At 67.4% G+C, this 115,343-nt stretch carries 102 protein-coding genes and 2 pseudogenes (2 of these 104 cut by a window edge); 61 read left to right on the top strand and 43 right to left on the bottom strand.

Translation table 11 applies throughout. The annotated features are described in order from the left end of the window. Positions 1-227, bottom strand: partial view of an aldo/keto reductase gene (locus QX204_RS14770; protein WP_301907410.1) — the 5' end (the start) only. It extends 751 nt beyond the left edge of the window; 227 of the gene's 978 nt are visible here — the first part of the coding sequence; its start codon is at positions 225-227; the stop codon falls past the left edge of the window. Positions 228-455: 228 nt separating this feature from the next. On the opposite strand from QX204_RS14770, the gene QX204_RS14765 reads away from it, so the two are divergent. The 6 genes from QX204_RS14765 (at position 456) to QX204_RS14740 (ending at position 4,562) form a co-directional block, all read left to right on the top strand. Continuing rightward, on the top strand, positions 456-1,397 hold the full coding sequence (locus QX204_RS14765; RefSeq protein ID WP_301907409.1) for an undecaprenyl-diphosphate phosphatase: 942 nt from the start codon (positions 456-458) through the stop codon (positions 1,395-1,397). Between the two features lie 31 nt (positions 1,398-1,428). Beyond that, entirely contained in the window at positions 1,429-2,145 is a 717-nt protein-coding gene (locus QX204_RS14760; protein ID WP_301907408.1) for a histidine phosphatase family protein, read from the top strand. 49 nt (positions 2,146-2,194) lie between these two features. Continuing rightward, complete coding sequence (locus tag QX204_RS14755; RefSeq protein WP_056820470.1) at positions 2,195-2,782, top strand: Rv2134c family protein; 588 nt, start codon at positions 2,195-2,197, stop codon at positions 2,780-2,782. A gap of 6 nt (positions 2,783-2,788) precedes the next feature. Beyond that, positions 2,789-3,586 carry an Rv2133c family protein gene (locus tag QX204_RS14750; RefSeq protein WP_301907406.1) on the top strand — a complete coding sequence of 266 codons (798 nt, stop codon included), beginning with the start codon at positions 2,789-2,791 and terminating at the stop codon, positions 3,584-3,586. 52 nt (positions 3,587-3,638) lie between these two features. Next, entirely contained in the window at positions 3,639-4,190 is a 552-nt protein-coding gene (locus QX204_RS14745) for a dihydrofolate reductase family protein (protein WP_301907404.1), read from the top strand. Positions 4,191-4,304: 114 nt separating this feature from the next. Beyond that, on the top strand, positions 4,305-4,562 hold the full coding sequence (locus tag QX204_RS14740; RefSeq protein ID WP_301907403.1) for a hypothetical protein: 258 nt from the start codon (positions 4,305-4,307) through the stop codon (positions 4,560-4,562). Between the two features lie 49 nt (positions 4,563-4,611). Here the strand turns inward: QX204_RS14740 and QX204_RS14735 are convergent, their stop codons facing one another. Both QX204_RS14735 and QX204_RS14730 read right to left on the bottom strand, forming a co-directional pair. Then, positions 4,612-5,454, bottom strand: coding sequence for an alpha/beta fold hydrolase (locus tag QX204_RS14735; RefSeq protein ID WP_301907401.1), 843 nt, complete (start codon positions 5,452-5,454; stop codon positions 4,612-4,614). Continuing rightward, entirely contained in the window at positions 5,451-5,873 is a 423-nt protein-coding gene (locus QX204_RS14730) for a helix-turn-helix domain-containing protein (RefSeq protein ID WP_301907399.1), read from the bottom strand. The genes QX204_RS14735 and QX204_RS14730 overlap by 4 nt, the downstream gene beginning before the upstream one ends. Before the next feature lie 295 nt (positions 5,874-6,168). On the opposite strand from QX204_RS14730, the gene mshC reads away from it, so the two are divergent. The 4 genes from mshC (at position 6,169) to QX204_RS14710 (ending at position 11,129) form a co-directional block, all read left to right on the top strand. After that, entirely contained in the window at positions 6,169-7,407 is a 1,239-nt protein-coding gene (gene mshC, locus QX204_RS14725) for a cysteine--1-D-myo-inosityl 2-amino-2-deoxy-alpha-D-glucopyranoside ligase (RefSeq protein ID WP_301907397.1), read from the top strand. A 518-nt stretch (positions 7,408-7,925) separates the two neighbouring features. Beyond that, a complete protein-coding gene (locus QX204_RS14720; RefSeq protein WP_301907395.1) occupies positions 7,926-8,711 on the top strand; it encodes a universal stress protein in 786 nt (261 codons plus the stop codon). Positions 8,712-8,874: 163 nt separating this feature from the next. After that, a complete protein-coding gene (locus QX204_RS14715; protein WP_301907393.1) occupies positions 8,875-10,293 on the top strand; it encodes a DUF445 domain-containing protein in 1,419 nt (472 codons plus the stop codon). Between the two features lie 2 nt (positions 10,294-10,295). Continuing rightward, positions 10,296-11,129 carry an Abi-alpha family protein gene (locus QX204_RS14710; RefSeq protein WP_301907391.1) on the top strand — a complete coding sequence of 278 codons (834 nt, stop codon included), beginning with the start codon at positions 10,296-10,298 and terminating at the stop codon, positions 11,127-11,129. On the opposite strand, the gene QX204_RS14705 is transcribed toward QX204_RS14710, so the two are convergent. Both QX204_RS14705 and QX204_RS14700 read right to left on the bottom strand, forming a co-directional pair. After that, positions 11,130-11,786: an enoyl-CoA hydratase-related protein gene (locus QX204_RS14705; protein WP_301907389.1), complete on the bottom strand. Its 657-nt coding sequence runs from the start codon at positions 11,784-11,786 to the stop codon at positions 11,130-11,132. Positions 11,787-11,798: 12 nt separating this feature from the next. Next, complete coding sequence (locus QX204_RS14700) at positions 11,799-12,407, bottom strand: TetR family transcriptional regulator (protein ID WP_301907387.1); 609 nt, start codon at positions 12,405-12,407, stop codon at positions 11,799-11,801. Positions 12,408-12,620: 213 nt separating this feature from the next. Here QX204_RS14700 and QX204_RS14695 point away from each other — a divergent pair, with 213 nt between their 5' ends. Beyond that, positions 12,621-13,166 (top strand): TetR/AcrR family transcriptional regulator, encoded by a 546-nt coding sequence (locus QX204_RS14695; protein ID WP_056819923.1) that lies wholly within the window; start codon positions 12,621-12,623, stop codon positions 13,164-13,166. A gap of 21 nt (positions 13,167-13,187) precedes the next feature. Here QX204_RS14695 and QX204_RS14690 read toward each other — a convergent pair whose 3' ends face one another. From QX204_RS14690 to QX204_RS14680, 3 genes are all read right to left on the bottom strand, one after another. After that, entirely contained in the window at positions 13,188-15,449 is a 2,262-nt protein-coding gene (locus QX204_RS14690) for a PLL family lectin (RefSeq protein WP_301907386.1), read from the bottom strand. A gap of 99 nt (positions 15,450-15,548) precedes the next feature. Beyond that, entirely contained in the window at positions 15,549-17,408 is a 1,860-nt protein-coding gene (locus tag QX204_RS14685) for a Na+/H+ antiporter (RefSeq protein WP_301907385.1), read from the bottom strand. A gap of 46 nt (positions 17,409-17,454) precedes the next feature. Continuing rightward, on the bottom strand, positions 17,455-18,204 hold the full coding sequence (locus QX204_RS14680) for a histidine phosphatase family protein (protein WP_301907384.1): 750 nt from the start codon (positions 18,202-18,204) through the stop codon (positions 17,455-17,457). A gap of 183 nt (positions 18,205-18,387) precedes the next feature. Between QX204_RS14680 and QX204_RS14675 the strand changes: the two genes are divergently transcribed. Continuing rightward, complete coding sequence (locus QX204_RS14675; RefSeq protein ID WP_301907383.1) at positions 18,388-19,119, top strand: DsbA family oxidoreductase; 732 nt, start codon at positions 18,388-18,390, stop codon at positions 19,117-19,119. 18 nt (positions 19,120-19,137) lie between these two features. Here the strand turns inward: QX204_RS14675 and QX204_RS14670 are convergent, their stop codons facing one another. Further along, positions 19,138-20,187, bottom strand: coding sequence for a glucose 1-dehydrogenase (locus QX204_RS14670; RefSeq protein WP_301907382.1), 1,050 nt, complete (start codon positions 20,185-20,187; stop codon positions 19,138-19,140). A 223-nt stretch (positions 20,188-20,410) separates the two neighbouring features. Between QX204_RS14670 and QX204_RS14665 the strand changes: the two genes are divergently transcribed. From QX204_RS14665 to QX204_RS14620, 10 genes are all read left to right on the top strand, one after another. After that, positions 20,411-21,199 carry a DUF1460 domain-containing protein gene (locus QX204_RS14665; RefSeq protein ID WP_301907381.1) on the top strand — a complete coding sequence of 263 codons (789 nt, stop codon included), beginning with the start codon at positions 20,411-20,413 and terminating at the stop codon, positions 21,197-21,199. 19 nt (positions 21,200-21,218) lie between these two features. Further along, a complete protein-coding gene (locus tag QX204_RS14660; protein WP_301907380.1) occupies positions 21,219-21,776 on the top strand; it encodes an isochorismatase family protein in 558 nt (185 codons plus the stop codon). Positions 21,777-21,793: 17 nt separating this feature from the next. After that, entirely contained in the window at positions 21,794-22,339 is a 546-nt protein-coding gene (locus QX204_RS14655) for a class I SAM-dependent methyltransferase (protein WP_301907379.1), read from the top strand. 9 nt (positions 22,340-22,348) lie between these two features. Further along, positions 22,349-22,768, top strand: coding sequence for a MerR family transcriptional regulator (locus tag QX204_RS14650; RefSeq protein WP_301907377.1), 420 nt, complete (start codon positions 22,349-22,351; stop codon positions 22,766-22,768). 29 nt (positions 22,769-22,797) lie between these two features. Further along, on the top strand, positions 22,798-23,241 hold the full coding sequence (locus QX204_RS14645) for a helix-turn-helix transcriptional regulator (RefSeq protein WP_301907376.1): 444 nt from the start codon (positions 22,798-22,800) through the stop codon (positions 23,239-23,241). 10 nt (positions 23,242-23,251) lie between these two features. Then, entirely contained in the window at positions 23,252-23,662 is a 411-nt protein-coding gene (locus tag QX204_RS14640; protein ID WP_056820461.1) for a VOC family protein, read from the top strand. 55 nt (positions 23,663-23,717) lie between these two features. Then, a complete protein-coding gene (locus QX204_RS14635; RefSeq protein WP_301907375.1) occupies positions 23,718-26,099 on the top strand; it encodes an ATP-binding cassette domain-containing protein in 2,382 nt (793 codons plus the stop codon). Between the two features lie 50 nt (positions 26,100-26,149). After that, positions 26,150-26,566 carry a GNAT family N-acetyltransferase gene (locus QX204_RS14630; RefSeq protein WP_301907373.1) on the top strand — a complete coding sequence of 139 codons (417 nt, stop codon included), beginning with the start codon at positions 26,150-26,152 and terminating at the stop codon, positions 26,564-26,566. 78 nt (positions 26,567-26,644) lie between these two features. Further along, the gene (locus tag QX204_RS14625) at positions 26,645-27,085 is read left to right on the top strand and encodes an Rrf2 family transcriptional regulator (RefSeq protein WP_301907372.1); all 441 of its coding nucleotides are present in this window, start codon (positions 26,645-26,647) and stop codon (positions 27,083-27,085) included. A 187-nt stretch (positions 27,086-27,272) separates the two neighbouring features. Next, a complete protein-coding gene (locus QX204_RS14620) occupies positions 27,273-28,103 on the top strand; it encodes an SDR family NAD(P)-dependent oxidoreductase (protein ID WP_301907371.1) in 831 nt (276 codons plus the stop codon). Here QX204_RS14620 and QX204_RS14615 read toward each other — a convergent pair. Then, positions 28,100-28,675 (bottom strand): aminoglycoside phosphotransferase family protein, encoded by a 576-nt coding sequence (locus QX204_RS14615; RefSeq protein WP_301907370.1) that lies wholly within the window; start codon positions 28,673-28,675, stop codon positions 28,100-28,102. The two genes, QX204_RS14620 and QX204_RS14615, sit on opposite strands and share 4 nt — an antisense overlap. Before the next feature lie 264 nt (positions 28,676-28,939). Between QX204_RS14615 and QX204_RS14610 the strand changes: the two genes are divergently transcribed. Next, positions 28,940-29,740: a carbonic anhydrase gene (locus QX204_RS14610; RefSeq protein WP_301907368.1), complete on the top strand. Its 801-nt coding sequence runs from the start codon at positions 28,940-28,942 to the stop codon at positions 29,738-29,740. 29 nt (positions 29,741-29,769) lie between these two features. On the opposite strand, the gene QX204_RS14605 is transcribed toward QX204_RS14610, so the two are convergent. Beyond that, positions 29,770-30,369, bottom strand: a complete 600-nt coding sequence (locus QX204_RS14605) for a TetR/AcrR family transcriptional regulator (RefSeq protein WP_301907367.1) — start codon at positions 30,367-30,369, stop codon at positions 29,770-29,772. A 78-nt stretch (positions 30,370-30,447) separates the two neighbouring features. Between QX204_RS14605 and QX204_RS14600 the strand changes: the two genes are divergently transcribed. The 3 genes from QX204_RS14600 (at position 30,448) to QX204_RS14590 (ending at position 34,894) form a co-directional block, all read left to right on the top strand. Then, positions 30,448-31,743, top strand: coding sequence for a YhgE/Pip domain-containing protein (locus QX204_RS14600; RefSeq protein WP_301907365.1), 1,296 nt, complete (start codon positions 30,448-30,450; stop codon positions 31,741-31,743). A gap of 30 nt (positions 31,744-31,773) precedes the next feature. Then, positions 31,774-33,588 carry an AMP-dependent synthetase/ligase gene (locus QX204_RS14595; RefSeq protein ID WP_301907364.1) on the top strand — a complete coding sequence of 605 codons (1,815 nt, stop codon included), beginning with the start codon at positions 31,774-31,776 and terminating at the stop codon, positions 33,586-33,588. 148 nt (positions 33,589-33,736) lie between these two features. Continuing rightward, entirely contained in the window at positions 33,737-34,894 is a 1,158-nt protein-coding gene (locus QX204_RS14590) for a fatty acid desaturase family protein (RefSeq protein ID WP_301907363.1), read from the top strand. A gap of 657 nt (positions 34,895-35,551) precedes the next feature. On the opposite strand, the gene QX204_RS14585 is transcribed toward QX204_RS14590, so the two are convergent. From QX204_RS14585 to QX204_RS14575, 3 genes are all read right to left on the bottom strand, one after another. Next, positions 35,552-36,832, bottom strand: coding sequence for a lipase family protein (locus tag QX204_RS14585; protein ID WP_301907362.1), 1,281 nt, complete (start codon positions 36,830-36,832; stop codon positions 35,552-35,554). 298 nt (positions 36,833-37,130) lie between these two features. Continuing rightward, positions 37,131-38,663 carry an acyl-CoA synthetase gene (locus QX204_RS14580; RefSeq protein ID WP_301907361.1) on the bottom strand — a complete coding sequence of 511 codons (1,533 nt, stop codon included), beginning with the start codon at positions 38,661-38,663 and terminating at the stop codon, positions 37,131-37,133. A 274-nt stretch (positions 38,664-38,937) separates the two neighbouring features. Beyond that, positions 38,938-40,128, bottom strand: a complete 1,191-nt coding sequence (locus QX204_RS14575) for an epoxide hydrolase family protein (protein WP_301907360.1) — start codon at positions 40,126-40,128, stop codon at positions 38,938-38,940. A 103-nt stretch (positions 40,129-40,231) separates the two neighbouring features. On the opposite strand from QX204_RS14575, the gene QX204_RS14570 reads away from it, so the two are divergent. Next, entirely contained in the window at positions 40,232-40,813 is a 582-nt protein-coding gene (locus QX204_RS14570) for a CGNR zinc finger domain-containing protein (protein ID WP_301907358.1), read from the top strand. Positions 40,814-40,982: 169 nt separating this feature from the next. Here the strand turns inward: QX204_RS14570 and QX204_RS14565 are convergent, their stop codons facing one another. Beyond that, positions 40,983-42,221: a PucR family transcriptional regulator gene (locus QX204_RS14565; RefSeq protein ID WP_301907354.1), complete on the bottom strand. Its 1,239-nt coding sequence runs from the start codon at positions 42,219-42,221 to the stop codon at positions 40,983-40,985. Between the two features lie 251 nt (positions 42,222-42,472). Here QX204_RS14565 and QX204_RS14560 point away from each other — a divergent pair, with 251 nt between their 5' ends. The 3 genes from QX204_RS14560 to QX204_RS14550 all read left to right on the top strand — a co-directional run bounded on the left by QX204_RS14560 (position 42,473) and on the right by QX204_RS14550 (position 60,816). Continuing rightward, positions 42,473-58,768: a non-ribosomal peptide synthetase gene (locus tag QX204_RS14560; protein WP_301907352.1), complete on the top strand. Its 16,296-nt coding sequence runs from the start codon at positions 42,473-42,475 to the stop codon at positions 58,766-58,768. Positions 58,769-58,846: 78 nt separating this feature from the next. Next, positions 58,847-60,001, top strand: a complete 1,155-nt coding sequence (locus tag QX204_RS14555) for a serine hydrolase domain-containing protein (protein WP_301907350.1) — start codon at positions 58,847-58,849, stop codon at positions 59,999-60,001. A gap of 29 nt (positions 60,002-60,030) precedes the next feature. Then, on the top strand, positions 60,031-60,816 hold the full coding sequence (locus QX204_RS14550) for a MerR family transcriptional regulator (RefSeq protein WP_301907349.1): 786 nt from the start codon (positions 60,031-60,033) through the stop codon (positions 60,814-60,816). Between the two features lie 13 nt (positions 60,817-60,829). On the opposite strand, the gene QX204_RS14545 is transcribed toward QX204_RS14550, so the two are convergent. The 6 genes from QX204_RS14545 to QX204_RS14520 form a co-directional block, all read right to left on the bottom strand. Further along, a complete protein-coding gene (locus QX204_RS14545; RefSeq protein WP_301907347.1) occupies positions 60,830-61,321 on the bottom strand; it encodes a hypothetical protein in 492 nt (163 codons plus the stop codon). After that, positions 61,318-61,728, bottom strand: coding sequence for an NUDIX hydrolase (locus QX204_RS14540; RefSeq protein ID WP_301907345.1), 411 nt, complete (start codon positions 61,726-61,728; stop codon positions 61,318-61,320). The genes QX204_RS14545 and QX204_RS14540 overlap by 4 nt, the downstream gene beginning before the upstream one ends. Before the next feature lie 98 nt (positions 61,729-61,826). Further along, positions 61,827-62,306, bottom strand: coding sequence for a carboxymuconolactone decarboxylase family protein (locus QX204_RS14535; RefSeq protein ID WP_301907344.1), 480 nt, complete (start codon positions 62,304-62,306; stop codon positions 61,827-61,829). After that, positions 62,303-63,382 carry an NAD(P)H-dependent amine dehydrogenase family protein gene (locus tag QX204_RS14530; protein WP_301907343.1) on the bottom strand — a complete coding sequence of 360 codons (1,080 nt, stop codon included), beginning with the start codon at positions 63,380-63,382 and terminating at the stop codon, positions 62,303-62,305. The genes QX204_RS14535 and QX204_RS14530 overlap by 4 nt, the downstream gene beginning before the upstream one ends. A gap of 49 nt (positions 63,383-63,431) precedes the next feature. Continuing rightward, positions 63,432-64,544: a winged helix DNA-binding domain-containing protein gene (locus QX204_RS14525; protein ID WP_301907342.1), complete on the bottom strand. Its 1,113-nt coding sequence runs from the start codon at positions 64,542-64,544 to the stop codon at positions 63,432-63,434. 70 nt (positions 64,545-64,614) lie between these two features. Then, on the bottom strand, positions 64,615-64,959 hold the full coding sequence (locus QX204_RS14520) for a BlaI/MecI/CopY family transcriptional regulator (protein WP_194828446.1): 345 nt from the start codon (positions 64,957-64,959) through the stop codon (positions 64,615-64,617). A gap of 247 nt (positions 64,960-65,206) precedes the next feature. Here QX204_RS14520 and rox point away from each other — a divergent pair, with 247 nt between their 5' ends. From rox to QX204_RS14495, 5 genes are all read left to right on the top strand, one after another. Further along, positions 65,207-66,643, top strand: coding sequence for a rifampin monooxygenase (gene rox / locus QX204_RS14515; RefSeq protein ID WP_301907341.1), 1,437 nt, complete (start codon positions 65,207-65,209; stop codon positions 66,641-66,643). 81 nt (positions 66,644-66,724) lie between these two features. Beyond that, positions 66,725-67,612, top strand: coding sequence for an RNA polymerase sigma-70 factor (locus QX204_RS14510; RefSeq protein ID WP_301907339.1), 888 nt, complete (start codon positions 66,725-66,727; stop codon positions 67,610-67,612). Positions 67,613-67,717: 105 nt separating this feature from the next. Further along, positions 67,718-68,191 carry a flavodoxin family protein gene (locus QX204_RS14505; protein ID WP_301907337.1) on the top strand — a complete coding sequence of 158 codons (474 nt, stop codon included), beginning with the start codon at positions 67,718-67,720 and terminating at the stop codon, positions 68,189-68,191. Between the two features lie 34 nt (positions 68,192-68,225). Then, a complete protein-coding gene (gene dinB / locus QX204_RS14500) occupies positions 68,226-69,461 on the top strand; it encodes a DNA polymerase IV (protein WP_301907336.1) in 1,236 nt (411 codons plus the stop codon). 102 nt (positions 69,462-69,563) lie between these two features. After that, the gene (locus QX204_RS14495) at positions 69,564-69,917 is read left to right on the top strand and encodes a PLD nuclease N-terminal domain-containing protein (protein WP_301907334.1); all 354 of its coding nucleotides are present in this window, start codon (positions 69,564-69,566) and stop codon (positions 69,915-69,917) included. 31 nt (positions 69,918-69,948) lie between these two features. Here the strand turns inward: QX204_RS14495 and QX204_RS14490 are convergent, their stop codons facing one another. Further along, complete coding sequence (locus QX204_RS14490) at positions 69,949-71,028, bottom strand: class 1 fructose-bisphosphatase (RefSeq protein WP_301907333.1); 1,080 nt, start codon at positions 71,026-71,028, stop codon at positions 69,949-69,951. Positions 71,029-71,265: 237 nt separating this feature from the next. Here QX204_RS14490 and QX204_RS14485 point away from each other — a divergent pair, with 237 nt between their 5' ends. The 20 genes and pseudogenes from QX204_RS14485 (at position 71,266) to QX204_RS14390 (ending at position 91,711) form a co-directional block, all read left to right on the top strand. Beyond that, positions 71,266-72,222, top strand: coding sequence for a redoxin family protein (locus tag QX204_RS14485; protein ID WP_301907331.1), 957 nt, complete (start codon positions 71,266-71,268; stop codon positions 72,220-72,222). Continuing rightward, positions 72,222-72,569: a thioredoxin family protein gene (locus QX204_RS14480; RefSeq protein WP_301907329.1), complete on the top strand. Its 348-nt coding sequence runs from the start codon at positions 72,222-72,224 to the stop codon at positions 72,567-72,569. The genes QX204_RS14485 and QX204_RS14480 overlap by 1 nt, the downstream gene beginning before the upstream one ends. A gap of 86 nt (positions 72,570-72,655) precedes the next feature. Then, a complete protein-coding gene (locus tag QX204_RS14475) occupies positions 72,656-73,723 on the top strand; it encodes a hypothetical protein (RefSeq protein WP_301907328.1) in 1,068 nt (355 codons plus the stop codon). Positions 73,724-73,842: 119 nt separating this feature from the next. Next, positions 73,843-74,244, top strand: coding sequence for an Rv3143 family two-component system response regulator (locus QX204_RS14470; protein ID WP_131816457.1), 402 nt, complete (start codon positions 73,843-73,845; stop codon positions 74,242-74,244). Between the two features lie 373 nt (positions 74,245-74,617). Continuing rightward, positions 74,618-74,998, top strand: a complete 381-nt coding sequence (locus QX204_RS14465) for an NADH-quinone oxidoreductase subunit A (RefSeq protein WP_056819816.1) — start codon at positions 74,618-74,620, stop codon at positions 74,996-74,998. Between the two features lie 10 nt (positions 74,999-75,008). Next, the gene (locus QX204_RS14460; RefSeq protein ID WP_056819813.1) at positions 75,009-75,563 is read left to right on the top strand and encodes a NuoB/complex I 20 kDa subunit family protein; all 555 of its coding nucleotides are present in this window, start codon (positions 75,009-75,011) and stop codon (positions 75,561-75,563) included. Next, entirely contained in the window at positions 75,560-76,312 is a 753-nt protein-coding gene (locus tag QX204_RS14455) for an NADH-quinone oxidoreductase subunit C (RefSeq protein WP_301907325.1), read from the top strand. Before QX204_RS14460 ends, QX204_RS14455 begins: the two co-directional genes overlap by 4 nt. Continuing rightward, complete coding sequence (gene nuoD, locus QX204_RS14450; RefSeq protein WP_301907323.1) at positions 76,312-77,625, top strand: NADH dehydrogenase (quinone) subunit D; 1,314 nt, start codon at positions 76,312-76,314, stop codon at positions 77,623-77,625. Before QX204_RS14455 ends, nuoD begins: the two co-directional genes overlap by 1 nt. Then, positions 77,622-78,338 (top strand): NADH-quinone oxidoreductase subunit NuoE, encoded by a 717-nt coding sequence (gene nuoE, locus QX204_RS14445; RefSeq protein ID WP_301907320.1) that lies wholly within the window; start codon positions 77,622-77,624, stop codon positions 78,336-78,338. The genes nuoD and nuoE overlap by 4 nt, the downstream gene beginning before the upstream one ends. Continuing rightward, positions 78,335-79,657, top strand: a complete 1,323-nt coding sequence (gene nuoF / locus QX204_RS14440) for an NADH-quinone oxidoreductase subunit NuoF (RefSeq protein ID WP_301907319.1) — start codon at positions 78,335-78,337, stop codon at positions 79,655-79,657. The genes nuoE and nuoF overlap by 4 nt, the downstream gene beginning before the upstream one ends. Then, positions 79,654-82,113, top strand: coding sequence for an NADH-quinone oxidoreductase subunit G (locus QX204_RS14435; protein WP_301907318.1), 2,460 nt, complete (start codon positions 79,654-79,656; stop codon positions 82,111-82,113). The genes nuoF and QX204_RS14435 overlap by 4 nt, the downstream gene beginning before the upstream one ends. Beyond that, positions 82,106-83,344: pseudogene (gene nuoH, locus QX204_RS14430) on the top strand (NADH-quinone oxidoreductase subunit NuoH); the annotation flags it as partial. The gene QX204_RS14435 and the pseudogene nuoH, both read left to right, overlap by 8 nt. After that, positions 83,333-83,896, top strand: a complete 564-nt coding sequence (nuoI, locus tag QX204_RS14425) for an NADH-quinone oxidoreductase subunit NuoI (protein ID WP_357214233.1) — start codon at positions 83,333-83,335, stop codon at positions 83,894-83,896. The pseudogene nuoH and the gene nuoI, both read left to right, overlap by 12 nt. After that, on the top strand, positions 83,893-84,729 hold the full coding sequence (locus QX204_RS14420; RefSeq protein ID WP_301907317.1) for an NADH-quinone oxidoreductase subunit J: 837 nt from the start codon (positions 83,893-83,895) through the stop codon (positions 84,727-84,729). The genes nuoI and QX204_RS14420 overlap by 4 nt, the downstream gene beginning before the upstream one ends. Further along, positions 84,726-85,025 carry an NADH-quinone oxidoreductase subunit NuoK gene (nuoK, locus tag QX204_RS14415; protein ID WP_056819797.1) on the top strand — a complete coding sequence of 100 codons (300 nt, stop codon included), beginning with the start codon at positions 84,726-84,728 and terminating at the stop codon, positions 85,023-85,025. Before QX204_RS14420 ends, nuoK begins: the two co-directional genes overlap by 4 nt. 1 nt (position 85,026) lies before the next feature. Beyond that, positions 85,027-86,913 carry an NADH-quinone oxidoreductase subunit L gene (gene nuoL, locus QX204_RS14410; RefSeq protein WP_301907313.1) on the top strand — a complete coding sequence of 629 codons (1,887 nt, stop codon included), beginning with the start codon at positions 85,027-85,029 and terminating at the stop codon, positions 86,911-86,913. Further along, on the top strand, positions 86,910-88,532 hold the full coding sequence (locus QX204_RS14405; RefSeq protein ID WP_301907311.1) for an NADH-quinone oxidoreductase subunit M: 1,623 nt from the start codon (positions 86,910-86,912) through the stop codon (positions 88,530-88,532). Before nuoL ends, QX204_RS14405 begins: the two co-directional genes overlap by 4 nt. A 77-nt stretch (positions 88,533-88,609) precedes the next feature. After that, on the top strand, positions 88,610-90,151 hold the full coding sequence (gene nuoN, locus QX204_RS14400) for an NADH-quinone oxidoreductase subunit NuoN (protein ID WP_301908000.1): 1,542 nt from the start codon (positions 88,610-88,612) through the stop codon (positions 90,149-90,151). Next, entirely contained in the window at positions 90,151-90,780 is a 630-nt protein-coding gene (locus tag QX204_RS14395; RefSeq protein ID WP_301907310.1) for a class I SAM-dependent methyltransferase, read from the top strand. The genes nuoN and QX204_RS14395 overlap by 1 nt, the downstream gene beginning before the upstream one ends. 49 nt (positions 90,781-90,829) lie before the next feature. Continuing rightward, on the top strand, positions 90,830-91,711 hold the full coding sequence (locus QX204_RS14390) for an NAD(P)-dependent oxidoreductase (RefSeq protein WP_301907308.1): 882 nt from the start codon (positions 90,830-90,832) through the stop codon (positions 91,709-91,711). A gap of 22 nt (positions 91,712-91,733) precedes the next feature. Here the strand turns inward: QX204_RS14390 and QX204_RS14385 are convergent, their stop codons facing one another. Together QX204_RS14385 and QX204_RS14380 are read right to left on the bottom strand one after the other, a co-directional pair. Continuing rightward, the gene (locus QX204_RS14385; RefSeq protein WP_301907306.1) at positions 91,734-92,306 is read right to left on the bottom strand and encodes a GNAT family N-acetyltransferase; all 573 of its coding nucleotides are present in this window, start codon (positions 92,304-92,306) and stop codon (positions 91,734-91,736) included. After that, positions 92,287-92,877, bottom strand: coding sequence for a TetR/AcrR family transcriptional regulator (locus QX204_RS14380; protein WP_301907304.1), 591 nt, complete (start codon positions 92,875-92,877; stop codon positions 92,287-92,289). Before QX204_RS14380 ends, QX204_RS14385 begins: the two co-directional genes overlap by 20 nt. A gap of 83 nt (positions 92,878-92,960) precedes the next feature. Here QX204_RS14380 and QX204_RS14375 point away from each other — a divergent pair, with 83 nt between their 5' ends. Continuing rightward, positions 92,961-93,971: a saccharopine dehydrogenase family protein gene (locus QX204_RS14375; RefSeq protein WP_301907302.1), complete on the top strand. Its 1,011-nt coding sequence runs from the start codon at positions 92,961-92,963 to the stop codon at positions 93,969-93,971. Between the two features lie 18 nt (positions 93,972-93,989). On the opposite strand, the gene QX204_RS14370 is transcribed toward QX204_RS14375, so the two are convergent. Beyond that, positions 93,990-94,217: an alpha/beta fold hydrolase family protein gene (locus QX204_RS14370; RefSeq protein ID WP_301907300.1), complete on the bottom strand. Its 228-nt coding sequence runs from the start codon at positions 94,215-94,217 to the stop codon at positions 93,990-93,992. Between QX204_RS14370 and QX204_RS14365 the strand changes: the two genes are divergently transcribed. Beyond that, positions 94,194-94,565 (top strand): WYL domain-containing protein, encoded by a 372-nt coding sequence (locus tag QX204_RS14365; protein ID WP_301907298.1) that lies wholly within the window; start codon positions 94,194-94,196, stop codon positions 94,563-94,565. The genes QX204_RS14370 and QX204_RS14365 overlap by 24 nt on opposite strands. 10 nt (positions 94,566-94,575) lie before the next feature. Here QX204_RS14365 and QX204_RS14360 read toward each other — a convergent pair whose 3' ends face one another. The 15 genes and pseudogenes from QX204_RS14360 to QX204_RS14290 form a co-directional block, all read right to left on the bottom strand. Continuing rightward, complete coding sequence (locus tag QX204_RS14360) at positions 94,576-95,691, bottom strand: serine hydrolase domain-containing protein (RefSeq protein ID WP_301907296.1); 1,116 nt, start codon at positions 95,689-95,691, stop codon at positions 94,576-94,578. A gap of 118 nt (positions 95,692-95,809) precedes the next feature. Then, complete coding sequence (locus QX204_RS14355) at positions 95,810-96,238, bottom strand: nitroreductase/quinone reductase family protein (RefSeq protein ID WP_301907295.1); 429 nt, start codon at positions 96,236-96,238, stop codon at positions 95,810-95,812. Positions 96,239-96,282: 44 nt separating this feature from the next. After that, positions 96,283-97,110, bottom strand: coding sequence for an alpha/beta fold hydrolase (locus tag QX204_RS14350; protein ID WP_301907294.1), 828 nt, complete (start codon positions 97,108-97,110; stop codon positions 96,283-96,285). Positions 97,111-97,295: 185 nt separating this feature from the next. Continuing rightward, positions 97,296-97,496 carry a hypothetical protein gene (locus tag QX204_RS14345; RefSeq protein WP_301907293.1) on the bottom strand — a complete coding sequence of 67 codons (201 nt, stop codon included), beginning with the start codon at positions 97,494-97,496 and terminating at the stop codon, positions 97,296-97,298. Between the two features lie 134 nt (positions 97,497-97,630). Next, complete coding sequence (locus QX204_RS14340; RefSeq protein ID WP_301907292.1) at positions 97,631-99,052, bottom strand: three-helix bundle dimerization domain-containing protein; 1,422 nt, start codon at positions 99,050-99,052, stop codon at positions 97,631-97,633. Between the two features lie 223 nt (positions 99,053-99,275). Beyond that, the gene (locus tag QX204_RS14335; protein ID WP_301907291.1) at positions 99,276-99,863 is read right to left on the bottom strand and encodes a DUF308 domain-containing protein; all 588 of its coding nucleotides are present in this window, start codon (positions 99,861-99,863) and stop codon (positions 99,276-99,278) included. After that, entirely contained in the window at positions 99,860-102,169 is a 2,310-nt protein-coding gene (locus tag QX204_RS14330) for an ATP-binding cassette domain-containing protein (RefSeq protein WP_301907999.1), read from the bottom strand. Before QX204_RS14330 ends, QX204_RS14335 begins: the two co-directional genes overlap by 4 nt. Before the next feature lie 140 nt (positions 102,170-102,309). Further along, positions 102,310-102,642 carry a sterol carrier protein domain-containing protein gene (locus tag QX204_RS14325; RefSeq protein WP_301907289.1) on the bottom strand — a complete coding sequence of 111 codons (333 nt, stop codon included), beginning with the start codon at positions 102,640-102,642 and terminating at the stop codon, positions 102,310-102,312. A gap of 77 nt (positions 102,643-102,719) precedes the next feature. Beyond that, positions 102,720-103,514 (bottom strand): annotated as a pseudogene (locus QX204_RS14320) (GNAT family N-acetyltransferase); the annotation flags it as partial. 80 nt (positions 103,515-103,594) lie between these two features. After that, positions 103,595-104,206, bottom strand: a complete 612-nt coding sequence (locus QX204_RS14315) for a maltokinase N-terminal cap-like domain-containing protein (RefSeq protein ID WP_301907287.1) — start codon at positions 104,204-104,206, stop codon at positions 103,595-103,597. Between the two features lie 8 nt (positions 104,207-104,214). Beyond that, complete coding sequence (locus QX204_RS14310) at positions 104,215-105,663, bottom strand: S8 family peptidase (RefSeq protein WP_301907286.1); 1,449 nt, start codon at positions 105,661-105,663, stop codon at positions 104,215-104,217. Between the two features lie 69 nt (positions 105,664-105,732). Further along, positions 105,733-106,005 carry a hypothetical protein gene (locus QX204_RS14305; protein ID WP_301907285.1) on the bottom strand — a complete coding sequence of 91 codons (273 nt, stop codon included), beginning with the start codon at positions 106,003-106,005 and terminating at the stop codon, positions 105,733-105,735. Next, positions 106,002-107,561, bottom strand: coding sequence for a radical SAM protein (locus QX204_RS14300; RefSeq protein ID WP_301907284.1), 1,560 nt, complete (start codon positions 107,559-107,561; stop codon positions 106,002-106,004). Before QX204_RS14300 ends, QX204_RS14305 begins: the two co-directional genes overlap by 4 nt. After that, positions 107,558-107,956, bottom strand: a complete 399-nt coding sequence (locus tag QX204_RS14295) for a hypothetical protein (protein ID WP_301907283.1) — start codon at positions 107,954-107,956, stop codon at positions 107,558-107,560. Before QX204_RS14295 ends, QX204_RS14300 begins: the two co-directional genes overlap by 4 nt. Next, complete coding sequence (locus tag QX204_RS14290) at positions 107,953-108,708, bottom strand: prolipoprotein diacylglyceryl transferase (RefSeq protein ID WP_301907282.1); 756 nt, start codon at positions 108,706-108,708, stop codon at positions 107,953-107,955. The genes QX204_RS14295 and QX204_RS14290 overlap by 4 nt, the downstream gene beginning before the upstream one ends. A 232-nt stretch (positions 108,709-108,940) precedes the next feature. Here QX204_RS14290 and QX204_RS34450 point away from each other — a divergent pair, with 232 nt between their 5' ends. Beyond that, positions 108,941-110,653: a glycoside hydrolase domain-containing protein gene (locus QX204_RS34450; protein ID WP_357375541.1), complete on the top strand. Its 1,713-nt coding sequence runs from the start codon at positions 108,941-108,943 to the stop codon at positions 110,651-110,653. Positions 110,654-110,657: 4 nt separating this feature from the next. Here QX204_RS34450 and QX204_RS14275 read toward each other — a convergent pair whose 3' ends face one another. Next, positions 110,658-110,843 (bottom strand): hypothetical protein, encoded by a 186-nt coding sequence (locus tag QX204_RS14275; RefSeq protein ID WP_301907281.1) that lies wholly within the window; start codon positions 110,841-110,843, stop codon positions 110,658-110,660. Between the two features lie 48 nt (positions 110,844-110,891). After that, a complete protein-coding gene (locus tag QX204_RS14270; protein WP_301907280.1) occupies positions 110,892-111,842 on the bottom strand; it encodes a hypothetical protein in 951 nt (316 codons plus the stop codon). A 539-nt stretch (positions 111,843-112,381) separates the two neighbouring features. Between QX204_RS14270 and QX204_RS14265 the strand changes: the two genes are divergently transcribed. Beyond that, a complete protein-coding gene (locus QX204_RS14265; RefSeq protein WP_301907279.1) occupies positions 112,382-112,915 on the top strand; it encodes a TetR/AcrR family transcriptional regulator in 534 nt (177 codons plus the stop codon). Between the two features lie 52 nt (positions 112,916-112,967). Further along, positions 112,968-113,903, top strand: coding sequence for an SDR family NAD(P)-dependent oxidoreductase (locus tag QX204_RS14260; protein WP_301907277.1), 936 nt, complete (start codon positions 112,968-112,970; stop codon positions 113,901-113,903). A 106-nt stretch (positions 113,904-114,009) separates the two neighbouring features. On the opposite strand, the gene QX204_RS14255 is transcribed toward QX204_RS14260, so the two are convergent. Beyond that, a complete protein-coding gene (locus tag QX204_RS14255) occupies positions 114,010-114,873 on the bottom strand; it encodes an alpha/beta fold hydrolase (RefSeq protein ID WP_301907276.1) in 864 nt (287 codons plus the stop codon). Between the two features lie 163 nt (positions 114,874-115,036). Between QX204_RS14255 and QX204_RS14250 the strand changes: the two genes are divergently transcribed. Beyond that, positions 115,037-115,343, top strand: the 5' end (the start) of a protein-coding gene (locus QX204_RS14250) for an amidase (protein ID WP_301907275.1). The gene runs 1,136 nt beyond the window's last position; 307 of the gene's 1,443 nt are visible here — the first part of the coding sequence; it begins with the start codon at positions 115,037-115,039; its stop codon lies beyond the right edge, outside the window.

Raw genomic sequence — 115,343 nt, 5'->3', positions numbered from 1 at the left:
ACCAATTCGTCACGCGAGACCAAGTCGCCGAGCAGATCCGCCAGGATCCGCTGCGCCGCCCCCTCGCCGTAGACGGGCGAGATGTCGACGAGCGTGCCACCGGCCTCGGTGAACGCCGCCAACTGCACCGATGCCTCATCGGCATCGGTATGTGTCCCCCAGGTATGGGTCGCCAACCCGATCCGCGACACCCGAAGTCCGCTGCGTCCCACCGTTCGCTGTTCCATCACCGCGCCCGCGCATTCGTCACGGCGACAGCCTAATGTGCGCGCCGCCGCTGCCTCACTCGGCGACCCGTGCCGTGGCGCGGCAGAACCCGATCTCGGCGACCGGCGGGCGACGACCGAGGGCGCCGACAGGTAGGGTCGCTGCGAGATCGTGGCCGTTATGGCCGGATATGTAGCAAAAGCCCAGGAGGACGCGGTCTTTCGGGCGCGAGTCAGCAGGAGGACGTGGTGGGCGAGGCGATGACCTGGTTCCAGGCATTGGTACTCGGATTGGTGCAAGGACTCACCGAGTTCTTGCCGATCTCGTCCTCGGCGCACCTGCGCATCGTGTCGGGCGTGTTCTTCGGCGACGACGCGGGCGCGTCGTTCACCGCGGTCACCCAGCTCGGCACCGAAGCGGCGGTGCTGGTGTATTTCGCCAAGGACATCCAGCGCATCGTCGTCGCCTGGTTCACCACGCTCGGGATGCGTTGGCGCGAACGGTCCCAGCGTGAGGTCGCGGTGGGCGACCGGGTCACCACGAAGCTGCCGGTGATGGACCGCAGTGCCCGTGACGCCCACGAACGCGACACCCAGCGCGAACTCGACTACCGCATCGGCTGGTACGTGATCATCGCCACCATCCCGATCGGGGTATTGGGTTTCCTGTTCAAGGACGAGATCCGCACCGGGGCGCGCAATCTGTGGCTGGTGTCGTTCATGCTGGTCGCGTTCGCGCTGGTGATCGCCGCGGGTGAGCATTTCGGCAGCAAGGCGCGGCCGCTGAGCCAACTCACCACCAAAGACGGCATCGTGATGGGTCTGGCGCAGTGCCTGGCGTTGGTTCCCGGCGTCTCCCGCTCCGGCGCGACCTCGACCGCGGGCCTGTTCCTCGGCCTCGAGCGTGAAGCGGCCGTGCGGTTCTCGTTCCTGCTGGCCATCCCCGCGGTGACCGCATCGGGCCTGTTCAGCCTGCCTGATGCGTTCGAACCGGCCGGTGAGGGCCTCAATGCCAGTGGGCCGCAGTTGCTGGTCGCCACCGCCGTGGCGTTCATCGTCGGCTATGCCTCGGTGGCGTGGCTGTTGAAGTTCGTCGGCAAGCATTCGTTCTACTGGTTCGTCGGCTACCGGATCATCCTCGGCGTCACGATGCTGGGCCTGCTGGCCACCGGCGTCGTCTCCGCGACCTGATCCGAAGCCAACCCATGGTTAGGCTGGTCCCATGACGGTGATCCTGCTCCGGCACGGTGTGTCGACCTCCAACACCGCGCGCACCCTCGCGGGGCGCTCACCCGGCGTCGAACTCACCGAGCGCGGCACCGAACAGGCCGCCGCGGTGGCCGACCGACTCGCGATGCTGCCGATCGAACACATCGCCAGCTCACCGCTGCTGCGCTGTCAGCGCACCGTGGCGCCGCTGGCCGAGAAACTCGGTCTCGAACCCGAGCACGACGAACGACTCATCGAGGTCGACTACGGCGACTGGACCGGGCGCCCGATCGCCGAACTCCTCAACGAACCGCTGTGGCGGGTCGTGCAGGGGCACGCCTCGGGCGCGGTGTTCCCCGGTGGGGAAGGCCTGGCCCAGGTCCAGCAACGCGCGGTCGCCGGAGTCCGCGATATCGAACGCACACTGGCCGAGAAGGCGGGCCGGGATGTGCTGTGGGTAGCCTGCGCGCACGGCGACGTCATCAAATCGATCCTGGCCGACGCCCTGGGCCTGCATCTGGACAGCTTTCAGCGGATCGCGGTGGAACCGGCCTCGATCAGCGTCGTCCGCTACGGCACGCACGGGCCGTCGGTGTGGAAGTTCAACGACACCGGCGCCGACCTTTCCGCGCTGGCCGCGACCGCACCGACGACACCGACCCCCGGTGGAGAGGTGCCGACGGCCGCGAACGCGGATAATGGGAATGCGGGGCACCGCGATTCTCCTTAGAGGAGTGTGTTCGTGAGTGTCGATCAGGGTCACGTATCAGGAGGTGCATGTGTCACGCGCAATCCATGTATTTCGCACCCCCGATCGTTTCGTCGCCGGGACCGTCGGTGAACCGGGCGATCGTTCGTTCTACCTGCAGGCCGTGCAGGAGCCGTTGGTGGTGAGTGTGCTGCTCGAGAAGCAGCAGGTGAAGGTGCTCGCCGACCGGATGGGTCTGCTGCTCGACGAGGTAGCGCGCCGCTTCGGCGCCGAGGTGCCGCCCGAAGGTGAGGACGTGCGCGATGTCGCGCCGCTGGTCACCCCCATCGACACCGAATTCCGGGTCGGCACCATGGGTCTGGGCTGGGACTCCGACGCCAACGCCGTGGTGGTCGAGTTGCTCGCGATCACCGAGACCGAGGTCGACGAATCGGTGGTGCTCGACGACACCGACGAAGGCCCCGACGCGGTGCGCGTGTTCCTGACCCCGATCCAGGCACGCGAGTTCGCGTTGCGGTCGGCGCGAGTGATCGCGGCCGGGCGCCCACCGTGCCCGCTGTGCGGGGAACCGCTGTCCTCGCGCGGGCACATGTGTGTGCGCACCAACGGGTACAAGCGCGGCGAGATCTTCGGCGCCGCCGAACTCGAAGAGGAGTGATCACCTGTGCCGGTGCTCACCGAAGGGGATCTCGACATCGTCGGCCGGATCGGCGTGGCCAGCAATCTCACGCTGGTCTGTGAGATCGCCGCGCCCGAACCCGACGGCGCCCCGCTACGGGTGGTGTACAAGCCGGTACGTGGTGAACGACCGCTGTGGGACTTCCCCGACGGCACCCTGGCCGGGCGTGAAGTCGCGTCGTATCTGATCTCCGAACACCTCGGCTGGGGGGTGATCCCCGAAACGGTGCTGCGCGACGGGCCTTTGGGGCCGGGCATGGTGCAACGCTGGGTCACCTCGGTCGACAACCGCACCGACGCCCGGCAGCGCCTCGACCTGGTCGACCTGTGTACACCGGGAACCGTGCCCGAGGGATTCTGCGAAGTACTGCGCGCTCTCGACGAGCAGGGCAACGAGGTCTCACTCATCCACGCCGACGATCCGCGCCTGCAACGGATGGCCGTGCTGGATCTGTTGCTCAACAACGCCGATCGCAAAGGCGGGCACGCGCTGGAAGGCATCGACGGTCAGGTCTACGGCGTCGACCACGGCATCTGCCTGCACACCGAACCGAAGCTGCGCACCGTGCTGTGGGGTTGGGCGGGACGCCCGGTACACGAGTCGCTGATCACCGACATCTCCACCTTCGCCGCGAATCTGCCCGGCGCCGTCGCTGATTCGCTGGCCGTCCACATCACCGACGCCGAGATCACCGCGCTCACCGAACGCGCGAAAGCCCTACTCGAACACCCGGTGATGCCGGTACCCAACTCCTCACGACCGATTCCCTGGCCCGCTTTCTGACAGCCCGTCCGCACACCGATGAGTTTCGAGCGCGTAGGAGGTCTACACGGTCATGAGGAAACTGATCTACGGATTCGGCGTATCCCTGGACGGCTACGTCAACGACCGCGAGGGCCGCATCGACTGGACCGACCCGGACGAGGAGCTGCACCAGTTCCACAACGACAGGTTCGGCGGGCTCGAAGTCGCGGTGAACGGTCGTCGACTGTATGAGCTGATGGCCGAGTACTGGCCGCACGTGCCCGAGGACGCGCCGCCCATCCAGCGCGAGTTCGGCGAGCTCTGGACGAACAAGCCCAAGGTCGTCGTCTCCCGGACACTCACCGAGGTCGAGTGGAACAGCACCCTGGTCAGCACGAACGTGGTCGAGGAGGTCCGCAGGCTCAAGGCAGACGGTGACGGCGTCATGGAGGTCGGCGGCGCGAACCTGGCGGCTTCGCTGATGCCACACGGGCTCATCGACGAGTATCAGGTGTTCGTCTCGCCCGTGGTACTCGGCGGCGGCACACCGATGTTTCCGTTGCTGGACAAGCGCATCAGGCTCCGGCTGGCCGAGACCAGGCGCTTCGAGACCGCGGTGATGCTGCGCTACCTCGTCGACTGAGCCGACACCTCTCGCTGGGATCTTTTCGTGGCTGCCGGGGCTCTGTTGCCTGGTCAGCGCCGGTGCTAGTGTGCTCCAAGCACTTTCGTTGTCCCCGTGAGATCTGAGGAACCTATGTCGACCCGTTCTGTTGTTACCGCTTCCGCTGCCGCGTTGCTGCTCACCGGTGCTGCCGCTGCTGTTGCCGCGCCCGCGCAGGCCTTCCCCGCCGGCTGGTGGGCCGAGAAGACCTACGTGTGTTCGTCCACCAACCAGGTCGGCGCTCCGCTGCCCGACGTCACGGTGAAGGCGGGCAACGAGGTCGGTGCCGCGTACTACGCGACCCAGCAGCTCGGCCCGGACGCGGCGCAGATGCAGTGCCGCGAAATCTGATCTGAACTGTTCGGTGTCGCCGCACGTCGGGGAGCGGTGGCACCGAAGCTCATCCTGCGTGGGTCAGCGCGAATTCGCGCACCGCCGCAGTCTGATTCAGCAGTGCGTGTCCGACGCCGGGCAACACGCGCACCTCGCCTCGCGTGAAGGCACCGCGGGCGCGTTCGGCGGTCCGCGCCGAATCGAACAGGGCATCACGTTCGCCGACGATTACCAGAACCGGGATGTCCACCGTGCGAAGTTGTTCGTCGCGGAAAATAGGCAAGTCGACTGGGCGCGGCACGAAATGGGCGAAGGTCAGCTCGATGTCGTCGATGATCGGGTCCGCTTCCGGACCGTCGAGACCCAGACCGGTGCGGGCCATGTCGCGCGCGCTGTGCCTGCCGATCAGCCGCAGGCCGATCGCCTTCACCAGCCAGCCGTAGCGATGCTTACCCAGTCCGCCCGGGCACAGCAGGACCAGCGTGGTGACCCGACCCGGCCTGCGCAGCACGTAATCGAGTGCGGTCCACCCGCCCAGTGACATGCCCACCAGCGCCACGGTGTCGAGGCCGAGTGCGTCGATCACCTCGTCGAGCCAGCTCGCGGTCGCGTCGCTGTCCAGTGGCAACCGGGTAGCGACGCTGAATCCTGGTTCGCCGGGCAGATCCACCGCGTACACACGGAAACTTCTCGACCAGTCGGCGATGTCGGCGCGCCAGGTGCTCGCATTGGCTCCTGATCCGTGCAGCACCAGCAGCGGCGGTGCGTCGACGGGTCCCGAGGCCACGACGAACGTTTCCCCCACCTCGGTGTCGATCCGCCGTTCCTCGTGCGGGACCGGCCAGGCGTCGAGGTGCTCGCGGTAGCGCTGGTGGACGAGCTGTCGGCCTTCGTCGGACTTGTAGATCATGAGCTGAGGATTCCGTCCAGGTAGTCGAGGAGGCGGGAACTGTCGGCGAGGCTGCCGAGCAGGATCACTTTGAGGCGATCGCGGGCCGGGTCGTAGCTGGTTTCCACGCGCATGCGCTGACCGCCCGCGCCTCGGGTTCCGGCGGTGGCGGTGAGCAGGGTGGTGATCCGGTCGACGGTGGCGCGGTCGATGTCGTCGATCTCGACGATGCAGGAGGACTCGGCATGGCGACGCGGCGCTGTCTGCGGCGTGGTGATCGGCAGCCCGGTGAACGCCTCGAGGTCCTCGTGGGTGATGCGGTACTGCTTGCCGATGCGGGCAGCGGGGAGTTTGCCGTCGCGCACATAACTGCGCACGGTGCGGACGTGCAGTCCGAGAAGTTCGGCAACCTGCTCCACCGAATAGAGACGATCTGTCATAAAACAACCCTAAACGAATGTACATATAGGTATCAATAGGGAAGTTTAGGTAGTGGTGGACTGTGACAATGATCGCGATGGCAACCGTTCGCCCAGCTCGGAACGCACAATGGGCACAATCCGCCCGATTCGCCCCGTTACCCCCGTGACCAGGGGATCTGCCTGAGCGCAAATCTTGACGCCGGCGCCACAACACGTTTGTGTGCAGGTAGCGGGCCGTGCCGCGACACCGCGAGCAACCCCATGGGCCGGGCCGCGAGCCGAGCGCATCCGCGGGGGCTCTACCCTCGAAGACATGCAGTCCTGGTCCGATATCGCCCTGCCGACCGTCCCCGGAACAGGGCCGCCGTTGCGTTTGTACGACACCGCCGATCATCAGATCCGCCCGGTCACCCCCGGCGAGTCCGCGAAGATGTACGTCTGCGGCATCACCCCCTATGACGCCACCCACCTCGGTCACGCCGCCACCTACCTGACGTTCGACCTGGTCAACCGGATCTTGCGCGACGCGGGCCACGAGGTGCACTACGTCCAGAACGTCACCGACGTCGACGATCCGCTCTTCGAACGCGCCGACCGCGACGGCATCGACTGGCGCGACCTCGGCAACCGCGAGATCGACCTGTTCCGCGAGGACATGACCGCCCTGCGGGTACTGCCGCCGCGGCACTACATCGGCGCCATCGAATCGGTCGAGGAGGTGGTGGAGTTGGTGCAGAAGCTGCTCGCCGCCGGCGCCGCCTACACCGTCGACGACGCCGAGTACCCCGACATCTACTTCCGCACCGACGCCACCGAACAGTTCGGCTACGAATCCGGATACGACCGCGCGACGATGGAGACGTTGTTCGCCGAACGCGGCGGCGACCCCGACCGGGCAGGCAAGCGCGACACCATCGACGCCCTGCTGTGGCGGGCCGAACGCCCCGGCGAACCGTCGTGGCAGGCGCCCTTCGGGGCGGGCCGCCCCGGCTGGCACATCGAGTGTGCGGCGATCGCGCTCAACCGCCTCGGCGCCGAGTTCGACATCCAGGGCGGCGGCTCGGACCTGATGTACCCGCACCACGAATACTCCGCCGCGCACGCCGAGGCGATCACCGGCGCCCGTCGCTTCGCCCGCCACTACGTGCACGCCGGGCTGATCGGCCTCGACGGCGAGAAGATGTCGAAGTCCAAAGGCAACCTCGTGCTCGTGTCGAAGCTGCGCCGAGCCGGTGTCGACCCCGCCGCGATCCGCCTCGGCCTGCTCGCCGGGCACTACCGCTCCGACCGCATGTGGACCGACGAGGTCCTCACCGCCGCGCAGCGCCGCCTGGACCGCTGGCGTGAAGCGGTGTCGCTGAGCACGGGCCCCTCGGCCACCGACACCATCGCCCGGTTGCGTCAGCACCTGGCCGACGACCTCGACACCCCGAAAGCCCTCGACGCGATCGACAACTGGGCCGAACAGGCCATCGCCTACGGCGGCACCGACACCGAAGCCCCGGCCCTGGTCCGCACCGCCGTCGACGCACTGCTGGGTGTCAGCCTCTGACAAGATCACGGTCATCTCGGCTACACGCTGACTCCGGGTGACCTACGTCGATCTGTGAGTAGAGTCGCCAGGAAGTGCGATGTGGAGCGCTGTCGGGTCGTGCGAACGACCGGCGCCGGTGCCCACTCCGCTACCCCGCGCGAGCATTGCATGCTCGGTGCGGGATGCGAACCTCCTACTTACGCCACGTCAAGGCGTGAGCGCGCCGGGCAAGGGGAAGGTGGCGGCAGATGCGATGGACAGTGTCGTAGTCCTGATCGGGCCAGGGAGCCGGGATCCCGTAGATGACAGCCCATTAGGTGAGTTCGTAGGCTTCGGACCGCGAGAACTTTGTGCAAACGGTGTGCGAAGGATCGTGGCCCTCAATGCCCCGCACCTCAAACGTCTGTCACTGCCGTCGGCTCCGGCGCACCGGTAGCACCGACCGGCCTGCCCATCGGTGCCAGTTGCCCGCAGTGTGCTGCGCTTATACTGTGGGCCACAGCGCAGCTGACCTGCCGTCGATCGGAGAGCGTCACATGGGGTGCTACCAGCGCATCGTCGTGGGAACCAACGGCTCGGAGGCCGCGCAGACGGCGGTAGCGGTGGCGGGGGAGTTCGCGGTGCGCCTGGGCATTCCGGTCACCGCGGTGAGTGTGTGGAAGGACGCGGGCCGCAAATCGAGCACCGATGCCGAATGGGCCGAAGACAACACCCGTACGGCCGCTGAAGCGCTGCTGGAAGCCGGTGTGGCCGAGGTCGTCGGCATCGAACTCGACGGCGCGGCAGGCGCGTTACTGCTCGAGATCGCCGAACGCGAACCCGACACCGTGCTCGTGATCGGCGGGGGCAGCCTGGGCAGTTCCAAGGCGCGGCTGCTCGGCTCGACAGCCAATCACGTGTCCCACCACAGTCAGACCGATGTCGTGTTCACCAGCAAGGTCCCCAAACGCTGGACCACCGTCGGTCTCACCACCGACGGATCGGCGAGTTCGCTGACCGCGGTCCGTCGCGGCTACGAGTTGGCCCTCGCCCTGGCCGCACGCCCGTTCCTGGTGACCTCCGCCAAAGTCGACCAGGACGGTGTCGACACCTTGATCGACGTGGAAGCTCAGCTCGCGGTCGAGGATCCGGAACTGTTCGGACGTGACGTCCTCACCGGGGTCCCCGCGGCCGAGGCGATCTGCAACTCGGCCTGGAAATACGACCTCGTCGTGATCGGCAACCGCGGAATGAGCGGGCCCGCACGCCTTTTGGGCTCGGTCGCCAACAAGGTGACCCACGACATCGACACCAACCTGCTGCTGGTCAACACCACGCACTGAATCCCGGCCCACGAATTCGGGTCGCATCGAGCTCTCCAGAACGCCCGATCCGGTGTTTGCTCCGGTTTAGCGGGCAACGGCTGAACTTGCCCGGAACGGGGAGTTCGGTCGCTTATGATGGTCTCTACGCGCGATGTTCGCCACACAACGGAGTGGACGCCGGATGAATGCTGGGATCGAGGCGGCGGGGTTCTTCGGCCTGCTGGACTGGGAGAAGACGACCGGTCTGAGCAAGTTCTGGGTCGACATGATCACCATCCCGATCTTCAGCGCCATGGCCGGTCTGATCACCAACTGGACCGGGGTGATCATGCTGTTCGCGCCGGTGCGCTTCACCGGTTTCTACGTACCGGGCTTGAAAACGATCTTTCCGCTGCTGCCGCGCAAAGTGCAGATCCTGCCGACCTTCGCCCCAGGCGGCATCCTCGGCTTCCAGGGTTTCATTCCGGCGCGCTCGGAGAAGATGGCGAGCCTGATGGTCGACAACGCGGTCGCCAAGATCGGCACCGCCAAGGACTTCTTCGACCAGATGGATCCGCGCAAGATCTCCGAGCAGGTCGCGCTGGTGGCGCTGCCGAACGTGCGCTCGATGGTCGACTCGATCATGGACGCCGAGCACCCGCGACTGTGGGCCGACATGCCGCCGCGCGCCCGCGAAGCCATCTACACCCGGGTGGAGGCCGAGCTGCCCGCGATCACCGATCGCGCGTTCGACTTCATCGGCGAGAACATCGACCAACTCCTCGATGTGAAGCTGATGGTCGTGGGCTATCTGCGCCGTCGGCCCGAACTGCTCAAGGATGTGATCTACGGGCTCGGCGCCCCGGAACTGCGCTTCATGATCCGCAGTGGGGTGCTGGGGTTCCCGTTCGGGGTCATCGTGGCGCTGTGGTTGTCGCTGCTGCACTACAGCTCACCCCACGGCGACAGCCCCGCGGTGATCTCGCTGCCCGGCTGGCTCTACGACATCCTGCATTTCCTGCCCGCGTGGGCATGGGTGCTCGTCGGTGGCGCGACGGTGGGTGTGCTGGTCAATATCATCGCGATCAAGGTGGTCTTCGAACCTTCGGTGCCGCAGCCGCGCTACCGATATCCGTGGCGGGTCGCGAAATTCGCGAAACGGCAGTACCAGGCCGCGGCGGATCTGGGGCACGCGATCGGGTATCAGATCGTCACCCTCGACGTCGTCGCCGAGCAACTGCTCGACGGGCCCAGCGGTGACAAGACCCGCGCGGTGATCGCCCATTTCCTCGAGGCCGAGATCGACCGGATCCTCGGCCCGTTGCGTTCGGTGACCCGGCTCGCGATCGGGCCGAGCCACTTCGACGCCATCCAGGCCACCGCAGGCGCGAACCTGGCCACGGAGATGAAGCCGTGGCTGGTCGAGGACATCGAGTTCTCCCAGACCACCGCGGCCAGCGTCGACCGGCTCGCCACCGAGAAACTGCGCGAACTCCCCCCGGAGGAGTTCGTCGAAATGCTCTACACCGCCATCGAACAGGACGCCTGGCTGCTGTATCTGCACGGTGGCGTACTCGGTGCCTTCATCGGCGCCCTCCACCTGCTGATCTTCGGAGTCTGAGCATGAGCATCGAGCCCACCCCCGATCGCGAACCCGGCATCCCCACCGACCTGCTCGGCTTGGCGCGGATCGCGGGACAGTCGTTGCGCCACATCGTCGGCGCGGTGACCAAGGGCGCGGTGCACACCGCCACCGATCTCGTCGACGACCTCCGCTCCGGCGAACCGATCTCGCAGATCTTCGACGAACGCGTGGATCTGTTCCGTCGCGCCGCGTTGAGCGCACTCGGCCTGTCCAGCACCGCCACCGGCGTCTACGGCCAGGTCGAAACCGAGATCGACGCCGACGATCTCAAGGCGATGGGCGACGCGATGATCACCGAGGGCTGGGACGGCGCGCAACAACCGCGCGACCTGCACCCTTCGTTCGTGCCGATCCTGCACGACCTGACACCCGACGAAGCGCGGATCCTGCGCTTCCTCGCCGTCGCCGGACCACAGCCCGCGATCGACATTCGCACCAAGGCGCCGTTCGGGATCGGCTCGCAACGGCTGGCCGACGGCATCAACATGATCGCGGCGATGGCCGGGTGCGCACTGCCCGACCGTGACCACCACTACCTGGGCAACCTCAGTCGTCTCGGGCTGGTCCGCTTCTCCACCGAACCGGTGGCCGATTTCCGTCGCTACGCGTTCCTCGAAGCCCAACCCCCGGCGCAGGCGGCATACAAGTCGGTGAAGATGCGCGCGATCAGCTCCTACCGCAGCATCTACCTGACGGTGTTCGGAAAGCAGTTCTGCGACGCGTGTTTCGTGCTGGGCGACTACACCGGGGGCGGCTGGGCAAGCGATGACCGTGGCGACATCTACCTGGGCAAGGGCCCCCGGCTGCCGTGATCAGTCCCGCCCGCGCAGCGCGTCGAGGACATCGGCGAACATCACCGATTTGATCGCGGTCATCGTGGTCTGATCCTTGCCGCCCAGCGGTGCGACCAGAGCCAGTGCGGCATCGAAGACTTCGCCTTCGGCGGCGGTGGCGTCGACCAGGTCCAGCGCCAGTGCGTCGGCGCCACCGAAGCGGCGGGCCGTGGTCATGGCGGCAACGGCGGTCTTGGGGGTCACCTTCGCCTGGATGAGCGCGGCCATGCCGTTGGTGAACGGGATGCGGATGTCGGCCTCGGGGAAGCAGAAGTAGCCGCGGTCGGCGCGCATCACCCGGAAGTCGTGGGCCATGGCCACCATCGCACCCGCGCCGAAGGCGTGTCCGCCGATCGCGGCGACCGTCGGCATCGGCAGGGTGAGGACCCGGGCGAACAGGGTGTGCACCGCTGCGACGTATTCGGCGGCCCGGTCGCCGTTGGCCGAGAGCCAGTCCAGGTCGAGGCCGTTGGAGTAGATCTTGCCGGTGGCGGTGGTCACCAACGCGTGCGCGCCCTCGGCCACGACGGTGTCGAGATGGGTCTGCACTTCGGTGAGGAAGTCGGGGGAGAAGCGGTTCTCGCCGTCGCCGAGGTCGAGCACGGCGATCGAATCATGGTGGCGCAGTGTGGGCACGGGGTTTCCTTTTCAGTGGGGACCGAGGTCGAGGACGGCCCGCACGGCAGCACGCAGCTGTGCGCGGGCCAGGGGATCGGTGAGCCGGTCGCGGCGCAACAGCAGCGCGGTGGGCAGATCGACCAGGCAGGTGGTGACGGTGGCGACGCCGCGCCGGTCGGCGCGACCCCACAGGGCACGCGCGAGCCGGTTGAGCGCGGCGACGAGCGCCTTCTCGGTGTCGGCGATCTCCTGTGCCAGCGCGGGCGGGATGTCACCGGCGAGCAATTCGGCACGATCGACGAGCAGCAGCAGGCGTGCGGAGTCGGGGTGTCGTTCGGCCAACCGCGCCGGGGCCTGCGCGGCGTCGAGGACCGCGTCGATGCGGGTCGCGGGGTCGGTTGCCGCGACGGCGCGGTCGATGTCGGCCGACTGCAGCGCCAGGAATCGGTGCGCGGCGCGTAACCAGGTGCGCGCCAGCACAACCTGGCGTGACTGAAATGTGTGATAGAGCGCGCCATTGGATACTCCGGTAGCGGCGGCGACAGCGCGCACGGTGACAGCGGCGGGTCCGGAACGGGCCGCGAGCTTTTCGGCGGCGTCCAGAACCGTCTGTGGGTCGTGAGTGCGCGGTCTCGGCATGAACAAAAGTTTACAGAGCGTGCGCTCCGCTATTCCATTCGGATGCACTTTCAGGCCGTTGTGCACGTATTTCGTTCCACCACTTGGCATTTCGCCGCCAAATCTGCCGATTGCGGCACAGCATAGACAACGTTATGTACGCGCGAGGGCTCGATACGATGGGGTACTGTTCGGATTCTTCGGCCCTGCCCGCACGAACAGAACGGCATCGCGATGTCCCGAGTGGTCACCAAGGAGCAGTACTTCGACACCGCGGTGGCGGTGCTCGCCGAGTTCGGTTTCAAAGGTCTCAACATCGGGGTGCTCTGCCGTCGCCTCGGTGTTACCAGTGGCTCGTTCTATCACCACTTCGGCTCCTGGCAGGGCTTTGTCGACACCCTGCTCGAACACTGGGAGAACCGTCAGATGGTCGAGCTACGCGCGCTCGATGTCGGCCACGGTGACGCCGACGCCGACGTGCGCGCCATGTCGGTGCTCGCCAGCGGACTCGAACACGGCGCCGAGGCCGCGTTGCGCGCCTGGGCGGCCAACGACGAATCGGTACACGTGACCGTCAAACGCGTCGACGAGTCCCGCCGGCGCACCGTGCACCGCGTGATCGACGGCGTCGTCGACGACACGGCCACCGCCACCGTCGTCACCGAATTCGGCATGGCGATGATCATCGGCTACCAACAACTCGCCGCCGCAGGCGAACCCACCGAACTCGACCACCTGCTCGCCGAGTACGCCCGCCTGATCTACTCCCACCGCGGGTAGCCGGTGGTTCGGCGCCGATGCTCACACTCGTGCGATGTCGAACCGTTCCCAGGGCCCGACCGCTACTCGGTCGCACAGCAGCCACGAGTCGCCGCCTTGCGCAGACCAGTGGTGCCCGCCCAACGCCATGAGCGTGCTCGTGCCCCCGGACGTGGTCAGCACGAACTTCTCCCACGGTCCCAAGGTGGCCGCGCCCACGCGCAACCATTCGCCGCCGCCGTCGAGCGCCATCACGTATCGGCCGTCGTGAGCCCGAATCGAGACCACAGTCCTGGCGCCCCACGAGGTGTAGTAGGCGAGTTCGTCGAACGTGAAAACGGTTGCGGGAGTAGGCAGATACTCGTCGGCGATCAACAGATCGCGCGTCAATGGGTCCTCGCTCACGCGGACGAACCGACCGCCGGAGGCCACGATGCGCGCCCGGTACTGCGTGCGCACCTGCGCGTCGGTCTGCACGACGTCGGGGTCGAATGAGCGGGTGATGCGGTGGATCTTGCCGTCGGCCACCGCGAACACGTCCAGGACGGTCGCCGAGCGGAATACCGCGGCGACGGTGCGATTGTTCGTCGCCGGTGGTTGGCCGGGCACCCGGACCGGTTGGCCGGTCCAGGCGCCGTACGCGTAGGAGCGTGCGGCCAGCGGGTTCGCCGCGGCGACGAGTTCGCTCACACCCGGTGTCGACCGTGCGGCAGCGACCCCGCCGCTCTCGGCCAGTCCGACGTCGGGGTGCGGTTCCCAGGGCGTCGGCCACTGGTCCGGCTGTCCGACGATGGTCCAGATGCGCCCGTCGCCGGGTCCTTCGGTCACCGCACTGAGTTGGATGGTGTTCCCGGACAGGGTGACAGCGGCGAGGCTGCCCGCCCGGGGCAGCGCGGGCAGCAGGCTCCACCCCGCGGCGTCATCGGTGACCGTGGTGTGGGTGACGGCGCCGTCGGCGTCGCCGGCGAACAGTTCGACGCGACCCGGAGCGGTCGCGGTAGCGGCCAACGATGAACGCTCATTCAACCGGCCGCCGTGCAAAACCTGCCAGTCGGGTGCCCACTGGCCGGCGGTCCACCGGCGGCGGCGCACGAGATGATCACCCTGGCCGACGACGAACAGATCGATGGTGTTCGGCGTCGACGTGGCGGCGGCGATACCGGCACCGGGGTCGAAGGCGTGGGGATCGGTGAGCGCTTGCCACGGCAACCACACGCCACCGGTGAAACGTGCCTGCAGCACGGCGCCGTCGAGCCCGATGACGAACAAGTCGATGTCGCCGGCGCGCGCGACCGCCGCGATGCGAGCCGCCCGATACAGCGGCGGGGATTCCAGCACCGACCACAACCGCCACGGATCGGGCACCACATCGATCTCGGCCACCGTGTCGCCCCCGCCGAGCACATCGATCCGCAGCGGCGCTCGACCCAGCCTCGCCGACGCCCCCGGCTGGACGGGGACCTGGGCGAGCAGGAACGTCGCGCCGCTGCGCGCCAACTCCTGGGCGACGATCTGGCGTTGCATACCCTGGGCGGTGAGCGTACGAAAACCACGGTCCCACATCCGCGGTGAGCGCAGCGAGAGGTAGACATCGGCACCGCCGGGGCACACCGAGTGACCGACAGCCACCACCGGCAGCCCGGCGTAGCCCGCGGCAGGCGCACCGGCCCAGCGAGCCAGCTGGATAGCTGTCGTGGGTTGTCGCGGCACCGCGACGGTTGCCGTGGGGTGGTCTCGGTCGAGCCAGCCGATCGGCACCGTCGCCGCCGGACACAGCGCGGGCCCGGTCAGATCATGGCCCGGTCGCGCGTGGGCCAGGAGTGGTTCCTGCGCGGCCAGCGTCCCGACGGAGCCCATGATGCAGGTGGGATCTTCGTAGTCGAGGGCGACGTGGCCGTTGAACGTACTGGCGTGGCCGCGGGGCTGGTGGCTGCGACTCTGGTAGAAGTGGCCCAGTTCGTGGCACAGCAGCGAAGGGCTCAGGTGGGCAGCGGCGAACTGTCCGTCGGAGCCGAACTGGCCGCCCTCGGCCCCCTCCCAATCCTGGATCACCACCAGGACATCGCCTTGTGTGAAGGGTGCGCCCTCGGCCGCGGCTTTCGCGCGCACCGCCGCGGCCAGCACATCGACGTCGGCGTAGGGCTGATCGATCTCGACGGGCGGGTGGATCGACCACGTGAGGTCCTCGCGAAATCCGGACATCTGTTGCCAGTATCGGCGGACGTCCTCGCCGCAGGCCAGCAGCCACGCATCGGTGAAGGTATGCCCCGACCGCGTGGCATCGCCGATCACCGTGGCAATCACAAAGACGAAGTGTGTAGGCGCCATCGAACCGCTTCCGTCGTCGTAGCAAAGGATCTCCCTGTGCTATCGCAGTGCGGTCGGCGGCTATTAATGGCGGGGCTATCCGAGCAACTGGTCGACGTAGCACCAGCGCCACGCTTCGCCCGGCTCCACACTGCGCATCACCGGATGCGTCGAGGTACGGAAGTGGGCGCTGGCGTGGTCGCCGATCGAGGACTCGCAGCAGCCGATGTTCCCGCAGTCGGTGCACATTCGCAGATGCACCCAGCGCAGACCCTCGTCCAGGCACGTCTGGCACACCAGTTCACCGGCAGGCGGCGCCAGCAGGAGCGGCGCCTCGTCGAGATGAGCGCACCCCAGCGCCCCGGCCGCGGTCGACAGCGTTTCGACCCCGCGCGCGTCATCGCGTTCGTCGAAGCGGTCGATCATCGACTCCTCGAGATCGAGCCGGGCCAGCACATGTTGCAGCACTTCGTAATCCACGGCTCCCGCATCGCGGACCTTCAGCACCGCATCGCGCTCGGCGCCCAGCATCGCCAGCCGCAGCCGCCGGTATTCCGCGGTCGGCGTCACCAGTTCGGCCTCGGGGCGGCCCAACCGTTCCCACGCGGCATTGGAACGCCAGATCAGTCGCTGACGCAGCGACTCGATCACCGGCTCCGGGGTGTTCGGGCCGATCCTGCGGTCGAGTTCGGCCAGACCCGCGGTCGAAGCCTGTTGGAGCAGATCGGCTTTGGCGAGCGCGTCCTCTTCACGACTGGGCCCGCGCAACCGCAGCCACCGCACCAGCCACGGCAACGAACTGCCCTGAACGAGCAGCGTGCCACCCACCACGACCAGCGCGAGCAACTCCAGGACCGGCAACTGCGGTGTCGATTCGGGCAGCAACAACACCGCCGCCAAGGTCACCACCCCGCGCATCCCCGCCCACGACACCACCGCCGCGTGACTCAACGGCTCGCTCGCGCGTCCGAACAGCCTGGCCACCAACACCGGCGTGAACACCCACACCGGGCGAGCCAGCATCACCGCGGCCAGCACACCCACCGCCGCCACGACGAGAGTGCCGTGATCCAACCCGCTGTGCCAGGCACCTTCGACGATCCAGCGCACCTGCAATCCGATGATCAAGAACACCGCGCTCTCCAGAATGAACTGGATGGTGCGCCAATTGGTGGTCTCGGCGACCCGCGAGGCCGCCCCTTGCCATCGTTGCGCGCCGTGTCCGAGGATCATTCCGCACGTCACGACCGCGATCACGCCGGAAGCGTGAAAATGCTCGGCAGGCAGATACGCCACGAACGGGGCCAGCAGCGAGACCGAGGTATCCAGCACGGGATCGGTGATCCGCCTGCGCACCATCACCAACGACGCCGCCACCACCGCCCCGATGACACCCCCGCCGACCGCGGCGAGCAGGAAATCGCCGCCCACCTGCCACACCGTCACCGCACCGGCCATCGCCGCGATCGCCGAACGCAACGCCACCAGCGCGGTCGCGTCGTTGAACAGCGACTCGTCCTCGAGCACCGTCACGATGCTGCGCGGCATCCCGGTGCGTCGCGCCACCGCCGTCGCGGCCACCGCGTCCGGGGGAGCGACCACCGCACCCAACGCGACCGCCGCCGCGAACGGCACCGGCAGCAACCACCACACCACCAATGCCACCGCGAACGTGCTGAACAGCACCAGCCCCACCGACAGTGACGCGATGGTGCGCAGGTTGTCCTTGAAGTCGACCAGCGACGTGCGCAACGCGGCGGTGTAGAGCAACGGCGGCAACAAACCCAGCAGCACCACCTCCGGCTCGAGATGCACCTGCGGCACCATCGGCAGATACGACGCGGCCACGCCGGCCAACGTCAGCACCAGCGGTTCCGACACCCCGAATCGCCGCGCCAGCGCCGCCAGCGCGGTCGCCGAGCCGATGAGGACAACCAGACCGATCGCGACATCCACCAGCGCATTCTGTCATCTGCGAACCGGCCAGTCCGTTGACGCCGCCTCAACCAGCCTGTTCGCCCCACGAGCGCTGTGGTGGCTGCTCCTCGGTCGCCAGGTGCTCGACCGCGCCCCACACCCGCAAGGCCAGTCGTGGACCCTCACGCCGCCACTGCGACACCGACGCGTTGGGTACCGGCTCGAGCGAATCCGGCACCGGCGCACCGAGCCCGTCGAGGATGTAGCGCAACGACACCACGACCGCATCGTGGGTCACCACCAGCACCTGCTCGCCCGCGGCCACCACATCCAGCTCGTCGAGGAAACTGCGCACCCGCAACGCCACATCGGCCAGCGATTCCCCGCCCGGCGGCCGATACACCCAGTTGCCAACCAGCTCACGACGCGCGCCCTCCTCGGGTGCGCGCCGCCGGATCGCCCGGTACGGATGCAGTTCGAACACCCCCATCTCCCGATCACGCAACCGTTCGTCGACCAGCGTGCGGATGGGACGTATCTGCCGGTTGCGGGTCGCGGCCGCCTCGGCCATCACCGCCCAGGTGACCCGGGTGCGCAGGTAGGGCGAGCAGACCACCAGCGTGGGCCGCTGCACACCGGACAACCCCGCCAGCCAATCGCCGAGACGCTGCGCCTGCCACTGCCCGTGCGCGGTCAATTCCACCGCCGAGTCCGTCCCGCGCATCGGCCGCTGCCCGGTCGCCGGGTCGGCGAACCACACATTGGCCTCACTCTGTGCGTGGCGCACTGCCCACAACCCGCCCAGCGCGCGCGGCGCCACCAATCCTTCGGGCATCTGCACCCACCCCCTCCGCTGTTCGAACCCCATCGATGTCCTTCGTGCTCGTCCCGTCGTGCCCGGACGCGCCAGGGAATAGCGGCTTCATCGCCGGCGTTACACACCCCGAATTCGAACGCCTGTCCAGTACCGTCCGGCGGACCACCGCCGCACCCCGTGATGCGCCGCAGGAGGCCCCGCTTGTCCACCAGAGTAGAGATCTGGACCGACATCAACTGCCCGTTCTGCTACCTGGGCAAAGCACGCTTCGAACAAGCCTTGGCCGACTTCGCGCACCGTGACGACGTCGAAGTCGTGCACCGGTCCTTCGAACTCGATCCCACGCTGCCCGCCGGTTCCACCCGCCCGGTCATCCCGGCCATCGCCGAGAAGTACGGCATCACCGTCGAGCAGGCCGCCGCCAACGAACGCGGCATCGGCGCCCAGGCCGCGGCGATGGGTCTGCCCTACCAGACCGTCGGCCGCGACTCCGGCAACAGCTTCGACATGCACCGGCTCCTGCACTTCGCCCTCGACCAGGGCAAACAGGACGCCATGCTCGACGCGCTCTACGCGGGCAACTTCGCCGAGACCGAACCGGTCTTCGGCGACACCGAACGTCTCGTGGCGTTGGCGGTGCGCGCGGGCCTGGACGAGACCTCGGTGCGTGCGGTGCTCGCCGATCCCGACGCCTACGCCGACGCGGTCCGCGCCGACGCGGCCGAAGCCGCCGCGCTCGGTGCCACCGGTGTCCCGTTCTTCGTCTTCGACGGCAAATACGCGGTCTCCGGCGCCCAGCCCGCCGAAACGTTCACCCGGGCGCTGAACACAGCCTGGAACGATCGACCCGCCCCTCAGCTCATCGCCGACGGCGAGACCTGTGGTCCCGACGGCTGCGCGGTCCCCGCCACCGAGTCCGCGGCGAGCGACTGACCGCCGCGGTTTTCGCAGTCAGGCCAGGTCGATGACGACCTTGATATCGGAGCCACCCGGCTCGAACGCCTCGATCGCCCGCTCCAACGGCAGTCGCCGGGTGATCAACCGTTCCAGCCAGGACTCGTCGGCTTCGGCCAGCGCCTTCGCGCCCTGTTCGTAGTGGTGGCGGTTCGCGTTCACCGAGCCGAACACCAGCGCGTTGTCGAGCACGATATTGCGGTTCAACCCGCCCACATCGACATCGGTGTCGACACCGGGCGTCGACACTCCGGTCAAACAGACGATCACGCCCGGGTTGTCGATCTCCATCGCCTGCAACGCCACCGCGGGCGCACCGGTCGCCTCGATCACGACATCGGGGTGGATCGCCTCCGCGACCGCCGCCGCGGTCCCCGTGTGGAAGGTGCCGCCCAACGACTCGACCAGCGCTTGTTTCGTCCCACCACTGACGCGGTCGAGGACGTGCACGTCGAGGCCGCGCTGTGCGCCGAGTAACGCCGCCAGCAACCCGATCGGCCCCGCGCCGGTGACCAGGACCGTACGTGGATCGAACCAGGCGCGGTGGTTGATCTTCTCGATCTGATCCCACGCTTTGGCGACCACTGTCGTCGGCTCCAACAGCACCCCGACCTTCTCCAACGCCGGATCCAGCCGCACCGCGAAATCCTCGCGCACCACCCAGGCCGTCGACCCGTAGCCGTCGACCTCCTTGATCCCGCGTTCGACGTACATCCCGTTGCGGCACATGTCCCACTCCCCGCGCGCGCAGGCCCCACACGGCACCGGATCCGGCCTGCGCACGATCCCGACCACGAGGTCGCCGGGGGCGAACACGCTGCCCTCGGGCGCGGTCTTCACCCGACCCAGCGATTCGTGCCCCAGGACCATCCGTGGCTTGCCCGGCGGCAGCCAGCCGTAGTTGCCCTGCGCGATATCACGGTCGGTGCCGCAGATGCCCAGCGAGATCCCGTCGACGAGCAGTTCGCCGGGACCGACCACCGGATCGGGGACATCCTCCACACGCAGCGACTGCTTCTGCATGGGAATCACTGTCAACGCACGCATTTCGGCATCCTTCCGCCCGGACGGGCCAATGGTCTACGTCTGCACGAACCACATCCACGACACCCGGGGGGAGCAACCCCATCGCGAACACGCCGCGAACACGGACTACCTGCGACAACGGTACGCGAACACCGGGGCAACGCCGAGACATCAATCGTGTCGGTCGACTCGGCTACGGTGGACAGCGCTCGCACCGATCGACCCGTGGCCCGTTGGAGGCGTCTTGCGCATCATCGTCCGGATCCTGCTCGTGCTCGCCGCACTAGTGTGCGCGCTCGCACCGGCCTCGGCCGCGCCGTCGGTCGACGAGGCCACCACACGCAAGATCGACGAACTGCTCAGCGTGCGCGCCGAATCGGGCGGTCTCGGCCGTGGCGAACTCATCGAACGGCTCTCCGCACGCCTGCTCGGCACCCCCTACGGCGCGAACATGCTGATCGGCTCGGCCACCGAACCCGAACAACTCGTCGTCGACCTGCGCCGGGTGGACTGCTTCACCTACCTCGACTACATCGACGCCGCCTCCCGCTCCGCCGACCGCGACCAGTTCCTCACCAACCTGATCGCCACCCGCTATATCGACGGTCGGGTCGAATTCGCCCAGCGCAAGCACTTCTTCACCGACTGGGCGACCCGGGAGCGCCTGGCGGCCACCGATATCACCGCGAGTCTGAGCCCCGCCGCGGTCACCACCACGAAACACCTCAACGCCAAAGCCGACGGCAGCACCTACCTGCCCGGCGTGCCCGTGGTCGACCGCGCCGTCACCCACATCCCCTCGGCTGCTGTCGACGGAGCAGTGTCGGGCGCGCTTCGCACGGGCGACTACCTCGGCGCCTACACCCCCGAGGCCGGCCTCGATGTCACCCACGTCGGCGTCATCGTGCACACCCCCACCGGTCCCGTCTTCCGCAACGCCTCTTCCCTCGCCGCGAACAACCAGGTCGTCGACACACCCTTGAGCGACTATCTTCGGACCGTCCCCGGCATCGTCGTCCTGCGCCCGCTCTGACCGACTCCAAGGATTCGCCATGACCACGCTTCCCGACCGTCCGAATACCGCCTTGCTCGTCGTCGACGTCCAGAACGGTGTCGTCGACGAAGCGCCCCGTCGCGACGAGGTCGTCGCGAACATCACCACCCTCGTCGAGCGCGCCCGCGGTGCCGATATCTCGATCATCTGGATCCAGCACTCCTCCGAGGACCTCGTCGAGGAGAGCGATCCCTGGCGCTACGTCCCCGAACTCACCCGCACCGACACCGAACCGCTGGTCCACAAGCGCTACGGCGACTCGTTCGAAGACACCGAGCTCGAGGGACTGCTCGCCGCGGTGGGTGCCGGACACCTGATTGTCACCGGCGCCGAATCCGACGCCTGCATCCGCTCGACCATCCACGGCGCCTTCGTTCGCGGCTACGACGTCACCCTCGTCGGCGACGCGCACACCACCGGCGACAAAACGCAATGGGGCGCACCGAAACCCGAAGACGTCATCGCGCACACGAACCTGTACTGGCAGTTCCAGCAAGCGCCCGGCCGTGCCGCGGCGGTCCGCCCGACCGAAGAGCTTGACTTCAGGTCGACCTGAGCAAGCACGGTGGTCTCATGACCACCTTCGGATACGAACAGAGCCTCGGCTACGACCGGCGCGCCACACGACTGCTCACCGGCCTGTACCGCCGGATCGCCACCGATATCGATACCGGCACCGCCGACTCGGCCACGGTCGTCGATCTCGGTACGGGTCCGGGAAAGCTGTTGTCGCAGCTGGCAACTCGTCGCCCCGACCTGCACCTGCACGGCATAGACCTGTCCCCGCACATGATCGAGATCGCCCGCCGGACCCTCGCCGGACAGACAGTCGAGCTGGCCGTAGCCGACGTCGCCGAGCTGCCGCACCCCGACAACAGCATCGACTTCGCCGTGTCGAGCCTGAGCATGCACGAATGGCCCGACCTGCCTGCCGCGGTCACCGAACTGCGTCGGGTGCTGCGACCCGGCGGCGGCGCCGGGATCTATGACTTCCGCTTCACGCGAACCCGGCAGATACAGCACGCGCTCGGCGGCGTCTTCGGTGCGGTCGACACCGAAGCAGTGCGCCTGCCATGGCATCCCGTCGCCGTGATCACCTGCTACCGCGTCACCGCATAGGCTCGGCGGATGGCCGAGGAACACACCACGATCGGTGCGGTGGCGACACGGTTCGGTCTGGCGCCCCACGTGCTTCGCCACTGGGAAGACCGCGGGTTGCTCTGCCCGCCGCGCGACTCGGCCGGACGCCGCCACTACCGCAGCACCGATATCGACACCGTCGCGATGATCGTGCTCGGCAAGAAGGCCGGGCTGTCCCTCGACGATCTCGCCATCCTGTTCACCCGCGCTCCCGACCGCGCCACCCGCCGCGAGGTGCTCGAGGCCCACCGTGACCGCCTCGCCGACCAGATCGCCCGCACCCGCGCCGCCCTCGACGCCGTCACCCACGTGCTCGACTGCGATGCCGAGGACTTCCGCACCTGCCCGCACTTCCGGGCCGAACTCGACGGTGTCCTCGACACCCGGGGTGGGCGGCCGCTGTCGTAGATACCGCCCGACGTGGGACGATCGCCACTGTGACCGGCACACCCGCGAAACCACAGCACCTGCGCGACCTCGCGCTGCTGCGTCGCGTGCGCGACCGCATCGACCGCGAATACGCCCAGCCGCTCGACGTCGAAGCGCTCGCCCGCGGCGTCCACATGTCGGCCGGACACCTCAGCCGCCAATTCCGCCTCGCCTACGGGGAATCGCCGTACTCCTACCTGATGACCCGCCGCATCGAACGCGCCATGGCGCTGCTGCGCCGCGGCGATCTGAGCGTCACCGAGGTCTGCTTCGCGGTCGGCTCGTCCTCGCTGGGCACCTTCAGTACCCGCTTCACCGAACTGGTCGGCGTGCCGCCCAGCGTCTACAAACAGCAGCAGGACGAACAGACCGCGGGCATGCCGTCGTGCGTGGTCAAGAAGGTGACCAGACCGATCAGGAATCGAGAAGCTTCCGCTCCGGCCGACAATTAGCGTGGTCGGCATGAACCTCACCATCCACCAGAGCTACCTGCCCCAGGACGACCCCGACGCCGCGCTCGCCTTCTACCGCGACGCGCTCGGCTTCGAAGTACGCAACGACGTCGGCTACAACGGGATGCGCTGGATCACCGTCGGCCCCACCGGCCAGCCCGATACCTCCATCGTGCTGCACCCACCGGCCGCCGACCCCGGCCTCACCGACGACGAACGTCGCGTCATCAGCGAGATGATGGCCAAGGGCACCTACGCCGGGATCAACCTGGCCACCGACGACCTCGACGGGCTGTTCGAAAAGCTGCAGGCCGGAGATATCGAGGTGGTCCAGGAACCCACCGATCAGCCCTACGGTGTGCGCGACTGCGCCTTCCGCGACCCCGCCGGAAATATGGTCCGCATCCAGCAGACCAAGTAGGCCACCGCGCCGGTAGATTCGATATCCGGCGATGTCGACTGATCGAGGGAGACCCATGAGCACGGCCAAGAAGACCGGCACCACCATAGAGCCGGCCGACAGCCACGATTTGATCCGTGTGCACGGCGCGCGGGTCAACAACCTGCGCGATGTGAGCATCGAGATCCCCAAGCGCAGGCTGACGGTCTTCACCGGCGTGTCCGGATCCGGCAAGAGCTCCCTGGTCTTCGGCACCATCGCCGCCGAATCGCAGCGCCTGATCAACGAGACCTACAGCGCGTTCGTGCAGGGCTTCATGCCCAGCCAAGCGCGCCCCGACGTCGACGTGCTCGAGGGCCTGACCACCGCCATCCTCGTCGACCAGTCCCGCCTCGGCGCCGACCCGCGCTCCACCGTCGGCACCGTCACCGACGCCAACGCGATGCTGCGCATTCTGTTCAGCCGTCTCGGCGACCCCCACATCGGGTCCTCGCAGGCGTTCTCCTTCAACGTCGCCTCGATCAGTGGTGCGGGTGCGGTCGAGGTCGAGAAGAACGGGGTCACCGTCAAGGAACGCCGTAGCTTCTCCATCACCGGCGGCATGTGTCCCACCTGTGAGGGCAAAGGCCAGATCAACGACATCGACCTCACCGAACTCTACGACGAGAACCTCTCCCTCGACGAGGGCCCGTTCAAGATCCCCGGCTACAGCATGGACGGGTGGATGGGCCGCATCTTCAAGGGTTCCGGCTTCTTCGACCCGGCCAAGCCGATCAAGAAGTACACCAAAAAACAGCTCGCCGACCTGCTGTACAAGGAACCGACCAAGGTCAAGGTCGAGGGCATCAACCTCACCTACGAAGGTCTCATCCCCAAGCTGCGCAAGTCGATGCTGTCCAAGGACATCGATTCGCTGCAACCGCATGTGCGCGCCTTCGTCGAACGCGCCGTCACCTTCGGAACCTGCCCCGACTGTGCGGGCACCCGACTGTCCGCCGCGGCCCGCTCGTCGAAGATCAACGGCATCAGCATCGCCGACGCCTGCGCCATGCAGATCACCGATCTCGCGGACTGGGTCAAGGAAGTCGACGACCCATCGGTGGCGCCGCTGCTCGAGTCGCTGCGCCAGACGCTGGACTCGTTCGTCGAGATCGGCCTGGGCTACCTGTCGCTGTCGCGTCCCTCGGGCACCCTGTCCGGCGGTGAAGCCCAGCGCGTCAAGATGATTCGCCACCTCGGCTCCTCACTGACCGACGTCACCTATGTCTTCGACGAGCCCACCGCGGGCCTGCACCCGCACGACATCCAGCGGATGAACGACCTGCTGCTGCGCCTGCGCGACAAGGGCAACACCGTGCTCGTCGTCGAGCACAAGCCCGAAACGATCGTCATCGCCGACCACATCGTCGACCTCGGGCCCGCCGCCGGATCCAAAGGCGGCACCATCTGCTTCGAAGGCACCGTCGACGGGCTGCGCGCCAGCGACACCGTCACCGGCCGCCACTTCGACGACCGCGCCTCGGTCAAGGACTCGGTGCGAAAGTCGACCAGCGCCTTGCAGATTCGTGGCGCCACCGCCAACAACCTCGACAAAGTCGACGTCGATATTCCCCTCGGCATTCTGGTGGCGATCACCGGCGTCGCGGGCTCGGGTAAGAGCTCGCTCGTGCACGGCTCGATCCCGATGGACGAAGGCGTCATCTCCATCGACCAGGCCCCGATCAAGGGCTCGCGCCGCAGCAATCCCGCCACCTACACCGGTCTGCTCGACCACATCCGCAAAGCGTTCGCCAAGGCCACCGGCGCCAAACCCGCCATGTTCAGCGCCAATTCCGAAGGCGCCTGCCCCAACTGCAACGGCGCGGGCGTGGTCTACACCGACCTGGCGATGATGGCCGGTGTGTCGACCATGTGTGAGGTGTGCGAGGGCAAACGCTTCATGGCCGAAGTCCTCGAATACACCTTCGCGGGCAAGAACATCAGCGAAGTGCTCTCGATGCCGGTCGACGAAGCCCGTGAGTTCTTCGGCGACGGCGAAGCCCGCACTCCCGCCGCCCACAAGATCCTCACCCACCTCACCGAAGTGGGCCTCGGCTACCTCACCATCGGCCAGCCACTGACCACCCTGTCCGGCGGCGAACGCCAGCGCCTCAAGCTCGCCACCCACATGTCCGACAAGGGCGGGGTCTACATCCTCGACGAACCGACCACCGGCCTGCACCTGGCCGACGTCGAACAACTCCTCGGCCTGCTCGACCGCCTGGTCGAATCCGGCAAGTCCGTCATCGTCGTCGAACACCACCAGGCCGTGATGGCTCACGCCGACTGGATCATCGACCTGGGCCCCGGCGCGGGCCACGACGGCGGCCACATCGTCTTCGAAGGCACTCCCGCCGAGCTCGTCGAGGCGCGCAACACCCTCACCGGCGAACACCTGGCCACCTACGTCGGAGCCTGACATCGTGCGGCCGGGCTCACCCTGAGCTCGGCCGCGCTTACCCTGGACCGATGTTCGAGATCTCTACCGATCCCGCCGCCGTCGATCTCGACTGGCTTCATCACCGCCTGTCGACCGATGCCTACTGGGCCCTCGGCCGCAGCCGCGAACGCGTCCGCCGCGTCGTCGAGAACTCCTTGCCCTACAGCGTGTTCCACGACGGTTCCCAGATCGCCTTCGCCCGCCTGGTCACCGACCGCACCACTTTCGCCTGGCTCTCCGACGTCTACGTAGATCGTCGCCAGCGCGGAAAAGGCGTCGGCACACTCCTGCTGGACCGGATCATGGCCGACGCCGACGACTGGGGACTGCGCCGCATGGCCCTGGCCACCGGCGATGCCCACGACATGTACCGCCCCTACGGCTTCACCGCCCACCCCAAGCCGGACCAGTGGATGGAGAAGAACTGGCCGGCCAATCCCGCTTGAATCGCCTCCGTTCGCCGTGCACGGAAACCGCAACCATGTTAGTTTCAGTTTCGAGGGTCGACGGCACCGGGAGGATGCATGAGCGTCAGCAGCAGGAGCGCGGTGGCGATTCACGCGTTGACGAAACTGGCGCAACGCGGGGAGAGTTCGCTGACCTCGGTGGAGATCGCGGAGAGTTTGGCGAGCAATCCGGTGCTGGTTCGGCGCATCCTCGGTAGCCTGCGTGACGCCGACTTGGTGCTGTCCACGGAGGGTCGCGGTGGAGGCTGGACGCTCGCCCGCCCCGCCCGCGAGATCACCCTCTTCGATGCCTACCGCGCCGTCGAAGGTTCGCCGGTGCTGTCTCGACATGCCCACCCACCCAGCGCCGAGTGCGAGGTCGGTCGTCATATGCAAGCGATTGTCGACGAGGAGTTCCGCAACGCCGAGCAGGCTATGGAGGAGCGGCTGGGTCGAACGACCATCGCGCATCTGCTCCAGAAGGTATTCGACATCGAACGGGCGGCGCGTACGCGCTGATCGTGTGACGGCGGGCGACCGCCGTTCTTTTTTACCCTAACTGTAACTGTGTTGGTTGCGGTAAAGCCGCGAAGGGAACCATGACATCCACGAGACCCGAAACCGACCGCGCTGGTTCAGGACTGGCGTTGCTGGCGGTGATCATCGCCCCATGGACGCGCCCTACTCCCTCAACGAAAGAACTGTCATGAAGACCATCGTCATCACCGGAGGTACCTCCGGCATCGGGCAAGCCCTCGCCACCACCTACCTCGACCGTGGCGACCAGGTAATCGTCATCGGCCCCGACCCAGCCAAGGGCGCCGCGTTCCTTCGGGCCGCGGACGAGCACGAGAACGGGGAAAGGGCGGTGTTCATGCACGCCGATCTCAGCCGCATCGCCGAGAACTACCGCGTCATCGAGGACATCACGACGCGGTTCGAACGCCTTGACGCCCTAGTGCTCTGCGCGCGGTACTTCCAATCTTCGCGTGTGGTGACCGCGGACGGGATCGAACACAACCTGGCGCTCTTCTACCTCAGCCGATTCCTCCTCGGGCAGGGACTGCTCCCGGCTTTGGAAACCGCCCCCGCGCCGGTGATCGTGAATATCGCGGGCCCTGGTGTCGGATCGCAAGAGATCGCCTGGAACGACCTCGGCCTCGAACGTGGATACAACGGCTGGACCGCCATGATCCAGGGTGGTCGCCTCAACGACCTCCTCGGCGTCCGCTTCGCAGCCGAAGGAAACCGCACACGCTACGTCCTGCAGTTTCCCGGTGGAACGCGAACCGGTTTCGCCGGAGACTTCGACGCCGCCACCGCAGTGCTCGCCGCGCAGATGAAGCAATCCGGACAGCCGGTCGAGTCGGCCATCTTGCCCATCGCCGCGCTGATCGATTCCCCACCGCCCGAACCGCTCAGCGCGGTCATGGAAGATCGCCGCCTCAGCCTCGACCACCCGAGTTTCGCCCCCTCTGCCGCAGCCCGCTTGGAAGCCCTCACCCACGAACTCCTGGACCGCACCTTGCGGCACTAGCGGCATCGAGAGCCTTGGCCCGGACCGAGGTCGCGCAAGGTCTCGGCGACGGCATCCAGAATGCGGCGGGGGAGTGGGTCGCCCAGTTCGGCGGCTGTCGTGCGGATCTCGTCTGTCCAGTCGGCGACCAGGTCGCTCAAGCGCGGCAGCCCGGCAGGGGCGTCGACAGCCAAGCGGTGCGACAGCTGCCCGAGTACGCCGACTGCCTCGTCGAAATCGGTGATGTCGGCCAGCGTCTTGGGTCCTGTGCGCTCGAGCAGCATCGCGAACCGTTCGTCATCACGGTCGAACAATCGCACCGCACCTCGTCCGTTCCAGTGGGCGAACGCGTCCGGCTCGAAGACGTTGCCCGGGTGCGGAAACGAGACCTTGACGACCGCGGGCGGCAGATCCGGACGCAGGACCGGTATGACGATCCCGACGTGGCCGTGCATGACCGGTCCGTCGGGGGCGCACAACCACCGTTGCAGTAGATCCTCCGCCAGCCGGGGCAGTGTCGCGATCCATGCCCGCCCGGGTTCGCCTTCGCGACTGATCGTTTCGTGGGCGAAGGCGTCCGGAATCTCGATCATGATCCGACCCTAGGCGTCTACCTCGAGGCGCGGCCACCGCCGATGTGACTTATCTCGCCGCCCTCGAGTCTGTTCTCCACGATGACGACCGGCATAGCCTGAATCCCCACGCAGAAGCCGAAATCAACTGTACTAGAAGACTATTCGGTACAAACCGGACATTCTCGGTGCAGTGGAAACTCGCTGATCTCGACGCGCGCGCACTGCCGTCCCGGGACGTGTACATCCGGGCCGACGGCAGCATCATGGCAAGGAGCTACACCGGTGCCGGTTCGTCACGAAGACCTCAGCCCCGTCCTCAGCCGCCGCGGCGCCCTCGCCGCACTGGCACTGCTCGCAGCCGCCGGTTGTGGCGGTTCGGTCGCGCCCACCACGGGCAAGCCGCACTGGGACTACGACGCCGAGGGCCCCGAGCGCTGGGCCGATCTCGACCGCGGCTACTCGGCCTGCCGAGTCGGCCACGCCCAATCGCCGATCGACCTGGACAGCCCCACCGAACTACACCCGTCCGACCACATCGAGATCGACTACCGCCCCATCCCGTCGGTGGATTTGCTCAACAACGGACACACCGTTCAGGTGAGCGCCCCAGCGGACTCCGGCAACCGCATCGCCGTCGACGGAACCCCGTTCACCCTGACCCAATTCCACTTCCATCTCCCCAGCGAGCACACAGTCGACGGCGCCGAGACCGCCATGGAACTGCATTTCGTCCACACCGCCCGATCCGGGCGGCTGGCCGTTCTCGCCGTCCTCCTGAACGCGCACACCGACCTCACCCCACTGAGTCGCATACTCACCGCCGCCCCGGACCGCGCAGGGCTCACCCGCGCTGTCACCACCGTGGACCCGCGCGAATTCCTCCCGGCCGACCTTGCCCAGTTCCGCTACCAGGGCTCCCTGACCACGCCCCCGTGCACCGAAGGCGTCGAGTGGATCGTGCTGCGCCACCCCGCACCGGTCGCGATCCGCGATGTCGACAGTTACCGCGCGCTGTTCCCGCACAGCAACAGACCCACCCAACCGCGCAACGGTCGCCCGGTAGTCCTGGCCGGATCCAACTGAACCGTTGTCGATGACGCGTTCTGCGATCGTCAGCTGGGGGAGGACCGGGGGAGCAGGCCGAGGGTGAGGTGTCGGACCAGGTCGTCGAGCAGCTGTTCGGAGTCGTAGTCGGCGGTGTACCCGGAGCCGACGAAGGTGGCCAGGCCCTGCAGGGCGGCCAGGGCGGTGACACCGAGCCGTTTCGGGTCACCTTCCACGATCTCGCCGGCGGCCTGACCTTCGGCGATGAGGGTGATCGGCACTGCGAACGCCCGGTCGGCGGCCTGCTGGATATCGGCGGAGGTGGAGTTGTTTCGGCGCGCGAACATCAGCGGCAACAGCTCGAGGTTGTCGACGGCGAACCGCAGGTAGGCGTAGGCGACGGTCTGTAGGCGTGCCGTGATGGGTCCTTCGATCACGGCCTGTTCGAAACAGGCGCCGAGGCGTTCGAGCCCGGTCACGGCGAGTGCGTCGAGCAGCGCCTGCTTGTCGCGGAAATGCCGGCTCGGCGCCGCATGGCTCACACCGGTGTCGCGGGCCAGTTGACGCAGGGAAAGCCCGTCCACACCGGCCTCGCGCAGTGTCGCTTCGGCGCGCGTCAGGAGCGCGGCGCGGAGGTCGCCGTGGTGGTACGGGGTGTGCAGGGACATGGTACGAGCAGGATATCCGACGTCCGCCCAATGTTTGCGTTGACTACTTTGTTGTCGCTGACTACATTGTCGAAGGCCATGACTGACAACACCGCGCCCACCCGCAAGCAGCGCACCATGCCGATCCGCGAATGGCTGGCCCCGATCACCCTGGTCACCATCCTGGCGGCACTGCTGGGCACCATGTACCTCGGCTACACCGCCGACCCCGAAAAACACCTCCACGACTTCCCGATCGCGCTGGTCAATCAAGACGTCGGCGACACCGTCGGCGGCACACCCACCAACATCGGCGCACAGATCACCACGGCGCTGAGCGACAACATCCCCGCCGACAAGATCGACCTGCGCCCGCTCGGCATCAACGAAGCCCAGCGACAACTGCAGAACGGCGAGGTGTACGGCGCCATCGTCATCCCCGGCGACTTCACCAAGCGCGTCGCCATCCTCGGCGCCGCATCGATCGTCCCCGGCCAGATCGAACAGCCGATCATCTCCGTGCTCACCAATCCACGGGCAGGCACCCTCGCCGCACAGATCATGAACACCGTCGCCGACCAAGCCATGACACAGGTGAACAGCACCGTCGGCGCCCAACTCGCCGAACAGGTCGATGCCGCGGTCGGCGCCACCCCACTCAGCGGCGCGGCCCAGCTACAACTCACCGAGCCGATCGACGTCATGGTCAGCGCCTACCACCCCCTGCCCGAAGGCACCGGCCAAGGCCTGGCCGCGTTCTTCTACACCCTGGTGCTGCTGATCGTCGGATTCAGCGGCGCGATGATGATCAACTCACTGGTCGATGCCTCCCTCGGCTACATCCCCGCCGAATACGGCCCATGGCACAAGACCACCGCTCCGGCCCGAATCAGCCGATGGCGCACCCTGCTCGTGAAATGGGCAGTCGCCGCGATCAGCGCCCCGCTGGCCTCCGGAGTGTTCCTCGGCGTCGGCACCCTGCTCAACATGTCGATCGAGCGACCACTGATGCTGTTTCTCTATGGCACACTGGCGATCGCCGCCATCGCGGTCACCGCCCTGTCGGTGATGGCCGCCTTCGGCACGGCAGGCCTGATGATCAACCTCATCGTGTTCGTGGTGCTCGGCATCCCGTCCTCCTCGGGCACCATCCCGCTCGAGGCGACACCGCGCTGGATCGCCGACATGGCCACCTTCGAACCCATGCATCAGATCTACCTGTCCGTGCGCGCCATCCTGTTCTTCGACGGCCACCTCGAAGCGGGCATGGCACAGGGCCTGTCGATGACCCTCGCCGGACTCGCGATCGGCCTGGTCGTCGGCGCGGTTGCCACCAACGCCTACGACCTGCGCGGACTGCTGCGTCTGGGCATCGAGCACGCACCCGCGCGATAACTGATCAACCCACGTCGAAGGGCCCCTGTGATGCACGAGTTCGAAGTCCCGGCTTCTTACACGATTCCCGAACACGCGAACAATTCCGACAGCGTGTTCCTGCACACCGAACACTCGCCGCACACGGTGCTGTTCAACGTCTCGAACGGCCGCGGCGGACTCACCGACATCACCGCGGCTCAGTTCGCACGAACGGTCACCGACGTGGCCAAGGGCCTCATCGCCTCGGGCATCGAACCCGGCGACCGCGTGGCCATCATGGCGCCCACCCGCTACGAGTGGGTCGTGCTCGACCACGCGATCTGGGCAACCGGCGCCTGCACCGTCGCCATCTTCGACAGCTCCGCCGCCGAACAAGCCACATGGATTCTGCAGGACTCCGCGACGAAACTGCTCATCGTCGACAGCGACGGACACCGCGCGATCATCGAGGAGATCGATGATCGCGCCCTGCCCGAGCTGCGAGAAATCCTCCAGATCGACACCGGCGTCGTCGAGGAGTTGACCACTCGCGGCGCCCATCTCGACGACGCGGCCGTGCACACCCGCCGAGCCGAGGTCGGCGTGAACTCCCCGGCGACCCTGATCTACACCTCGGGCACCACCGGCCGCCCCAAAGGCGTCATTCTCACGCACGGCAACCTCTACGCCGAGTCGAAATCCGACCGCATCGCCCTGGGTGAGTTCGTCACCGAGGGCAACAAGACACTGATGTTCCTGCCGCTCGCCCATGTCTTCGCACGAGCGGTGACACTGGCCGCGCTCGATGCCAAGGTGGTCGTCGCGTTCAGTTCCGATTGGTCGACACTCGTCGACCAATTCGGCAGCTACCGGCCGCATTTCATCCTCGCGGTGCCGCGCGTGTTCGAGAAGGTCTTCAACGGCGCCAAGCAGAAGGCGCACGCCGGCGGTAAGGGCAAGATCTTCGACCGGGCCACCGAGACCGCCATCGCCTGGAGCGAATCGCTGGACACCGGGGGACCCGGTCTCGCTCTGCGACTGCGCCACACCGTGTTCGACATCCTGGTGTACCGCAAACTGCGCCAGGCGCTCGGTGGACGCTGTGAGGCGGCGGTCTCCGGGGGTGGACCGCTGGGCGCTCGGCCCGGTCACTTCTTCCGCGGTGCCGGCATCCCGATCTACGAGGGCTACGGACTCACCGAGACCACCGCGGCGATCACCGTGAACACCCCGGCCGATACCCGGGTCGGCACCGTCGGCCGCCCGATCGAAGGACACGCCGTCAAGATCGCCGCCGACGGCGAACTGCTCCTGCGCGGCCCGGTCGTCTTCCACGAATACCGGGGCAACCCCCAGGCCACCGAGGACGCCTTCGCCGACGGCTGGTTCCAGACCGGCGATCTCGGCGCCATCGACCGCGACGGATACCTCACCATCACCGGTCGCAAGAAGGAAATCATCGTCACCGCAGGCGGAAAGAACGTCTCCCCGGGCCTGATGGAGGACTCCCTGCGTGCCCACCCGCTGATCAGCCAGGCGATGGTGGTCGGTGACGGCCGCCCGTTCGTCGGCGCCCTGATCACCCTCGACCCCGAAGTACTCCCGGCATGGAAGCACAGCCACAACCTGCCCGCCGACACCACGAACGAGGCCCTCATCGACAACCCGGATCTCGTCGCCGAGATCGATGCGGCCTTGGCCGACACGAACAAGAAGGTGTCCCATGCCGAGGCGATCAAGAAGGTCCGCATTCTGCCCGTCGACTGGACCGAAGCCGGCGGTGAACTGACCCCGAAGCTGTCGCTCAAGCGAGCGGCGGTCATGAAGAAGTACGCCGCCGAGGTGGACAAGATCTACGAATCCTCCACCGCCAGTAGCCAGTAGCCAGTAGCCAGTAGCACCCAAATCGGGACACCCGGCTGTTATGTCTAACTAAATAACGCAGTCTGCTCCGCATCTGCCCCTCTAGTTCGTATCCTCACCAGGACCGCGCCCGGCGCGCGGCCCCGTGAACAGAGGTTGAACACAGCAGATGGCTATATCTGACGTCGAGGCGTACACACATCTCTCGCCGACCGACATCGAAGAGTTCGGGCAACGCCTGGACGAGTTGCGCAGACAGATCGAGTCCAGCCTGGGCGAGCGCGACGCGAAATATATCAAAACTGTCATCCGCGTTCAGCGAGCGTGCGAGATCGCCGCTCGACTCGTGCTGATCGACTCGGGGCGCAAGAGCAGTTGGTGGTGGGGGACAGGCCTACTCACCTTGTCGAAGGTGCTCGAGAACATGGAGATCGGGCACAACGTCATGCACGGCCAGTGGGACTGGATGAACGACCCGGAAATCCACTCCACCACCTGGGAATGGGACCATTCCATGCCCGCCGCGCATTGGAAAGAAGCGCACAATTACCGCCATCACGTTTTCACCAACGTGCTCGGCCTCGACCCCGACGAAGGCTACGGTCTGCTCCGCATCACCCGCGACCGTCGCTGGCGTCCTTACCACCTCGGCAACTTCGTCTACCTCGTCCCGGTCTCACTGCTCTATGAACTGGGCATGTGCGTGTACCACCTTGAGATCCCGCGCGTGCTGGCGGGCAAGAAGGACAAGAAGAAGTTCCGGGAGGCTCGTGACGAAATCGTCCAGAAGGCAGGAAAGCAGCTGCTCAAGGACTACGTCATCTTTCCGGCCATGACCGGTCGGAACTGGAAATCGACGATACGCGCGAACATCACCGCCAACCTCACCAAGAACGTGTGGGAACAGATCGTCACGTTCTGCGGGCATTTCCCCGACGGTGCGGAGAAGTTCACCAAACGTGATATCGAGAACGAGACTCGCGGCGAATGGTATCTGCGCCAATACCTGGGCAGCGCCAATATCGAAGTCGGTCCCCTGATGCGTATTCTGACGGGCACGCTCAGCCATCAAATCGAACATCACTTGTTCCCGGACCTACCGAGCAACCGACTTCCCGAAATTCAGCGTGAAGTGCGCAAACTGGCGGCCGAATATCGCCTGCCTTACACCACCGGCAGCCTGGTCCGGCAATACGGTCTGACATTGCGCACCATCGCGAAGCTGTCGTTGCCCGATAAGTACCTCACTGCCGATGCCGACGAAGCCCCGGAGACCAGCTCCGAGAAGGCCACCGAATCCCGCCGCCTGACGCCCGTTCTCGTCTGATCCTCGTCGCGCACCGCATCGCTTCGAGTTCGGCGATGCGGTGTGCTGTCGGGGAAACCCTCGATAGTTTCGTCACTGTGACGAAATAGGGCCGGGGAAGCGGGAGGGGGAGTGTCACCCTTAGAGTGGCCGAGTCGGTTTTCCGTCGATCCAGGGCCTAGATCTGTGGTGATCGGCGAATTCAGCACGGACGGTCATGAATCGAACAATCCGGGAATTGGCCGAATTTCGTCAGATTTCGTCCCAGGGCCTGAAATGTCGTGCAACGGTCTGCGCGAATTGTCGGCGCGCACAAAATGGGAGCGCAGACAGGCGCCGTAGGGCGCCTGTCTGCGCTCGGTGCATCTCCCACAGACGCCGCAAACGTCCGCAGAACTCACGAATACCCCTCCCGACCGGCCGCCTTCAAACGCCGATAATGCACATTATGTCAAGTAAGCCCTTACTCGGCGCCCCGGCGTTCAGCAGATTCGTGTCCGGTGGCAAATCATCTGGCCACACCCCACCTTTGCCGACCGCGGGTGGGTGCACCTGCCCTGAACTCTCTGCCGAGATCTGCGTCCGCTCAGTGTGATTGATGTCGGACGTTTCCTGTCGCGGCAGAGAATTCGAAGGCCTCTCCCCTGTGGTCCCGAAAATTGATGGAACCGCGTGTTGTCAGGGCAAGGACGCGCAGTTCACCGGAGCGGGCACGCCCGCGAGGCGATCGACCATCCAGGGCTGCGAACTCGTCAGCGACGGGAAGAAGGCCAGATCGTGGGTGCCCAAGAAGCCCGACATCGCGGGCACCGCGCTGTCTGCTTCCAGCTGTACCGCCGCGCCGCCGCCACACCACTGCGCGGCGAGATCGCGCGCGGCGGGATAGGTGGCCTTGTCGTCGTGCATGGCCGAGTAGACACGCACCGGCGCCGCAGGAGCGGTCCCGCCGAGCCGCTGCTCGTCGAATGCCCGCTTCAACTCGGGGGAACCGTCGATTACAGCCGTCAGCGGCCGTCCGCTGGTCGTCCACCGTGCCGTGTCCTGGGGCTGGACGAGAATCTCGGACAGACCGCCCCCGCACGTGCCGGCGGAGCTGTGCAGGATCGCCTTACCGGTGTCGTTGAGCTCGGCGTCGAGTACCGGGCGGGTCTCGGGGTAGTCGGCGGCGATTCCGTTGAGCACCCATGCGATGGCGGGCGCGACGCCGGGGCTGCCGTTGCTGCGCGCGATGAAGTCCTGTGGCCCCGCCACCGGCCCGCCCACGTAAGCTCCGCGCACGTTGAGTTCGGGTGCGTACTCGGCCTGCAGTTCGGCGGCGGCAGCGGAGGCCATCCCGCCCTGGGAGTAGCCGTAGATGATGACCGGTGAATCCGGGCCGAGCCCCGAACCGGGCAGGCGCAGCGCGGCGCGCGCGGAATCGAGCACCGCGTAAGCCTGCGTCTTACGGTTCAGGAAGTTGTGCACTCCCGGTACCCCGAAGTCGTGATAGTCGGTCATCACGACCGCCATCCCGCTGGCCAGGAGTTGATAGATCGCGATGATGTCGTATTCGAAGACCACGTCGGCGGGCGGCTGGTACCGGACTACCTGCCCCAGCATCGCCGACGGCGCGCATTCGGCGCTTTGGCCCTGTGCGCCGCCGGCGTAGGCCACCAGTGGTCGCGGGCCCGGGCCGGTCCAGGGCTGACTCGGCTCCAGATAGGTGCCGACCACCGTGTTCGGCGCGTCGTGGGTGTCGTTGCTGGAGTAGACCAGCCGGGTGGATCGTGCGGGTATCGGCCCCGCCGCGCCGGGAATCGTGATCGCCGTCGCGGCGCCGTCGGCACGGATGACATCACCCCCCGCCACGTGTAACTGTGGCGGCTGGGCCCCTACCGTCGATGTGGCCACGACCCCGGTGCCGACGACCACGAGGGTTCCCGTGAGGGCTGCGATCCAGGCGCGTTTTCCGCTCTTCATACCGATCCTTCGTGCGAGGTGGTCCGTTCAGGGCATCTATCGAACCGAACAGCACAATCGCCACGGGATGGAGCGCAACACCGCTTGTCAGCGGATCGTGAGCAGAAAAGCGTGCTGTTCGATCGGAGAACTAGATCGAAACTGCGGGCATCTCTGTCGAGCACAGATCCAGGCACAGATATCGCGGTGCCAGGGCCAGCTTATGTCATGAGGCCGATATCGCTGCGCAGGGTATCGCTTCGGTGTGAGGAGGGGCCGCGGTCGATAGTCGATTCGGATTCGGCGGCGGCCCCATCGGTCAGAGATACCGGTCGCGGAGTTTGCCCTTGACCAGTTTTCCGGTCGGCGTGCGCGGCAGATCGTCGGAGAAGTCGACCGTGCGCGGCACCTTGTAGCCGCCGATCCTCTCCCTGAGGAATTCGCGCAGTTCCTCGGCGAGTGCGGGCCCTGCCTCGACCCCGGCCGCCGGTTGCACGACCGCCTTCACCGCTTCGCCCATCTCCTCGTCGGGCACGCCGATCACCGCGACATCGAACACTTTCGGATGTAGGGCCAGTGCGTTCTCGATCTCTTGCGGATAGATATTGACGCCGCCCGAGATGATCGTGAACGCCTTGCGGTCGGTGAGGAACAGGTAGCCGTCCTCGTCGATGTAACCGATATCGCCGGTGGTGGTCCAGGTGGGATGGTTCGGGTGGACCGCCTCGGCGGTCTTGGCGGGATCGTTGTGGTAGTTGAAGGGCAGTTCTTCGCGTTCGAAATAGATGGTGCCGATCTCGCCGGACGCCAGCTCGACGCCGTCGGTGCCGCACACCCGGATGACACCCAGGCCCGCGGTGCCGACCGAACCCGGTTTGCGCAACCACTGCTCGCTGTCGATGAAGGTGGCGCCGTTGGCCTCGGTCGAGGCGTAGTACTCGTGCAGTACCGGCCCCCACCAGTCGATCATGGCCCGTTTCACCTCGACCGGACACGGTGCGGCGGCGTGTACGGCGGCTTGCATACTCGACACGTCGTAGCGGGCTCGCACCGATTCGTCGAGTTTGAGCATCCGGACGAACATCGTCGGCACCCATTGACTGTGCGTGACCCGGTGCCGTTCGATCGTGGCGAGTGCCAGCTCCGCGTCGAACTTCTCCATCACCACGAGGGTGCCGCCCAGCGCGTTCACCACACCACCGAAACGCAACGGCGCCGCGTGGTACAGCGGCGCGGGTGAGAGGTAGACACTGTGGGGCTCGAAGGCGTAGAGCGGGCCGAAGATCGCGGTGTAGGTGTCACCGGGCGGGTCGCCGACCTGTCGATCGGATAGCGGCAGCTTGATGCCCTTGGGTCTGCCCGTGGTCCCCGAGGAGTAGAGCATGTCGGCGCCGCGCGGCTGATCGGTCAACGGTTCCGGAGACGCCGCCGCGAGCGCCTGCTCGTAGGACTTGTATCCCTCGACCGGACCGTCGAAGGCCAACCGGATCTCCACCCGCGGCGTGATCGCCGTGACCTGCTCGGCGGTCGCTGCCAGCGCTGCGGACACGATGAGCGCGCGCGCTCCGCAGTCGTCGACGATGTAGCCGATCTCGGCGGGAGTCAGATGCCAGTTGACTGCGGTGATATAGAGCCCCGAACGCAGTGCCGCCCAATACACCTCGTACATCTTCGGGTCGTTCACCGACAGCAACGCCACATGATCGCCTCTGCGCAGCCCCGCGTCGTGGAGGTGGCGGGCCAGCCGGATCGAGTTCTCCTCCAGTTGCCGATAGGTCAGCGTGGCACCGCTCTCGGCCATGACGATGGCAACCTTGTCGGGAAATCGGTCGACGTGTGCGCCCGGATACATAGTGCTCCTTCGTAGAACGGAGCGGATACCGCGAGTGGCCGATGCCGCCGACATCCGTGCGAGCCTCGCGACCTCCGCTCGAGCGGGTGAACCTGTTCCGGACAGTAGCCGAAAGTGAACGATGATTCCGGCGATTCCAGAACGCTTGTTTCATCGAGGCGGTATCGCGTTTGACTGATTTGCGGCTGCTATGTGGTGGCACCGCGCGGGTGCGACACACTCGACGGCGATCTCGTCGGGCGAGAAGTTGCCGGTTATTCCAATAGCTGCGTGGTCAGCACGACGGCACTCGGACCTTCGCAGCGGCCAGCACTTCCGCGAGGCCTTCCCGCAGGTCTTTGATGAAGTACTCAGGAACCTCGAGCGAGGGGAAGTGTCCCCCGCGCTCGGGCAAATTCCATCGGACGATCTGGCGGTACCGCTCCTGCGCCCATGCGCGTGGAGCCTTCTCGACGTCGTGTGGATACATCGTGATGGCCGACGGCACGTCTACGCGAAGTTCTGGGTCGAGCGAGTTGTGGCTTTCGTAGTAGATGCGGGCCGCGGACGCGCCGGTCCGCGTCAGCCAGTACAGGGTGACATCGTCGAGAACGCTGTCGATGGATATCGTGTCGAACGGGCTGTCGTCGGTGTCGGACCACTCGGCGAACTTGTCGAAGATCCAGGCGAGCAGCCCGACCGGTGAGTCGACGAGCGAGTAGCCGATGGTCTGCGGTCGGGTCGCCTGCTGCTTCGCGTACGCCGCGCGGTGGCGCCAGAAGTCGCGGGTTTCGGCTGCCCACTGGCGCTCGACCGCCGTCAGTCCGTCCGTGGTCAATCCGGGCGGTCCCTCCGCGAACGTGGTGTGGATGCCGAGAACGTGCGCCGGGAACCTGCCGCCGAGAACCGTGGTGATGTTGCCTCCCCAGTCGCCGCCGTGGGCCAGGAACTGGCCGTAGCCGAGCCTTCCCATGAGTTCCACCCAGGCGGCCGCGATCTTCTCGGTCCCCCACCCGGTGGTAGTCGGCTTGTCGCTGTAGCCGAAGCCAGGTAGCGACGGGACTACGACGTGGAACGCGGGCGCGTCCGCGTCTTTCGGATCGGCCAACTCGTCGACTACATCGATGAACCGAACAATGCTGTCCGGCCAACCGTGCGTCAGGATCAGCGGAGTGGCGTCCGCGCGCGTGGATCGGCGGTGCAGGAAGTGGATTCCCAGGTCATCGATGGTCGTACGGAACTGGCCGATCCGGTTGAGGCGTTCTTCGAACGATCGCCAGTTGTACTCGGTGCGCCAGTAATTCACGACGTCGACGAGGTCCGCGAGAGGGACTCCTTGTTCCCATCGCCGCGGGTCGGGCGCGGCGCGGTAGACCGTCTCGGCCTCCGGCAGGCGCGCCGCCGCCAATCGTGCGCGCAGATCGTCGAGGTCAGTGTCGGGTGCGTGGGCTTCGAATGCGTGCACAGCGCTGGTTGGGCGGGGCATGAGACCTCCTTGCCGTCGCGGAACCGGCTACCGCTTATCGAGAACCGGCTAAGACGGTTCTAACACGTCTGGATTTCGATGCGCAACCGGCTAAGGTGGTTCCATGCGTGCCGAGTTCCCTGATTTCCGCCTCGGGAGTGTGCTGGCGACCAGCTTCACGGCGACGCTGACCGAGCGTCACGGCGACGCTGTGGAACGCATTCCCACGCCGCAGCGACTCGTCGACTGGCTCGCGGTGAGCGGCTTAGCCGTCGACTCCTGCACCACCGCCCAGCTCGAACTCGCTCGGACACTGCGGGAATCAATTCACGCCGCCGCGACAGCGGCCGCGATCCAGGACACTCCCCCGGTGTCCGCTGTCCGAATCATCAATGACCGCAGCATCCAAGGTCGGGCGGCGGCGATCCTGACGCCCGAAAGCAATCGTGAATGGCGACTCAGCTCGGCGTCCTGCGTAGAGGATGCCCTGGGCGTCATCGCCGCCGACGCGATCAGCATCATCGCGGGCGAACGAGACGGAAGATTGGCCCTGTGCGCATCGCCGACGTGTCGAGCGGCCTTCTTCGACACCAGCCAGAGCCGCACCCGCAAATGGTGCGACATGAACACGTGCGGGAATCGCCAGAAGAAGGCGCGCTTCAACGCCAATCAGCGCAAAACCTCCGATCAGCGGAGCGATCGCTAGTTCTGTACTGCTGGCTCGGTTCAGGGGCGGTCGACCCATCATGAGCGTCGGCGGTCGAGCTCGCCACTGTCGGAGGGGATTTCCGCCCGATTCGCGCCGCGCGGCAGCACTGCCGAGTAGGGAACGGCGGCTCTCCGGTAGCTGTGCGGGATGCACAAACCGCCTGGACTCAGATTGTCCGAGTCAGGACGTGGCGGTACCAGCGGCAGATGCCGAGGGCGAAGCGCAGTTCGAAGGTGTCGGTGTCGACCGCGATGCCGTAGCGGCCGGTGACCTGTTGGATGCGGTATTGGACGGTGTTGCGATGGACGTCGAGCACGCGGGCGGTGCGGGAGTAGCTGGCGCCCTCGGCGAGGAACACCTCGAGGGTGTTCCGGAGCAGCTCCACCTTGGTGCCGTCGCCGGCCAGGGGCCCGAGGACGCGGTGGACGAGGCCGGCCAGTTCGCCCGGGTCCTCGGTCAGCAACGCGAAGGGTGCGATCGCGTCGTAGTCGACCACGGTGGGTGCGGTCTCCCCCGCCGAAATGGCCAGCGCCTTCGCCCGTGCCGCGCTGCGGGCCGAGCGTCGAAACCCGGGCAGTCCTTCGCCGATCGGGCCGAGTGCCACTCGTACCGGCAGCCCGGAGGCCTCGACCTGTTCGGTGAGTTCGTGAAGTGCGCACGGCTCCTCGATCGGGAACCAGATACACATGGCGCGGTCCCCCGACGCCGCGACCAGTTCGGAGCCACGGGTGCGCATCGCGGCGGACAGTAGCTGTCGTGCCTGCTCGAGCGCGCGCACGGCGTCGGTGCCGGTGACTGTCGACCATACTTCGGCCGCGCGGTGTCGCTGGTCGAGTCGGTAGTTCAGCACTTCTTCGGCCGCCGCGACGTCGACATCCTCGTTGTCGAGCAGACGCGTGATCCACTGTTGTCGTGCGGCTTGGCGACTGCTGAGCCAGCGATCCCGTTCCGCCTCGTAGATTCGCCCCATCGACGAATTGAGCCGATCCAGGTAGGTCCCCGCGAATTTGAGGACCTCCGCGATCCGGGCGGGTTGGTCGGGGCCGGGGACAGCGAGGATCAGCCCGATCGCCGCGTCGAGGATGCGGTACTGCCCCAGCCCGTAGGCGCGCAGCAGGATCGTCAGCGGTACACCTCGCCTGGCTAGGCGTTGGGCGTAGGCGGCGGCGCCGGCAGGCGGGCCGACGGTGGCGGGATCGATCCCGTTGGCCAGGACGTACTGCACGGCGGCGATGTTCTCCGCGATGCTGGCGGCGCGCATCTCGGCCAGGTCGGCGGCCACGTCGTTGAGCGGAATCATCTGCTCGGTCACTCGGATGAGGTCTTCGGTGATCGCGTCGACCCGCGGACCGAGGGCCTGTCCCACCCATACCAGGGATCCGTATGCCGCCACGGGCGCTTCCATTCGTTGAACAAAAAACATCGATGCGATTGTGCCATCCGCACAAATTTCCGATCGATTCGGTCTGGGCGCCGAGAAACAAACCGGTCATGTGGTCGTGACAGCCTTACATGTGGTGTCATGGTCGCCGAACGCCCCGATATCGACTCCTTCTTGCTTGTTCGACACTGGTCCGCCCCGGTAGGCCGAATCCGACAGGGTTCGTGGGTCATCGCAGAGATGTGGGCCGGACAGATGAAGGATGTTGTACCCGAATGCGTGAAGCGCGCACCTCTGGACGTGAAGCTCGCCGTGCGCCGCGAGGCATTCGAAAGTCGAGTACTCCGCTCTTCTCGCAGCTGCTGACCGCCGCGGTCGACACCGCGGGCGATGCCGTGGCCGTGTCGTACTCCCCCGTCGACGGTGAACACCGCGAACTCACCTACACCCAGCTCGACGAGTACTCCTCACGACTGGCCAGAGATCTGCTCGAGCGTGGGATCGGCCCCGGCGATGTGGTCGCGCTCGGCTTCACCCGGTCGATCGAATCGGTGGCGGCGGTGTGGGCGGTGGCCAAGACCGGGGCCGCGTATGTCCCCGTCGACCCGGCGCTGCCGGCGGAGCGGATCGCCTACCTCCTCGAGGACTCCGGCACGATCCTCGGACTCACCTGCACGGCGCATCGGGACAAGCTCGGCGACTCCGTCGACTGGCTCGACATCGATGCCCCGGCCCACCACGACCGCATCACGGCGCACCCCGCCCACCCGATCTCCTACCTCGATCGCGTCCGCCCGCTGACCGATCAGCACCCGGCCTATGTCATCTACACCTCGGGCTCGACGGGCCGACCCAAGGGCGTCGTGGTCACCCACACCGGTCTCGGCGCGCTGGTCGCGGCGGCCAGGGAACGCTATTCGGTCGAGGGCGGCGATCGTGTCCTGCACGTGTGCTCACCGAACTTCGACGTCTCGGTGCTCGAGCTGCTGGTGGCATTCAATTCCGGTGCCACGCTGGTGATTTCACCGCCGTCGGTCTTCGGTGGCTCCGAGCTCGCCGAGTTGCTGCGCCGGGAACGGGTGACCCACATGCTGATCACCCCGGCGGCATTGGAATCTGTCGACGCGCACGATCTCGACGCGTTGCGGGTGGTGGTCGTCGCGGGCGACGCGTTCGGCCCGACCCTGGTCGACCGCTGGGCTGTCGGCCGCTCCTTCTTCAACGGCTACGGCCCGACCGAGGCCACCATCCTCGCCACCGGCACCACCGAGCTCGCGCCCGGGCAGCCGATCACGATCGGCGCGGCTTTCCCCGGCCTCGGTGCGACCGTGCTGGACTCACGTCTGCGCCCGGTTCCCGCGGGCGTGGCGGGTGAGCTGTATCTGTCCGGCCCGGCGCTGGCACAGTGCTATCAGGGCAGGCCTGCGCTCACCGCCGAGCGATTCGTCGCCTCTCCCTTTACCGGTTCTCGCATGTACCGAACCGGTGACCTGGTCCGGCGTAGCGCCGACGGTGATTTCGAGTACCTCGGCCGCTCCGACTTCCAGGTGAAGATCCGTGGCTTCCGCGTCGAGCTCGGCGAGATCGACGCCGCCCTCACCGCCCATCCCGACATCGACTACGCGGTCACCCTCGGTACGAAGGCCGACTCGGGTGCGACGGTGCTGGTGTCGTATCTGCTGCCCCGGCACGGCATTTCGATCGACACCGAGGAGGTGGCCCGTTTCGTCGGCACGTCGCTACCCGCCCATATGGTGCCGACCGTCCTGATGATGCTCGATGAGATCCCGCTGACCCCCAACGGCAAACTCGACCGAAATGCGCTGCCCACACCGGTTTTCGGTGCGGTCGGTTCCCGCGCGCCCGAAGGTCCGGTCGAGACCGCCATCGCCGAACTGTTCACCCAGATCCTCGGCCTGGAGCAGATCGGTGCCGAGGATTCGTTCTTCGCCGCCGGTGGCGACAGCATTCTGTCGATCCAGCTCGTGTCGCGAGCACGCAATGCCGGCATCTCGTTCACCCCGCAGGCGGTGTTCGAGCACCGGACCGTCGCCGGGTTGGCGCGGGTGGCGGTGCTGGGCGCCGAATCCGTGCCCACCTTGACCGAACTCCCCGGCGGTGGCGTCGGCGAGATCCCGTTGACGCCGGTGCTGGCCGCCTCGCTGGCCGGGGGACGGGTGTTCGGCCGGTTCACCCAGCAGATGGTCCTCGCCCTGCCTGCCGGGATCGATCGAAACGCCCTGGTGGACACCCTCACGGCGGTGATCGATCACCACGACATGCTGCGGGCGGGTCTGCGTCGGGTCGACGAGAAGTGGGAGCTGCACGCACTGCCGCCGGGCGCGGTGGATGTGAACGAGCTACTCATCCGTGTCGATGTCCCGGCAGGCACCGACGAGCTCGACGATATCGCCGACGCCGCGATGGATTCCGTGCTCGCGTCGCTGGATCCGCGGGCGTACCGGATGATCGGCTTCGCGTGGCTGGCTCGCGAGGACGGCCCGGACGGGCTGGTCGTCGCGGCGAACCACGCGGTGATCGACGGTGTTTCGTGGCGAATCCTGTTGTCGGATTTGGTGGCCGCGTGGGCTCAGTCCGGCCAGCGGGTCGTCTTGCCTCCGGTCGGCACGTCGTTCCGCCGTTGGGCGCACGGCCTGACCGACGCGGCAGCGAGCAAGCGCGAGGAACTCGATTACTGGCAGCAGACATTGTCGGTGCCCGACCCGCTGCTGGGCGATCGTCCGCTCGGTTCTGTCGATACCGCGTCGACGGTGCGAACCATCAGCGTCGAGGTGCCCGCCGACATCACCCAGGCGGTGTTGACCGACCTGCCGACCCTGTACCGCGCGGGCGCCGAGGACGGCCTGCTCGCCGCTCTGGCCATGGCCGTACGCACATGGCGGGCCCGACGTGGCGTCGACGCTCCCGCGACACGGGTCCGTCTGGAAGGCCACGGCCGCGAGCAATCCGCGGTCGACGGTGCCGATCTGACGCGCACGGTCGGCTGGTTCACCAGCATGTATCCGGTCGCGCTCGATCTGAGCGCGGTCGACAACGACGCCGCGTGGCACGGTGGCGCAGCCACGGCCGCCGTGGTCAAGGCGATCAAGGAACAGCTTCGCGCGGTACCGCACAAGGGCATCGGTTTCGGCATGCTCCGTCACCTGGACGCGGAATCGGCGGCCCACCTCGAAGGCTTTCTTGGCCAGGTCGGCTTCAACTACCTGGGACGTATTTCCGCGGGCGATGTCGCCGCGACCGACCACAGCTGGCTACCCACCGCCGACTGGGGCGAGCCCGTCGCCGTACAGGATTCCGAGCTGCCCGCGGCCGCCGTCATCGACATCAATGCCCTCGCGACCAGTTCCGACACCGGCTTGCAACTGCGCGCGTCGTTCTCTTACGCCGCCGAGATCATCGACGAGGCGTCGGTGCGAGAACTGGCCGACTGCTGGACGGCGGCCTTGTCGATCCTCGCCGAACACCTGCGCGATCCGGCGGCGGGCGGGCTGTCCCCCGCGGACGTACCGCTGGTCCAGGTCACCCAGGCGGAACTCGATACCTGGCATCGCGAACGTCCGCGTCTGACCGATGTGTTGCCGTTGGCGCCTCTGCAACTCGGTCTGATGTTCCTCGCGCAGGTATCTCCGGCCGACCCGTATCTGGTCCAGCTGGCGGTGGAGTTGGCGGGCGAGGTCGACACCGACCGGCTGCGCCGAGCGGCCCAAGCGGTCCTCGACCGTCACGCGATTCTGCGTACGGCCTTCGGCTCGTCGGCTGCGGGTACACCGGTCGGTTTCGTGACCGAGGGTGTCACGATGCCGTGGCGGATCGTCGAGGCCGACCGTGCCGACGCCGAGGAGTTCTTGGCCGCCGAAGCCCGGATCGGGTTCGACCTCTCCGCGCCGCCGCTGCTGCGGTTCACGCTGTACCGCCGGGCTGACGGCATGCACCTGGTGTTGACCGCGCACCACCTGCTGGTCGACGGCTGGTCGATGCCGTTACTGATGCAGGAACTGCTCCTCTGCTATGCCACCGACGGCGCCCCCACCGTGCTCCCGCGCGTGCGTCCCTACCGTGACTACCTCGCGTGGCTCGCCGACCAGGACCGGTCCGCCGCGTTGCGGAATTGGCGCGAGGCGCTGTCCGGACACCGGCCGAGCCTGCTCACCGCGGCGATCGCCGCACCGACCGCGCCGACCGAGGGGTACGGGATGTGCGCCGTCGAGCTGTCGCCGGCCGAGGCAGAGGAATTGGCCGCTTGTGCCGCAGCCAACGATGTCACGGTCAACACCCTGTTCCAGGCGGCATGGGGTGTGGTGCTGGCCGGTGCCCTCGGTCGCGACGATGTGGTGTTCGGCGCGGTGGTCTCGGGCCGCCCGCCGCAGTTGGATGGTGTCGACGGCATGGTCGGACTCTTCGCGAACACCATCCCCGTTCGAGTCGATGTCGACACCGCCAAGCCACTGCGAAACATGTTGTCGCGGCTACAGTCCGCGCAAATCGCCCTACTCGACGGTCATCACCTCGGCCTCGCCGAGATCCAGCGGGCCGCAGGCACGGGCGAGCTGTTCGACACGCTGATGGCCTACGAGTCCTACCCCGTCGACACCGAGGGAATGCGGCGCGCGCACAGCTCGATCGACGGCCTCGAGATCGTCGATGTCACAGCGGCCAACGCGACCCACTATCCGGTGGCTGTCGGCGTCGAGGTCGGCGACGGAATCCGTGTCGGTGTGCAGTACCGCCTCGACGTGATCGACAGCGGCATCGCCGAAGCTCTCGCGCACCGCTTGCGTGCCACCCTCGACGCTTTCGTCCGAACGCCGGAACACACCACCGCACAGCTTCTGGACACCCTGGATCGACTCGACGACCCGATCGCGGAGTCGACCTACTGGGGTTCGGTCCTCACCGACCTCCCGCAGGAACTGAACCTCCCCACCGACCGCGCCCGACCGGCGACTCCCGTCGTGACCGACGCGCGCGTCTGCTTCGAGATTCCCGCCGAGCTCCATCGGCGCATGCGGGACTTCGCCGAGTCCCGTGACACGACGGTGTTCAGCCTCGTGCACACGGTCTTCGCGGTGCTCCTGGCCCGACTGTCGGGCACCGACGACATCGTGATCGGCACCTCTCACCTGGTGTTGCGACTACCGGTGCGCGGCGACACCGCGGTCGACGAACTGTTGGCCGAGGCGACCACGGTGGCCCGGCGGGCATTCGCGCGAAGCAGGTCGCCGCTGGGCCACGAGCAGCCTCTCGTACGGGTAATGCTGGTATCGGAAGAATCCTCGGACGTGGACTCGGTCGCGCGGGATCTCGTACTGTCCCTGAACTCCGCGCACCACGCAGCCGGTGACGAAGACACTGTCACCGCCGAATTCGTTTACGCCAGTGCTCTTTTCGACCAGTCGAGTGTCGCGGTCTTCGCGCAACGACTGATTCGCCTGCTGACAGCGGCGATCGAGAATCCCCATGCCCCCGTCGGTGACCTCACACTGCTCGACGCACAGGAGCACGCGGCGCTAACCGCGCGCGACGCCGATCCCGAAGGCGTCACCGCGCTGTTCCCCGACCTGGTCTCGCGCGGATCGACCCACGGTCCAGATCGGGTCGCCGTCCGGTACCGGAACCGCTCGATCACCTATGGCGAGCTGACCGAGCAGACCGCGCGACTGGCCCGTGAGCTGATCGCCCGTGGCGTCGGCCCCGAAGTCGCTGTCGCCGTTGCCCTCCCACGCTCTTTCGACATGGTCGCCGCCGCACTCGCCGTCGCCGCGGCAGGTGGCGTGTATGTGCCGATGGATCCCCGCAATCCCGCCCAGCGGCTCCGACACCTGGTCGAAGACTCGGGTGCGAAGCTCGGCATCACCGCCGCCGCGCACCTCGAGGACCTGCCCGGCGACCTGACCTGGCTGACGCTCGACGACCTCGACCGAGCCGCTGCCACGCACCCGACGACGTCGATCACCGACACCGATCGCCTCGCACCGCTGCGTGTCGACCACCCCGCGTACATCATCTACACCTCCGGTTCCACGGGTCTGCCCAAGGGCGTCACCGTGACTCACGCCGGGCTGGCCCCGTTGGTCGAGGAAGCCGGCCACCGCTACCACCTCGAGGCCGACCACCGCTTCCTGCACATCTGCGCTCCCTGGTTCGACCCTTCGGTCCTGGAATGGTTGTGCGCCTTCGCGACGGGAGCGACGCTGGTCGTCGTCCCGTCCGAGATCGCGGGTGGCGTCGAACTCGCGGACCTGTTGGCCACCGAGTCCGTCACCCACGCCATCATCACCCCCGCGGTCCTGGGCACCCTGGACCCGGCCGGTCTGGACGTACTGGAATCGTTGTCTGTCGGCGGTGATGTGACCACCCCGGAACTGCTCGCGAAATGGCAGACCGGTCGCCGCTACCTCAACGGCTACGGCCCCACCGAGACCACGATCATCTCCACCTACGCCGAACTCACCGCCGGACAACCCATCTCGATCGGCAGCCCCGTGCAGGGCACGCACGCGATGATCCTGGACAACCGCCTGCACCCGGTCGCGCCGGGCGTCACCGGTGAGCTCTATCTGACCGGTGCGGCGTTGGCGCGGGGCTACCGCAATCAGCCGACGACGACCTCGGCTCGTTTCGTCCCCGACCCGTGGGGTGCGCCCGGTGCCCGCATGTACCGCACGGGCGATCTGGTGCGCCGCCGCGACTCCGGCGACATCGACTACCTCGGCCGCACCGATACCCAGTTGAAGGTGCGCGGCTTCCGGATCGAACCGGGTGAGATCGATGCCGTGCTCGTCAGTCATCCCGGCGTCGAGTTCGCGGTCACGGTGGGACGTCGAGCCCCCTCCGGTTCGACGACGGTGGTGTCCTATGTGCTTGCGACACAGGGGCATTCGGCCGATCCGCAAGCGCTCACCGAGTACGCCGCCGATCGCCTGGCCGCGCACGCGGTACCGTCGGCGATCGTGGTCCTGGACGCGCTACCCCTGACCTCCAACGGCAAACTCGACCGCAACGCCCTGCCCGAACCAGCCACCGCGTTCGAGCCCGCCGCAGCGCCGACGGGCACGATGCAAACCCTGCTGGCCGAATTGTTCGCCCGCGTCCTGGGGGTGCCGCAGGTCGGCGTGCACGATTCGTTCTTCGCGATCGGCGGCGACAGCATCCTGTCGATCCAGCTGGTCTCGCTGGCCCGCACGGCAGGCATCGTCTTCACCACCCGTGATGTGTTCGAACACCGCACGGTGGCGAAGCTGTCCGAGATCGCCGCCCTCGACAGCCCGAACGCGCCCGTGTTGGCCGAACTGCCCGGCGGCGGCATCGGCGACGTCGCGTTGACACCGGTGATGGCCGATTTCCTGACCACCGGTACGAGCGACCGCTTCGCCCAAACCATGGTCCTGGCACTACCGGACACCATCGACCGTGCCGGGCTGAAGAGCACCATCGCCGCAGTCCTGCGCCACCACGACATGCTGCGTTCGCGGCTGCGGCGAGACGGCGAGGACTGGCGGTGGGAGGTCCTGGCGCCCCATGCCATCGATGTGGACTCGCTGATCACCGAGATCGACGCCCCACAGCCGATAGCGAGCGCGACAGCAACCTCCGATGCCGCAGCGTCGCCATCCGCGGGGGAGGCTGAGACCGCACCGGCTGAGCTGACCCGAATCGGCAGCGCCGCCATGGACTCGGTCCTGTCGGCCCTGGATCCCGCTGCCGCCCGCATGATCGCCTTCACCTGGATCCGCCGCCACGGCGCACGTGATGTGCTCGCGGTCGCCGCCCACCACTATGTGATCGACGGCGTCTCGTGGCGCATCCTGCTGCCCGACCTGGTCCTGGCGTGGGCCCAGCACGAGGCGGGTCAACAGATCGTTCTACCGCCGGTCGCGACTTCGTTCCGCCGCTGGGCGCACGGCCTGGCCACCGCCGATCGCACCGCCGAACTCGACCACTGGCAGCGGGTCCTGGCCACCCCCGACCCGCTGCTCGGTACCCGCGCGCTCGACAGTCGCCTCGACACCGAGGCAACGATGCGCTCGATCACCGTGCAGGTCCCCGCCGAGATCACCGAACCCCTGCTCACGACCCTGCCCGCCCAGTACCGAGCAGGTGCCGACCACGCCCTGCTCGCCGCGCTGGCCCTGGCTGTGCGGGTCTGGCGTGCGCGTCGCGGCATCGACGCTGCCACTCTGCGACTCAGGCTCGAAGGCCACGGCCGCCAGGAGGACGCCGTCCCCGGTGCGGACCTGACCCGCACCGTCGGTTGGTTCACCACCGTCTACCCCGTCGCCCTCGATCTGCGCGCCGTCACACCCGCGACTTTCGACGACGAAGCCCTCGCGGCGACGGTGCGCACCGTCAAGGAGCAACTGCTGGCTGTGCCCGACAACGGCATCGGCTTCGGCCTGCTGCGCAGTGCCCCGGAAACCCGAAACCTGTTGTCCGGCAACATCGGTCAGATCGGCTTCAACTACCTGGGTCGCGCCACCACCGGCGCCCTGCCCACCGACGACGTCGCGTGGCTGCCCACCGCCGACCTCGGCGAAATCGAGGTCGACTACGACCCCGCCCTGCCCGCGCACACCGTCCTCGACATCAACGCGATCGCCGTCACCACCGACACCGGTCTGCAACTGCAGGCGAACTTCCGTTACGCCACCGGCATCCTGACCGAAGCCGAGGTCGAGGAACTGGCGCAGGACTGGACGAGCTGGCTCACCGCCCTGGCCGACCACACTCTGCACCCGTGCGCGGGCGGGCTGACCCCGTCCGACGTCGCACTGGTGCAGGTGTCTCAAACCGACCTCGACACCTGGCGCCGAACACATCCGGGCCTGTCGGACGTGCTGCCGCTGTCGCCGTTGCAGCACTCGCTGCTCGCACTGGGCGACATGCTCGACGAGTCGGTCCACGCCTACCTCATCCAGCTCATGGCCGAACTGACCGGCGACCTCGACACCGACCGGCTACGCCACGCGGCCGCGACCGTCCTGCACCGGCACGCCAACCTCCGCTCGGCCTTCGTCACCGCACCCGACGGCACCCCGGTCCAGCTCGTCGCCGACGACGTCGAAGCGCCGTTGCGGATCGTCGAAGCCGCCGACGCCGACCTGCCCGCCTTGCTCGCCGCCGATCAGCAGGCCGGTTTCGACCCGACGATCGCGCCCCTGCTGCGATTCACGGTGTACATCACCGGTTCCGGGCACAGCCACCTCGTCCTGACGGGCCATCACATCCTCCTCGACGGCTGGTCGATGCCGCTGCTGATGAAGGAACTGCTCGTCCTCTACGCCACCCACGGCGACACGACCCCGCTCCCGCCGGTGCGCCCCTACCGCGACTACCTCGAGTGGCTCACCCGCCAGGACCGCACCGCCGCCGAGAGCGCGTGGTCGGAGGTCCTCGACGGGGTGCGCACGACCATGCTCGCCCCCGAGCTGACGTGGCCGCCCGCGACCGGGACCGGCTACGGGCTGTGCGAGTTCGCACTCGACGCCGCGCGCACAGCCGAACTGACCACCTTCGCCGCGGCCGCCGAGGTCACCGCGAACACCGTGTTCCAAACGGCCTGGGGCCTGGTCGTTGCCGCGAGTACCGCGCGCGACGATGTGGTGTTCGGCGCCACCGTTTCCGGGCGCCCGCCACAGCTCGACGGGGTCGGCGACATGATCGGGCTGTTCGTCGACGCGGTTCCGGTGCGCGTACGGATCGATCCCGCCGACACCGTCGGTGACCTGATCCGCGCCGTCCAGGCCGAGCAGGCCTCCGTGCTCGATCACCACCACCTCGGTCTCGGCGCGATCCAACGGGTCGCGGGACCGGGCGAGCTGTTCGACACCATGCTCGCGTTCGAGTCCTATCCCGTCGACGTCGAAGGACTGCAACAGGCAGGCGGCGCACTCGACAACCTGAGCATCGACGACCTGCAAGGCGCCGACCACACCCACTACCCGATCACGGTCCTGGTCTTCCTGGGCGCACGCACCCAGGTGCAGATCAAGTATCGCCGCGACCTCGTCTCCGACCCGGTGGCCAGGGCGGTCACCGACCGCCTCCGCACGGCCATCGACAATCTCGTCGCGACCCCGACCACACCCGTGGTCCGCATCGCCGACCAGCTCGCCGCCGACCCGACCGACCCGCTCACCCGATCCCGCTACTGGCGCCAGACTCTGGCCGAGCTGCCTGCCCGACTGGTCCTGCCCACCGACCACCCGCGCAGCGGGCAATCGGATAGCCACGGCACCACCGAACAGGGCCGCACCCGATTCATTGTCCCGGCGTCGGTGCACCGAGACCTCCGCCGCCTCGCCGACACCGCGAACGTGAGCAGGCAGACACTGGTCCGCACCGGCGTTGCCGTGCTGCTCGCACGACTCACGGCCTCCGACGACATCGTGATCAGAACCGGCACGCCTGACCTGTTGCTCCGCACCACGATCGATCCCACCGCGCCGTTCCTCGATCTGCTCACCCAGGCACACAACACCGAGTCCCAGGCGCTGGCTCATGCCGGAATCCCGCTCGCGGACTTCGCGAACCTGCTCGGCGTGGAACCGCGCTCTCTGGGACAGGTGTGCCTGCAGGTGCGGTCCGACGACGCGGTGACACCGGCGGTTGACGGCCCGACAGCCGGTGAACTCACTGTGACGGTGATCGAGGGCGAGTCGAGCACGACGATCGAAATATCGTTCGCCCGAACCCGTTTCGACGACCACGAGGCCGCTACCTTCGGCCGGCGCCTGGTCCGGCTACTCACCGCCGTCGCCGACCGACCACAGACCCCGGCAGGCGACCTACCGCTGTCCGACCACGCCGAGTACACCTTCCTGACCCACCTCGGCGACGGCACACCACCCTCGACGACCGGCACCCTGCCCGAGTTGCTCGTGCGCGGCACCGGCTACGGCCAGCATCGAATCGCGGTGCGCGAGAACACGAACGCCTACACCTACGGCACCCTCGACGCCGACTCCTCACGCCTGGCCCGAGTCCTCGTCGCCGAGGGAATCGGCCCGGAAACTGTCGTCGCCTCGGCTGTTCCGCGCTCCTACGAGTCGATCCTCGCCTTCTGGGCCATCGCCAAAGCCGGTGGGGTGTACCTGCCGGTCGACCCGAACTACCCCGACGATCGCGTGCGCCACATGCTCGACGACTCCGGCGCGACCATCGGCCTCACCGTCGCGGCCGAGGCGAACGGACTCCCCGGATCCCTGCGCTGGTTGATCCTCGACGCGCCGACCACACGGGCCCGCATCGCCGGCTGTTCGTCGACCCCGGTGCGTGATCGCGACCGTCGAGCGCCCCTGCACCGCGACAACCTCGCCTACGTGATCTACACCTCCGGCTCCACCGGCACACCCAAGGGCGTCTCGGTCACCCACGCCGGCGTAGGTGCGCTCCTCGTGCACTCGGCGGCCCTGATGGGCCTGCGCCACGACCACCGCATGCTGCACGTGTGCTCGCCGAGCTTCGATCAGTCGATCGAGGAACTCGGTACCGCGTTCCATCACGGCGCCACCCTGGTCATCGCACCACCGGACACCCTCGGCGGCACCGACCTGGACGACCTGCTGCGCGCCGAACAGGTGACGCACACGATCATCACCCCCGCCCTGCTGAGCACCCTGGACCCGGCCGCCCTGCCCGATCTACAGTGCGTGTCGGCAGGCGGTGAAGCCACCACCCCCGAACTGCTGGCGAGCTGGCAACCCGGTCGCAGCTTCCTCAACGGCTACGGCCCCACCGAAGCGACTGTCGGCGCGACCTACTCGGCACTGCGCGCCGGGGACCGCGTCACGATCGGTCGACCTGTTCCGGGCATGCGTGCTGTTGTCCTCGATGCCCGCCTGCATCCGGTCCCGGTGGGCGCCACCGGCGAGCTGTACCTGGCGGGTCCCGCACTCGCCCGCGGCTACCGTGGCCGCGCCGCCGCCACCGCCGACCGTTTCGTCGCCTGCCCGTGGGCCGGACCCGGCGAACGCATGTATCGCACCGGCGATCTCGTGCGCTGGGTGCACGGCGACACCTACGAGCTGGAGTACCTGGGCCGCACCGACTTCCAGATCAAGATCCGTGGCTTCCGTATCGAGCCCGGCGAGATCGACTCCGTCCTGCTGCGCCACCCCCAGCTGAGTTTCGCCCTCACGATCGGCGCCGAGAACCCCGCCGGTGACACCGCGCTGGTCTCGTATGTGACGGGCCGCGACATCGATCCCGGCGCCATCACACGGTGGTCGTCATCGATGCTGCCCGCGCACATGGTCCCGGCGGCGGTCGTCGTCTTGGACCGCATCCCGTTGTCTGCCGCTGGAAAAATCGACCGGAACGCCCTTCCCGCACCGGAATTCGTGACCCGCGCCTACCGTGAGCCCGCGACCGGGCTGGAGCGAACGGTCGCCGCGGTGTTCGCCGAGGTGCTCGGCGCCGAACGCGTCGGCGCCGACGACAACTTCTTCGACCTGGGCGGCAACTCCCTGCTCGCCACCCGCCTGACCGCACGGCTCGGTGCGGCGGTCGACCTGCGAGTGCCGGTGCGCGTGCTGTTCGCCGCACCCACCGTCGCCGAATGTGCCCGCGAGATCGCCGGATTGACCCGCGCGGCCCACCGGCCCGCCTTGGCCGCGCGCCCACGACCGGACCGCATCCCGCTCTCGCCCGCCCAGCAGCGCATGTGGTTCCTCAACCGCTTCGACACCGGAACCGCCGCCTACAACATTCCGGTCGTGCTCCGCCTGACCGGCGCGCTCGACACCACCGCCCTGCGGCAGGCGTTCACCGATCTGGTCGCACGCCACGAGATCCTGCGCACGGTCTACCCGACCGTCGACCTCGCCCCGGCACAGATCGTGCTGCCGATCGACCACCCGGACGTGCCACGCCTGCGGGTCACCACGCAGGGCGACGACGCGGCAATGACAGCACTGGTGTCCACCGTCTTCGATGTCACCACCGAGGTCCCGTTGCGCGCCACCCTGTTCGAACTGGGCCCCGACGACTACGTCCTGGCCATGGCCGTGCACCACATCGCCGGTGACGGCTTCTCCGGCGGACCCCTCACCCGCGACCTCGTCACCGCTTACACCGCACGCACCGAAGGAAACGCCCCCGCCTGGGCGCCGTTGCCCGTGCAGTACGCCGACTACGCGATCTGGCAGCAAACCCTGCTCGGCGACGAAACCGACCCCACCTCGATGTCGGCTGCCCAGCTCGCCTACTGGCAACAAGCCCTGGCAGAGCTGCCCGACCAGCTCGAACTACCCCGCGACAGACCACGACCCGCGATCCAGTCCTATGCGGGCGGCCGCGTCCCCTTCACCGTCGACACCGCCACCCACGCCGCCCTGGCCGAACTCTCGCGCACTCACGGCGCGACCCTGTTCATGGCCGTGCACACCGCGCTGGCGGTGGTGCTCGCCGAACTGTCGGGCACCACCGACATCGCCATCGGAACCCCCGTCGCGGGTCGCGGCGACGCCGTCCTCGACGACCTCATCGGCATGTTCGTCAACACCCTGGTGTTCCGCACCCGAGTCGACGCCGATGCGAGCTTCGCCGAACAGCTGACCCGCCAACGCGACACCGACCTGGCCGCCTTCGCCAACGCCGACATCCCGTTCGAACGGCTCGTGGAAGTCCTCAACCCGGCCCGTTCCACCGCCCGCCACCCGCTGTTCCAGGTCGGTCTGTCGTTCCAGAACCTGGCCGAGGTGCGGATGGACCTGCCCGGGATGAGCGTATCGTCGGTGGAGCTCGACCGTGCACTGTCCCAGTTCGACCTGCACCTGATCCTGGCCGACCGCTACACCGCCGACGGGTCGCCGGCCGGTATCAGCGGCTACTGCACCTACGCCACCGACCTGTTCGACGCGGCCACGGTGGCCGGATTCCTGACCCGGCTCACCCGTCTCATCACCGCGGTGGTCACCGACCCCGGGGCGCCGCTGCACACCATCGACCTGCTCGCCCCCGCCGAACGAGTCCAACTCCTCGACACCTGGAATCACACCGCCCGGCCGACAGACCCGAGCACCACCCTGGTCTCGATGCTCGATGCGACCGTGTCCGCGACACCGGATGCCGAAGCCCTCGTGGCCGACGAGGTGCGTCTGACCTACGCCGACCTCGACGCACGAGTGAACCGGCTGGCGCGGTATCTCATCGCGGCAGGCGTCGGCCCGGAAACCCGGGTGGCGTTGGCGATGCGCCGATCGATCGACCTGGTCGTCGCAATGTACGCGGTCAGCACCGCGGGCGGTGCGTATGTCCCCCTCGATCCCGACCAACCACCGGCCCGCACCCGGCACATCCTGGAAACCGCGTCGCCACTGCTGACCCTCACCAGCACGGACACGTGGCTCGGTGCGACGGACTCGCCGGGAACCTCCGTGCGGTGCGTCGAGCAGATGGACCTGGCGACGCACAGCCCCGCCCCGATCACCGACCGCGATCGCCGCGCCCCCTTGCGCGCCGCGAACACCGCCTACGTGATCTTCACCTCGGGATCGACAGGTCGTCCGAAAGGTGTGGCCGTCTCCCACGCCGCGATCGTCAACCAGTTGCGGTGGAAGATGAACGAATTCGGGCTCACCGCCCAGGACAGCGTGCTGCTGAAGACCGCTGCCACGTTCGACTTGTCGGTCTGGGAGTTCTGGTCCGCGGCGGTCTGCGGCGGTCGACTGGTGCTCGCCGCACCCGCTGGGCACCGGGACCCGACCTACCTCGCCGAGCTGATGCGACGCGAACAAGTGACGACCCTGCACGTCGTGCCGTCGATGCTCGACACTCTGCTGAGCGAAATGCTCGCGCCGTCACTTCGCCGCGTCCTGGCCATCGGCGAAACCCTGCCGGTCGCCCTGACTCGCCGATTCGCCACCATGGCACCGAATCTCGCGCTGTTCAACGTCTACGGCCCCACCGAGGCCGCGGTCTCGATCACCAGCCACCGGGTGAGCGCCGCCGACACGACCACCGTCGCGATCGGCACACCGGTCTGGAACAGCCAGGTCTACGTCCTGGACGCACGACTGCGCCCGGTCCCGGTCGGTGTGCCGGGTGAGCTGTACCTGGCGGGCGCCCAGCTGGCCACCGGTTACCTGGGTCGCCCCGACCTCACCGCCGAACGCTTCGTCGCCAACCCGTTCCAGGCGGGCACCCGCCTGTACCGCACCGGCGACCTCGCAGCCTGGAACGGTCACGGCGAACTCGAATATCGCGGCCGCACCGACTTCCAGCTCAAGATCCGCGGGTTCCGTATCGAACTCGAGGAAATCGACGCCGTCCTGGGCTCGCACCCCGACGTCGGCGCCACCGTCACCGTCGGCCGTGAGAACCAGACCGGGGCAACAGTGTTGGTGTCCTACGTGGTCGCCGCGCACGGTCGCGAAATCGACGTGGACAGTCTCGTGCGGTGGGCAAGCCAGTCGCTGCCCACCCACATGGTCCCCACCACGATCATGGTCCTCGACGACATCCCTTTGACCGCCATCGGCAAACTGGATCGCGCCGCCCTGCCCGCCCCCGAACTCGCCACCCGCACCTACCGAGCCCCGAACACGGCCGTCGAACACACGGTCTGTGACATCTTCGCCGACATCTTGCACCTGGACCGCGTCGGCATGGACGACCACTTCTTCGAACTCGGCGGCACCTCCCTGAGCGCCACCCGCCTGTCCGCCCAGCTCGGCGCCGCGACGGCCGCGACCGTGCCCGTCACCTGGATCTTCACCACACCCACCCCGGCGGGCATCGTGGCGGCGTTGCGCGCCGAGGGCACCGACAGCGCGGGTACCGACGCCGCCTTCGACGTCCTGCTGCCGCTGCGCGCCGAGGGCACCGGCGAGCCGCTGTTCTGTATCCACCCCATCAGCGGCATCGCCTGGTCCTTCAGCGGCCTGGCCGCCCACCTCGACCGTCCGCTCTACGGACTCCAATCACCGGCGTTGAGTGCGGTAGAACCCCTCCCGGATTCGATCGAGGAATGGGCTCTGCTCTACCTCAAGGAAATCCGCGCGGTGCAACCCGAAGGCCCGTATCACCTGCTCGGGTGGTCCCTCGGTGGCGTCATCGCCCACGCCATGGCGGTGCAGCTGCAGGAGGACGGCGAGGACGTCGCGGTGCTGGCCATGCTGGACAGCACCCTGTCGTCGGCATCCACGGCCGTCGCCGCCCCCGCGACCGCCGCCGATCTGCTCGGCGGCTTCGTCGGCGCCGACGAGGTAGACCTCACCGAATCCGTCGACCCGCACCAACTCGCCCGAACCCTGTTCGAACACTCCGCCCCGCAGACACCCCTCGACCCCGCCCGCATCGACCGAATCGTCGACGCGGCGATCACCTCGGTCACCCTCGACGCCGCCTATCGCCCCCGCCGTTTCGACGGCACCATCACCTATTTCACCGCGACCCGAGACGATCCGACCGGGACCGCCGGTGCCTCGTCGTGGGACCAGGCAGTGACCGTCTCCGTCGACAACCATCCCGTGGACGCGACCCATTGGCGCATGACCGAGGACCGCGCCCTCGCCGTCATCGCCGAGGCGGTGCGACAGAAGCTGGGCTAGGCGAAACCGGATCCGGGCACGTCGAGTGACCCAGATCACCCTTGCGGTTGACCTTGGGTCAAGGTGGAAGCTCAACTCATGACTTCGAACACGAACGGCGCATCCAAAGCCACCAAAACTGTTGCCGCACAGGCATATCCGAACCTCCAGCAGACGATCGAGGAGATCGTCGACACCGGTTTCGTCGGCCTGCAACTGCGGGTCGACGACGAGCGCGGCGCATGGGTCGGCAGCGCCGGGCGCAGCGTGGTGGGTGAGACCGCGCCGCCGCCGATCAACGGGCGCGTCCGGATCGGCAGCAACACCAAGACCTTCGTCGCGACCGTGGTCCTGCAGCTGGTGGCCGAGGGCAAGATCGCCCTGGACACCCCCGCCGTCGACTACCTGCCCCGGTTCGCCCTGGACCCACGGATCACGGTACGGATGCTGTTGCAGCACACCAGCGGGATCTTCAACTTCACCGGCGAGGTCTACGAGGACGGGACGACCGCGCCGGGCGTCGTCGCCTGGGGTGGCAAGGAATGGGTCGACAACCGCTTCCTGACCCACGAGACCGACGAACTGGTGCGCCTGGCCCTGGCCGAGCCTGCCCGCTTCGAACCGGGCACCGACTGGAGTTACGCCAACACCAACTACGCGCTGGCCAAACTGCTCATCGAGGCGGTCACCGGCCACCCGCTGGCCGAGGAGATGCAGCGACTGATCCTGGGTCCGCTCGGACTCTCCGACACCGTGGTGCCGGAGACCTCCACCGAGATCGGCGGACCGCACGCCCACGCCTACTACCGCTACGACGACGCCGGAGTGGAGAAGACCGTCGATGTCAGCGTGCAGAACCCCTCCTGGATCTCCAGCGGCGGCGACATGATCTCCACCAGCAAAGACCTGCACACCTTCATTTCCGCCCTGCTGAGCGGCAAGCTGCTGCCCGCCCCGCTGCTGGCCGAGATGCTCACGCCCGAAGACAAGGTCGGCTACGGCCTGGGGGTGTTCGTGCAGAAGACCGCGACCGGCACCCTCATCACCCACAACGGCGGCCACGGCGGCCACGCGGCGCTGATGTACAGCACACCCGACGGCGCCAAGACCATGACCGCGGCGCTGAACTATGTCGACGACGCCGACCTGTCGTTGTCCACGGTGTTCCAGGCTGCCACGCAACGGCTGGTCGACGAGGTGTTCGGCGCCGAGGACTTGACCTCGCCCTCGCATCAAGGTCAACTTTCTCAGTAGGACTACCCCGAGCAGGGCGGACTGAGCAGATGAACAACGGCGTCACGATCGGCCAGGCCGCGGTATTCGCCGGCGTCACGATCAAGACCGTGCGGCACTACGAGAAGAACGGTCTGCTCGAAGAACCAGCGCGCGACAGCTCCGGCTACCGCCGGTACGGCTCGGCGGCCCTGCTGCGCCTGGTCCAGGTCAGAACCCTGGCCGGCGCGGGAGTGCCACTGGCCGAGATCGGCGCCCTGCTCGACGCCGACGAGGCCTCGTTCGCCACCGAGCTGGCCGGCGTCGAGCGGCGCCTCACCGAGCGGATCGAGGAGTTGATCGCTCGCCGCGACACCCTGCACCGCCTCGCCGACGGCGACCGAACGCTGCTGCCCGACCGTGCGGTGGCGCTGCTCGCCCGCCTGCCCGACCTCGGCATCAGCCAGGCCGACATCGCCGCCGCCCGCGAGGGCTGGGTGCTGGCCAGAGCTCTCGTTCCGGAAGGCTTCGACGACTACATCGCCAATATCGAGAACGCGATCGAGGACCCCGAGTTCCTCGCCGTGTACCGGCACGCTTCCGAGGCGTTGAGCTGGGAGCCCGACGATCCCCGGATCGAGGACGTCGCCGCCGCGGTGGCCGAGCACTATCTCACCAACCCCGATCACCTCGAGATCGTGACCGGTCTGCAAGCCGGCACCGAGGCCGCGACCCGCTACACATTGATCCGGCACCACGGTGAAGAACCGGAATCGACCGCGGCCCGGATGTCCACGCTCGTCGAAGCGAAACTGCGTGCCGCCGGTGTTCGGATTCCCGGACAGAACCTTCGTTGAGGCCTCCTCACCCTCAGATCTGATGCGCCCACGCCACGAAGAACAGCCCGCCCGCCGCCGCGAGCACCACAACGATCGCAATCGCCCACCACGAGCGGTCATCACCGAGCACAGTGCGGATCACCCGCAGCTGCAACCGGCCGAACAGGGCGACCGCACCGACGAACACCGGCGCGATCAGCACGCCCAGCGCCGCGTGCACCGCCCACGCGCCCGCCAAGGTGGGCCCGCCCCAAGAGTTCTCGTAATCGTCGGCGGCGACCAGTGGATACGCCAGACCGCGCACCAGAGCCAGCACGCTGAGCATCGTGAGGAACCAGCCGAGTAGCCCGAGTCCCCCCGACAGCACCGAGTGGATCAGGCAGCGTCCCAGCGAAACATGGTGCGCGCCGACCGGTTCGCGCAGGAGCAGGCGCGGCACCCGCAGCCGGGTCCGTATCCGCGTGAAGGCCAGTGGCAGTGCCAGCAGTTCGTAGAACGCCGACCGTGCCACCGGACCGATCACCGCAGCGACCCGGCCGCCGCGAGATCGTCGAACAGCAACTGGTCGACCGGGGGAACCAGATCGCGGTCGCCGAACCCGAACCAGGCCAGCGCCTCGATCTCACTGCTGGCCGTGAGCACCCCACGGTAGTCGGCGGTGTAGCACGCCATCCGGACCACAGTGTCGTGTCCGTCGGCGAGCGCGGCCTCGTAGGTGCCGACGTGGACGGCGCTGTCCGGCGCGAGCTCGACGGTCAGTTCCTCGGCGACCTCACGGACCAGGGTCTGCAGGTCGGTCTCGGCGCCTTCGCGTTTGCCCCCGGGAATGAAGAACACGTCCTTGCCGCGTGGACGGGCGCACAGGATGCGACCGTTCTCGATCAGCACCCAGGCCACCGTATCGATGAGCTGCTCTCGCGCAGGTTCCATCACGGCCCGCAGCTTAATCGGGATCGGTGCGGCAGTGTTGCCGAGCGTCTGGCACACAATCGGTGGCAATGCGGTGCGATGTCTGGCGCAGGCGGCGGTCAGTGCCCGGGCAGCACGCACACGGTGTCCAGCCCGAGGACACGATTGAGGCGTCCGAACGCCAGCCAGGAACCGATGCTCATGCTCAGCTCCACCACCTCGGCCTGGGAGTACTCGGCGAACATCCTGACCCAGAATTCGTCGTCGAGGCCGTGATGGTCGGTGGCGTAGCGCTCGGCGTATTCGGCGGCCAGCCGGGTGCGTTCGTCGAACCGGTCGGTGTCGCGCCAGTGCGTGACCGCCTCGGGGAACTCCGCTTCGACCTTCTGCCCGTCGCGTTCGGTGCGCCAGTCCTGACAGAACAGGCACCCGTTGATCTGGGCGATCCGCAGCCGGGCCGCTTCGAATTCGCGCAGGCCGAGAGTGGAGTGCTCGTAGACCGACAGCGAGAACGCCGCCGCCGCGACGCCGATGCCGGGCACCATCTCGCCCCACACGTAACCGATGGGATCTTTGCCCTCGGGAATATCGATGATCATCGTGGTGTCCTTCCGAGTTTGCCGACCGCGGCGCGCAGCGGCACATCGAGTGCGTCATAGAGACCGGGCGGCGCCTCGTCCAACCAGTCGATGGCATTGACCAAACGTCCTACCGCCGTGGCGTTTCCGCCCGCCGCGCGATTGCCGCCCTCGTCGGTCGCTTCCACGCTGACCTCGATGCGCGGCGAGCCCTCGATGATCACCCGGTGGGCGCCGTCGCCGTCGGGTGGTGTCGGCCAGTCCGGTGCGCAGCTGGGATGAATGCGGGTGACGTGCTCGATCACGATGCGCGCCCGACCGTCGATGATGCCTTGGACCTCGAACCGCACCGCCCCCTGCGTGCCCGCGTCGAAGGCCCCCATCCGGGTGGTCTGCACCGTCTCGTCGAGGGCGCGCCGGTCGACGGTTTCGCGGATCTCGTCGAGTTCGACACCCAATGCTCTGGCCATCAGCCGAATCTGGCCGCCCCACACCATCGTCGGCACGCTCGCCATCAGCATCGGCGGTTGGTAGTCCATCGGCTGTCCCATGCCGACGAGATAGCGCACCGAGTCGGGTTGGTCGTAGGTGGAGTAGTCGAAGATCTCCTGGCACCGCACCACATCGATGGTGGCGGCGAGCCCGCTGATCAACAGTGGCAGCACATCGTTGCCCCAGCCGGGATCCACGCCGGAGACGAACAGTGAACCTCCGCCCGCGGCAATGGCTTCCAGTACCGGTTCGCGCATTTCGGCCGGTGCGTTGCGCGGGTCGTAGAGGGCGTAGAGCGCGGGGGTGACGACGACAGCCCCGGCACGGATGGCTCGCACGATGTCGGCGAGCGCCTCATCGGGCCGGATCTCGCCGGACGCCGCGTACACCACCGCCCGCGGACCGGTCGCGAGGAGCGCGTCGATGTCGTCACTGGCGGCCACCCCCAATTCGGTGTCGAGGCCCGCGAGCGTGCCCGCGTCTCGGCCGACCTTGTCGGGGTTGTGCACGAGCACCCCGGTGAGAACGAGCGCCGGATGGGCAGCCACGGCGCGGATGGCCGCGCGGCCGACATTTCCGGTGCCCCAGACGATCGTGGGGATCATCGAGCCACCGTAGCAAGCGCTTGGTTCGGCGTCTGGAGTATCCGAAATCTCAGCCCACGCGCAGGCCGAGCCCCTGTGCGCAGGTCGCCTCGGCGAACCGATTCACCGCCGCGGACAGGGTGCGCTTCGGAATTTTGCGCCCGTCGAACAGCGACACCACGAGCTCGTCGTCGACCTGTTCCCAGGTGCCCGCGATCCGGCCGTCGAGCAGCACCAGCGGGGAGATCCAGCCTGCCGTCCTGCTCACCTTCGACCGATGCTCGGCGGGTAGGAGCACGGTGTCGCCGGTGCCGGGCCCCAACACGTACTGGTCGAACGGGCCGAGCAGCTGGACGCCGCGGTCGAGGGTCGCCGCGGCGAGATCGTCGGCGAACTCGCTCGGAATCCAACCGATCCGACCCTCGACGTCGACCTCGGTCAGTGCCTCGCCCATGGCCGCGAACCAGCCACGCACCACGGTCTTGCGCACGCTGTTGCGGCTGAGCCACGCGTCGAACGCCTCCGGCGTCGCGGGACCGTACGCGCCGAGATAGGCGCTGATCAGTGTCGGTGCGGCGCTCTCGGGTTCGGGTAAGCCCTTCCATCCCGGAGTCAGGCCGGCCGGTGCGGTGAAGGTGACCTTGCTGCCGCGGGCGGGACCGTGGCACAGCGCGCCCTGCCAGGCCAACGGCTTGAGCACCGCACCCCACCCGGACCGCAACTGCTCGCCGAGATGGGCGAAGCCTGGTTCGGCGAGTACCGCCTCGACCAGTTCGTCGCGGGTCAGGACCTGATCGGCCAGGACACCGGACACGACCTCCACCAGGGCTGCCACCTGCTCGGGGGTCGCACCGAAAGTCTTCTGCCACGACGGTTTCTCCCACGTGCGGGCCGAGCCGATCAGCGACAGCGCCGCCGCTGCCTGCTCGGGCACCATCGCGTGCAGCGTGCCGCGCATCGCCCAGGTCTTGATCAGCGTGCCCGCACCCAACGCCTCGCCGACACCGAGTGCGCGCGCATCGGTACTACGTACTGCGACAGCAGTCTCCGCCGCCGACGCCACCTGCGCCTGCACCCCGGCCAACCTGGCCGCGACATCCTCTGCGGAGCCCCCGGTCGGTGCCGCGACGAACTGGCGACCCAGCCGCCAGGCGAACACCTGATCCCATCCGACACTCAGCATGCGTCCCCGTCCCCGTGACCGATCCCGTTGGATCTGCCCATCAGAGCAGATCACTCCGACACGTTCGGGCTCAGCTCGCCTCGCTGCGGCGGGTGGCCACGCGACGCAGGGCCGCGCGCAGTCCCGCGAACTCGTCCTCGCTGATCCGGTCGACGAAGAAGTTGAGAACCAGGTCGGACCGACCGCCGACACCGAGCGCTTCGTGCATGAGCCGGGCGCTGTATTCCTCGCGGGTCACCGTCGGCCAGTACCGGTACGCGCGCCCCGCGCGCTCCCTGGCCAGCCAGCCTTTGCGGTGCAGATTGTCCATGGTCGACATCACGGTGGTGTAGGCGATGTCGCGCTCGGTCGCGAGTTCGTCGAACAGTTCGCGCACCGTGGTCGTATCCACATCGCGATCCCACAGCCGATCCATCAGCACTGCCTCGAGATCCCCGAAACCACGCACCGCCGACCGACTCCTTCACCTTGCCCGAACCGCTTCACAGTACCGGCACGAACTCGGTGAGAGTCGCGAGCATGGCAATGGCAAGGAGGGAAATCCACTCCTTGCCACTTCTAATCTATAGCGCACCCCGGGGCTTGCGGCAAGGCCCCGGTGGTGCTGCACAATCTCTCGGCGAGCCCGCAACCTGCGGATATCTGGCCGAAGGGGAGTTTCGATGATCGATGTGATCGTGGCAGGCGGTGGACCGACCGGCATGATGCTGGCCGCGGAGTTGCGGCTGCACGGGGTGCGTGTGGTGCTGCTGGAAAAGGATGCCGAGCCGACGAAGATCGTTCGCTCGCTCGGTCTGCACGCGCGCAGTATCGAGATCATGGACCAGCGCGGCCTGCTCGACCGGTTTCTCGCACTCGGGCGCAAGCATCCCGTCGGCGGCTTCTTCGCCGGGATCCCCAAACCCGCACCCGAGCGACTCGACACCGCCCACCCGTTCGTTCTCGGCATCCCACAACCTCTCACCGACCAGCTGCTGAGCGAGCACGCCGTCGAGCTCGGGGCCGAGATACGGCGCGGCACCGAAGTGGTCGGCCTCGGTCAGCACGACGACGCGGTCACGGTCGACCTGGCCGACGGCACCCAGCTGCATGGGCGCTACCTCGTCGGTTGCGACGGCGGCCGCAGCACCGTGCGCAGACTGCTCGGCGTCGCGTTCCCCGGTGAGCCGAGCCGGGTCGAGACACTGCTCGGCGAAATGGAACTGACCGCGTCACCGGAAACGATCACCGAGCTGATGACCGAAGTCCGCAAGACCCAGTTGCGCTTCGGCGCGATGCCACTGGGCGACGGGGTCTACCGCGTGGTCGCACCCGCCGACGGCGTCGCCGAGGACCGCACGGCGGCGCCCACCTTCGACGAATTCAAACAGCAGCTCGTCGCCACCGCCGGTACCGACTTCGGGGTGCATTCACCACGGTGGCTCTCGCGGTTCGGCGACGGCACCCGCCAGGCCGAGCAGTATCGCGTCGGCCGCGTACTGCTGGCAGGCGACGCGGCCCATATCCACCCGCCCGCCGGCGGGCAGGGCCTCAACCTCGGCGTCCAGGACGCGTTCAACCTCGGCTGGAAGCTGGCCGCGCAGATCAACGGATGGGCGCCTGCCGGGCTGCTCGACACCTACCAGACCGAACGTCACCCGGTGGCCGCCGACGTGCTCGACAACACCCGCGCGCAGATGGAGCTGATGTCGCTGGACCCGGGCCCGCAGGCGGTGCGCAGGCTGGTCTCGCAACTGATGGACTTCGACGACGTGAGTCGCTATCTCACCGAGAAGATCATCGCCATCGGCATCCGCTACGACTTCGGCGAGGGCGATCCCCTGCTCGGTCGACGACTGCGCGACATCGCCTTGAAACGCGGCCGCCTCTACGCACAGATGCACGCGGGCCGCGGGATGCTGCTCGACCAGACCGGGCGGCTGTCGGTGCGAGGATGGGCGGACCGCGTCGACCACATCGTCGATGTCAGTGAAGAACTCGACGCCCCCGCGGTACTGCTTCGACCGGACGGGCATGTGGCGTGGATCGGGGACGACCAACAGGATCTGCACGCGCACCTGCCGGTCTGGTTCGGCGGGGCGAACCGGGCAGGTTCCTGACCACCGGCGCGCGTCGACCTGGTTGCGCCGACTCGCCATCGCCCGGAATCATCGGCGTATGAGGTTGGCAGGGGTGGCCCGATGACCGAGCTCGACACGTTCACCACCTTCCGGCCGCTGCTGTTCACGATCGCCTACGAAATCCTGGGCTGCGCCGCCGATGCCGAAGATGTGGTGCAGGACAGCTACCTTCGCTGGCGCGAGGCGACAGCGGTGACCCACCCGCGCGCGTATCTGGTGCAGATCGTCACCCGCCAGGCGATCAACCATCTCCGCTCGGTCCGGCGGCGCCGCGAGGACTACATCGGCACCTGGCTGCCCGAACCGATCCGCACCACCCCCGATGCCGACCACGACGTGCTGCTGGCGGAGTCGGTGTCGATGGCGATGTTGCTCGTGCTGGAAACCCTCGGACCCACCGAGCGTGCGGTGTTCGTCCTGTCGGAAGTGTTCGGACACAGCCACCGCGAGATCGCGGACATGATCGACAAATCCGACACCGCCGTGCGTCAGATCGCCCACCGGGCCCGCACGCACGTCGCGGCGCGGCGCCGACGCTTCCAACCCGACTCCGACACCAGCCGGGCGGTGATCGGCCGTTTCCTGCTCGCCGCCCACACCGGCGATGTCGGCGCCCTGCTGGCAGTGCTCGCGCCCGACGTCGTCGAGATCTCCGATGGCGGCGGCCGCGTCTCCGCCGCACGCCGCCCGATCATCGGCGCCGAGTCCGTCGCGCGGTTCATGATCGGGCTGGCACAGAACTCGATGGCGGGCGCGACTGTCGAATTCGGCAATTTCAACGCCCAACCCGCGGTGCTCGTCCGGTCGAGGAACGGCGACCTGGACACGGTGCTGGTGGTCGAGCTGATCGACGACCTCATCACCGGCCTCTACGCGGTCCGCAATCCCGACAAGCTGCGGACGGTCGATGTCATCCGGTCCCTCGACATCGCCGCCGACCTGCCCTAGATCGCGTGCTGTGACCGAGGACACCACACGAGCGTGTCACGCTGGGACCCCGAGCGGTGTCTTCGAGTGTGTCCAGCAATCGCAGCGGAACGAAAGGACCATCCCATGAAGGTCATCCTCGTGTGCAAGTCGGTGTCGCACGGCAACACCCAGCGCGTCGCCGAGGCCATGAACCAGGTGCTCGACGGCCGGGTTCTCGCCCCCGCCGACGTCGACCCCGCCGAGCTCGCCGACTGCGACCTCGTCGGCTTCGGTTCGGGCATCTACACGATGGCTTTCCACCCCGAACTGCGCCGCTTCGTCGCCGGGCTGCCGACCGGCCACCGGGGCAAGGCGTTCGTCTTCCGCACCAGCGGATTCCCGGAAACACCGATTCGCCGGTATGTCACCACCCTGACCCGCGACATCGAGCGCAAGGGATTCGACGTGATCGACGCCTTCGGCTGCCGCGGCTTCGACACCTGGCTACCGCTGCGCCTGGTCGGCGGCATCCACAAAGCCCACCCCGACGCCGCCGACCTCACCGCCGCCCGCGCGTTCGCCGAGAATTTGCGCGCAAAGACCACCGCCGCGCCCTGACCCGACCGAACTCGTCATACCCCGATGCGAACATATGTTCGTGTCCGATTCCGTCGCCCCCCGTCACCCGCGAATCCAGTCCCGCGCCGAGGCCTCGATCCTGCACGCCGACCTCGACTCGTTCTACGCCTCGGTCGAACAACGCGATCAGCCGTGGCTGCGTGGCAAACCGGTCATCGTGGGCGGCGGGGTGGTGCTCGCGGCCAGTTACGAGGCCAAGGCGTTCGGTATCCGCACTCCCATGAATGCCGGGCAGGCGCTGCGGTTGTGTCCGCACGCGATCGTCGTGCCGCCGCGGATGCCGGCCTATGCCGAGGCGAGCAAGGCGGTCTTCGCGGTATTCCACGACACCACTCCGGTGGTGGAGGGGATCTCGATCGACGAGGCGTTCCTCGACGTCAGTGGGTTGCGCCGGATCAGCGGGGAGCCGATCGAGATCGGCCACCGGTTGCGCGCGCAGATAGCCGCGCAGGTCGGCCTGCCCATCTCGGTGGGCATCGCGCGCAACAAGTTCCTCGCCAAAGTCGCCTCCGCCGTCGCCAAACCCGACGGGTTGCGCCTGGTCGAACCCGGCAAAGAACTCGACTTCTTGCACCCACTGCCGGTGGAACGATTATGGGGCGTCGGCAAAGTCACGTCGGCGACCCTGCACGCCAACGGCATCACCCGTATCGGCCAGCTCGCCGAACTCGGCGAACCCCATCTGCGTGCGATTCTGGGTCCTGCCGCGGCCCGTCACCTGTTCGCGCTGTCCTGGGCGCGCGATCCACGTCGGGTGGAAACCGGCAAACGACGCCGCTCGATCGGTGCCCAACGTGCCCTCGGTCGCCGCCCCCGCGCGCCCGAAGAGATCGCCGCCTACCTCGACGGCCTCACCGATCGACTCGGCCGCCGCCTGCGCGCCGCCGACCGCGTATGCCGAACAGTGGTGCTGCGCTTACGTTTCGACGACTTCACCAGGGCCACCCGCTCGCACACCCTCGTCGAGGCCACCGATTCCTCCACCGCGATCCGCCATGCCGCTCGCCTGCTCCTGCACGCCGCCCAACCGCTGATCACCGAACGCGGCATCACCCTGATCGGTCTGTCGCTGACCAACCTCGACGATGCCGACACCATGCAGCTCACCCTGCCCTTGGAGGCGCGCGCCGAGAACACCCTCGACGCCACCCTCGACGACTTGCGTCGCCGCTTCGGCTCCACTGCCGTCACCCGCGCCGCCCTGTTGCGCAGCGGCGAAGGCATTTCGGTCCCGCTACTACCCGACTGACCCCGAATTCGCGCGCAAGCCCGAGGTGCGGCATTCTTACTGCCCCGGGGGCTTCGGCGACAGCTGCCCTCCGACCATCGATTCCCGAAGAGGACAACCGCGATGCATTACGCCGTCATCGGCTTCTTGACCCTTGCCCTGTGGGTGTATTGCCTGGTCGACATCATCACCAGTCCCGACGCGGGCATCCGGCACCTCCCGAAAATGGGCTGGATCATCGTCGTCGTTCTGATTCCCACGATAGGCGCGCTGCTGTGGTTGTTCGCGGGCAGGCCGGTCGGGGAGTCGCGGCCCGCGTCGAACACCTCTTTCGGCGAATACGACCGACCGGGCCGCCGGGTGGCGTCGAATCCCGACGACGACGAGGACTTCCTGCGCGGCCTGCGCGAGCGTGCCGAACAGCAACGTCGCGAAGCCCGCAGGCAACAGGAAGAACGCGACCAGGACCCGGCCTGATCAGCCGAAAAGTGCTGGGCCGGTCGCGGAGCTAGGTGCGCTGGTCGTGCCTGGCCGCCCGGAACAGTGACCTCGTCCCGAACAGCGAACTGTCGAACCGCTTGCCCGCGTCCGGTTCCCGGTGATAACGCTCGATGCGCAGCACCTCGTTGCGGGAACCGAAGATGAACGGCACCCGCTGATGCATCTCGGCCGGGGGCACCTCCATCATTCGCTCGTGCCCGGTGGTCGCCGCCCCACCCGCCTGCTCGACGATGAACGCGATCGGATTCGCCCCGTACAGCAGCGAAACACGGCCCGGCAGTGCGGGATTGCGGGTATCGCGCGGGTACAGATACAGCCCGCCCCTGGTCAGGATGTGGAACGTGTCGGCCACCAGCGACGCCACCCACCGCATATTGAAATCGCGTCCGCGCGGGCCCTCCACACCCTCCAGACACTCGAGCACATACCTGCGCACCGGCCGCTCCCAGAACCGCTCATTGGCGGCATTGATCGCGAATCCCGAAGTGTCCTGCGGGATTCGCATCTGCGGGTGGGTCAACACGAACGCCCCGATCTCCCGATCGAGGGTGAACCCGTCGACCCCGCTGCCGGTGGTGAGCACCAGCATGGTCGCGGGCCCGTACAGCGTGAAGCCCGCGCACACCTGCTCCACACCCGGTTGCAGGAAGTCGGCCTCGGTCGGTTCGGCGTCGCCGGCGACCACCGCCTCCGGCGCCCGCAGAATGCTGAAAATCGAACCGACCGGCAGATTCACGTCGATATTGCTCGACCCGTCCAACGCGTCATAGGCCAGCAGATACTTTCCCCTCCGCTGAGCGGCGGGTAATACCGTCGCGTGCTGCTCGGACAACAGCCCCGACAAATGCCCGGACCACTGCGTCTGCCCCACCATGATCTCGTCGGTCAGCACATCGAGCCGCCCACTCACCGATGACTTGTCGTCGACCCCGGACCCGATGATCGCCCCACGCGTCACCTGATTGGCAATGATTTTCGCCGCCGTAGCCACCACATTGACCAGCGCGGAGAATTCCCCCGACGAACCGGGATGCCGATGTTCTTCCTCGATCGTGTAGCGAGTAAGCGTTTTCAGCCCATTCGGCATTCGGCAACAACCCCCTGTGAAATCCGGTGTGTCCCTTGCCCTTTCCAGAATGGCTCACAACCCGCCCACAATCAATGTGACCTCTCCCGACACCCACCGCCCCTAGCATGGCCGAACACCTCATTCTCTCGACAGCTCTAGCCGAGGGGCGCCTGGAACGCGGCGCGGTTGTTCGCATGGCCTCGATCGGCCTTCATGCTTGACCTTGCCCCTGGGGGCAGCGTTTACATTCGCTGCATGAGGATCGGAGAGCTTGCGCGGCTGGCCCAGCTCAGCCCCAAAGCCATCAGGCGGTACGAGGCTTTGGGGCTGGTCGCGCCGGAACGCCACCCCAACGGCTTCCGTGAATACGACGACCACACCGTCCGACTGGTGCAGGAAATCCGATCCCTGAACCGCCTGGGAATCCCGGTGGAGGAGACGCGCCCGTTCCTGGACTGCCTGGCCACAGGCAGCGAACACGTAGACGACTGCCCCGCCTCTCTGGCCGAATACCAGCGCACCATCGACGCACTGAACACCGAAATCGCAGCACTCACCGCCCGCAGAGACGCCCTCGCCGATCGACTCCGCGACGCCGCCCACCGCCACACCACCACTCGAATGCTCCCGTGGCCCGGCGCGGCGACCGTAGTACGGACACCGCGGCTCGAACCGGTCGACGACGGAGCGGCGGCGCACCTGCCCGGACTGCGAGTACCTTCTCTGAGTTTCGACGGCACCGACGGAGTAGCAACGGATTTGGCGGCCTCGACCGGCCGGATCGTCGTCTACATCTATCCGCTGACCGGCCGCCCCGACGCCGACCTTCCGACGAGCTGGGCCACGATCCCCGGTGCCCGCGGTTGCACGGCGCAGGCCTGCGGTTTCCGCGACCATCACGACGACCTTCTCGCCCTCGGAGTGCACCGAGTGTTCGGTCTGTCCAGCCAGGACTCCGACTATCAGCGCGAGGTCGTCGACCGGCTGGGCCTGCCGTTCACCATGCTCTCCGATCCGGAGCTGCGCCTGGCCGACGAACTGTCGATCCCGACATTCACCGCTGACGACGACGAGCTGTTCAAGCGCATAACTCTCGTCATCCGTGACGCGGTGATCGAGCACGTCTTCTATCCCGTGTTCCCACCCGATCGCCACGCCGAGCAAGTTCTCGAATGGCTGCGCGACCACCCCACCGAACCGAAGGAATCATGATGACTCAGAGTTCTGCGATCGTCGGCACCGTCGCGGTCACCGATGAAACATTCGATCGAGATGTTCTCGCGCACCCCGGCCTCGTGCTCGTGGACGTCTGGGCTACGTGGTGCCCTTCGTGCAAGATGATCGCGCCGGTGCTGGCCGAGGTCGCGCGCGAACGCGCGGACACCCTCGCCGTGCGTACACTCAATGCCGACGAAAACCCGCTCACCGCCCGCAACTACCGAGTCATGGCGGCTCCGACGCTGCTGCTCTTCCGCGACGGCCAACTGCTGCGCACCCTCGTCGGGGCACGATCGAAAGCTCGGTTGCTGGCAGAGTTGGACGACGCAGTGAGCCACTGATCCTAGTAGACGGCCGTCGGCGCCGTCGGTACGTTTGTCGCCAGGCGCGGTCGCCGCCTGGGGACAGTCGAATGAAGGGGTGGGACATGGCAACTGCGGTGAAGCTGGCGGGGGACGCGCTCGAATTGCCGGGCGGTGTCCGGGTGACGTTCGTGCGAACCTTGCGGCTGCCGGAGACCGGCACCTATCCGTTGCCGCCCGGCCTCGGCACCTTCCCGCTGCGACGGGTCGACGACTACCCCGACACCGTGCCCGAGGAATGGCGCGAACGCGGTGGGGTGATGTTGCCGGTCTACCAGCGCGAGGCCATGTGGCTGCGCTTCTCCGCCACCGCACCGACCGCGCTGAAGGTCGCCGTCGGCAAAGTCTGCGCGGTCTCGGGTAAGCCGTGGAGCGACATCCTCTCGAAGGACCCGCAGAACTACCTGCCGCTGCCCGAACAGCCGTGGCTGGACGGAATCAATTCAGGACAGGGAACCGTCCGCCAGTTCGTCGCGGTGCCGATGGGCCTCGGGGCGACCGTCGAAGGCCAGGTCACCGGGACTGAACAATGGGGCGGCGTGCAGTTGTCGGTGCACGGGTTGGCCGACGCCGCGCGAGAAGTGTGGGAGCAGCAGGAGCGCGCCCGGCAGGAGCGCCTGCGAGCCGCACCGGCCCCGGTCGCCCAACCGCCGTGGGCCTCGGTCGCCTACGGCGCAGCGCCCAATGGTGGGCCGATGCCCGTCAGCGCGCCCAGCGCTCCTGCGTCGCGGGGTGCGGCGCCGGCGGGTCTGCCCGTGGCCAGGAAGATGGGCCTCGGTGCCGGCGGAACGATGCGCCAGGAGATCTACGTAGATACCCGCCCCATCGACGACTATCGCCCCGACGCCGACGGCAGGATTTTCGTCCATCTCGCCTCCGCCGCCGAATGGCAACAGATCACCGGCGAACCCGCGCCCCCAACCCCGATAACCGCCCAGGCATACGCCGCCAACGGCCTGCCGTGGTTCGACTACTACGCCGCCGATTCCGACGACCTACCACCCTCGGCCGAGCTCGCCGACGTGAAACCGACCGGGAACTGGCTCGCCGACGAACATCCCAATCCGCCCATCGGATACGGCCTTCCGGTGATTCCGTTGGGCGACAACGCCGTCCAAGACGGCAACTGGTAGCGCCGCACCACTTCGACATACCGATCCCCAGACGGCGAGACACCACCGATACCCCTGTGCGACTGGTCGATCCGACGAACCTGCCACGGTGGCGCCATTCCCGGACGTACGATCCGAGCGTGGCCGAATCCAATGGTTCCACCCCTCTGCGTGTGCTGGTCTACAGCAACGATGCCGATACCCGCCAACAGGTGATCCTGGCGCTGGGTCGCAGGCCGCGCGCCGATCTACCCGAGCTCGACTTCTTCGAGGTGGCCACCGCGCCGGTGGTCATCGAACAGATGGATGCCGGGGGGATCGATCTGGCCATCCTCGACGGTGAATCCGCCCCGACCGGCGGCCTCGGCATCGCCAAGCAACTCAAGGACGAGATCGACCAGTGCCCGCCGGTGGTCGTGCTCACCGGTCGCCCCGACGACGCCTGGCTGGCCAACTGGTCGCGTGCCGAGGCCGCCGTCTCGCACCCGATCGACGCCATGCAGCTCACCAACGCGGTCGCGGCGGTCCTGCTCGCCCGCTGACCGGGAGCCTGGCGGACATCGTCCCGCACCGTCGGATAGTCCGCTTCGTACCTTTCTGCCTATCACCACTGGTAACGCCAGCGGTTCACTGCCGCATGCCCGCACATGATTACCCCCGTATCGCTCATGAATCACGGTACCGATATCGATCAAACCCCGCCACGGAAACGTGCGGCGGAGCCCCGAAACGGCGGTACTCTGTGCTCTAGCTCACACGAGCACGGGCACTTGTATAACGCTCCGCCATCGCTGCACAGCCTTGCGCGAGCCCCCGTTCGGCGGACAACGTTGTCGGCCCCGTCTCGCCGAAAGCTGCCGTCCGCGGCCGGGCCACACGGCTCGGCCTGCTCCAGCGAGGAGGGGAAGTGCAGTCGTGAACATCGAGGTGCCCGCACTCGTACTCGGCGCCATCGCCGCGGCGTTCGCGGTGTTCTCCGTCATCATGGCGTCGCTGATCGGCCCGAAACGCTACAACCGGGCCAAACTCGAACCCTATGAATGCGGCATCGAGCCGACCCCGCACGCCATCGCCGGTGGCCCGGGAAATGCAGCAGGACAGCGCTTTCCGGTGAAGTACTACCTGACGGCGATGCTGTTCATCATCTTCGACATCGAGATCGTGTTCCTCTACCCGTGGGCGGTGCATTTCGACACGCTCGGGCTGTTCGGTCTCGCCGCGATGGCGCTGTTCATCGTCAATGTGTCTGTCGCCTACGCCTACGAGTGGCGTCGCGGCGGCCTCAGCTGGGAATGAGTGGGAAATAATGGGTCTCGAAGAGAAACTGCCCAGCGGGTTCCTGCTGAGCACGGTCGAAGATTTCGCCGGCTACCTGCGTAAGGGCTCGGTCTGGCCCGCGACGTTCGGGTTGGCGTGCTGCGCGATCGAGATGATGGCCACCGGTGCCGGACGATTCGATATCGCCCGCTTCGGCATGGAAGCGTTCCGCGCCTCACCGCGTCAGGCCGACCTGATGATCGTGGCGGGCCGGGTGAGCCAGAAGATGGCGCCGGTACTGCGGCAGGTCTACGACCAGATGACCGAGCCGAAATGGGTGCTGGCCATGGGGGTCTGCGCGTCCTCGGGTGGCATGTTCAACAACTACGCCATCGTGCAGGGCGTCGACCACATCGTCCCGGTCGACATCTACCTGCCCGGCTGCCCGCCGCGCCCGGAGATGCTGCTCAACGCGATCCTGGCATTGCACGCGAAAATCGCCGAGATGCCGATGGGCGTCAACCGCGAGGAGGCGATCCGCGCCGCCGAGGCGGCCGCGCTGGCCAGCACGCCGACCATCCGGATGGAGGGTCTGCTGCGATGACCTTCGATTCCCCCGACAGCACCGACAACCCCGCGGGACAAGAAGTTCCGGAGGAATCACCCGTGCAGCCGCCGCCGAAACCGGCCGAGGACGAGGTGATCGGTACCCGCCGAGGCATGTTCGGCGTCACCGGCACCGGTGACACGTCCGGCTACGGCGGTCTGGTCACCCCGGTCACGTTGCCCGCGGGCACCCCGCCCCCGTACGGCGGGTGGTTCGACGCATTCGTCGGCACGTTGCGCGCCGCACTCGTGGGACGAGTCATCGCCTTCGACACCGTGATCGAGAAGATCGTGGTGTTCCGCGACGAACTCACCCTGCACGTGAAGCGCGAACATCTCGTCGCCGTCGCGAGCACGCTGCGCGACGACAGCACCCTGCGATTCGAGCTGTGCCTCGGCGTCAACGGCGTGCACTATCCCGACGACGAAGGCCGCGAACTGCACGCGGTCTATCACTTGAAGTCGATCACCCACGGTCGGCGCGTCCGCGTGGAAGTGTCGGCGCCCGATGCCGATCCGCACATTCCGTCGCTGTTCTCGGTCTATCCGACGACCGACTGGCACGAACGCGAAACCTACGACTTCTTCGGCATCCTCTTCGACGGGCACCCCTCCCTGACCCGCATCACCATGCCCGACGACTGGCGCGGCCATCCGCAGCGCAAGGACTACCCGCTCGGCGGGATCCCGGTGGAGTACAAGGGCGCGCGCATACCGCCGCCCGACGAGCGGAGGACCTACAGCTGATGACCGACACCGATTTCCGCCGTGACGAACCACCGGTAGTGACCGTCGCAGGCCAGGACTGGGACCAGGTCAGCGAAGTGATCGACGGCGGCGCCGAAGAACGCATCGTGGTGAACATGGGCCCACAGCATCCGTCCACGCACGGGGTGCTGCGCCTGATCCTCGAGATCGAAGGCGAAACCGTCACCGAGGCCCGCTGCGGCATCGGCTACCTGCACACCGGTATCGAGAAGAACCTGGAATTCCGCAACTGGACCCAGGGCGTCACCTTCGTGACCCGGATGGACTACCTGTCCCCGTTCTTCAACGAAACCGCCTACTGCCTCGGCGTGGAGAAGCTCCTCGACATCACCGAGCAGATCCCCGAACGCGCCACCGTGGTGCGAGTGCTACTGATGGAGCTCAACCGCATCTCCTCGCACCTGGTAGCGCTGGCCACCGGCGGCATGGAACTGGGCGCGCTCACCCCGATGCTGTTCGGCTTCCGAGAACGCGAGCTCATCCTCGACGTCTTCGAAACCATCACCGGCCTGCGGATGAACCACGCCTACATCCGCCCCGGCGGGCTGGCCCAGGATCTGCCCGACGACGGCGTCACCAAAGTCCGCGAACTCCTCGACCTGCTGCCCGGTCGGCTCCGCGATATGGAGCACCTGCTCAGCGCCAACCCGATCTGGAAGAAGCGCACCCAGGACATCGGCTACCTCGATCTCACCGGCTGCATGGCCCTCGGCATCACCGGCCCCGTCCTGCGCGCCACCGGCCTGCCGCACGACCTGCGCAAATCGGATCCCTACTGCGGCTACGAGAACTACGAATTCGACATCCCGACCACCACCGGGTGCGACTGCTACGGCCGCTACATCATCCGGGTCGCCGAAATGGCCGAGTCGATCAAGATCGTCGAACAGTGCCTGGACAAGCTGCGGCCCGGTCCGGTGATGATCGACGACAAGAAGATCGCCTGGCCCGCCGACCTGGAACTGGGCCCCGACGGACTCGGCAATTCGCCCAAGCACATCGGCAAGATCATGGGCACCTCCATGGAATCGCTGATCCACCACTTCAAGCTCGTCACCGAAGGCATCAGAGTGCCCGCGGGACAGGTGTACACGGCGGTGGAGTCCCCGCGTGGGGAACTGGGTGTGCACATGGTCAGCGACGGCAGCACCCAGCCCTACCGGGTGCACTACCGCGACCCCTCCTTCACCAACCTGCAAGCGGTCGCGGCGATGTGCGAGGGCGGCATGGTCGCCGATGTCATCGCCTCCGTCGCCAGCATCGACCCCGTCATGGGCGGAGTAGACCGATGAACGCCGAAAACCCCACCAGCACACCGATTCTCCTGAGCCTCAGCGCCCGTCCCGAACCGTATCCGCCGCATGTGCGCGAACGGCTCGAACTGGACGCGAAGGAGATCATCACCCGCTATCCGCACCCCCGCTCCGCGCTCCTTCCCCTGCTGCACCTGGTGCAAGCCGAGGAAGGGTACGTGACCGGCACCGGCATCGACTTCTGCGCCGATCACTTGAACCTCACCGGCGCCGAAGTGACCGCGGTCGCCACGTTCTATTCGATGTACCGGCGAACCCCCACCGGCGACTACCACGTCGGCGTGTGCACGAACACCCTCTGCGCGATCCTCGGCGGCGACGCCATCTACGAGGCGCTGCAACAGCATCTGGATGTCAAGCACGGCGAGACGACCTCCGACGGCGCCATCACCCTCGAACACATCGAATGCAACGCCGCCTGCGACTACGCCCCGGTCATGATGGTGAACTGGGAATTCTTCGACAACCAGACCCCCGAATCGGCACTCGCGATCGCCGACGCACTGCGCGCGGGCCACCAGGTCCGCCCGACCCGCGGCGCACCACTGTGCACGTTCCGCGAGACCGCTCGCATTCTCGCCGGATTCCCCGACGAGCGTCCCGGCGCCCTCGAAGGCGCACCGGGCGCACCCACCCTGGTAGGGCTCGAAGCCGCTGCGGCAGAGGATGACTCGGCAGGGGGACCTCGATGACGACGCTCACCCCCGTCCTCAGCGAACACTGGGCCACCCCGCGTTCGTGGACCCTGGAAAGTTACCGCGCGACCGGCGGCTACGACGGACTCCGCGCCGCCCTGCGGACAACACCCGACGAGGTCATCCAAACCGTCAAAGACGCGGGACTGCGCGGTCGCGGCGGAGCGGGCTTTCCCACCGGGATGAAGTGGTCGTTCATCCCGCAGGGCCCCGGCCCCGACGGCACGACGAAACCGCATTACCTCGTCGTCAACGCCGACGAATCCGAACCCGGCACCTGCAAAGACATTCCGTTGATGCTGGCCACCCCGCACACCCTCATCGAAGGCATCGTGATCGCCGCGTATGCCATCAGGGCCGCGACCGCATTCATCTATGTTCGCGGCGAAGTGGTGCCGGTGCTGCGCCGGCTCCAAGCCGCGGTCGCCGAGGCCTACGCGGCGGGCCTGCTCGGCCGCGACATCCTCGGCTCCGGCTTCGATCTCGAGCTGATCGTGCACGCCGGTGCGGGCGCTTACATCTGCGGCGAGGAAACCGCCCTGCTCGATTCCCTCGAGGGCAGGCGCGGACAGCCCCGACTACGCCCACCGTTCCCCGCCGTCGCGGGCCTGTACGCGTGCCCGACGGTGGTCAACAACGTGGAATCCATTGCCAGCGTGCCCTCGATCCTGCGCAACGGCACCGAGTGGTTCCGCTCGATGGGTAGCGAGAAGTCACCCGGATTCACCTTGTACTCACTGTCGGGACATGTCGCCCGCCCCGGCCAGTACGAGGCACCACTCGGGATCACCTTGCGTGAGCTGCTCGAATACGCGGGCGGCGTGCGAGCCGGACACACGCTCAAGTTCTGGACGCCCGGCGGTTCGTCGACACCGATGTTCACCGACGAACACCTCGACGTGGCCCTCGACTACGAAGGCGTCGCCGCCGCCGGATCCATGTTGGGCACCAAAGCCCTCCAGATCTTCGACGACACCACCTGCGTGGTCCGCGCTGTCCTTCGCTGGACCGAGTTCTACGCCCACGAATCGTGCGGCAAGTGCACACCGTGCCGTGAAGGCACCTACTGGCTCGTGCAATTGCTGCGCCGACTCGAAGCGGGCCAAGGCACCGAAGCCGACCTGGACAAGCTCGCCGACATCGCCGACAACATCAACGGCAAATCGTTCTGCGCGCTCGGTGACGGCGCGGCCAGCCCGATCTTCTCCTCGCTGAAGTACTTCCGCGAGGAATACCTCGCGCACCAGCGACTCGGCGGCTGCCCGTTCGACCCGGCCGCCTCGACCGTGTGGGCACCAGCGAAAGAGGACCGATGACAGCCATCGCGCCAGGCAACAACAGCGGTGTCGTGCCCACCGACATGGTGAGTGTCACCATCGACGACACCACCATCGAGGTGCCCGTGGGCACCCTGCTGATCCGTGCCGCCGAACTGATCGGCGTGCAGATCCCCCGCTTCTGCGACCACCCCCTGCTCGACCCCGTCGGCGCGTGCAGACAGTGCCTCGTCGAAGTCGAAGGGCAGCGAAAGCCGGTCGCCTCCTGCACGATCCCCGTCACCGACGGCATGATCGTGCGCACCCAGATCAGCTCGCCGGTCGCTGAAAAGGCCCAGCGCGGGGTGATGGAACTGCTGCTCATCAACCATCCGCTGGACTGCCCGGTCTGCGACAAGGGCGGCGAGTGTCCGCTGCAGAACCAGGCGATGTCCACCGGCAGCGCCGAATCCCGTTTCGACGGGGAGAAGCGGACGTACCCCAAGCCCATCCCGCTGTCCACGGCGGTGCTGCTGGACCGGGAGCGGTGCGTGCTGTGCGCACGCTGCACCCGATTCTCCCAGCAGGTCGCCGGTGACCCGTTCATCGAACTGATGGATCGTGGTGCGCTGCAACAGGTCGGCACCGCTCAGGCCGAACCACTGGACTCCTATTTCTCCGGCAACACCGTGCAGATCTGCCCCGTGGGTGCGCTCACCGGCACCTCCTACCGTTTCCGGGCCCGCCCGTTCGACCTGGTCTCCACACCCAGTGTCTGCGAGCACTGCGCCTCCGGCTGCGCCCAACGCACCGACCATCGTCGGGGAAAAGTGTTGCGCCGCTTGGCCGGTGACGATCCGCAGGTCAACGAGGAATGGAACTGCGACAAGGGTCGCTGGGCCTTCGCCTACGCCACCGAACGTGACCGCCTCACCACACCGATGGTGCGCGGCTGGGACGGTGTCCTCGCCTCGGCCTCCTGGCCCGAAGCCCTCACCGCCGCCACCGCGGGCTTGAAGGCCGCGATCGGCAATGCCGGGGTGCTCGTCGGCGGCCGAGTCACCGAGGAAGAGGCCTACGCGTACAGCAAGTTCGCGCGCATGGTTCTGGCAACCAACGACATCGACTTCCGCAGCCGGGTGCACTCGGAGGAGGAAGAACGCTTCCTCGCCGCCCGCGTCGCCGGGCGCGGTGTCCAGGTCGACTTCGCGGCGCTGGACCGGGCGCCTGTCGTCCTGCTGGTCGGGTTCGAACCGGAAGAAGAATCGCCGATCGTCTACCTGCGGCTGCGCAAGGCCGCACGCACGCGTGGGCAGCGGGTGGTGTCGCTGGCGCCGTTCGCCTCCCGCAGTCTCGAACGCATGTCGGGCGCGCTCATCCAGACCCCGCCCTGCGGCGAGGCCGATGTCATCACCTCGATCATGGCCGAAACATCGGCTGATGCCACCGAACTCATGGCGCTGCTGAACACCCCCGGCGCGGTCGTCATGGCGGGCGAACGGCTCGCGGGCAGCCCCGGCGCGCTGTCGGCGGTGACCCGCCTGGCCGATGCCACCGGCGCCGCGCTGGCCTGGGTGCCACGCCGCGCGGGCGAACGCGGCGCGCTGGAAGCGGGCGCACTGCCCGCACTGTTGCCCGGCGGCAGGCCCGTGGTGGATCCCGCCGCGCGCCAACAGGTTCGACACCGCTGGCAGTCCGCGGAACTCCCGGTCACGGTGGGCCGCGACGCCACCGCGATACTGTCGAGCGCCGCCCAGTTGGGTGCGCTGGTGATCGGCGGTGTCGACCCGGCCGATATGCCCGACCCGGCGGCCGCGCTGGCCGCCATCGACGCGGCCCGGTTCGTCGTCAGCCTCGAAATGCGGCACAGTGCCGTCACCGAACGGGCCGACGTCGTCTTCCCCGTAGCGACCGCGATGGAGAAGTCCGGCACCTTCCGCACCTGGGAAGGCCGTCCGCGCCCCTTCACCGCGGCCTCGCTCGACACCACCCGCCGCGTCGCCGCCCCCATGTCGGACCTGCGGGTACTGCACTCACTGGCCGCGCAGATGGGCGTCTCGATCAACCTGCCCGACCCCGCCGCCGCGCGCACAGAACTCGACGCGCTCGGTCCGTGGACGGGCGAACCCATCCCGGCGCCGGAACTCACCAGCCAGACCCGCCCCGCCCCCGGCCCCGGAACCGCGGTGCTCGCCGGGTGGCGGATGCTGCTCGACGCGGGTCGCCTGCAAGACGGTGAACCCAACCTCGCCGGCATCGCCCGCCCGCCGGTCGCGCGGCTCTCGGCCGCGACCGCCGCCGAGATCGAAGCCGACGATGCCGATCACGTCATCGTCTCCACCGACCGCGGTGAGATCTCGGTGCCGCTGATGATCACGGACCTGCCCGACCGGGTGGTGTGGCTGCCGCTGCACTCGCCCGGCTCGACGGTCGCCGCCGAACTCGGTGTGACACCCGGCGCCGTGGTGCGCGTGCGTCGCGCCGACGACAGGATGAAGGAACACCGTCATGAGTGATCGAGCGCTATTCCTCGCGGCCGAGGCCGGACCTGTCTTCGGCACCGACCCGCTGTGGCTGGTGGTGGTCAAGGCGCTCGGCGTGTTCGTCTACCTGATGCTGGTGCCGTTGATCGCGGTCTACGCCGAACGCAAAGTCGTCGCGTGGATGCAGATGCGGGTCGGTCCCAACCGGATCGGCCCCGGCGGCATGCTCCAGTCGGTCGCCGACGGCGTGAAGATGGCGCTCAAGGAAGACATCATCCCGGCGATCGTGGACAAGCCGATCTTCGTGCTCGCCCCGATCATCTCGGTGATCCCGGCGTTCATGGCGTTCGCGGTGATCCCGATGGGCCCGGAGGTGTCGATCTTCGGGACCCAGACCGCGCTGCAGCTCACCGATATGCCGGTCGCCGTGCTCTACATCCTCGCCATCACCTCCATCGGCGTGTACGGCATCGTGCTGGCCGGTTGGTCGTCGGGTTCGACGTATCCGCTGCTCGGCGGCCTGCGCTCGACCGCGCAGGTGATCTCCTACGAGATCGCGATGGCGCTGACCTTCGCCACGGTATTCCTGCTGTCGGGAACCATGGCGACCTCCGAGATCGTCGGCGCGCAGGAAGGCACCTGGTATGTCTTCTTGCTGCTGCCCTCGTTCCTCATCTACTGCGTGTCGATGGTCGGCGAAACCAACCGGGCGCCTTTCGACCTGCCCGAAGCCGAAGGTGAACTGGTCGGCGGCTTCCACACCGAGTACTCGTCGCTGAAGTTCGCGATGTTCATGCTCGCCGAATACGTGAACATGGCCACGGTGTCGGCGCTGGCGACCACCCTGTTCCTCGGCGGTTGGCGGGCACCGTTCCCGATCAGCCTGTGGGAGGGCGCCAACTCCGGGTGGTGGCCGCTGCTGTGGTTCACCCTCAAGGTGTGGACGTTCCTGTTCGTGTTCGTCTGGCTGCGCGGCACCCTGCCCCGCCTGCGCTACGACCAGTTCATGAACCTCGGCTGGAAACTGCTCATCCCCACCTCGCTGGTGTGGGTGATGATCGTGGCCGGTGCCCGGGTGCTCGACCTCGAAGGCCTGCCCGGACAGAACCTGATCCTGGTCGGTGTGGGTGTGGTGATCACCGCGGCGATGATCGCGATGTTCCTGCGCGCCGGGCGCGGCAAGGGATTGCCGCCCTTGCCGCCACAGGAGCCGTCGACCTCGTCGGTGTTCCTCGGTTTCCCGGTCCCGCCGATGCCGGCACGGCCCGCGAACGACGAACCCCAGATCGGGCTGTTCGAACCACTCGCCGGTTTCGCGGTCACCGCGGCCACCATGTTCAAAAAGCCCAATACCGAGTCCTACCCCGAGGAGAAGGTGCCGACCGCACCGCGCTATCACGGTCGCCACCAGCTCAACCGCTACGAGGACGGACTCGAGAAGTGCATCGGCTGCGAGCTGTGCGCGTGGGCGTGCCCGGCCGACGCGATCTTCGTCGAAGGCGCCGACAACACCGAGGAGGAGCGCTTCTCCCCCGGTGAACGGTACGGGCGCGTCTACCAGATCAACTACCTGCGCTGCATCGGCTGCGGCCTGTGCATCGAGGCCTGCCCGACGCGAGCGCTGACGATGACCAACGAATACGAACTCACCGACGACAACCGCGCCGATCTCATCTACGAGAAGGACCAGCTGCTGGCGCCGATGCAGCCGGGGATGACCCCCGCGCCGCACCCGATGGCCCCGGGCACCGACGCGGCCGACTACTACCTGGGCCGGGTCGGTCCGGCACCGTCGGAGCAGGAGGTACTGCGATGAGCACCGCACACATGCTGGCCGCCGAAGTCGCCGACACCTCCACCGGTGAGGCGGTGCTGTTCTGGGTGCTCGCCCCGATCGCGGTGCTCGGCGCGCTGGGCATGGTGACCGCGGCCAAGGCCGTGCATTCGGCGATGTGCTTGGCCGCCACCATGATCGCGCTCGCGGTGTTCTACATCGCCCAGGGCGCGCTGTTCCTGGGTGTGGTGCAGATCGTGGTGTACACGGGCGCGGTGATGATGCTGTTCCTGTTCGTACTGATGCTCGTCGGCGTCGACTCCGCGGAATCGCTGCGGGAGACCTTGCGCGGGCAGCGCATCGCCGCCGCGATCGTCGGGGTCGGATTCGGGTTGCTGTTCATCGGCGGCATCGGGGCGGCCCTGCGCGACAGCGGAACGAACTTCCCCGGCCGGGGTTTCGGAGACCGCGACGTGATCGCCGAACTCGCCGAGTTGATCTTCTTGCGCTACGTGTGGGCCTTCGAACTCACCGGCGCACTGCTGATCACGGCCACGATCGGTGCGATGGTGCTGGCCCACCGCGAACACTTCACCCCCAAACGCGGGCAGCGCGAAATGTCGCGCGATCGCTTCCGCACCGCGGGCGAACGGGCCACTCCGCTGCCGACACCGGGCGTCTACGCCCGACACAACGCCGTCGACAGCCCCGCCCAACTCCCCGACGGCTCCTTCGCCGAACTCTCGGTGAGCACGATCCTGCGTCACCGCCGCACCCGCGCCCACACCGAAGCCGCCGTGGCCTCGGTCGGCACGCTGCACGCGGACAAGATCAGCGACGACAACCCGACGGCCGACGAGGAAGGCAAGCGGTGAACCCCCAGAACTACCTGTTCCTGTCTGCGCTGCTGTTCACCATCGGCGCCGCGGGAGTGCTGTTGCGCCGCAACGCGATCGTGGTGTTCATGTGCGTGGAGCTGATGCTCAACGCGGTGAATCTGGCGTTCGTGACCTTCGCCCGGTTGCACGACAACCTCGACGGGCAGGTGATCGCGTTCTTCACCATGGTGGTCGCCGCCGCCGAAGTCGTGGTCGGCCTTGCCATCATCATGACGATCTTCCGCGCCCGCCGCTCGACCTCGGTCGACGACGCCAACCTGTTGAAGTTCTGACATGGGTACCGCAACGCTGTGGCTGCTGCCCGCCCTCCCGCTCGCTGGCGCGATAGTCCTGCTCCTGTTCGGCCGTCTCACCGACCGCTTCGGCCCGTATCTGGCCACCGCGGCCGCGGTGGCCTCGTTCGCTGTCGCCGTTGTCGCGTTCGTCGGCATGCTCGGGCGCGCCGACGCCGACCGCGCGGTGCACGAGGAACTTTTCAACTGGGTGTCCGCCGGTGATCTCCAGGTCGGTTTCAGCCTGCAACTGGACCAGCTGTCGATCTGCTTCGCGCTGCTCATCACCGGCGTCGGGTCGCTGATCCACCTCTACTCCATCGGCTACATGAGCCACGACCCGGGCAAGCGCCGGTTCTTCGGGTATCTCAACCTGTTCCTGGCCGCCATGCTCGTGCTGGTCCTGGCCGACAACTTCCTCGTGCTGTACCTGGGCTGGGAAGGCGTCGGTCTCGCGTCCTATCTGCTGATCGGCTTCTGGTACGAGAAGCCCTCGGCCGCGACAGCGGCCAAGAAGGCCTTCGTGGTGAACCGGGTCGGTGACATGGGCCTGGCCATCGCGATGATGGTCATGTTCACGACGTTCGGTTCCTTCGACTTCCGCACTGTGTTCGCGGCGAGCCCCGGCGCGAGCGAAGGCGCACTCACCGCGATCGGGCTGCTGCTGTTGCTGGCCGCCTGCGGCAAGTCCGCGCAGGTGCCGCTGCAGTCGTGGCTCGGCGACGCGATGGAGGGCCCCACTCCGGTCTCGGCGCTCATCCACGCCGCCACCATGGTCACCGCCGGTGTGTACCTGATCGCCCGCTCCAACCCGATCTACGATCTCGCCCCGAACGCGCGGACCGCGGTGATCGCCGTCGGCGCGGTGACGCTGCTGTTCGGCGCCATCATCGGCTGCGCCAAGGACGACATCAAGAAGGCACTGGCCGCCTCGACGATGAGCCAGATCGGGTACATGATCCTGGCGGCCGGCCTCGGCCCCGCCGGCTACGCGTTCGCGATCATGCACCTGCTCACCCACGGCTTCTTCAAGGCGGGACTGTTCCTCGGCGCCGGTTCGGTGATGCACGCGATGAACGACGAAACCGATATGCGCCGCTACGGCGGTCTGCGCACGCTGATGCCGATCACCTACATCACCTTCGGCCTCGGCTATCTCGCCATCATCGGGGTGCCACCGCTGTCAGGGTTCTTCTCCAAGGACAAGATCATCGAGGCGGCCTTCGACTACGGCGGAGCCACCGGAATCCTGCTCGGCGTGGTCACTCTCGTCGGCGCCGCACTCACCGCGTTCTACATGACCAGGGTGATGCTGATGACGTTCTTCGGCGAGCGCCGCTGGAAGCCCGACACCCATCCGCACGAGTCACCCGCGGTGATGACCGGGCCGATGATCCTGCTCGCGTTCGGTTCGGTCTTCGCGGGCGGACTGTTCGTGTGGGGATCCTCGCTGGTGAACTGGCTCGAACCTGTCGTCGGGTCCCATCACGGCGAGCCCGTGATCCCCGCGGCGGTGGTCACCGGTCTGGCATTGACCGCGGTCGCGATCGGTGTGGCCGTCGCCTACCGCAAGTACGCCGAGAGCCCGATCCCCGAGCTCGCCCCGGAGCCGGCCAGTGTGCTCACCACGGCCGCACGCGCCGATCTCTACGGCGACAAGATCAACGAGACGGTCTTCGAACGCCCCGGTCGTCATCTCACGCGGGCGCTGGTGTTCGTCGACGCGAAGGGCGTCGACGGGATCGTCAACGGCACAGCCGCGGGGATCGGCGGATTGTCGGCGCGAATCCGCAAGGTGCAGACCGGTTTCGTGCGCTCCTACGCCCTGTCCATGTTCACCGGCGCGGCCCTGGTGGCCGCTGCCCTGCTGGCGGTGAGGTTCTGGTGAACTCGTTTCCCTGGCTGACGACACTCTGGCTCGCCCCCGCGATCGGTGCGGGTGTGGTGCTCGTCGTGCCCGCCGCCCGGCGCACCGTGGCGCGCGCCATCGCGTTCGTGGTCTCGATCGGCGTGCTCGCGCTCGCCGTCGTCATCGCGACCCGGTTCCAGCCCGGCGGTGCGCAGTACCAGTTCGTCGAATCCCACGAATGGATCCCGGCATTCGGCGTCGGCTACACCCTGGGCTTGGACGGCATCGCCACCGCGCTGGTCTTGCTGACGGCGGTGCTGGTGCCGTTGCTGATCCTGGCCGGCTGGAACGACGACACCGCCACCGGTGACGGACGCCGCACCATCCACATCTACATGGCGTTGATGTTGCTGGTCGAGTCGATGGTGTTGATCTCGTTCCTCGCCCTCGACATCCTGCTGTTCTACGTGTTCTTCGAAGCGATGCTGATCCCGATGTACTTCCTCATCGGCGGTTTCGGCACCCGCACCACCGATGCCGCGATCCGCGCCCAACGTTCACGTGCCGCCGTGAAGTTCCTGCTCTACAACCTGTTCGGTGGGCTGATCATGCTCGCCGCGGTGATCGGGCTGTACGTGCTCACCGCCACCGCGGGCCTCGGCGAGGGTTCCGCGGGCACCTTCGATCTGCGCGTCGTGGTGGCCGCCGCCAACAACGGCGAACTCGGGGGCAGCACCGCGGTGCTCAACGCCCTCTTCCTCGGCTTCATGTTCGCCTTCGCGGTGAAAGCGCCGCTGTGGCCGCTGCATACATGGCTGCCCGACGCGGCGGTCTCGGCCACCCCGTCCAGCGCGGTGCTCATGATGGCCGTGGTCGACAAGGTCGGCACCTTCGGGATGCTGCGCTATTGCCTGCTGCTGTTCCCGCTGGCATCGGACACCTTCGCGCCCCTGGTCATCACCCTGGCCGTGATCGGCATCCTCTACGGCGCGCTGCTCGCGATCGGCCAAACCGATGTGATGCGCCTGATCGCCTACACCTCGATCTCACACTTCGGGTTCATCATCCTGGGCATCTTCGCCATGACCAGCCAGTCCCAATCGGGGGCGACGCTGTACATGGTCAACCACGGGCTGTCCACGGCCGCACTGTTTCTCATCGCCGGATTCCTCGTCTCCCGGCGCGGCACCCGGATGATCGCCGAATACGGTGGCGTGCAGAAGGTCGCGCCGGTGTTGGCGGGCACGTTCTTCATCGCGGGCCTCGCCACTCTCTCGTTGCCCGGTCTGGCGCCGTTCGTCAGCGAATTCCTGGTCCTGGTCGGCACCTTCCCGAAGTATCAGGTGGCGGCGGTGATCGCGACCGGTGCGCTGGTGCTGGCCGCGCTCTATGTGCTGTGGCTGTATCAGCGGTTGATGACCGGCCCGCTGAAGAAGGGCAACGAGCACCTGCGCGATCTGGTGCCGCGCGAGCTGGCCGTGGTGGTGCCGCTGCTGGTCGCGTTGCTGGTGCTCGGGTTCTATCCGAAACCGATCCTGGATCTGGTGGATCCCGCGGTGGGACACACCCTGTCGACGATCGGTAAGCACGATCCCGCTCCGACGGTCCCCGCTCCCGAAGCAGGTGCGGCCACTCCGCCCGCAGGCGGCCACAAATGAGGACGGACTCCGTGACCATCACCGAGCTCGCGGCCATCGCGCCCGCACCGAGCATCGAATACCACCTGCTGGCCCCGATGTTGATCGTGTTCGGGGTCGGGGTGGTCGGCGTGCTCGTCGAAGCGTTCGTGCCACGGCCCTACCGGTATCCGACGCAGTTGACGCTCGGAGTGGCCGGTGTGATCGGCGCGCTGGTGGCCGTGGTGCTGCTCGCGGGTACCGAGGGCACGGCGGTGGTGGGTGCGGTGGCCATCGACGGGGTCACGTTGTTCCTGCAGGGCACGATCCTGCTGGTCGCACTGCTGGGTCTGCTCTTGATCGCCGAGCGGGGCGCGGTGCCGCGGGCACGCAGCGGTCCGGGGACGTGGAGTCGTGCGGCGGCGGCATTGGATCGAGGGGTCGACGCGTTCACCCCGCAGGCGTCCGCGGTGCCCGGCAGCGCGCACGAGCTCGCGGCGGTGCGCTCGGGTGTCTCGACCACCGAGGTGTTCCCGCTGACGATCATCGCGGTCGGTGGTCTGCTGTTGTTTCCCGCGTCCAATGATCTGCTGACGATGTTCGTCGCGCTCGAAGTGCTGTCGCTGCCGCTGTATCTGCTGTGCGGGTTGGCGCGCCGCAGGCGGTTGCTCTCGCAAGAAGCGGCGATGAAGTATTTCCTGCTCGGCGCGTTCTCCTCCGCGTTCTTCCTCTACGGCGTCGCGCTGCTCTACGGGCAGACCGGCACGGTGTCACTGTCGGCAATCGGTGCGGCACTGGACAAGCAGCCCGAGAACGCGACCCTGGCCCTGCTCGGCATCGGGATGCTCGCCGTCGGTTTGCTGTTCAAGATCGGTGCCGTCCCGTTCCAGGCCTGGGTTCCCGACGTCTACCAGGGCGCGCCGACCCCGATCACCGCCTTCATGGCCGCCGCTACCAAGATCGCCGCCGTCGGTGCGACCATGCGGGTGCTGATGGTCGGAGTGAACGCGCTGAGCTCGGAGTGGCGCCCGGTCATCGCCGCGGTCGCGGTGGCGACGATGCTCGTGGGCGCGATCATGGCCATCACCCAGACCGATGTGAAGCGCATGCTGGCTTACTCCTCGATCGCCCACGCCGGTTTCCTGCTCGTCGGTATCGTCGCCGCCGACCCCGCCGGTGTCGCGGCCGTGCTGTTCTATCTGCTGGCCTACGGCCTGGGCACCGTCGGTGCGTTCGCGGTGGTCAGCCTGGTCCGCGACGCTTCCGGTGACGAAGCGACCGCGCTGTCCCAATGGGCAGGTCTCGGACGCCGATCCCCGTGGCTGGCTTCGGCATTCGCGCTGTTGCTGCTGTCTTTCGCCGGTCTGCCCCTGACCAGTGGATTCGTCAGTAAGTTCGCCGTCTTCGCGGCCGCTTCCGGTGCCGGCTACACCCCACTGGTCATCATCGGCGTCGTGTGCAGCGCCATCGCCGCCTTCTTCTACATCCGCGTCATCGTCTTGATGTTCTTCACCGATCCCCCCGTCGACGCCCCCATCGTGACCGCCCCGTTCGCCACCACCCTGGTCGTGGCCTTCAGTGCGGGCGCCACCCTGCTGCTCGGCATCTTTCCCCAGCCGGTTCTCGACCTCGCCGAGCGCTCCGCGCTGTTCCTCCGCTGATGCCCCAGCCCGACCCTCGCCCGCCGACCAGTCACGAACGCCGATCCGGCCAACCGTGGAACGCGTCCTATCTCGACGGCCCCGCTCCCTGGGACATCGGTGGTGCCCAACCGGCGGTTGTCCGTCTGGCCGAGGCAGGCGGATTCTGCGGCCCGGTCCTCGATGTAGGGTGCGGCACCGGCGACAACGCGCTGTTCATCGCCGCCCGCGGCTTGCCGGTGTTCGGCGTCGACGTGGCCGAAGCGGCCTTGGCCGTCGCCAGGCGAACAGCCGATGACCGCGCTGTGGACGTCGACTTCGCCATGGCCGACGCTCTGCATCTGCAACGCCTGTACCGCCGCTTCGAGACAATCCTCGATTGCGGTCTGTTCCACACCTTCGACGAGGCCGAACGGGGCGAGTACGTCGCGAGCCTGGCCTCGGTCGCCGACGACGGCGCCGCCCTGTATGTGTTGTGCTTCAGCGATATCGGAGCCGAGATCGGACCCCATCCGGTCAGCAAGGATGCCCTCGCTGCCCCTTTCGGCGACAGTCCCGCGTGGCGGCTGGCGAACATCGTTCCGGAACAGCTGCGAACCCGCTTCAGCGATTCCACTCCCGCCTGGCTCGCGACCGTCCTGCGTAGGTAGACCTGCGGGCCTTGACCTCAAGGCAAGTTGAGCTTCTAGTGTCCGTTTCATGAGCGGAAACGAAAACACACCGACAGTCGCAGTTCTGGGTTTGGGCGAGATGGGGTCGGCACTGGCCGCGGCTCTCGTGGGGAGTGGTCACCGTGTCACCGTGTGGAACCGGTCGCCGGACAGAGCGGATCCGCTGGTGGCCAAGGGTGCCAGGTGGGCCGAGTCGCCGACAGAGGCGGTCGGAGCGGCCGAGGTGGTGATCGTCAATGTCACCGGTGGCGCGGTGGCAGCGGAACTGTTGCGCGCGGCGGGCTCGCGGCTCGCGGAGCGAACCGTGGTCGACCTGACCGACGGGACCTCCGAACAGGCTACTGCCACTGAGAAATTGGTGCACGAATACGGCGCGGACTACCTGCACGGCCAGATCATGACGATCGCTCCGGGTATCGGCTCGCCCGAGACGCTGGTGTTCTACGGCGGCGCCCGTCATGCCTTCGACCAGTACGAATCCCTGCTCCAGGTTCTCGGGGGCCGCGCTACACACGTCTCTGCCGACCCTGGCGTACCGACGCTGTACGGCATGGCCGTGCACGACATCATGTGGGGCCTGCTGAACGGATTCCTCCACGCCGCAGCACTTCTCGGCAACGCGGGGCTTCGCGTCGACGAGTTCCACGAGCAGGCGCTGCCTTCGTTGGCGGCACTGCCAACTCTGTTCCCGATGCTGGCGAAGGAAATAGATCACGGTCAGTTCGCCACCCCGTTCGGCGACCTGAGCCACCACCTGCCCTCCCTCGACGACCTGATCGTCGAAAGCCAGGCCCGAGGCATCGATACGGATCTACCCACCTACACGCGAAACCTGGTCGCCGAGGCCATCGCAGCGGGCCACGGACATGACAGCTACTCACGACTGGTGGAACACTTCGGCCGTCGATGATCGGCCGTGGAGGGGCGCTCCGTCAGCGCCCCTCCACGCCAGAAGTGCCGTTTTGCCCGGGGACTGGGATCCGATACCGCCACGCCGGACCGAGTTCGGTGTCCTCGATGGCCTCGAGCACACCGCCGTGGCGCTCGATCGTCTTCGCCGACCCGAGGTTGTCGGCCGCGCAGACCGCCGACATGTGGTCCATGCCCACTGTTCTCGCCTCGGCGATGATTTGGCTTAACGCCCAAGTCGCCAGCCCACGTCGACGCGCGGAAGGCCGGATCCCGTACCCGATGTGGCCGAATTTCCGCACGAAGTCACCGGTCCCGTGCCTCAGCGCGATCCCGCCGAGTACACGATCACCCTCGACTATCCAGCGATACGAGCAGCGCCGGTCGCCGCTGTCCGCCGATGCGGCGGCGAGCCGCGCGACCCAGACCTCGAATCCCGCCGCGGAGTCGACGTCGTCACTCGGCAGCAGGCCGAAACCGTCCTCGTGGGCACCGGGACCCCACTCCGCATGCGCCTCGTGCCACGCGCTGTACAGATCGACGGTGGGTGTGATCAACGCGGGAACGCCCGCACTGTCAGTTCCGCTGTCTCGCACCGATGCTCCCCACGATCAGATCGGTCAGCGCCGAGACCGCTTCCTCGGCCGACGTCGTGCCCAGGTTCAGTTCCGCGGCCAACGTTTCGGCCGCGCCCAGCACGCCGACACAGCGCAGCCGCAGCGCCGCGGTGGTGAGTGCGGAGAACGGTTGCAGCGTGGCCGCCATCCAGTCACGGTAGCTGTCGAGCATGTCGTGCTGGATCGCCTGGACGTCCGGGTTCCCTTTCAGCGCGGCGGAGATCGCGTCGAACTCGGGCATGTCGGTGGCGCAGGCGAAGTAAGCGGCGCCCATGACGCGCGCGATCTCCTCGACGGTCGGGGTGGCGTCGCGCACGGCTTGTTCGGAGGCCAGGCGGTGGCGTTCGTCGAGTTGCCGGTAGAGCGCGAGCAGCAGTTCGGGGCGGGTGCCGAAGTGGTCGTAGACGATCGGCCTGCTCACGCCTGCGGCTTCGGCGAGGGTGGCCAGGGTCAGGCCGTCGGTGCCGTGCTCACGGACCAACGTCAAGGCGGTTTCGAGCAGTTGCTCGCGCCTGGCCGGCTTCGCCAGCCGAGCCGATCGTGTGGTCATCGTCCTGCCTTGCGCCATTCCTCCAGTTTAGCTACAAAGAGTAAGTTACAAACTGTAGCTTACTGGCTGGAGAGGAATTCACCATGGAGAAACCAGTACTGATCATGGGCGGGTCGGGGCAGGCGGGGTCCGACACCGCCGCCCTGTTGCGCCGGTGGCACCCGACTCTGCCGTTGACCATCGCGGGTCGCGATCTCGGCCGGGCGCAGCGTGTGGCCGACGACCTGGGCACCGCGACCGCGGTCACGATCGATCTGTCCCGCCGCGATCTCGGTCTCGCCGATGCCACCTATTCCGCGGTGGTCGCGACACTGTGGGACGACCGACTCAACGGCCTGCACTACGCGCAGGACCACGGGCTGCCCTACCTCAGCATCTCCAGCGGCCTGCTCGATATCGGCCCGGAGATCGTCGCGGGGGCGCAGAGGTCGAGTGCGGCACCGGTTCTGGTCGCCAGCCACTTGATGGCGGGAATCGTCGTTCTCGCCGCACTGGATTCCGCGCGCGAGTTCGACCGCGTCGACTCGGTTCGAGTCGGCGTCGCCCTCGACGACACCGACACCGGCGGACCGGCGGGCATCGCGGACCTGGAGCGCTGGTCGGCCGTCACCGCGGCGGGCCTGGTGCGACGCGACGGCGTCTTCACCTGGCTCACCGAGGCCGACGCACGAGCGGAGGTGTACACGGTCGACGGCACCGCGCTGCCCGGTCAGAGCATCCCGGTTCTCGATGTGCCGAGCCTGGCCCTGGCGACCGGCGCACCGAATGTCCGGGTCGACTTCGCCGTCGGTGAGACCCCGACCAGACGTCGCGGCGAACCCGCCTCCCTCGAGATCGGCATCGATCTCGTCGGCACCGACTCGACCGGCGAACCGATCGACAGGACACAGCATCTCGTCCATCGCGACGGGCAGCGCCCACTGACTGCCCTCGGAATCGCGCTCGGCGTCGAAAGGCTGCTCGGCCTGCGCGGCGACCGTCCCGCACCGGGCATCCACACCCCGGAGGCACTGATCGACCCCGCCTACGCGGTCGAGCGCCTGAGCGAGATCGGTGCCGTGTGGCATCGAGACGGCGGTGGTTTCCGGTCATGATCCGGAGGCCGACGAGCTCTACCGCACCGAGCGGAAGAACTCGCGCACATCGTCGACCAGCAGGTCGAGCGCTTCCATTGCCGCGAAGTGCCCGCCACGGTCGTATTCGGTCCAGCGGACGAGGTTGTTCTGTTTCTCGGCGATGCCGCGAATCGTGGTGTCGCCGGGGAAGACCGTGACCGCTGTCGGGACACCGGAACTGGGCAGGTCGGCGCCCCACTGTTGGGATTCCTTGTACAGGCGCATCGAGGATCCGGCGGCGACGCGGCAACCTATCTGTCACGCAGTCTGTCCGTCGCGTCGTGGCCGTGGCGCACTGTCGTCACTCTGCACGGATCGGCCACCGAGCTGGCCGATCGTGTCTGGCCGGGAATCGGTGTGCTCGAAGCGGTCGACGACACCCGCTGCCTACTGCATCTGGGTGCCGACTCCCCTGCCTCGCTCGCCTGGATGATCACCGCCCTGGACACCGAGTTCACCGTCACCGAGCCACCGGAGCTCATCACCGCGCTGCGCACAGTCAGCGAGCGCTGCCGTGTCGCGATCGCGAATGCACTCGATGCAACTTTGCATCCCATGCCACCGAAGCCCTGAGGCGCGAGATTCAGTCACACAGTGCGTGAGTGAGCATCCCGCCGAGATCGACAGACGACGATGTGCCGGTGTAGACGATGGTGACCGCCCGCCCGGCTCGGGTGGCGCCCGCGACGGTGGAGAATCCGGGAACGCCGCCGATGTGGCCGACGAACTGGGTACCACACGGCAGTGGGGTGTAGCCGAGACCGAGACCGTAGGACATACCGTCCCCGTTGCCCATGTCGATTCCGTCGAGCATCTGCCGAAGTTGCGGCTCGGGCACGACCTGACCGGCCAGCAGCGCGAGGAAGAACTGATTCACATTGGCGCCGGTGCTGACCAGGGCACCGGATGTCCACGGCACCGACGGCTCCATCGGTGTCGTGTCGGTGACTGTCCCGTCGATCGCGGTGTAACCGGTGGGATGGGGCAGGCGCAGCCCGGTTTCGCCGGTGGCGGGCAGGTAGGTATTCGACAGGCCGAGCGGTATCAGGATGCGGGCGCGTAGTTCGTCGGTGTAGCGATGCCCGGTCACCGCCTCGATCAGCATGCCCGCGACGATGTAGTTGATGTTGGTGTACTCGAACCGGCTGCCGGGTGCGAATTTCGCGGGGTTCTGCAAGGCCAGTGCGATCTCCTCGGCCGGGGTGAAGGTGCGACCGTTCTTTGCCGCTGCGTGTTCGTCGAGCTCGGGGGATCGAGTCGGCTCGGGCAGGCCACTGCGGTGGCCCAGGATCTGGCGGACGGTGATCGCGCGACCGTCCACGCCGTCACCGGTGAGCAATCCGGGCAGGTACGTGTCGATGGGCTGGTCGAGGTCGACGCGGTCTTCGGCGACCAGTTGCAGCACGATCGCGGCGGTGAAGGCCTTGGTGACGCTGCCGATCCGCACATGCTGGGCGACGTCGGTGCCGATCGGAGTCGTGGAGACGACATCGCCCAGACCGGAGCCGACGACGGTGCTCGCGCCGTTCTCGGTGAGCGTGGCCACGGCCCCGACGGCGCCCGCGCCGACCATCGCGTCGAGGTCGCCCCGCACACTGTCCACCCGGGTGACCGCGACGGGATCGGGCTCACTGGTCGTACAGGCGGACAGGATCAGCGCGGCCGCGAGGATCGGCACGGTCAAGAGTCGAAAAGGCATGACCGAACGGTAGGAAGCGCAGGCCCGCACACGCATCGGCCCGCAGTACTACCACCGCATCGGACTGCGGTAGCGGGACAGGGCGGTCCGGGTCGCCCTGTCCCGCTACGTCATCGGATCAGTTCCGACGCAACGCGAGCACCGGGATGGTGCGGATACCCTTCGTCTTCTCCTCGTATTCGGCGAAACCGGGATACCGTCGCGCCTGCTCGGCGTAGAGGCGGTCACGTTCGGCGCCGGTGACTTCGGCGACGGTGACCGCGAAGGTCTCGGTGCCGACCTCTGCCTCCGCTTCGCCCGCCGAGACGAGGTTGTAGTACCAGTCGGGATTGGTGGGGGCACCGGCTTTGGACGCGAAGACATAGATGGCCTTCGGGTCGTTCTCGTCGGCCAGATACATCATCGGCGACACCAACTGTCGGTCGGTGCGCCGCCCTCGGTGATGCACCAGCACCATCGGCGCGCCCTCGAAGGGCCCACCCACTTTCCCTTCGTTGTCGCGGAACTCGGCGATGATCTTGCTGTTCCAGTCCTGGGATTCGCTCATGCCTGGCATCTTCCCCCGACCTCGCCGTGTGCGAGCAACCACGCTCACGGCTCGTCGAGTACTTCTTGCAGGCGGGCGACGAAGGTGACCGGGTCGTTGACGAATCCGGTGTGATCGCCGGGGAACAGGACCGGTTCCACGCCCAGCGCCGAGGCCAGTTCTCGTGCGGTGTGGTCGCAGAACTGGCCGGCGGACTCGGCCCCGATTCCGACGATGACGCGGGTGGGGATCGAGCGAAGCAACGGCGGGTCCGGTACCCAGGCGGTGGTCTGGCCTAGTTCATGGGCGAACCAGAACCGTTCGCTGGCCACCTGCTGTGGATCGCGGTCGCCGCCGAAGATCTGTTCGAGCATCCGGTCCGGGACGGGAATCTCGGCTTGGGCGAAGAACTTTCGCCAGGCGCCGATTACCTCACCGGCGGCGTAGGTGGCGACGATGTCCTCGGTGAGCGCGCGCTGGGCATCGGCGTCGGGTAGCAGCTCGCGCAGCGGCGGTTCGTGGGCGACGGCGGTGGTGACCAGATCGGGGTGGGTCTGAGCCAGCGCCAGCGCGGTGACGGCGCCGCCGCTGGACCCGAAGACCACGGCCGGACCCTCGTCGAGATGGGTGATGAGTTGGGCGAGGTCCCCGGCCCGGGCGAGCACCGTCGAATCCTGGTTCGGATCGTCGAGGGGGCTACCGAAATGGCCGCGCGGGTCGGTGGTGAGGACGGTGTTGGTGGTGGCCAGTTGTTCGGCGGTCGCGGCGAACGAGGCGGCGTTCATCGGGGCACCGACGAGGACGAGCAGCGGTCCCGACCCACGGACCTCGTAATACAGGCGGGCATCGGGCACCACGAGGGTGCCGGTGGTGACGGCGGAACTGGCGGTCATGAGGCTCTCCCGGATCTCGGCTACAGGTAGCACTCATAGAGACGGCGCGGGCCGTGAGAACTCATCGGTCGTTGCGAATGTTCTTTCACCCTAACCTTTGTCGCAGGTCAGAGTTCTTTCGACGACCATCCACCCGCGACCGCGCCCCTGGCGGCGGGCAATCCGCCGCCAGGGGCGCGGTCGAGCTAACGGCGGCGGCGAAGTTCGTCGGCGCGGGCGCGCAGTGTCGCCGCGACCAGTTCGCGGCCTTCGTGGGCCAGATCGACCACTTCGCGGGCGCTCTTGCGTCCCGCGTCGCTCACGATGCTCGCCAGCGCGATACCTGTTCGGCGCGCCGCTATGGACAGTTCGTTGAGCAGTTCTCGGCCGGGTTCGAATTTGTCCATCTCGGTGGAACTCCATTCGCAGTGCAAACCAGCTGGTATCACCTGGAAAGCTCAGTGTACAGTCGTGCACTGAATGCGTGTCAAGCCCCCAGGTCGCACAGCACAGAGCTGCACGGCACCAGGGTGGGGCGGGTTCAGTTGTAGGAGTTGGCAACCCCGTCGAGCAGACGCTCGAGGGTCTCGTAGGCCGGTACGTCGACCACGTCGATCAGATCGGCGGCCACCGGCACCGAACGGTCGGCGGCGACCGAGGTGAACTGGGCGGTGTCGCCGGTGCGGAACCCGTGTTCGGCGGCCAGACGACGCAGTTCGGGGTTGTCGGTGAGGAGTTTGCCGATCTTGTCGCCGGCGGGGTTCAACGGGACCAGCGTGTGACTCGACAGGACGGTCGGGGTCGGGTACGTCAGCACCATGTCCGGCTTGATCCGGCCCTTGCCCGCCGCTTCGACGAACTGGGCCTCGTAGATGCAGACCAGCGGGATCGGGCCCATGCCGTTGGTGAGGTACTGGTTGAACGGTCCTTCGCTGCTGTTGTCGGTGTAGCCCTGGGCGAGGAACAGCTTCGACAGGGCGGGCAATACGTGCTGTTCGGCGGTGGCGCCGCGCACGATGGTGTGGTCGTTGGCGACGTAGCTGGCGATCGACAGGTACATGGCCGCGGAATTGGAACTGCGCGGATCGGTCGTGGAGACCAGGATGTTCTTGGCCACCGGGTAGGTGGTGTTGTCGGGCAGGTCGTCCCACTGCACGCCGGTGCCTGCCAGCTCCAGGTACTTGTTCATGTCGAACGTCGCGACCGGACCTGGCTTGATCACCCCGGCCGTCGTCAGCAGCTCCGCGATCGGCCGGTAGGTGGCGATGGCGATCGGCGACGAGAACGGCGTGTATTTGGTCGTGATATTGCGCTGGCGCTGGATTCGTTCCGCGGCCGGAATGCTCGACGGGAACGCGAAGTCGAAGGCGCCGAGATCGACGGTGGTCGCGATCTGGCGCGAACCAGCCGGTTCGACCTCGACTCGGATGCCGTTGTCGGCGAGCACCTTCACCACGTGCTCATCGGCGAAGAACGACATCTTCTCCGACCCGACGACACCGCGCACCACCGTCGCCGCGGCGACCGGGGCGGCGGCTGGAGCATCCGCGCCTCCGGGCAACAGCACGACCCCGGCCACGACGGCGGCGACAACCATCGCCGCGCCGAGCGACATCGGCACCACCGCCCGCCTGCTCACCCGCCGCTTCGGCTGCTCCTCGGTCGTGGTCGACTCGCGCGCGATGAGCTCGGCGGCCCGCACGCTGGCCGACGGCGCCGGAATCCGCACCGTCGGATCGGGATCGGCGAGTTCACGGCGCACGATCCGCTCGACCAGAATCGGCACGAACTCCCGGATCGGCTTATCGGTGAAACGATGGTGCGCGGCGCCTACCGCCGACGTCACCTGGTCGACAGGGACGTTCTCGGACAGGTCTTCGACCAGACTCTCGGTCATGCGCCGCATAGCCAGCTCTTCTCGCTGGACGGCATCGGCAGCTAGGCCGGGTACTACGCGCGACACCACAATTCTCCTGGGCTCACAATCGGGCTGCGGACGCGGCGCGCCGAACAGGGCCCTCCCCGTGCGCACGCCGCGGGCCACGCTACCGGCGCGCAGCACAGTTACCCCAGCTGTGAGCGAGGGTGCACACAGAGTTCAGCACGCGCTCGACTGCCCGCAATGTCGCGTTGTCCCCGAATTCGCGTAAACCCCGAATTACGTACTGGCAGTGTGTGATTCGCTACTACAGCTCGGTCGCGGCACGAATCTTCCGACTCTGTTCCTCGGTCGCGGACCCGTGCGCGGCGTGCAGCGCCGCCCGCCAGAGTCCGCCGGCGAGCAGCTCCATGACACCGATCACGACCAGCCCACCGCCGGCCATCGTGGCCAGCCCCGTGACCGTCTGGAAGGTGATCGCGATGACGGCGATGCCGATCGCGGTGGTGACCAGCCCGCACACTTCGTGGGTCCAGCCGTCGACGATGCTGTCGTCCCACGCCGCGACCAGCGCCTGCACGATGCCGCGCACCGACCAGCCGATGCCGATCCACAGGGCGAGCAGTTCGATATTGCCGCCGTAGAAGACCAGCCCGGCCAAAATCCCGGTGAGCCCCGCGCTGACCAGGACCAGCACCCGCAACAACAACGCGATCCGCGCCATGAACGCCAGATACGTCTGTATCGCGGTGCTCAGAACCAACGAGATCCCGAACAGCGTCGCCAGGGTGGATTCGTCGCGCCCCGGCCACAGCAGCAGCGCCACACCCAACCCGAACGAGCACCCACCGGCCACGAGCATCGCGGTGCCGGTCCGGTCGGCGTCGCGGGTCATGTCAGCCGCTCCGCCAGGTAGGGCGAGGTCCGGCTCACCGGATTGCCCGCCACCTGCTCCGGTGTCCCCTGTGCCACGATTCGGCCCCCCTGCCCGCCACCGCCCGGTCCCATGTCGATCACATGATCGGCTCCGGCGACCACGGTCATGTCGTGTTCGACCACCACCACGCTCGCGCCGCTGTCGACGAGCGAATTCAGTTGTGTCATCAGGATATCGGTGTCGGCCGGATGCAGCCCGGTAGTCGGCTCGTCGAGCAGGTAGACGGTGCCCGCGCGCCGCGCCCGCTGCAGTTCGGTGGCCAGCTTCACCCGCTGCGCTTCACCACCGGACAGTTCGGTGGCCGGTTGCCCGAGCCGCAGGTAGCCGAGGCCGACATCGCGCAGCGTGTGCAGAGCGCGCGCGACGACGCCGACGTCGGCGAGGAAGTCGGCGGCGCGGTCGACGGTCATGTCGAGCACCTGGGCGATCGTGGTGTCGCGGTAGGTGATGTCGAGGGTTTCGGGGTTGTAGCGCGCACCGTGGCAGGCTGGGCACGGGCTGTAGGTGCTGGGCAGGAACAGCAGTTCCACGGTGATGTAGCCCTCGCCCTGACAGGTCGGGCAACGTCCCTCGGCGACATTGAACGAGAACCGGCCGACGCCGTACCCGCGGGCCGCGGCGGCCTCGGTCGCGGCGAACAGTTTGCGTACCGTGTCGAACAGGCCGGTGTAGGTGGCCAGGTTCGATCGTGGGGTGCGCCCGATCGGCGCCTGATCGACTTCGACGACTCGCACGATGTCCGCGTCCGCCTCGGCGGTGGTCGAAACAGCGTGCAGCAGCGTGGATTTGCCTGATCCGGAGACGCCGGTGATCGCGGTGAACACCCCGAGGGGGATGTCGACGTCGAGGTCGTGCAGGTTGTGGCTGGTGATCGCCCGCAACCGCAGCGCGCCGGTGGGCGTGCGGGCCGCGCGCGGAGGGCGCGCGATCTCGTCGAACAGGTAGGGCCGGGTGACCGAGTCGGCTACCTCGCGCAAGCCGTCGACTGCACCGGCGTAGAGCACCGTGCCCCCGTGGATGCCCGCGCCGGGGCCGATGTCGATGAGCCAGTCGGCGTGGCGGACGACGTCGAGGTCGTGTTCGACGAGGAACACGCTGTTGCCCGATTTCTTGAGACGGTCGAGCACTGTCGTCAGTGCGGCGGTGTCGGCCGGGTGCAGTCCCGCTGACGGCTCGTCGAGAATGTAGACGACACCGAACAGACCTGACCGCAGCTGCCCGGCCAGTCGTAATCGTTGCAGCTCACCGCCGGACAGCGTCGGGCTCTCCCGGTCGACGCTGAGATAGCCGAGTCCGAGTTCGATCAGCACATCGATGCGCGAGGTCAGGTCCTGGGTGAGCACCGCCAGCGCCTCTGTGCCGGGGGTGTAGGGCCGCAACACCTCGACGAGCTCACTCAGCGGCAGGTCGGCGAGTTCGGTGATGTTGTACCCGGCGAAGGTCACCGCGAGCGCTTCGGGTTTGAGTCGCCGCCCGTCACACAGCGGGCAGACGGCGGTGTGCAGGTACTCGGCCGCGCGGGCCCTGGTGGCCTCACTCTTGGATTCGGCGTGCGAGCGCAGCAGCAACTGTTCGGCGCCGGTGTAGGTGCCCTGGTAGGGGCGGTGGATGCGATGGGGTTCGCGCACGGGTTCGACCGTGACGACCGGTTTTTCCTCGGTGAACAGGATCCAGTCGCGGGCGGCGGGTGAGAGTTCGCGCCACGGGCGGTCGATGTCGTAGCCGAGCGCGCTGAGCACGTCGCGCAGGTTCTTGCCCTGCCAGGCGCCGGGCCACGACGCGATCGCGCCTTCGCGGATGCTCAGCGACGGGTCGGGGACCATCGACGCCTCGGTGGCTTCGTGGACGACGCCTTGTCCGTGGCAGCGCGGGCAGGCGCCTTCGACGGTGTTCGGGGAGAACGCGTCGGAGTAGAGGCGGTTGGTGCCTTCCGGGTAGTGCCCGGGGCCGGTTCTGGCGGGAGTATCGGGGTAGTCGCCTTCGCGGGACATGAGCATGCGCAAGGTGTTCGAGATCGCGGTGACGGTGCCGACGGTCGATCGTGACGACGGCGAGGACCGGCGCTGGGCCAAGGCCACCGTCGGCGGCAGGCCGGTGACAGTATCGACATCGGGAGCTTCGACCTGGTTCAGCAACCGCCGGGCATACGGTGCCACCGATTCCAGATAGCGGCGCTGCGATTCCGCGTACAGCGTGCCGAACGCCAACGAAGACTTGCCTGAGCCCGACACCCCCGTGAACGCGACCAGGGCGTCTCGGGGCATGTCGACGTCGATATCGCGCAGATTGTGGACCCGGGCGCCACGCACCCGAACCGAAGGATCGACCTCGTGCGAATCCACAGCTACCTACCGTACTCCCGAAGCGGTGACCTTCGGGGCGAACGCGCCCGTTGGTGTAGAGCCTAGAAGGGCCAGCCCAATTGCGGTGCGCGGTCGGCGGTGAACGCTGCGTCGAACGCGCGCAGCACCTTCGGATCCTCGACGGCGATCCGGTGCGCGGCGGCGAAAGTGCTCGCGCGCTGTCCGCCGAAGTAGAGGGCGCCGAGAATGTTGATGTCGAAGGCGAGTGTCGCTGTCCGGGTGGTGGGCTCGCATTCGGCGAGGCCGTCCCGGATGCGCAGGGCGAAGTTCCCGCCGGCGCCGCGGAACGGATCGTGCACCGCCAGCACGGTATCGAGGTCGGTGCGGTAGGTCGCGCGGTCAGTGCGGCGGGTACATCCATGACCCGCGCCCACAGGGTGTCCCCGCGGTGGGTCACCTGCACCGCGCGTGGGTCGGTGAGCATGTGGGCCAGCGGATCGTCGTCGGCGATCTCGGCTTCGACGGTGTCGACGAGGTCCATGCCGAGCAGCACCCGCCACAGCGCGGCATGCGCATCGGGGGTCACGGCACGGAATTCCCACACCGAGGCGATGTCGCGGTCATCCCGCCGGGAGCGCCGATACAGGGCGTAGCCGTCGGCGTGCAGCAGCACGAACAGCGTCGTCGCGCCCTGGCGATGGCGCTCCACATCGGCGAAGAACAGGTCCCACTTGGCATCCGGACGAGCCTGCGCGCCCGAGGTCACTTCCTGCCAGCGCTGGTAGATCTCGCGAATCCGCGGGGCGGCGTCGGTCAGGGTCTCCAGGGTGACGCCGCCGGGATCGGGTGTGGTGGAACGGAATTCGGCTCGCCGCGTATCGATGTAGACGGCGGTGTCGAGAATGGCCGGCTCGTATCCGAACCGCCCGTAGATCGTGCCCTCACTGGCTGTGAAGATCGTCAACGGCAATCCGTCGGCCTCGGTTCGAGCGTGCTGGGCCGCATAGAGCTCGCGCAGAATCCCCCGCCGCCGATGCGTCGGCGCCACCGCGACCCCCGATACGCCACATGCGCGCACCGACCGTTCCCCCGGCACCGTGACCGTCATCGTCAGATCCACCGTATGTCCGACGATCCGGTCACCGTCCACGGCGACCAACGAGCGCTCGACCGGAAAGACCTTGCCCCGGAATTCGTCCTCGTCACCGCCGTACCGCATCCCGAACCCGGCCTCTTGCAACCCCAAGATCGCAGCCGAGTCCGCCTGAGTAGCCGACCGAACGCACACGCTCTTCGCCGATGCCATCCTCGTACCCTGCCACGCCACCCCACCACGCCACATCTGGTTTTCGACCCGAGGTGGCGTGATGGGGAGCAGCTGTGGGGCTAGTCGGTGAGCACGGTGATCAGCTCCACGACCGGGCCCAGCGCGGAGGGCACGGCGACCGAGCCCGCCGCGCCGAGTCGTACGGCTGCGGGCAAGCGGTGGAATCGCACGACAGCGGACCCGATGGGAACGTCGGTGTGGGCGGTGCCGTCCACCCCGATGCCGACATCACCCTCGATCGAGCGGTGTCGGGGCTGCGTCACGGCGACCGTCGGATCCGGCGCGTCGCTGACGCTCTGAGCCTGAGCCCTCGTCCGACCTGCCAGCAGATCCACAACGGCGCCGAGCGCGACCGGATCGCGGGTGCCGTCGTAGATCCAGCGACGGCCGAGTACTCCGTGCTCGGCCGTGCCGACGAGCGCGGCCTCACCTCCCGACAGCGGCGCCCCACGATAGGTCAACGGCACCTGATACAGCACTTCGCCGGTACCGGAATCATCGACGAACAGCAGGAATTCGATGCCTACCTCGCCTGCGGGATCGTCGAGGCGGAACCCGCCGGCCTTACGGATGTGCGGTGTCGTGCCCTGGTACCACTGCCGACTGGGCAGCCACGTCGTGACGAGATCGCGCTTGGACGGGGTGACGGTGGTCTGGTGGATGACTGCCATTGCGGGTATCAGCCTTTCGCCGACATGGCGCGCAGGTCGGGCAGGGTGCCGATGCGCTGGGTGGTGGGACGCCCGGGGGCGGCGGTTTGGGCGGAGCCTGTGGTGCGGAGCAGGGTTCTGATCTGTTCCGGGGTCGCGCGGCCGGGGCCGTGGGCGCGGATGCCCTGGTAGGCGGCGACGGCGCCGACGACGATCGGTGAGGCGCTGGAGGTGCCGCTGAATTCGTCGGTGTACCAGAGGTCTTCGTCGGGGCCGCCTTGGAGATCGCCGTAGCCGGTGGTGGTGACCTCACGGCCCCACCCTTGGACGTCGAGGCGGGCGCCGTGGTTGGAGAAGTCCAGGCGCGAGCGGGCCGGGCCGTGGTCGCGGCCGTGCAGGCCCGGTGGTGGGGCGCCCGCGCCGACCAGGACGGCGCCGGAGTCGGCCCGGCCCGCGCGAAACGGGTTGTGCCAGGTGGCGGGGAAATCACCGGGGCGGGTGTCGTAGACGGCGTCGTCGAGGTTCTCGGCCCCGTTGCCCGCGGCTTCGACGACGACGATGCCGCGGCTCACCGCGTAGCGGATAGCGGCGAAGTCGTCGGGCCACCATTCCACGGCGATGTAGCCGCGCTGATCGGGGGTGGCCCGGTAGTCGAATCGCGGACCGGGGCGATGCAATTCGATGAGGACGATGTCGCCGGGGTTCAAGGCGTCGGCCGCGGAGCGGATCGCGGCGGCCGAACCGATGCCGAAGACGGAGATGGCCCTGATGTGGGCCTCGGGTGCGATGCCGGTGACGCCGAAGGCGTTGAGGTCGCCGCTGATCTCACCGGCGACGGCGGTGCCGTGATTGCGCCACCCCAGATCGTCGGACGCGGTGCCGCCGATCATCCCGCCTTGGTTCTGGCGCAGGTCCTCGTGGGTGAACCGCCACGCGCCCTCGACGTCGATCACCCGCACGCCGGTGCCGAGCCCGCCGGGCCGACCGTGCGCCCACACCGCATCGATCCCGTCGGGCGCGGCATCCAGATAGGCCTGCCTGACCCGGAAATCCGGTGTCACAGCGGGCGCTCGCGGTGCGACGATGTTCTCGGCCAGGGGTGCCAGCGGCAGTTCGGCCGCGGGCTTCACATAGGCGGCGGCGACGGTGTCGTCCTCGCGCAGCCGATGCGCGAGTTCACCGAGGTCACCCAGTTCACCGTGCACCGAGTAGTAGCTGAGGTAGTCCCCCGCGACCGGCGCCTGCGGTGTGTCGGCCAGTCTGGCCGCGAGTCGGTTGTCCGGACCGAAGATCGGCACCAGACGTGCCGTGGCGGGGAGTAGTTCGTCGACTCGGGTGCGGACGGATCGGTTCTCGCGCAGGGCGATCGGGGTGATCTCCGGGCCGGTCGGCGTGGTGATGACGATCAGTTCGCCCGGCGGGACCGCGGGTGCGGGCACCCGTGATCGACGCTGCCTGCTGGATCGAGTGGCGGCCATGGCTACCAGTCAACCGTGCCCCACGCTCGCCCGCTACTGTTCTGCCGCACCGGATTCGGCGACACGCCGTCACCACATCACGCCGACGACCCCGACCACGGCGATCGCCGCGACATAGACCAGCACCAGGCGGGTGTCACGCAACCAGCATCGACTGCGCCGCAACCCGGCCCGCCACGCCCGCCAGTACCCGGCGAACGCGAGCGCGCCGAACCCGACCACCGCCCACGGGCCCACCAACCACGTCAGCAACGCCACCGTTGCCACCACACACAATGTCAACGGGTCGTGCGGCTGCTGGGCGCGCATCGCCTCCTCGTAATAGACCCCGCGCTCGCTCACCGGACCTCCACCGGCAGCAATGCCCGTCCCGACGGTGCCGCTGCCGACAGCCGTTGCCGCGACAGCGCGGGCCAGGCCTGCACCGCGCAGAACGGCGCGCACTGATCAGCATCGGCGCGGGTGCCCACATGCACGCAACACTGGGTGAGTCGTTCTTCGATCATCGTCGACATATCCATGAACGGTTTGATCGTGATCCGCACGACCCGTTCCCCGAGCAGTGTCCGCAACCGCTTGCGCCGTCCGGGCAATGCCGACGACGCCAAGGTCAGCAGGGTCGACATCCCCAGGTCACAGTTCTCGCAGATATTGCGCCACACCCGCCCGATCTCCGGATGCGACAGCGACGACTGCTCCGACAGCAGACCGAGCAGCGATTCCTGCACCGCCATGCGCAGTTCGGCGGGCAGCGCCGAGTCCGCGATCCGGTTCGACACCAGTCCCAGCTGCTGCTTCAACCGTTCGTGCCCGATCAGCGAGACCAGCGAGCGCCACTGCCCGGCGTCGTCACGCAACAGGTAGCCGACCGAGCAACAGTGCGGATGCGAACACGGCAGCGCGGTGAGGTCACGCCAGGTCACCAGCCCGTCGGTCTGCGGGCCGAGTCGGCGCAGCACACCGGTGTGGGTGAGCCGCTCCATCGGGTCGATCGTTCCCGATCGCCCGGACCCGAATTGCGGTTGGATCGAGACTCCGCCGACGAACGGGGTGTCCATGGCGGTGCGCAGCACCGGGCCGATCTCGTCGTCGTTCACGCCCAGCGCCACCGTCATCACCAAGGTGGTGAATACGGCGTTGGACGAAAGTCGTTGCAGTGCCTGCTGTTTACGCACCCGCAGGTCGCCACCACGATGATGGCGCGAGGCCTGCGCTGTCTCCCCGTCGTATTGCAGATACACCTCGACCCGGTCGCGATGGGTACGCAACAGCGCCAGCAGTTCGTCGTCGACGGCGATGCGCAGACCATTGGTGTTGAGCAGGATTCGGGTGATGGGCCGTGCGGTGAGTTCGGCCAGCAGTCGCGCCAACTCTGGATGCAGGGTCGGTTCACCGCCGCTGAGCATCAGCACGTCCAGGCGCCCGTTCTCACGGGCCAGCCGCTGATCGACATTGGCCAGCACGTCCTCGACCGCCACCACACCGCGCAGGTCGGGTGAGGAGTCGGCGAAACAGGTCGGGCAGCGCAGGTTGCAGCTGTCGATGATGTCCTCGAGCAGGATGCAGGTGTGCTGGGTCTGCATCTCGGGCAGCCCCCGCAGATACGCCGAGGGCACGGGATCGAAATTGCCGACGGTGTCGGGCAGGTGCGCTTTGGTCGGGGCCGTCCACTCTTCGAGGTAGGCCAGGATCTCGGGGTCCTCGTCGTAGAGGGTCCGCACCATCCCGTGGGTGCGACACCCGCGTTCGAGGAAGACCTTCCCGTCCCGTTCGGCCAGCCACCCCGACAGTCGCGTTACCTCGGCCAGCGGCGTTTCGGGGTGTTCGTCGTGACAGCGGGGGCAGAACGCGGTGACGTAGCGCAGGATCCGATCGCCCCGCAACGGCATCCCGGTCATCGCGCCATCCCGAACATGCCCGTGTACAGCTCGGGGTTGATGGCCGTGCACAAACCCGCCGTGCACACCGAAACCAGCGACCACCCGATCATCAGCCCCATGCCGAACCCTTTGGGAGCGGGGCGTTGGCGCCGGATCAACAGCCAGCCACCCCCGAAGGCCACCGCCGCACTGGCCACCGCGGTGAGCCCGAACAGCGCCTTGGTCGCGGTGTCGTCGTTGATGGAGGCCACCACCAGGAACACGACGAACCCCGCGATCGCGTTGACCACGATGAACGCCATCGCACCCGCCAACGCCATCGCCGCGATCTGACCGCCCTGTCCCGGCGGTTTGCCACCTTGATAGGGCGGCGGGGGTGGCATGTTCGGTGGTGGTCCGGGAGGAAAGTTCATGCCGCGACCTTTCGTCGAAGTACGCCGTCGTAGTTGCCGCGCCGATAGCCGATGGTCCAGCGCACCGCCACCAGGACCAACCCCGGCAGCAGGAACCATTGCGGGCGCGTCAGATCCAGCCACACCGTGTCGTTGGCGCGGGTGAACTCGACCAGGAACCGGAAGATCGCATAGGCCCCGACGTAGAGGGTGAACAGCTCCCCCGGTGTGCTGATCCGCTCGCGTAACCACCACAGCGCACCGAAAGCGGCCAGCTGGAACACGATTTCGTAGACAAAACTGGGATGCATCGCCACACCGGCCACACACCCGGGGCACTGCGGCACCGTCGCGGGCGCGTGGATCCCCCACGGCAGGCTCGTGGGCCGTCCCGGTGCCTCGGTGAGCAAGCACCCGATGCGCCCCACCGCCATTCCCAGCGCCACCGCGGGGGCGAACAGGTCACCGGTCCGTTCCCGATAGCCGATGATCCGCTTCGCGATCAACACACCCACATACGCGCCGAGCAATCCGCCCAGCACACTGCGCGCACCGAACATCCAACTCTCATAGGGATCGAGCGTCTCGGCCAGACTCGACAACCGCATACCGATCGCCCCACCGACCAACGCTCCGGTGACCGCGACCAGAGACTCTTCGCGCAGCGCGTCGCGGCGCCTGCATTCGGTCACGAACACCACCGCGGCGACGGCGACACCGAGCGCGACGAAGAACCCGTGCGTCGGGATCCCCCACATCAGCTGCGCCACCATGGCCAAAGGTTAGCGGGCACGACGGCCCGCATGCGTGAGTGAAACTACTCCCACATCCGGGTACTACCCTGTTCGTTGGTGAACGACGGTGCGGGAGTGAGTGTTTCGTTTAGAATGGTGCGGGGTGAGATCCTCACCCCGGTGCCGATCCTCGGGTACCAGCGTCAATCATCGCGATAGTTCCACCATTTCGGGAATTCCATCGGGTACGCAGTCAAACAGGGGGTCAATCATGTCTACAGCTGTCGATTTCGCGGCCAGGCTCATCGAACCACAGGCGATCGCCGCGGCGGGCCATTCGGCGGTACTGGCCTACATCTCACCGAGCAGGCCGGGTGCGAACTTCGGCGCCAAACCGATCACCGCCGACTACGCGCGCGCACTCACCGCGGCCGGGCTCGACATCGTCTCCATCTGGCAATACGGCAAACCCGGCGATCCGACGCCGTCGGACTGGACCACCGGCTTCGACGGCGGTCGGCGCATGGCCGAACAGGCGTTGGCCACGCACCTGAGCGTGGGCGCGCCTCGACAGGCGCCGATCTTCTTCGCCGTCGACGAGGACATCTCGCTGTCGCAGTGGAACAGCACCGCCGTCGAATTCTTTCGCGGGGTCAACTCGGTGCTGGGTACGGAATGGACCGGGATCTACGGACATTCACGGGTGTGCGCGTGGGCGATCGAGGACGGCGTGGTCGGCGCGCGCGGGGAATTCAGTTGGGCGTGGCAGACACGAGCCTGGTCGGGCACCGAGCGGGAACCGCGCGCCGTGCTCTACCAGCGGGTGATCGACACCCCGAGCAACCCCGGACCGCTCATCGACGGCACTCGTGTCGATGTCAACGATATCCTCGCCCCCGACTTCGGGCAGTGGGCACTGGACCGCTCGGTACCGGTCCCGCAGTTCACCGAGATCGACCGTCTCGGACCCTCGCACTCCTCGCGCGACGGCGCCCGCGTCACCAACTTCCTGTTGCACACCCAGGAAGGCAACGGCACCGCCGAATCCCTTGCCGCCTATCTCAACAACCCCGCCAACGGGGTGTCCTACCACTACACGCTGCGCGACGCGATCGTCGTGCGGGTGGTAGCGGAGGAACGCGCGTCGTGGTCGGTGCTGTCGGCGAACCCTTTCACCGTGAATCTGTGCTTCGCCGGCAGCCGGATCGCCTGGTCGCGTGAGCAGTGGTTGCGCATCGACGGTGATCTGCGGATCGCGGCGTTCCTGGCCGTGCGCAGCGCGCACCGCCACGGGTACTCGACCGAGGTGATCGAGCCGGATTACTACGTCGGCGACGGTATCTCCGATCACCAGTACGTCACGAGGGCACTCGGCATCGGCTCCCATACCGATGTGGGCCCGAACTTTCCGTGGGATGTGTTCGCCGCCCACGTCGCCGCGTTCGCCGGTGGGTCCGCGCCGACCGCGATCGACATTCGTGCCGCGGCGTCGCCGTGGTTGGGCGCGCGCCGCACCGACGGCGAACTCCCCACACCGGATGGAGTGGGACGTTTCGCCGAATTCGAGCACGGCTACGTCTACTGGCATCCGGACACCGATGCCCACGCGATCCCAACGGCGGTCATGGCCAAATACGCCGAGCTGGGGTGGGAGGCAGGCCCCTTGGGCTACCCCACCGCCGAGCACACCGAACTGCCCGACCCTCGCGGTTCCGGACCGGGGCTGGCGCAAGCGTTTCAGGGTGGCACCGTGTACCGGCGCGCTGGGCAACCCGCGTACTGGGTGCACGGTGCGATCGGTGCGCGCTGGGCAGCGGCCGGTTACCAGAACGGCGAGCTCGGGTGGCCTGCCTCCGACGAGACCGGCCACGACGACGGGGTCTACCAGGCGTTCGAATTCGGCCGGATCTACTGGGTGCCCGACCAGATCGTCGCACTGCGTAATTCCGGTGAGCCCGACACCCCGTTGGCTCGGCCCGCGTAAGGGGTCAGGCCAACAGGATCGCGAAGGTGGTGGCGCCGGCGCCCAATACCAGCGCCGCCACCACCAGGATCGCGATCAGCCGCGCCCGTGACGTCGGGCCGGTGTAGGTTTCCTCGGCGTTCAGCATGTCGTCGATGTCGATGGCGGCGAACTCACGGGTCGATTCGAGAGGGCCGGGCTGCTCGGTCATGTGCGTGACGCTAGTCCAGGTCGCTGCTCACCGCCGCCGATACCCCACTCATGTCTGCGGTATCGGGGCACGGGTGGTGGCGAGGAGTTCGTCGAGCTGCGCTTCGGCGCGTTCGGCGCGGGCCAGGGTCTGCTTGCGGGCGTCGTCGAGCGCGGCCCATCGTTCGGCGGCTTCGGCGCGTACCTGTTCCAGCGCGGCCGCGGCTTCGTCGCGGCGCTGCTGGGTGTCGATGGTGGTGGTGCGGCGCAGCTCGGCGAGTTCGGTGCGGGTGCGGTCGAGTTCGCCGCGCGCGGTGTCGAGTTCGGCGCGGGCCCGGCGCCACTCCTCGCGCGCTTCGGCGGCGGCCTCCACTCGCTCGGCGGTGGCTTGCTCGGCGCGTTCGGTGGCCCGGTCGGCGTCGGCGGCGCGCTGGATCGCGAGGTCACGTTCGGCGTTGGCGGCGGCGATGCGGGCGTCGGCGTCTCGGCGCTGGTGGGCGATCTCGGTATCGGCGCGCTGTTCGGCGCGGGCCACGGTGTCGTCGGCGTCCTGTTTGGCCTTGTCGATGTCGTCGGCCGCTTGTCGTTGTGCCGCACGCACTTGCGCCTCGGCATCGCTGCGCGCCGCGAACACGTCCTCGGCGGCCTGCCTGGTGAGCGCGTCCACCGAGGCGACGACTTCGTCCCTGGCCGCGAGCGCCTCACCCACCGCCTGCTCAGCCGCTTCCGCAGCAGCCACTGCCTCTTCGGCCACTGACTCCGCCAGCGCGCGTGCCTCTTCGGCTTCGCGGCGCGCTTGTTCGGCGGCCACCGTCGCCATTTCCGCCTCGGCGATCCGGCGCGCGGCGTCGGCCTGCGCGGCCTGGACCTGCGCTTCGGCCACCGACGGATCCCCGATCGTCTGCAGCTCGGCCACCGCCGCGTTCAACGTGGTCCCCAATTGCTCGGCCAGCCCTCGGAATTGACCGAGCAGCTCATCGGCGCGCAACCGCGCCACGGTCACCGGCCCTTGAGCCGTCACAGTGACGGTAGTCGCCGCACTCTCGGCCTCCTGTTGCTGCCGTTGCCTTTCGCGCCAGGCTCGCCACCGGGTGTGGTCCGGGTGATCACAGTACTCGGAGGGACGACCCGGGCCACCGGCGCGGGTGATGGGGCGGGCACAGCCCGGATAGTTGCAGACGCTCGACACCGGAGAATCGTAGCGTTGGTTTCGTTATTTCCTTACGTATTGCACGAAACGAATTCCGTGTCGCCTCAAGAAGAGTCGATCCGAGCCTTCTCGATCCTGACCGCCGATAAGTGAACATTACCGGCGGTCAGGATCTCCGCTCGCTCTCAATATACTTGACTTTATTACGTTTACGTTTGGTCTAACCCAACGAAACGATACCGCTACGAAACGGCCTGAAAACTGTGCTCCGCCGAAGTTCACTTGACCGGACCGACCAGAAACCCGCTACTCCGGATGGATCTGACACCGGACAGCTTGACTGACTAGTCACTCTCTTATAGAGTGCGGGCATGGCCAGACCACGGAATCAGGATCGACGGACCGCAATCTTGACTGCGGCAACTCATGCCATAGCCACCCAGGGACTCGGTGCGTCGACAGCAACGATCGCAAAGAAGGCAGGCGTCTCCAACGGCTCACTCTTCGTCTACTTCGACACGAAAGTCGTTCTGCTGAACGAACTTTTCGTCGCTCTCAAGACCGAGATGGCGGAGTCGTCTCTGGTCGGCATCCCTTCCGAGGAGGAGCCACGCGAACAGATGCTCCACGTGTGGACGCAATGGATGCGCTGGGCGACGGCCAGTCCGGACAAACGGCGCGCGGTCGCACAGCTGCTGGTGTCGGACGACATCACTGCCGCCAGCCACGAATTGGCGAACAACGCGTTCGGTGCCATGGCCGACTTGCTGGAGCGAAGCCGAGTCGGCGGCCCGATGGAGCATGCCCCGCTCACCTTCGTGCTCACACTCACCAACACCATCGCCGAGGCCACCATCGACGCAGTGATTCGCGAACCCGCCAACGCTGAGACCCTCACCCGCCTCGCCTTCGACGCCACCTGGCGGGTCATCGCCGGCAAATGACACCACCCCGCAGCATCCCGAACACAGCAGTACCCAAGCAGAGGACATCGACATGTCAGCCCAAGCTCGTAGTACTTCCGCCCCGGCGTGGATCGTCACCGGACCGACCTCCGGAATCGGCCGATACGCCGCTGTGGAGCTCGCCCAGCACGGGACCGTCGTACTGGTAGGTCGGGATCCGAACAAGCTCGAGGCGGTGAAGGCCGCGATCAACTTGCGCACAGGGGGCCACGCGATCTCGGTCACCTGCGATTTCTCCGACATCGAGAGCGTACGTCTGGCTGCCGCGCAGATCGTCGAACTAGGTCTACCGCTCGCCGGCCTTCTCAACAACGCGGGCATCGTGCCCAACGGCGTCGCGAACAGCGCGCAAGGATGGGACCTCGCCTTCACGACCAACCACCTCGGACCGTTCGCGCTGACAGAGGCCCTCATTCCGCACCTGCCAGACCATGCGAACGTCGTCTTCACCTGCTCGTCCTCCGAAGACCCGGAGTGCAAGCCCGCAGTCACCGTTGGATTTCGTGGTGGGCGCTACATTTCCGCCGAAGCCGGTGCGCGGGGCGATTGGCTGCCCGGAGGCTCATCCAAGCCCGGTTTCGACGCCTACGCCACCTCCAAGCAAGGGAACCTCGCCACAGTCCTCGCTTTCGCGCGCGAGATCCCGAGACTGCGGTTCTTCGCGGTCGAACCCGGCTTCAACCCCGGTACCAGCTTGGGCCGCGACGCCGGCCCCGCGTTGAAGTTCCTGGCAAAGTACGTGCTGTCGCCACTGGCCCCGTTCATCAAGAACTGGAGCACACCCCAGCGTGCCGCCCGACTACTCACCAAGGTGTTGACCACGCCGTCGCAGACGTCGGGCGTGTACTACGCCGAAAGCGGCAAGCCCATGCTCGGCTCGGCCCAGGTGCGCGATCCCGCATTCAACGACCGAGTCGTCACCGAGACCCGAGCCCTGCTCGCCCAGCCACCCAGCTCTACCCGCTGATGCCTGACCTCGCACGCGTGAACGAATTCATTGCGTAGTCGACTTTCCTTGTCGACCTCACACATCGACCACCTCCGACCGACACAAGGCCCATCCCGTCGAGCGGTCAGAGCGCGAGCATCGCGGCAGCGATCCGATCGGCCGCGGTGTGGCGCAGGGCGGTACCCATGTCGTCGAGGATCAGCAGTCGCGCGGCGGGGATCTCGGCGGCGAGGGCTTCGCCGTTGCCGACGGGGAAGAACGGGTCGGCGCGGCCGTGCACGACGAGCGTGGGCACGTCGAGTTCGCCGAGTCGCTCTCGCCATCGCGGGGTGCAGTCGATTCGGGAGAACACCATCCCGAGCTGGTTCGCCGCGTGGACGGCGGGATCGGGTGAGGGTGTCCGGTCCCAGATTCGGGCTGCCGTCGCGCGCGCCTGCTCCGGATCGTTGCCCAACAACTCGGCGCCCTCTGCGGCGAACGCCGCGACCGCGTCCCGGTCGGTCCAGTCCGGCATCGGGCGGGAGAACAGCTCGCGCATGGTCGCGCCATCGTGGTCGGGCAGGTCTTCGTCGACCGGCCCGGGCGCGACCGCCCGGGTGCTGACGAGGGTCAGGGCGGAGAACAGATCGGGGTGGTCCAGTGCGGCGACCTGAGCGATCATCCCGCCGACACCGGCTCCACCGAGATGCGCGGTCCCGGCTCCGAGCGCCTCGACCAGCGCGGCCGCGTCGGCCGCGAGATCGCGCAGGTCATACACCGGATGCTCCGGGTCGAGAAGCGTCGAGGCACCGGAGTCCCGCAGGTCGTAGCGGACCACACGCCGCCCTCCTGACGCCAGTCGCTCGCACAGTGCGTCGGGCCAGGACAGCATCGTCGTGCCGCCGACCAGCAGCACCAGCGGATCGTCCTCGCGGCCGAAGCTCTCGATGCCGAGATCCACTCCGTTCGCCCGTATCGCGGTCGTATCGAATCGAACCGGTCTCGTCATGACTGGACTCCTGTCTGTCGGTACACCCAGTGGTAACGACGACCGATTCACTCGAAAGTCATCGGTGCAGGGGAAATCGTGTGCAGCCTTCCGCGATTGGGGAGCCGTCTCCGCATGCCGACCAGGCGAATACGCCTTGACATAATACGTAATACTGTAACGCATGATGCTTCGCCCCGACGGCACGACGGTCACCGATGAGTCCGCGATCGGCCTGGCCGCGTCCATCCGCGCTCGCGAGGTGACCGTGCGTGCGGTGGTCGATGCCCACATCGCCGTGCTGGAACGCTTCGCGCCTGCCACCAACGCCGTGGTGGTCGACTGCTACGACACCGCGCGAGAGCAGGCCGACGCCGCCGACGCCCACCTCGCGACCGGACCGGTGACCCTGCCACCGCTGTTCGGCGTACCGATCACCGTCAAGGAATCCCTGGCCGTCGCCGGGTTGCCGAACACGGCGGGTGTGGTGG

It is taken from the genome of Nocardia sp. PE-7 (assembly GCF_030486425.1).
GTDB classification, from domain to species: Bacteria; Actinomycetota; Actinomycetes; order Mycobacteriales; family Mycobacteriaceae; genus Nocardia; species Nocardia salmonicida_A.
Note: the sequence above shows the minus strand (reverse complement) of the source record. Positions and strands in the feature narration are given on the sequence as shown.

Coding starts and splice junctions, on each gene's coding strand:
- QX204_RS14760 (WP_301907408.1), top strand. CDS start 1,429: ATGACGGTGATCCTGCTCCGGCACGGTGTGTCGACCTCCAACACCGCG.
- QX204_RS14745 (WP_301907404.1), top strand. CDS start 3,639: ATGAGGAAACTGATCTACGGATTCGGCGTATCCCTGGACGGCTACGTC.
- QX204_RS14740 (WP_301907403.1), top strand. CDS start 4,305: ATGTCGACCCGTTCTGTTGTTACCGCTTCCGCTGCCGCGTTGCTGCTC.
- QX204_RS14735 (WP_301907401.1), bottom strand. CDS start 5,454: ATGATCTACAAGTCCGACGAAGGCCGACAGCTCGTCCACCAGCGCTAC.
- QX204_RS14730 (WP_301907399.1), bottom strand. CDS start 5,873: ATGACAGATCGTCTCTATTCGGTGGAGCAGGTTGCCGAACTTCTCGGA.
- mshC (WP_301907397.1), top strand. CDS start 6,169: ATGCAGTCCTGGTCCGATATCGCCCTGCCGACCGTCCCCGGAACAGGG.
- QX204_RS14720 (WP_301907395.1), top strand. CDS start 7,926: ATGGGGTGCTACCAGCGCATCGTCGTGGGAACCAACGGCTCGGAGGCC.
- QX204_RS14715 (WP_301907393.1), top strand. CDS start 8,875: ATGAATGCTGGGATCGAGGCGGCGGGGTTCTTCGGCCTGCTGGACTGG.
- QX204_RS14710 (WP_301907391.1), top strand. CDS start 10,296: ATGAGCATCGAGCCCACCCCCGATCGCGAACCCGGCATCCCCACCGAC.
- QX204_RS14700 (WP_301907387.1), bottom strand. CDS start 12,407: ATGCCGAGACCGCGCACTCACGACCCACAGACGGTTCTGGACGCCGCC.
- QX204_RS14695 (WP_056819923.1), top strand. CDS start 12,621: ATGTCCCGAGTGGTCACCAAGGAGCAGTACTTCGACACCGCGGTGGCG.
- QX204_RS14680 (WP_301907384.1), bottom strand. CDS start 18,204: ATGCCCGAAGGATTGGTGGCGCCGCGCGCGCTGGGCGGGTTGTGGGCA.
- QX204_RS14670 (WP_301907382.1), bottom strand. CDS start 20,187: ATGCGTGCGTTGACAGTGATTCCCATGCAGAAGCAGTCGCTGCGTGTG.
- QX204_RS14660 (WP_301907380.1), top strand. CDS start 21,219: ATGACCACGCTTCCCGACCGTCCGAATACCGCCTTGCTCGTCGTCGAC.
- QX204_RS14655 (WP_301907379.1), top strand. CDS start 21,794: ATGACCACCTTCGGATACGAACAGAGCCTCGGCTACGACCGGCGCGCC.
- QX204_RS14650 (WP_301907377.1), top strand. CDS start 22,349: ATGGCCGAGGAACACACCACGATCGGTGCGGTGGCGACACGGTTCGGT.
- QX204_RS14640 (WP_056820461.1), top strand. CDS start 23,252: ATGAACCTCACCATCCACCAGAGCTACCTGCCCCAGGACGACCCCGAC.
- QX204_RS14635 (WP_301907375.1), top strand. CDS start 23,718: ATGAGCACGGCCAAGAAGACCGGCACCACCATAGAGCCGGCCGACAGC.
- QX204_RS14630 (WP_301907373.1), top strand. CDS start 26,150: ATGTTCGAGATCTCTACCGATCCCGCCGCCGTCGATCTCGACTGGCTT.
- QX204_RS14625 (WP_301907372.1), top strand. CDS start 26,645: ATGAGCGTCAGCAGCAGGAGCGCGGTGGCGATTCACGCGTTGACGAAA.
- QX204_RS14620 (WP_301907371.1), top strand. CDS start 27,273: ATGAAGACCATCGTCATCACCGGAGGTACCTCCGGCATCGGGCAAGCC.
- QX204_RS14615 (WP_301907370.1), bottom strand. CDS start 28,675: ATGATCGAGATTCCGGACGCCTTCGCCCACGAAACGATCAGTCGCGAA.
- QX204_RS14605 (WP_301907367.1), bottom strand. CDS start 30,369: ATGTCCCTGCACACCCCGTACCACCACGGCGACCTCCGCGCCGCGCTC.
- QX204_RS14600 (WP_301907365.1), top strand. CDS start 30,448: ATGACTGACAACACCGCGCCCACCCGCAAGCAGCGCACCATGCCGATC.
- QX204_RS14595 (WP_301907364.1), top strand. CDS start 31,774: ATGCACGAGTTCGAAGTCCCGGCTTCTTACACGATTCCCGAACACGCG.
- QX204_RS14590 (WP_301907363.1), top strand. CDS start 33,737: ATGGCTATATCTGACGTCGAGGCGTACACACATCTCTCGCCGACCGAC.
- QX204_RS14585 (WP_301907362.1), bottom strand. CDS start 36,832: ATGAAGAGCGGAAAACGCGCCTGGATCGCAGCCCTCACGGGAACCCTC.
- QX204_RS14580 (WP_301907361.1), bottom strand. CDS start 38,663: ATGTATCCGGGCGCACACGTCGACCGATTTCCCGACAAGGTTGCCATC.
- QX204_RS14575 (WP_301907360.1), bottom strand. CDS start 40,128: ATGCCCCGCCCAACCAGCGCTGTGCACGCATTCGAAGCCCACGCACCC.
- QX204_RS14570 (WP_301907358.1), top strand. CDS start 40,232: ATGCGTGCCGAGTTCCCTGATTTCCGCCTCGGGAGTGTGCTGGCGACC.
- QX204_RS14565 (WP_301907354.1), bottom strand. CDS start 42,221: ATGGAAGCGCCCGTGGCGGCATACGGATCCCTGGTATGGGTGGGACAG.
- QX204_RS14560 (WP_301907352.1), top strand. CDS start 42,473: ATGCGTGAAGCGCGCACCTCTGGACGTGAAGCTCGCCGTGCGCCGCGA.
- QX204_RS14555 (WP_301907350.1), top strand. CDS start 58,847: ATGACTTCGAACACGAACGGCGCATCCAAAGCCACCAAAACTGTTGCC.
- QX204_RS14550 (WP_301907349.1), top strand. CDS start 60,031: ATGAACAACGGCGTCACGATCGGCCAGGCCGCGGTATTCGCCGGCGTC.
- QX204_RS14540 (WP_301907345.1), bottom strand. CDS start 61,728: ATGGAACCTGCGCGAGAGCAGCTCATCGATACGGTGGCCTGGGTGCTG.
- QX204_RS14535 (WP_301907344.1), bottom strand. CDS start 62,306: ATGATCATCGATATTCCCGAGGGCAAAGATCCCATCGGTTACGTGTGG.
- QX204_RS14530 (WP_301907343.1), bottom strand. CDS start 63,382: ATGATCCCCACGATCGTCTGGGGCACCGGAAATGTCGGCCGCGCGGCC.
- QX204_RS14525 (WP_301907342.1), bottom strand. CDS start 64,544: ATGCTGAGTGTCGGATGGGATCAGGTGTTCGCCTGGCGGCTGGGTCGC.
- QX204_RS14520 (WP_194828446.1), bottom strand. CDS start 64,959: ATGGATCGGCTGTGGGATCGCGATGTGGATACGACCACGGTGCGCGAA.
- rox (WP_301907341.1), top strand. CDS start 65,207: ATGATCGATGTGATCGTGGCAGGCGGTGGACCGACCGGCATGATGCTG.
- QX204_RS14510 (WP_301907339.1), top strand. CDS start 66,725: ATGACCGAGCTCGACACGTTCACCACCTTCCGGCCGCTGCTGTTCACG.
- QX204_RS14505 (WP_301907337.1), top strand. CDS start 67,718: ATGAAGGTCATCCTCGTGTGCAAGTCGGTGTCGCACGGCAACACCCAG.
- dinB (WP_301907336.1), top strand. CDS start 68,226: ATGTTCGTGTCCGATTCCGTCGCCCCCCGTCACCCGCGAATCCAGTCC.
- QX204_RS14495 (WP_301907334.1), top strand. CDS start 69,564: ATGCATTACGCCGTCATCGGCTTCTTGACCCTTGCCCTGTGGGTGTAT.
- QX204_RS14490 (WP_301907333.1), bottom strand. CDS start 71,028: ATGCCGAATGGGCTGAAAACGCTTACTCGCTACACGATCGAGGAAGAA.
- QX204_RS14485 (WP_301907331.1), top strand. CDS start 71,266: ATGAGGATCGGAGAGCTTGCGCGGCTGGCCCAGCTCAGCCCCAAAGCC.
- QX204_RS14480 (WP_301907329.1), top strand. CDS start 72,222: ATGACTCAGAGTTCTGCGATCGTCGGCACCGTCGCGGTCACCGATGAA.
- QX204_RS14475 (WP_301907328.1), top strand. CDS start 72,656: ATGGCAACTGCGGTGAAGCTGGCGGGGGACGCGCTCGAATTGCCGGGC.
- QX204_RS14460 (WP_056819813.1), top strand. CDS start 75,009: ATGGGTCTCGAAGAGAAACTGCCCAGCGGGTTCCTGCTGAGCACGGTC.
- QX204_RS14455 (WP_301907325.1), top strand. CDS start 75,560: ATGACCTTCGATTCCCCCGACAGCACCGACAACCCCGCGGGACAAGAA.
- nuoD (WP_301907323.1), top strand. CDS start 76,312: ATGACCGACACCGATTTCCGCCGTGACGAACCACCGGTAGTGACCGTC.
- nuoE (WP_301907320.1), top strand. CDS start 77,622: ATGAACGCCGAAAACCCCACCAGCACACCGATTCTCCTGAGCCTCAGC.
- nuoF (WP_301907319.1), top strand. CDS start 78,335: ATGACGACGCTCACCCCCGTCCTCAGCGAACACTGGGCCACCCCGCGT.
- QX204_RS14435 (WP_301907318.1), top strand. CDS start 79,654: ATGACAGCCATCGCGCCAGGCAACAACAGCGGTGTCGTGCCCACCGAC.
- nuoI (WP_357214233.1), top strand. CDS start 83,333: ATGCCGGCACGGCCCGCGAACGACGAACCCCAGATCGGGCTGTTCGAA.
- QX204_RS14420 (WP_301907317.1), top strand. CDS start 83,893: ATGAGCACCGCACACATGCTGGCCGCCGAAGTCGCCGACACCTCCACC.
- nuoL (WP_301907313.1), top strand. CDS start 85,027: ATGGGTACCGCAACGCTGTGGCTGCTGCCCGCCCTCCCGCTCGCTGGC.
- nuoN (WP_301908000.1), top strand. CDS start 88,610: ATGTTGATCGTGTTCGGGGTCGGGGTGGTCGGCGTGCTCGTCGAAGCG.
- QX204_RS14395 (WP_301907310.1), top strand. CDS start 90,151: ATGCCCCAGCCCGACCCTCGCCCGCCGACCAGTCACGAACGCCGATCC.
- QX204_RS14390 (WP_301907308.1), top strand. CDS start 90,830: ATGAGCGGAAACGAAAACACACCGACAGTCGCAGTTCTGGGTTTGGGC.
- QX204_RS14380 (WP_301907304.1), bottom strand. CDS start 92,877: ATGACCACACGATCGGCTCGGCTGGCGAAGCCGGCCAGGCGCGAGCAA.
- QX204_RS14375 (WP_301907302.1), top strand. CDS start 92,961: ATGGAGAAACCAGTACTGATCATGGGCGGGTCGGGGCAGGCGGGGTCC.
- QX204_RS14370 (WP_301907300.1), bottom strand. CDS start 94,217: ATGCGCCTGTACAAGGAATCCCAACAGTGGGGCGCCGACCTGCCCAGT.
- QX204_RS14360 (WP_301907296.1), bottom strand. CDS start 95,691: ATGCCTTTTCGACTCTTGACCGTGCCGATCCTCGCGGCCGCGCTGATC.
- QX204_RS14355 (WP_301907295.1), bottom strand. CDS start 96,238: ATGAGCGAATCCCAGGACTGGAACAGCAAGATCATCGCCGAGTTCCGC.
- QX204_RS14350 (WP_301907294.1), bottom strand. CDS start 97,110: ATGACCGCCAGTTCCGCCGTCACCACCGGCACCCTCGTGGTGCCCGAT.
- QX204_RS14345 (WP_301907293.1), bottom strand. CDS start 97,496: ATGGACAAATTCGAACCCGGCCGAGAACTGCTCAACGAACTGTCCATA.
- QX204_RS14335 (WP_301907291.1), bottom strand. CDS start 99,863: ATGACCCGCGACGCCGACCGGACCGGCACCGCGATGCTCGTGGCCGGT.
- QX204_RS14330 (WP_301907999.1), bottom strand. CDS start 102,169: ATGCCCCGAGACGCCCTGGTCGCGTTCACGGGGGTGTCGGGCTCAGGC.
- QX204_RS14315 (WP_301907287.1), bottom strand. CDS start 104,206: ATGGCAGTCATCCACCAGACCACCGTCACCCCGTCCAAGCGCGATCTC.
- QX204_RS14310 (WP_301907286.1), bottom strand. CDS start 105,663: ATGGCCGCCACTCGATCCAGCAGGCAGCGTCGATCACGGGTGCCCGCA.
- QX204_RS14300 (WP_301907284.1), bottom strand. CDS start 107,561: ATGACCGGGATGCCGTTGCGGGGCGATCGGATCCTGCGCTACGTCACC.
- QX204_RS14295 (WP_301907283.1), bottom strand. CDS start 107,956: ATGAACTTTCCTCCCGGACCACCACCGAACATGCCACCCCCGCCGCCC.
- QX204_RS14290 (WP_301907282.1), bottom strand. CDS start 108,708: ATGGTGGCGCAGCTGATGTGGGGGATCCCGACGCACGGGTTCTTCGTC.
- QX204_RS34450 (WP_357375541.1), top strand. CDS start 108,941: ATGTCTACAGCTGTCGATTTCGCGGCCAGGCTCATCGAACCACAGGCG.
- QX204_RS14275 (WP_301907281.1), bottom strand. CDS start 110,843: ATGACCGAGCAGCCCGGCCCTCTCGAATCGACCCGTGAGTTCGCCGCC.
- QX204_RS14260 (WP_301907277.1), top strand. CDS start 112,968: ATGTCAGCCCAAGCTCGTAGTACTTCCGCCCCGGCGTGGATCGTCACC.
- QX204_RS14255 (WP_301907276.1), bottom strand. CDS start 114,873: ATGACGAGACCGGTTCGATTCGATACGACCGCGATACGGGCGAACGGA.